Origin of the sequence: Serratia sp. NPDC087055 (assembly GCF_044900985.1) — a bacterium.
Classification (GTDB): Bacteria; Pseudomonadota; Gammaproteobacteria; order Enterobacterales; family Enterobacteriaceae; genus Serratia.
In genome coordinates this window covers 1-115,343 of record NZ_JBJDOG010000006.1, presented here as the reverse complement: position 1 = coordinate 115,343, position 115,343 = coordinate 1, and the positions used below count along the sequence as shown (strand labels likewise).

The 115,343-nt window shown below is 52.4% G+C and carries 96 protein-coding genes, 2 tRNA genes and 3 pseudogenes (1 of these 101 running past the window's edge); 45 read left to right on the top strand and 56 right to left on the bottom strand.

What is annotated here, in order from left to right; genetic code table 11:
* Positions 1 to 677 carry the 3' portion of a 5-dehydro-2-deoxygluconokinase gene (gene iolC / locus ACI2J2_RS21465; RefSeq protein WP_404760823.1) on the top strand. 1,252 nt of this gene lie to the left of the window's left edge, so 677 of the gene's 1,929 nt are visible here — the last part of the coding sequence; its start codon lies off the left edge, out of view; its stop codon occupies positions 675 to 677.
* Positions 678 to 874: 197 nt separating this feature from the next.
* Positions 875 to 1,711, top strand: a complete 837-nt coding sequence (locus ACI2J2_RS21460) for a MurR/RpiR family transcriptional regulator (protein ID WP_209639217.1) — start codon at positions 875 to 877, stop codon at positions 1,709 to 1,711.
* Positions 1,712 to 1,869: 158 nt separating this feature from the next.
* Here ACI2J2_RS21460 and iolB read toward each other — a convergent pair whose 3' ends face one another.
* Both iolB and ACI2J2_RS21450 read right to left on the bottom strand, forming a co-directional pair.
* Positions 1,870 to 2,691 carry a 5-deoxy-glucuronate isomerase gene (iolB, locus tag ACI2J2_RS21455; RefSeq protein WP_404760822.1) on the bottom strand — a complete coding sequence of 274 codons (822 nt, stop codon included), beginning with the start codon at positions 2,689 to 2,691 and terminating at the stop codon, positions 1,870 to 1,872.
* A 139-nt stretch (positions 2,692 to 2,830) separates the two neighbouring features.
* Positions 2,831 to 4,336: a CoA-acylating methylmalonate-semialdehyde dehydrogenase gene (locus ACI2J2_RS21450; protein WP_265556053.1), complete on the bottom strand. Its 1,506-nt coding sequence runs from the start codon at positions 4,334 to 4,336 to the stop codon at positions 2,831 to 2,833.
* A 563-nt stretch (positions 4,337 to 4,899) separates the two neighbouring features.
* Here ACI2J2_RS21450 and ACI2J2_RS21445 point away from each other — a divergent pair.
* Both ACI2J2_RS21445 and ACI2J2_RS21440 read left to right on the top strand, forming a co-directional pair.
* Positions 4,900 to 6,327, top strand: coding sequence for a sugar porter family MFS transporter (locus ACI2J2_RS21445; RefSeq protein WP_209639224.1), 1,428 nt, complete (start codon positions 4,900 to 4,902; stop codon positions 6,325 to 6,327).
* Between the two features lie 46 nt (positions 6,328 to 6,373).
* Positions 6,374 to 7,210, top strand: coding sequence for a TIM barrel protein (locus tag ACI2J2_RS21440; RefSeq protein ID WP_404760821.1), 837 nt, complete (start codon positions 6,374 to 6,376; stop codon positions 7,208 to 7,210).
* A 98-nt stretch (positions 7,211 to 7,308) separates the two neighbouring features.
* Here the strand turns inward: ACI2J2_RS21440 and fetB are convergent, their stop codons facing one another.
* From fetB to ACI2J2_RS21415, 5 genes are all read right to left on the bottom strand, one after another.
* Entirely contained in the window at positions 7,309 to 8,082 is a 774-nt protein-coding gene (gene fetB / locus ACI2J2_RS21435; protein WP_209639230.1) for an iron efflux ABC transporter permease subunit FetB, read from the bottom strand.
* Positions 8,069 to 8,746, bottom strand: a complete 678-nt coding sequence (gene fetA / locus ACI2J2_RS21430) for an iron efflux ABC transporter ATP-binding subunit FetA (protein WP_209639233.1) — start codon at positions 8,744 to 8,746, stop codon at positions 8,069 to 8,071. Before fetA ends, fetB begins: the two co-directional genes overlap by 14 nt.
* Before the next feature lie 188 nt (positions 8,747 to 8,934).
* Positions 8,935 to 9,216 carry a FaeA/PapI family transcriptional regulator gene (locus ACI2J2_RS21425; protein ID WP_209639236.1) on the bottom strand — a complete coding sequence of 94 codons (282 nt, stop codon included), beginning with the start codon at positions 9,214 to 9,216 and terminating at the stop codon, positions 8,935 to 8,937.
* 15 nt (positions 9,217 to 9,231) lie between these two features.
* Positions 9,232 to 10,368, bottom strand: a complete 1,137-nt coding sequence (locus tag ACI2J2_RS21420; protein ID WP_404760820.1) for an FKBP-type peptidyl-prolyl cis-trans isomerase N-terminal domain-containing protein — start codon at positions 10,366 to 10,368, stop codon at positions 9,232 to 9,234.
* A gap of 2 nt (positions 10,369 to 10,370) precedes the next feature.
* Complete coding sequence (locus ACI2J2_RS21415; RefSeq protein WP_209639242.1) at positions 10,371 to 10,784, bottom strand: hypothetical protein; 414 nt, start codon at positions 10,782 to 10,784, stop codon at positions 10,371 to 10,373.
* A 762-nt stretch (positions 10,785 to 11,546) separates the two neighbouring features.
* Between ACI2J2_RS21415 and ACI2J2_RS21410 the strand changes: the two genes are divergently transcribed.
* From ACI2J2_RS21410 to ACI2J2_RS21370, 9 genes are all read left to right on the top strand, one after another.
* On the top strand, positions 11,547 to 12,077 hold the full coding sequence (locus ACI2J2_RS21410; RefSeq protein WP_209639245.1) for a fimbrial protein: 531 nt from the start codon (positions 11,547 to 11,549) through the stop codon (positions 12,075 to 12,077).
* Positions 12,078 to 12,163: 86 nt separating this feature from the next.
* On the top strand, positions 12,164 to 12,715 hold the full coding sequence (locus tag ACI2J2_RS21405) for a fimbrial protein (RefSeq protein ID WP_404760819.1): 552 nt from the start codon (positions 12,164 to 12,166) through the stop codon (positions 12,713 to 12,715).
* 98 nt (positions 12,716 to 12,813) lie between these two features.
* Positions 12,814 to 15,315 carry a fimbria/pilus outer membrane usher protein gene (locus ACI2J2_RS21400; protein ID WP_265556058.1) on the top strand — a complete coding sequence of 834 codons (2,502 nt, stop codon included), beginning with the start codon at positions 12,814 to 12,816 and terminating at the stop codon, positions 15,313 to 15,315.
* Between the two features lie 19 nt (positions 15,316 to 15,334).
* Positions 15,335 to 16,090 carry a molecular chaperone gene (locus ACI2J2_RS21395; protein WP_404760818.1) on the top strand — a complete coding sequence of 252 codons (756 nt, stop codon included), beginning with the start codon at positions 15,335 to 15,337 and terminating at the stop codon, positions 16,088 to 16,090.
* A gap of 11 nt (positions 16,091 to 16,101) precedes the next feature.
* A complete protein-coding gene (locus ACI2J2_RS21390) occupies positions 16,102 to 16,716 on the top strand; it encodes a fimbrial protein (RefSeq protein ID WP_061808539.1) in 615 nt (204 codons plus the stop codon).
* A 14-nt stretch (positions 16,717 to 16,730) separates the two neighbouring features.
* Entirely contained in the window at positions 16,731 to 17,735 is a 1,005-nt protein-coding gene (locus ACI2J2_RS21385) for a fimbrial protein (protein WP_404760853.1), read from the top strand.
* Positions 17,736 to 17,752: 17 nt separating this feature from the next.
* Entirely contained in the window at positions 17,753 to 18,292 is a 540-nt protein-coding gene (locus tag ACI2J2_RS21380) for a fimbrial protein (protein WP_209639253.1), read from the top strand.
* 24 nt (positions 18,293 to 18,316) lie between these two features.
* Positions 18,317 to 19,951: a Wzy polymerase domain-containing protein gene (locus ACI2J2_RS21375; RefSeq protein WP_404760817.1), complete on the top strand. Its 1,635-nt coding sequence runs from the start codon at positions 18,317 to 18,319 to the stop codon at positions 19,949 to 19,951.
* Between the two features lie 2 nt (positions 19,952 to 19,953).
* The gene (locus ACI2J2_RS21370) at positions 19,954 to 20,565 is read left to right on the top strand and encodes a LuxR family transcriptional regulator (protein WP_209639258.1); all 612 of its coding nucleotides are present in this window, start codon (positions 19,954 to 19,956) and stop codon (positions 20,563 to 20,565) included.
* Between the two features lie 12 nt (positions 20,566 to 20,577).
* On the opposite strand, the gene ctlX is transcribed toward ACI2J2_RS21370, so the two are convergent.
* Positions 20,578 to 21,504 carry a citrulline utilization hydrolase CtlX gene (gene ctlX / locus ACI2J2_RS21365; protein ID WP_265556062.1) on the bottom strand — a complete coding sequence of 309 codons (927 nt, stop codon included), beginning with the start codon at positions 21,502 to 21,504 and terminating at the stop codon, positions 20,578 to 20,580.
* Positions 21,505 to 21,639: 135 nt separating this feature from the next.
* On the opposite strand from ctlX, the gene ACI2J2_RS21360 reads away from it, so the two are divergent.
* Positions 21,640 to 22,062, top strand: coding sequence for an Lrp/AsnC family transcriptional regulator (locus tag ACI2J2_RS21360; protein WP_404760816.1), 423 nt, complete (start codon positions 21,640 to 21,642; stop codon positions 22,060 to 22,062).
* On the opposite strand, the gene ACI2J2_RS21355 is transcribed toward ACI2J2_RS21360, so the two are convergent.
* Genes ACI2J2_RS21355 through ACI2J2_RS21345 form a run of 3 tightly spaced genes read right to left on the bottom strand, consistent with a single transcriptional unit; the run spans position 22,059 to position 23,059 of the window.
* Entirely contained in the window at positions 22,059 to 22,394 is a 336-nt protein-coding gene (locus tag ACI2J2_RS21355) for a multidrug efflux SMR transporter (RefSeq protein WP_265556063.1), read from the bottom strand. The genes ACI2J2_RS21360 and ACI2J2_RS21355 overlap by 4 nt on opposite strands.
* A 27-nt stretch (positions 22,395 to 22,421) precedes the next feature.
* Positions 22,422 to 22,721 carry a hypothetical protein gene (locus ACI2J2_RS21350; protein WP_209639270.1) on the bottom strand — a complete coding sequence of 100 codons (300 nt, stop codon included), beginning with the start codon at positions 22,719 to 22,721 and terminating at the stop codon, positions 22,422 to 22,424.
* Between the two features lie 32 nt (positions 22,722 to 22,753).
* Complete coding sequence (locus ACI2J2_RS21345) at positions 22,754 to 23,059, bottom strand: DUF406 family protein (protein WP_265556064.1); 306 nt, start codon at positions 23,057 to 23,059, stop codon at positions 22,754 to 22,756.
* Positions 23,060 to 23,412: 353 nt separating this feature from the next.
* Between ACI2J2_RS21345 and ACI2J2_RS21340 the strand changes: the two genes are divergently transcribed.
* Positions 23,413 to 23,859, top strand: coding sequence for a universal stress protein (locus ACI2J2_RS21340; RefSeq protein ID WP_265556065.1), 447 nt, complete (start codon positions 23,413 to 23,415; stop codon positions 23,857 to 23,859).
* A 252-nt stretch (positions 23,860 to 24,111) separates the two neighbouring features.
* Here ACI2J2_RS21340 and ACI2J2_RS21335 read toward each other — a convergent pair whose 3' ends face one another.
* Complete coding sequence (locus tag ACI2J2_RS21335) at positions 24,112 to 25,341, bottom strand: NAD(P)/FAD-dependent oxidoreductase (RefSeq protein WP_404760815.1); 1,230 nt, start codon at positions 25,339 to 25,341, stop codon at positions 24,112 to 24,114.
* Positions 25,342 to 25,686: 345 nt separating this feature from the next.
* On the opposite strand from ACI2J2_RS21335, the gene pitA reads away from it, so the two are divergent.
* Positions 25,687 to 27,189 (top strand): inorganic phosphate transporter PitA, encoded by a 1,503-nt coding sequence (gene pitA, locus ACI2J2_RS21330; RefSeq protein WP_209639313.1) that lies wholly within the window; start codon positions 25,687 to 25,689, stop codon positions 27,187 to 27,189.
* A gap of 73 nt (positions 27,190 to 27,262) precedes the next feature.
* Here the strand turns inward: pitA and uspB are convergent, their stop codons facing one another.
* Positions 27,263 to 27,598, bottom strand: coding sequence for a universal stress protein UspB (gene uspB, locus ACI2J2_RS21325; protein WP_061808549.1), 336 nt, complete (start codon positions 27,596 to 27,598; stop codon positions 27,263 to 27,265).
* Between the two features lie 619 nt (positions 27,599 to 28,217).
* Between uspB and uspA the strand changes: the two genes are divergently transcribed.
* From uspA to ACI2J2_RS21285, 8 genes are all read left to right on the top strand, one after another.
* A complete protein-coding gene (gene uspA / locus ACI2J2_RS21320) occupies positions 28,218 to 28,664 on the top strand; it encodes a universal stress protein UspA (protein WP_012147365.1) in 447 nt (148 codons plus the stop codon).
* Between the two features lie 320 nt (positions 28,665 to 28,984).
* The gene (gene gdhA / locus ACI2J2_RS21315; RefSeq protein WP_209639316.1) at positions 28,985 to 30,328 is read left to right on the top strand and encodes an NADP-specific glutamate dehydrogenase; all 1,344 of its coding nucleotides are present in this window, start codon (positions 28,985 to 28,987) and stop codon (positions 30,326 to 30,328) included.
* Positions 30,329 to 30,666: 338 nt separating this feature from the next.
* On the top strand, positions 30,667 to 31,653 hold the full coding sequence (locus ACI2J2_RS21310; protein WP_404760814.1) for an autoinducer 2 ABC transporter substrate-binding protein: 987 nt from the start codon (positions 30,667 to 30,669) through the stop codon (positions 31,651 to 31,653).
* 99 nt (positions 31,654 to 31,752) lie between these two features.
* The gene (locus tag ACI2J2_RS21305; protein ID WP_404760813.1) at positions 31,753 to 33,252 is read left to right on the top strand and encodes a sugar ABC transporter ATP-binding protein; all 1,500 of its coding nucleotides are present in this window, start codon (positions 31,753 to 31,755) and stop codon (positions 33,250 to 33,252) included.
* On the top strand, positions 33,245 to 34,234 hold the full coding sequence (locus tag ACI2J2_RS21300; protein WP_404760812.1) for an ABC transporter permease: 990 nt from the start codon (positions 33,245 to 33,247) through the stop codon (positions 34,232 to 34,234). Before ACI2J2_RS21305 ends, ACI2J2_RS21300 begins: the two co-directional genes overlap by 8 nt.
* 1 nt (position 34,235) lies before the next feature.
* Positions 34,236 to 35,189, top strand: a complete 954-nt coding sequence (locus ACI2J2_RS21295; protein ID WP_209639328.1) for an ABC transporter permease — start codon at positions 34,236 to 34,238, stop codon at positions 35,187 to 35,189.
* 30 nt (positions 35,190 to 35,219) lie between these two features.
* Positions 35,220 to 36,857 carry an FGGY-family carbohydrate kinase gene (locus ACI2J2_RS21290; protein WP_209639331.1) on the top strand — a complete coding sequence of 546 codons (1,638 nt, stop codon included), beginning with the start codon at positions 35,220 to 35,222 and terminating at the stop codon, positions 36,855 to 36,857.
* A complete protein-coding gene (locus ACI2J2_RS21285; protein ID WP_265556072.1) occupies positions 36,857 to 37,456 on the top strand; it encodes an SIS domain-containing protein in 600 nt (199 codons plus the stop codon). The genes ACI2J2_RS21290 and ACI2J2_RS21285 overlap by 1 nt, the downstream gene beginning before the upstream one ends.
* A 63-nt stretch (positions 37,457 to 37,519) precedes the next feature.
* Here the strand turns inward: ACI2J2_RS21285 and ACI2J2_RS21280 are convergent, their stop codons facing one another.
* From ACI2J2_RS21280 to ACI2J2_RS21255, 6 genes are all read right to left on the bottom strand, one after another.
* Positions 37,520 to 39,418 carry a bifunctional UDP-sugar hydrolase/5'-nucleotidase gene (locus ACI2J2_RS21280; RefSeq protein ID WP_265556073.1) on the bottom strand — a complete coding sequence of 633 codons (1,899 nt, stop codon included), beginning with the start codon at positions 39,416 to 39,418 and terminating at the stop codon, positions 37,520 to 37,522.
* Positions 39,419 to 39,611: 193 nt separating this feature from the next.
* Positions 39,612 to 40,364 carry a 16S rRNA (guanine(1516)-N(2))-methyltransferase RsmJ gene (rsmJ, locus tag ACI2J2_RS21275; RefSeq protein WP_209639340.1) on the bottom strand — a complete coding sequence of 251 codons (753 nt, stop codon included), beginning with the start codon at positions 40,362 to 40,364 and terminating at the stop codon, positions 39,612 to 39,614.
* 8 nt (positions 40,365 to 40,372) lie between these two features.
* On the bottom strand, positions 40,373 to 42,403 hold the full coding sequence (gene prlC / locus ACI2J2_RS21270) for an oligopeptidase A (RefSeq protein WP_404760811.1): 2,031 nt from the start codon (positions 42,401 to 42,403) through the stop codon (positions 40,373 to 40,375).
* 122 nt (positions 42,404 to 42,525) lie between these two features.
* Positions 42,526 to 42,915 carry a TonB family protein gene (locus tag ACI2J2_RS21265; RefSeq protein ID WP_404760810.1) on the bottom strand — a complete coding sequence of 130 codons (390 nt, stop codon included), beginning with the start codon at positions 42,913 to 42,915 and terminating at the stop codon, positions 42,526 to 42,528.
* Positions 42,916 to 42,919: 4 nt separating this feature from the next.
* On the bottom strand, positions 42,920 to 43,381 hold the full coding sequence (locus tag ACI2J2_RS21260; RefSeq protein ID WP_404760809.1) for an HIT family protein: 462 nt from the start codon (positions 43,379 to 43,381) through the stop codon (positions 42,920 to 42,922).
* A gap of 85 nt (positions 43,382 to 43,466) precedes the next feature.
* Positions 43,467 to 44,909 (bottom strand): amidase, encoded by a 1,443-nt coding sequence (locus ACI2J2_RS21255; RefSeq protein WP_404760808.1) that lies wholly within the window; start codon positions 44,907 to 44,909, stop codon positions 43,467 to 43,469.
* 110 nt (positions 44,910 to 45,019) lie between these two features.
* Between ACI2J2_RS21255 and ACI2J2_RS21250 the strand changes: the two genes are divergently transcribed.
* The gene (locus ACI2J2_RS21250) at positions 45,020 to 45,937 is read left to right on the top strand and encodes a LysR family transcriptional regulator (RefSeq protein WP_404760852.1); all 918 of its coding nucleotides are present in this window, start codon (positions 45,020 to 45,022) and stop codon (positions 45,935 to 45,937) included.
* On the opposite strand, the gene ACI2J2_RS21245 is transcribed toward ACI2J2_RS21250, so the two are convergent.
* Positions 45,929 to 46,336, bottom strand: a complete 408-nt coding sequence (locus tag ACI2J2_RS21245; RefSeq protein WP_404760807.1) for an ASCH domain-containing protein — start codon at positions 46,334 to 46,336, stop codon at positions 45,929 to 45,931. The two genes, ACI2J2_RS21250 and ACI2J2_RS21245, sit on opposite strands and share 9 nt — an antisense overlap.
* A 134-nt stretch (positions 46,337 to 46,470) precedes the next feature.
* Between ACI2J2_RS21245 and ACI2J2_RS21240 the strand changes: the two genes are divergently transcribed.
* Entirely contained in the window at positions 46,471 to 47,313 is an 843-nt protein-coding gene (locus ACI2J2_RS21240; RefSeq protein WP_209639355.1) for a 23S rRNA (adenine(2030)-N(6))-methyltransferase RlmJ, read from the top strand.
* Between the two features lie 129 nt (positions 47,314 to 47,442).
* Positions 47,443 to 48,795 carry a glutathione-disulfide reductase gene (gene gorA / locus ACI2J2_RS21235; RefSeq protein WP_404760806.1) on the top strand — a complete coding sequence of 451 codons (1,353 nt, stop codon included), beginning with the start codon at positions 47,443 to 47,445 and terminating at the stop codon, positions 48,793 to 48,795.
* Positions 48,796 to 48,863: 68 nt separating this feature from the next.
* Here the strand turns inward: gorA and ACI2J2_RS21230 are convergent, their stop codons facing one another.
* Both ACI2J2_RS21230 and ACI2J2_RS21225 read right to left on the bottom strand, forming a co-directional pair.
* Positions 48,864 to 51,053, bottom strand: coding sequence for a hypothetical protein (locus tag ACI2J2_RS21230; RefSeq protein WP_404760805.1), 2,190 nt, complete (start codon positions 51,051 to 51,053; stop codon positions 48,864 to 48,866).
* A gap of 110 nt (positions 51,054 to 51,163) precedes the next feature.
* Positions 51,164 to 52,018 carry a hypothetical protein gene (locus tag ACI2J2_RS21225; RefSeq protein WP_404760804.1) on the bottom strand — a complete coding sequence of 285 codons (855 nt, stop codon included), beginning with the start codon at positions 52,016 to 52,018 and terminating at the stop codon, positions 51,164 to 51,166.
* A 656-nt stretch (positions 52,019 to 52,674) separates the two neighbouring features.
* On the opposite strand from ACI2J2_RS21225, the gene ACI2J2_RS21220 reads away from it, so the two are divergent.
* Positions 52,675 to 53,169: a molybdopterin-dependent oxidoreductase gene (locus ACI2J2_RS21220; protein ID WP_209639361.1), complete on the top strand. Its 495-nt coding sequence runs from the start codon at positions 52,675 to 52,677 to the stop codon at positions 53,167 to 53,169.
* Positions 53,166 to 54,947: an ATP-binding protein gene (locus ACI2J2_RS21215; RefSeq protein ID WP_265556079.1), complete on the top strand. Its 1,782-nt coding sequence runs from the start codon at positions 53,166 to 53,168 to the stop codon at positions 54,945 to 54,947. Before ACI2J2_RS21220 ends, ACI2J2_RS21215 begins: the two co-directional genes overlap by 4 nt.
* On the opposite strand, the gene ACI2J2_RS21210 is transcribed toward ACI2J2_RS21215, so the two are convergent.
* The 4 genes from ACI2J2_RS21210 to ACI2J2_RS21195 all read right to left on the bottom strand — a co-directional run bounded on the left by ACI2J2_RS21210 (position 54,937) and on the right by ACI2J2_RS21195 (position 63,552).
* Complete coding sequence (locus ACI2J2_RS21210; RefSeq protein ID WP_209639367.1) at positions 54,937 to 55,788, bottom strand: helix-turn-helix domain-containing protein; 852 nt, start codon at positions 55,786 to 55,788, stop codon at positions 54,937 to 54,939. The two genes, ACI2J2_RS21215 and ACI2J2_RS21210, sit on opposite strands and share 11 nt — an antisense overlap.
* Positions 55,789 to 56,257: 469 nt before the next feature.
* Positions 56,258 to 59,359, bottom strand: a complete 3,102-nt coding sequence (locus tag ACI2J2_RS21205) for an autotransporter outer membrane beta-barrel domain-containing protein (protein ID WP_404760803.1) — start codon at positions 59,357 to 59,359, stop codon at positions 56,258 to 56,260.
* A gap of 68 nt (positions 59,360 to 59,427) precedes the next feature.
* Positions 59,428 to 62,442, bottom strand: coding sequence for an autotransporter outer membrane beta-barrel domain-containing protein (locus tag ACI2J2_RS21200; RefSeq protein ID WP_404760851.1), 3,015 nt, complete (start codon positions 62,440 to 62,442; stop codon positions 59,428 to 59,430).
* A 495-nt stretch (positions 62,443 to 62,937) separates the two neighbouring features.
* Positions 62,938 to 63,552, bottom strand: a complete 615-nt coding sequence (locus ACI2J2_RS21195; RefSeq protein ID WP_209639373.1) for a TetR/AcrR family transcriptional regulator — start codon at positions 63,550 to 63,552, stop codon at positions 62,938 to 62,940.
* 294 nt (positions 63,553 to 63,846) lie between these two features.
* On the opposite strand from ACI2J2_RS21195, the gene ACI2J2_RS21190 reads away from it, so the two are divergent.
* Positions 63,847 to 65,094 (top strand): Tm-1-like ATP-binding domain-containing protein, encoded by a 1,248-nt coding sequence (locus ACI2J2_RS21190; RefSeq protein ID WP_404760802.1) that lies wholly within the window; start codon positions 63,847 to 63,849, stop codon positions 65,092 to 65,094.
* A gap of 70 nt (positions 65,095 to 65,164) precedes the next feature.
* Here ACI2J2_RS21190 and spy read toward each other — a convergent pair whose 3' ends face one another.
* Entirely contained in the window at positions 65,165 to 65,665 is a 501-nt protein-coding gene (spy, locus tag ACI2J2_RS21185; RefSeq protein WP_265556084.1) for an ATP-independent periplasmic protein-refolding chaperone Spy, read from the bottom strand.
* 564 nt (positions 65,666 to 66,229) lie between these two features.
* Between spy and pdeR the strand changes: the two genes are divergently transcribed.
* Positions 66,230 to 68,224: a cyclic di-GMP phosphodiesterase gene (gene pdeR / locus ACI2J2_RS21180; RefSeq protein ID WP_209639381.1), complete on the top strand. Its 1,995-nt coding sequence runs from the start codon at positions 66,230 to 66,232 to the stop codon at positions 68,222 to 68,224.
* 16 nt (positions 68,225 to 68,240) lie between these two features.
* Here the strand turns inward: pdeR and ACI2J2_RS21175 are convergent, their stop codons facing one another.
* Positions 68,241 to 69,107, bottom strand: coding sequence for a crotonase/enoyl-CoA hydratase family protein (locus tag ACI2J2_RS21175; protein ID WP_209639384.1), 867 nt, complete (start codon positions 69,105 to 69,107; stop codon positions 68,241 to 68,243).
* A gap of 464 nt (positions 69,108 to 69,571) precedes the next feature.
* Here ACI2J2_RS21175 and yhjD point away from each other — a divergent pair, with 464 nt between their 5' ends.
* The 3 genes and pseudogenes from yhjD to ACI2J2_RS21160 form a co-directional block, all read left to right on the top strand.
* The gene (gene yhjD, locus ACI2J2_RS21170) at positions 69,572 to 70,591 is read left to right on the top strand and encodes an inner membrane protein YhjD (RefSeq protein WP_265556086.1); all 1,020 of its coding nucleotides are present in this window, start codon (positions 69,572 to 69,574) and stop codon (positions 70,589 to 70,591) included.
* Positions 70,592 to 70,919: 328 nt separating this feature from the next.
* Positions 70,920 to 72,242, top strand: coding sequence for an MFS transporter (locus ACI2J2_RS21165; RefSeq protein ID WP_209639390.1), 1,323 nt, complete (start codon positions 70,920 to 70,922; stop codon positions 72,240 to 72,242).
* A 92-nt stretch (positions 72,243 to 72,334) separates the two neighbouring features.
* A pseudogene (locus tag ACI2J2_RS21160) lies at positions 72,335 to 73,114 on the top strand (CDP-diacylglycerol diphosphatase); the annotation flags it as partial.
* Between the two features lie 33 nt (positions 73,115 to 73,147).
* Here the strand turns inward: ACI2J2_RS21160 and ACI2J2_RS21155 are convergent.
* Complete coding sequence (locus ACI2J2_RS21155; RefSeq protein ID WP_404760801.1) at positions 73,148 to 75,181, bottom strand: AsmA family protein; 2,034 nt, start codon at positions 75,179 to 75,181, stop codon at positions 73,148 to 73,150.
* A gap of 102 nt (positions 75,182 to 75,283) precedes the next feature.
* Positions 75,284 to 76,069 (bottom strand): cyclic-guanylate-specific phosphodiesterase, encoded by a 786-nt coding sequence (gene pdeH, locus ACI2J2_RS21150; RefSeq protein WP_265556088.1) that lies wholly within the window; start codon positions 76,067 to 76,069, stop codon positions 75,284 to 75,286.
* A 144-nt stretch (positions 76,070 to 76,213) separates the two neighbouring features.
* On the opposite strand from pdeH, the gene ACI2J2_RS21145 reads away from it, so the two are divergent.
* The gene (locus tag ACI2J2_RS21145; protein WP_209639399.1) at positions 76,214 to 76,417 is read left to right on the top strand and encodes a 2-hydroxymuconate tautomerase family protein; all 204 of its coding nucleotides are present in this window, start codon (positions 76,214 to 76,216) and stop codon (positions 76,415 to 76,417) included.
* A gap of 165 nt (positions 76,418 to 76,582) precedes the next feature.
* The gene (locus ACI2J2_RS21140; protein ID WP_404760800.1) at positions 76,583 to 77,515 is read left to right on the top strand and encodes a sugar kinase; all 933 of its coding nucleotides are present in this window, start codon (positions 76,583 to 76,585) and stop codon (positions 77,513 to 77,515) included.
* Between the two features lie 197 nt (positions 77,516 to 77,712).
* Here the strand turns inward: ACI2J2_RS21140 and ilvC are convergent, their stop codons facing one another.
* Positions 77,713 to 79,188, bottom strand: a complete 1,476-nt coding sequence (ilvC, locus tag ACI2J2_RS21135) for a ketol-acid reductoisomerase (protein ID WP_209639405.1) — start codon at positions 79,186 to 79,188, stop codon at positions 77,713 to 77,715.
* A gap of 169 nt (positions 79,189 to 79,357) precedes the next feature.
* Here ilvC and ilvY point away from each other — a divergent pair, with 169 nt between their 5' ends.
* A complete protein-coding gene (ilvY, locus tag ACI2J2_RS21130; protein WP_404760799.1) occupies positions 79,358 to 80,239 on the top strand; it encodes an HTH-type transcriptional activator IlvY in 882 nt (293 codons plus the stop codon).
* A 26-nt stretch (positions 80,240 to 80,265) separates the two neighbouring features.
* On the opposite strand, the gene ACI2J2_RS21125 is transcribed toward ilvY, so the two are convergent.
* From ACI2J2_RS21125 to ACI2J2_RS21090, 8 genes are all read right to left on the bottom strand, one after another.
* Positions 80,266 to 80,967, bottom strand: a complete 702-nt coding sequence (locus tag ACI2J2_RS21125; RefSeq protein ID WP_209639410.1) for a DUF2461 domain-containing protein — start codon at positions 80,965 to 80,967, stop codon at positions 80,266 to 80,268.
* Between the two features lie 21 nt (positions 80,968 to 80,988).
* Complete coding sequence (gene ilvA, locus ACI2J2_RS21120) at positions 80,989 to 82,533, bottom strand: threonine ammonia-lyase, biosynthetic (RefSeq protein WP_209639414.1); 1,545 nt, start codon at positions 82,531 to 82,533, stop codon at positions 80,989 to 80,991.
* Between the two features lie 5 nt (positions 82,534 to 82,538).
* Entirely contained in the window at positions 82,539 to 84,389 is a 1,851-nt protein-coding gene (gene ilvD / locus ACI2J2_RS21115) for a dihydroxy-acid dehydratase (protein WP_404760798.1), read from the bottom strand.
* 134 nt (positions 84,390 to 84,523) lie between these two features.
* Positions 84,524 to 85,450: a branched-chain-amino-acid transaminase gene (gene ilvE, locus ACI2J2_RS21110; RefSeq protein ID WP_209639420.1), complete on the bottom strand. Its 927-nt coding sequence runs from the start codon at positions 85,448 to 85,450 to the stop codon at positions 84,524 to 84,526.
* Positions 85,451 to 85,472: 22 nt separating this feature from the next.
* A complete protein-coding gene (gene ilvM, locus ACI2J2_RS21105; protein ID WP_061808667.1) occupies positions 85,473 to 85,730 on the bottom strand; it encodes an acetolactate synthase 2 small subunit in 258 nt (85 codons plus the stop codon).
* Positions 85,727 to 87,373, bottom strand: coding sequence for an acetolactate synthase 2 catalytic subunit (gene ilvG, locus ACI2J2_RS21100; protein WP_404760797.1), 1,647 nt, complete (start codon positions 87,371 to 87,373; stop codon positions 85,727 to 85,729). Before ilvG ends, ilvM begins: the two co-directional genes overlap by 4 nt.
* A 142-nt stretch (positions 87,374 to 87,515) precedes the next feature.
* A complete protein-coding gene (ilvL, locus tag ACI2J2_RS21095; RefSeq protein WP_015962288.1) occupies positions 87,516 to 87,614 on the bottom strand; it encodes an ilv operon leader peptide in 99 nt (32 codons plus the stop codon).
* Between the two features lie 133 nt (positions 87,615 to 87,747).
* Complete coding sequence (locus tag ACI2J2_RS21090; protein ID WP_209639425.1) at positions 87,748 to 88,980, bottom strand: MFS transporter; 1,233 nt, start codon at positions 88,978 to 88,980, stop codon at positions 87,748 to 87,750.
* A gap of 340 nt (positions 88,981 to 89,320) precedes the next feature.
* Between ACI2J2_RS21090 and ACI2J2_RS21085 the strand changes: the two are divergent.
* Positions 89,321 to 90,169 (top strand): annotated as a pseudogene (locus tag ACI2J2_RS21085) (YifB family Mg chelatase-like AAA ATPase); the annotation flags it as partial.
* Positions 90,170 to 90,905: 736 nt separating this feature from the next.
* Positions 90,906 to 91,214 carry a DUF1778 domain-containing protein gene (locus ACI2J2_RS21080; protein WP_404760796.1) on the top strand — a complete coding sequence of 103 codons (309 nt, stop codon included), beginning with the start codon at positions 90,906 to 90,908 and terminating at the stop codon, positions 91,212 to 91,214.
* A gap of 691 nt (positions 91,215 to 91,905) precedes the next feature.
* Here ACI2J2_RS21080 and ACI2J2_RS21075 read toward each other — a convergent pair.
* The 5 genes from ACI2J2_RS21075 to ACI2J2_RS21055 form a co-directional block, all read right to left on the bottom strand.
* Positions 91,906 to 92,631, bottom strand: coding sequence for a hypothetical protein (locus tag ACI2J2_RS21075; protein WP_404760795.1), 726 nt, complete (start codon positions 92,629 to 92,631; stop codon positions 91,906 to 91,908).
* A gap of 941 nt (positions 92,632 to 93,572) precedes the next feature.
* A complete protein-coding gene (locus ACI2J2_RS21070; protein WP_161544620.1) occupies positions 93,573 to 93,938 on the bottom strand; it encodes a hypothetical protein in 366 nt (121 codons plus the stop codon).
* A gap of 34 nt (positions 93,939 to 93,972) precedes the next feature.
* A complete protein-coding gene (locus tag ACI2J2_RS21065) occupies positions 93,973 to 94,968 on the bottom strand; it encodes a GTP pyrophosphokinase family protein (RefSeq protein WP_404760794.1) in 996 nt (331 codons plus the stop codon).
* Entirely contained in the window at positions 94,965 to 96,056 is a 1,092-nt protein-coding gene (locus ACI2J2_RS21060) for a nucleoid-associated protein (RefSeq protein WP_404760793.1), read from the bottom strand. Before ACI2J2_RS21060 ends, ACI2J2_RS21065 begins: the two co-directional genes overlap by 4 nt.
* A gap of 21 nt (positions 96,057 to 96,077) precedes the next feature.
* Positions 96,078 to 96,542 carry a DUF4231 domain-containing protein gene (locus ACI2J2_RS21055; protein WP_404760792.1) on the bottom strand — a complete coding sequence of 155 codons (465 nt, stop codon included), beginning with the start codon at positions 96,540 to 96,542 and terminating at the stop codon, positions 96,078 to 96,080.
* Positions 96,543 to 97,398: 856 nt separating this feature from the next.
* On the opposite strand from ACI2J2_RS21055, the gene ACI2J2_RS21050 reads away from it, so the two are divergent.
* The 4 genes from ACI2J2_RS21050 to ACI2J2_RS21035 all read left to right on the top strand — a co-directional run bounded on the left by ACI2J2_RS21050 (position 97,399) and on the right by ACI2J2_RS21035 (position 102,055).
* Positions 97,399 to 99,165: a hypothetical protein gene (locus ACI2J2_RS21050; protein WP_404760791.1), complete on the top strand. Its 1,767-nt coding sequence runs from the start codon at positions 97,399 to 97,401 to the stop codon at positions 99,163 to 99,165.
* Positions 99,166 to 99,276: 111 nt separating this feature from the next.
* Positions 99,277 to 100,644, top strand: coding sequence for an anti-phage deoxyguanosine triphosphatase (locus tag ACI2J2_RS21045; RefSeq protein ID WP_404760790.1), 1,368 nt, complete (start codon positions 99,277 to 99,279; stop codon positions 100,642 to 100,644).
* Between the two features lie 66 nt (positions 100,645 to 100,710).
* Positions 100,711 to 101,097: a hypothetical protein gene (locus ACI2J2_RS21040; protein ID WP_404760789.1), complete on the top strand. Its 387-nt coding sequence runs from the start codon at positions 100,711 to 100,713 to the stop codon at positions 101,095 to 101,097.
* Positions 101,084 to 102,055, top strand: a complete 972-nt coding sequence (locus ACI2J2_RS21035) for a hypothetical protein (protein WP_404760788.1) — start codon at positions 101,084 to 101,086, stop codon at positions 102,053 to 102,055. Before ACI2J2_RS21040 ends, ACI2J2_RS21035 begins: the two co-directional genes overlap by 14 nt.
* A gap of 47 nt (positions 102,056 to 102,102) precedes the next feature.
* Here ACI2J2_RS21035 and ACI2J2_RS21030 read toward each other — a convergent pair whose 3' ends face one another.
* The 5 genes from ACI2J2_RS21030 to ACI2J2_RS21010 all read right to left on the bottom strand — a co-directional run bounded on the left by ACI2J2_RS21030 (position 102,103) and on the right by ACI2J2_RS21010 (position 108,193).
* Entirely contained in the window at positions 102,103 to 102,741 is a 639-nt protein-coding gene (locus ACI2J2_RS21030) for a hypothetical protein (RefSeq protein ID WP_404760787.1), read from the bottom strand.
* A 772-nt stretch (positions 102,742 to 103,513) separates the two neighbouring features.
* Positions 103,514 to 104,605 (bottom strand): TniQ family protein, encoded by a 1,092-nt coding sequence (locus ACI2J2_RS21025; RefSeq protein WP_404760786.1) that lies wholly within the window; start codon positions 104,603 to 104,605, stop codon positions 103,514 to 103,516.
* A gap of 63 nt (positions 104,606 to 104,668) precedes the next feature.
* On the bottom strand, positions 104,669 to 105,559 hold the full coding sequence (locus tag ACI2J2_RS21020) for a TniB family NTP-binding protein (RefSeq protein ID WP_404760785.1): 891 nt from the start codon (positions 105,557 to 105,559) through the stop codon (positions 104,669 to 104,671).
* On the bottom strand, positions 105,556 to 107,508 hold the full coding sequence (locus ACI2J2_RS21015) for a Mu transposase C-terminal domain-containing protein (protein WP_404760784.1): 1,953 nt from the start codon (positions 107,506 to 107,508) through the stop codon (positions 105,556 to 105,558). Before ACI2J2_RS21015 ends, ACI2J2_RS21020 begins: the two co-directional genes overlap by 4 nt.
* Positions 107,501 to 108,193, bottom strand: a complete 693-nt coding sequence (locus ACI2J2_RS21010) for a TnsA endonuclease N-terminal domain-containing protein (protein WP_404760783.1) — start codon at positions 108,191 to 108,193, stop codon at positions 107,501 to 107,503. The genes ACI2J2_RS21015 and ACI2J2_RS21010 overlap by 8 nt, the downstream gene beginning before the upstream one ends.
* Before the next feature lie 91 nt (positions 108,194 to 108,284).
* Between ACI2J2_RS21010 and ACI2J2_RS21005 the strand changes: the two are divergent.
* Positions 108,285 to 108,986 (top strand): annotated as a pseudogene (locus ACI2J2_RS21005) (ATP-binding protein); the annotation flags it as partial.
* A gap of 27 nt (positions 108,987 to 109,013) precedes the next feature.
* Here the strand turns inward: ACI2J2_RS21005 and ACI2J2_RS21000 are convergent.
* Entirely contained in the window at positions 109,014 to 109,352 is a 339-nt protein-coding gene (locus ACI2J2_RS21000; RefSeq protein ID WP_209639431.1) for a DUF413 domain-containing protein, read from the bottom strand.
* Between the two features lie 119 nt (positions 109,353 to 109,471).
* Here ACI2J2_RS21000 and hdfR point away from each other — a divergent pair, with 119 nt between their 5' ends.
* On the top strand, positions 109,472 to 110,299 hold the full coding sequence (gene hdfR / locus ACI2J2_RS20995) for an HTH-type transcriptional regulator HdfR (protein ID WP_209639434.1): 828 nt from the start codon (positions 109,472 to 109,474) through the stop codon (positions 110,297 to 110,299).
* 4 nt (positions 110,300 to 110,303) lie between these two features.
* On the opposite strand, the gene yjfF is transcribed toward hdfR, so the two are convergent.
* The 6 genes from yjfF to ACI2J2_RS20965 form a co-directional block, all read right to left on the bottom strand.
* Positions 110,304 to 111,296: a galactofuranose ABC transporter, permease protein YjfF gene (gene yjfF, locus ACI2J2_RS20990; RefSeq protein ID WP_404760782.1), complete on the bottom strand. Its 993-nt coding sequence runs from the start codon at positions 111,294 to 111,296 to the stop codon at positions 110,304 to 110,306.
* Entirely contained in the window at positions 111,293 to 112,294 is a 1,002-nt protein-coding gene (gene ytfT / locus ACI2J2_RS20985) for a galactofuranose ABC transporter, ATP-binding protein YtfT (protein WP_265556093.1), read from the bottom strand. Before ytfT ends, yjfF begins: the two co-directional genes overlap by 4 nt.
* Positions 112,295 to 112,311: 17 nt before the next feature.
* A complete protein-coding gene (locus ACI2J2_RS20980; RefSeq protein WP_404760781.1) occupies positions 112,312 to 113,826 on the bottom strand; it encodes a sugar ABC transporter ATP-binding protein in 1,515 nt (504 codons plus the stop codon).
* Positions 113,827 to 113,849: 23 nt separating this feature from the next.
* Positions 113,850 to 114,806: a galactofuranose ABC transporter, galactofuranose-binding protein YtfQ gene (gene ytfQ / locus ACI2J2_RS20975; RefSeq protein ID WP_404760780.1), complete on the bottom strand. Its 957-nt coding sequence runs from the start codon at positions 114,804 to 114,806 to the stop codon at positions 113,850 to 113,852.
* 315 nt (positions 114,807 to 115,121) lie between these two features.
* A tRNA-Trp gene (locus ACI2J2_RS20970) sits at positions 115,122 to 115,197 on the bottom strand.
* Positions 115,198 to 115,250: 53 nt separating this feature from the next.
* Positions 115,251 to 115,327: transfer RNA gene (locus tag ACI2J2_RS20965), tRNA-Asp, on the bottom strand.
* Positions 115,328 to 115,343: the final 16 nt, after the last annotated feature.

Below are 115,343 nucleotides of genomic sequence, written 5' to 3'. Positions count from 1 at the left end.
CCACCTATGGCCAGGCCGCACTGAACGAGATTACCGGTCAGGGATGGTGGATCGGTCGGCCAGTCGAACTGCCAGGTTCACGCCCGCTGCGGCTGGAACACGGTAGCATTGGATCTCAACTGATCGATTGGCCACAGGAACACGTGGTGAAATGTCTGGTGTTTTACCACCCACATGACGCCGTTGAGCTGCGTCGCGAACAGGATGAGCTGATTAGCGATGTGTATCGCGGTTGCTGCAAGTCTGGCCATGAACTGCTGCTGGAAGTGATCCTGCCGGAAAGCAACGCCGACAAGAACGAAACCTATTATCTGGACATGCTGCAACATTTCTACGCGCTGGGCATTAAGCCGGACTGGTGGAAATTGCCGCCGTTGAGTGCAGAGAACTGGCAGCAGGTCGGCGCCTTGATCGACGCTAACGATCCTTTCTGCCGTGGCGTACTTATCCTGGGGCTGGACTCACCGGAAGAAACGCTGAAGGCCGGCTTCGCTGCGGCTGCCGACGCACGCTGGGTGAAAGGTTTTGCCGTTGGCCGCACCATCTTCGGCCAACCTTCACGGCGTTGGTTGCAGGGTGAACTCGATGACGCGGCGTTAATTGAGCAGGTGAAACAAAAATACCTGACGCTGATCGGTTTCTGGCGCCAATATCGCCCAACCTCCCACCAGCCTTAAGCGCAGAACCCGCCCCTTAAACGGATTTTCGCCGCTTTAAGGGGATTTTTTTGCCTGTTTTCTGTGAAGTCACGCAACTTGCAATCGAATAAATCGCTTTTTGGTGAAATGAAATTTCCACTCCATCTGTTAGAATGTCATGTCAATAATTCAGGCGTCAGGCCGATACGCCTTAGCCCACACTGCGAGCCGAATGGATGAACAACCCAACTCAACTTTCGCTGTTACAGGACGAAATCCGCCACCGCTATGAAACGCTGAGCAAGCGTTTAAAGCAGGTGGCGCGTTACATTTTGGATAACAGTAACAGCATTGCTTTCGATACCGTCGCCTCCATTGCCGCACAGGCCAGCGTCCCGCCTTCCACCCTGATCCGCTTCGCCAATGCCTTTGGCTTCAGCGGGTTCAACGAAATGAAACAGGTTTTTCGCCAGCACCTGATGGAAGAAACCGTCAACTATACCGAGCGGGCGCGCCTGTTCCGTCAGACCTCGACCGACGATAACGTCGCACCGGAAAAGCCGGCGGAAATCCTTAACGTTTTCACCATGGTCAACGCTCAGGCGTTACAACAGTTGGCAATGCAAACCAGCCCAGAGCAGTTGGATCGGGCGGTTGAGTTACTGAACAACGCCGAGAATATTTACGTGATTGGTTTGCGCCGCTCATTCAGCGTCGCCTCCTACCTCACTTATGCGTTACGCCACCTGGAACGCAGGGCATTTCTGATCGACGGATTGGGCGGCATGTTTACCGAGCAGCTCAGCATGGTGAAACCTAATGACGTCGTGATCGCCATCAGTTACTCGCCTTATGCTCAAGAAGCGCTGGAACTGGTTGAATTGGGTGCCAAGAGCGGCGCACAACAAATCGCGATTACCGACAGCCAGGTTAGCCCGCTGGCCGCCTTCAGCGACGTGTGCTTTGTCGTGCGTGAAGCACAGGTGGACGGTTTCCGTTCCCAGGTCGCGTCAATGTGTCTGGCGCAGACGCTGGCGGTATCGCTGGCATTGAATAACGCCAAAGAAGAGTAATATACCCGTCATACTTGAAGCTGCCTCTGTGTTGGCTGCATTCACTTACCCGAATCACTGACCAGTGTAAGCTCATCGGGATAAGTTCCCTTGCCGCCTGGAGGCAACTCCAATTATTTTGGGTATAGCCAAGCCCGGAAAACCGGGCCTGTTAAGGATTATTTAGCCGCCGGATAACCGTCGGTGTTGATCCAGGCGTGGTCTTTTTCCCAAGTGAATTTCCACAGCCGCACCGGCCCTGCCATCACATTGAGATAATAGTTGTCGTACCCGGCCAACGTCGCCACCGGATGATAGCCGCGCGGTACCTTGACCACGTCACGGTTATACACCGGCATGCACTCGTCCAGTGAGCGATCGTCGGTATACACCCGTTGCATACAAAAACCCTGTTCCGGCTGAATCCGGTGATAGTAGGTCTCTTCCAGATAGGTTTCATCCGGCGAGTCTTCCTGATCGTGCTTGTGGCTAGGGTACGAACTGGTATTGCCTTCATCCGTATACACCTCTACCACCAGCAAACTGTCTGCCGGTTCGCTATCAGGCAGAATATTGTGTACCAGACGCTGATTGCGTCCCTTGCCTCGACGTTCGACGCCGACCTCCGCTGGCGTGATCAAGCGCGATGGCAGGTGGCCATGACCCGGTGCGCTGCAGACCGCCAATTCCAGGGCGCTTTCCGCCCGCACTTCAATCTTGTCGTGATGCGGCACGTATACCGCATAAGGCGGTGTGCGTTCGAACGGGCTCATGCGTTTGCCGATGCTCGGGTATTCCGCCCGCAGGGTGGAAACGGACGCGATGCCCGCGACTAACACCAGGCACAGTTCTTTGTCGCCACTTTCCAGGCGCAGCGATTGGCCTGCCTCAAGGCGATAAACATCGAACCCGACAAAGCGCCAGCCGGCATTCTCTGGGGTGACATGCTGAATACGGCCCTGATCGTCCGGCTGCTGACACTTGGCAAGTAGTGAAGACATGGAAATCCTCCCTTTTGAGAATAAATATACCCAAAATAATTGGAGTTGCATCATCGTAGGGGCGCTGCATGCTGCGCCCGCATTAATCGGGGCGAATTTATTCGCCCCCTACAGGGTGACTGTGAAGGGTATAAGGACGTTAACCCAACGTCGGCATACTGTATTCAGACACCGTTTGCTGCCCCGCCGGCCAACGGGCAGTGGCCGTTTTCATGCGTGTGTAAAAACGCACGCCGTCAGTGCCATGGACGTTCAATGCCCCAAACACCGAGCGCTTCCAGCCACCGAAGCTGTGAAATGCCATCGGAACCGGAACCGGGACGTTAACCCCGACCATGCCAGCCTGCACTTCGTGCACAAACTGACGCGCGTAGTGGCCGTTACTGGTAAAGATGGCGCTGCCGTTGCCAAACTCATGGCTATTTACCGTATCGATCGCCGTCTGGTAATCCGGTACGCGGACAATGCCCAACACCGGTCCGAAGATCTCTTCACGGTAGATACGCATGTGCGGTTTGACGTGGTCGAACAGCGTGCCGCCAACATAGTAGCCGTCCGGGTAACCCGGCACCTGATAATTGCGCCCATCGGCGACCAGCGTTGCGCCCTCTTCGACGCCCAGATCGATATAACCCAGTACCTTCTTCTGGTGAGCAGAGGAAACCAATGGCCCCATTTCGTTTTCTTCACCGCCCTGCTGGATCCCAGGACCCACACGCAATTGGGCGATCAAGGGCTTCAACCTGGCAATCAGTTTATCCGCCGTGTCATCACCGACGACCACGGCAACGGGCAACGCCATACAACGCTCACCGGCAGAGCCAAACGCGCCGCCCATCAGGGCATTGACTGTCGCATCCAAGTCGGCGTCCGGCATAATGATGGCCTGGTTTTTTGCCGCGCCGAAAGCCTGCACCCGTTTGCCGTGGGCACTGGCCGTCGTATAGATATGCTCCGCCACGGCCGACGACCCCACAAAGCTCACCGCCTGAATGTACGGGTCGGTACACAGCTGCGCGGCGTCTTCGTTAGCGCAATGCACCACGTTGAATACGCCGTCCGGCAGGCCAGCCTCTTTCAGCAATTCCGCCATCCGTACCGATGCCGAAGGCACCAATGCCGGTGGTTTAAGTACGAAAGTGTTACCGCAGGCCAACGCGATAGGGAACATCCACATCGGTACCATTGCCGGGAAATTGAACGGGGTGATGCCCGCCACCACACCTAACGGCTGCATCAACGAAAAACTGTCTACGCCGCTGCCTACATCCGCTGAATATTCACCTTTGATCAAATGCGGAATGCCGCAGGCAAACTCAACCACTTCAATCCCGCGGGTCAGCTCGCCCAAGGCATCAGAGTAAACCTTGCCGTGTTCACTGACGATTAACGCCGCCAGCTCATCGCGATGCTGTTCCAGCAGTGCCTTAAAATTGAACATGATGCGCGCACGGCGCAGCGGTGTGGTGCGTGACCAATCGGCAAACGCCTGGTGGGCCACATCGATGGCCTGCTTTACCTCGGCGGCGGTGCTTTGCGTGACCCGACGCTCAACCTGCCCAGTGGCCGGGTTGTGCACGTCGACGGTTTGATTGCTGCTGCTCAGGCACACCTGCCCGCCAATAAAGTTACCCACGGTTTTCATGTCTCGCCCTCTTTTAAGTCTGCTGTCGCCGAACGCTGTGCGCAGTGCCGCACACCCTGGCGTTTTCATCACACCGCTTACCGGGTTAACCCCATAAGCAGGCTAAATCCTGACCTGATGAAGCAAACTCTATTTCATTGAAAAAAAAGTTTCAAATAAATTATTTTAGAAAATTTGTTTTTAGTGAGAGAGGTAGCAGTTTTGCCAGGACATCAGGCACGCCGGTTACATTTGAGGAAAAAACCTGTGATGTCGGCCCGCCGTAGGGTCGTGGGGATTAGCCCTGACTTCTATACAGAAATAGGCGATCCGCTCGGGAATACGTTGAAAAGGGTTGATCAAGGATAGTGCTGCCGTGCTTGTGGGATGTGCGCGTTTTTTTTTGAACTGGATCTAAAAATCAATATTTCATTATTCACTAATTATGGAATAAATGTTCTTGTTTAGAGAAGACCTATTCCAATATCACCGCCTAATGACAGGCACGGTTCACACCCTTCCGCCTCCCTCTTACCGACAACCTACTGCGCGGGTGGAAGCCAGGATAAAAATCGGAGCAACACATGTCATCTCAGCGTAAACACAACACCGGGTATATATTGCGAATTTGCGGCATTGCGGCACTCGGCGGCATTCTGTTCGGTTACGATACTGCCGTGATCTCCGGCGCAATCGAAGCCCTAAAAGTCTATTTTAATCTCAGCCCGGTCGAAACCGGCTGGGCCGTTTCTAACGTGGTAATAGGTTGTGTGGTCGGGGCTTTTGGCGCCGGGCCACTGGCCGCGCGCTACGGCCGGAAAAAAGCGTTGATGCTGGCAGCCTTGCTGTTCACCATCTCGGCCATTGGTGCGGCCCTGGCTAACACCTTTAGCTGGTTTGTGATTTACCGCATTATCGGGGGGTTGGCCGTCGGTATTGCCGCCACCGTTTCCCCAATGTACATGTCGGAAGTCTCACCAAAAGACATGCGTGGCCGTGCGCTCAGCATGCAGCAATTTGCCATCGTGTTTGGCCAGATCGTGATTTTCTACGTTAACTTCAAAATCGCCAGCATCGCCAGTGAAGCCTGGCTGGTCGAAATGGGCTGGCGCTGGATGATCGGTTCAGAAGTCATCCCCTGCATTTTGTTCTTGATGTTGGTATTCATCATCCCGGAATCACCGCGCTGGAGCGTCATGGTCGGTCGCGACGATCAGGCTTTGGCGATGTTGACCAAAATATCCAACGCAACGCATGCGCAAAGATTGCTGCAAGAAATCAAAGACTCACTGCATCAAGACCAGAAACAACACCAGCAGAAGCTGAACTACGGTGACATACGGGTACGTTTCATTCTGTTTGTCGGCTGCATGATCGCCATGTTGCAACAGGTTACCGGTGTTAACGTGATGATGTACTACGCGCCGATGGTGCTGAAAACCGTCACCGAAAATGCCCAGGAAGCACTCTTCCAAACGATTTGGATCGGCGTGCTGCAATTGGTGGGTTCGGTGATCGGCGCCATGCTGATGGATCGCATCGGTCGTATTCCGCTGATGCGTTACGGCACGCTCGGCGCTATCGCCGGGTTGCTGATCACCTCTTATGCGCTCTACACCCAAGCCACTGGCTATTTCGCCTTGTTCGGCATGCTGTTCTTTATGGTGTTCTACGCGCTGTCATGGGGGGTCGGAGCATGGGTTTTGGTATCAGAAATCTTCCCTAACCGCATGCGGGCACAGGGTATGAGCATCGCCGTCGGCTGCATGTGGCTGGCCAACTTTGTCGTGTCGCAAACCTTCCCGATGATCAACGACAACCCTTACCTGTTCTCCAGTTTCCACGGGGCCTTCCCAATGTGGATTTTCGCCGCCTGCTGCCTGTTCAGCTACTGGTTTATCGGCCGCTATATTCCCGAAACCAAAGGCGTATCGCTGGAGAAAATGGAAGACGTGGTGATGGCCAAACGCTATCGCCAGCCACGGCCCGAAACACAACGCACGCCGCTGTAAGTCGGTAAATCTTAGGTTTTCGCCCCTATCTCAGGAGTCATGCATCATGACCATTGCGCCAGACCGCTTTTGCATCAACCGTAAGATCGCGCCAAATCTCGATATAGAACACTTTTTCGCGCTGGTGAAAAAGTGCGGGCTCAGCAAAGTTGAGCTGCGCAACGATATGCCGAGCGGCAAGGTGACCGATAACCTGAGCAACGATCAAGTCAATGCGTTGGCAGCACAATACGGTATCGACATTATCACGATCAACGCCCTCGGTATGTTTAACCTCTTGGACGATCAGACTCGGTTGTTAGCCAACGCCGAGGCGCTGTTGTCGCAAGCTTGGGCCATTCATAGTCAGGCGGTGGTATTGTGCCCGCATTGCAGCGCAGGGGATTCACGCAGCGAAGAGCAGAAAAAAACCGATACATTGGCCGCCCTGAAGCTACTGGCGCCCCTGTTCAAACAATACGGTGTGCAGGCCTATGTTGAGCCCCTGGGGTTCGGTATCAGTTCGCTGCGCTCATCGTTACTGACACAGTCTCTGATCCGCGATTCCGGCGCACCCTATAAAATCGTGCTGGATACCTTCCACCATTATTTGAGCGGTGTCGCACAGCCTGAGTTTGATGCGCAGATTCAGATAGAGGGTATTGGTTTGGTGCACCTTTCCGGGGTGGAAGATCCACGGACAAAAAATGCGTTAAGCGATGAAGAACGCATCATGCTGAGTGACAAAGACAGACTGGAGAGCAAAGCACAGGTGCAGAATCTGGAGCGCCTCGGTTACACCGGCATTTACGCCTTCGAGCCGTTCTCTTCACAGTTGGACACCTGGACAGAAGCCGATATAACACGTGAGATCCGCCAGAGTATCGCCCTGCTGCAAGGGTAATGCGCACGTCAGTGTCAAAGGGGTAGGGGTCGAGCATGCTCGGCCCGATTTAACCTGGCGCAGCATGCAGCCCTCCCCTTCCCTCTGGCCGTTCGGGGTTATTTCAAATGGCTAATCACCAATTGGTGACGCGTATTGTAGAACTTACGGTACGCCAGATAGCAGGCAATAATCGTCGACAGGCTAGCGGTAGAAAGCAACATAAAGGTGACCATTATCTGGTACTTAATTGCTTTGACGGGATCAATGCCGGCGAAGATCAAGCCTGACATCATGCCCGGCAGGCTGACCAGACCCACGGTCTTGGCCGAATCGACCGTAGGGATCAACGACGCGCGGATGCTGTCACGGATCAACGCCGCCGAGGCAAACTTCGGCGAGGCCCCCAGGCTGAGCATCTCCTGAATCTTTTGCTGATCGCTTTTAAAACGCTGCCCAAGGTTGTTGTAGCACAACCCGACGGCGACCATCGCGTTGCCGGCTACCATGCCGGATATAGGGATCACCTGCATGGGGGTAAACTCTATCGAGCCGGTCAGCACCAACACCACCAAGGTCAATACGGCCCCGGTAGTGATGGCAATAAACGACGTCACAAACGCATGATCGATATATTTACTGCGTTTTTTCGCGTTGTAAGCGGCGTTAACACAGATGAACAGCACCATCAGCACCGTAAGAATGGCGTTATTCACATCAAAAATATATTTCAGTACATAGCCGACAATAATCAGCTGCACCACCGCCCGGCAAATGCTCCAGATAATGTCTTTTTCCAGTGCCAGCTTTTCTTTATGGCTGATTAAAATGGCAATAATCACCAACACCATCGACAGGGCTAAGGATTCATTGCTGATATTATGCTGATTCATCGGTTTTCTCCTGTGCCCGAGCGCCGTGTGCACGCAAGGTAATCACATCGTCCGCATGGGTGATTTCATCTTTATCGTGTGTCACCCACAGCACGGCGACGCCCTGCTGCACGACCAACTGATGAATAATTTCATTGACGTTGCGTTTGTTATCTTCATCTAACGCGCTGGTAATCTCATCCAATAACAACACCTTGGGCATAAACTGCAGATTACGGATCAATGAAATACGCTGCTTCTCTCCACCCGATAATTCGTTAACGCTTTTTTTCAGCATATTCTCCGGCAAACCGAAACGCGCCAGGTCGGACCGCATTTTTTGCTCATCCGGCTTTTGCTTACGAATCTGGTAAGGCAATGCAATATTGTCATACACGCTGTCGCCAAAAAGCGCGGGTGTTTGAAAACAATAAGAGACCTGTTGGCGGTATTCTTCTGGCGATATATCGGTAATGGGCTTACCGGCAAAAATAATGTGTCCCCGGGTCGGGTCGATCAGAGAGGAGACGATTTTAAGCAGGGTACTTTTTCCACAGCCAGAGGGGCCGGTAATCAGTTTAAATTCCCCCTGATTCAAGCCGAAAGAGACAGAATCCAGAATAACCTGCTCGCCTATTTGATAATGAATATCATCCAATAACAGTAGTTCTTTGCTTTCCTTCATTATTAGCCCGTATCCCTCATAGCAATATTTTCACTCAGGCGGCCAGTATAGGGCTTCGAAAAACACACTGGCAATGGCTGGTCATGAGTCGTAACAAAGGATTCGGGCTGAGGAGCGTGTCGCCCCACAGCCCTCTATTAATCTAATCCGCTGTGAAAGATAGTCAAAAACACAAGGCAGGAAAGGAATTACACTTTTTTTGGCGATACGCAAATATACCAGCGTAACGAGTTATTGATACTGCGATGGGTACAGCTCACTTTACCCTCTTTTTCCAATGCCAATAATAATGTGCGCGTGGTGTAAATATTCTCGCCGCATTTATCCGCCAGTTCCCGGGTTTTAGGCCAGTGTTCCGGCGCGGGTGGATGATGCCCTCCCGCCCCGGCGGCACGTTCCATACACAGTTTTCGTAACACGTTTAGCATATGTGACTTCCTGATTTCATATGTTACCGGCACCTTGGCCATCGCGTTCTCCTTGAGTTACTTTCGCCTACTCCTGTCCTGCGGTAACGCGTCGGCTACGCGCAGGGTGTAAATCATGGTTGCTCCCGGTGGAATAGCAGGTGGACTTCCCTTATCGCCATACGCCAGCGCAGGGGGGACCACCAGCGTAATGGATCCGTGTTTGTTCAGTTTGCTGATGGCTGCGCGAAACAACGGTGGGTATTTTGCTAACGGCTGTGAAATCACCGTGCCGGCGACGTCCATATCCTTAATCACTTGCCCACCCGGCAGGCTCTCGCGCACCACAATATCGACGTTGTCATCTGCGGCTATCTCACCACTGCCGGCATAATCCACGCGGTAATAGAAGCCGAGTGGATCCTTTTGCACCCCAGGTTGTTTGGCGAAATCGGCAAGGTAAGCCTTGCCATCCTGCCCAACGGCCTGCTGCCGTTTCTGCTGAACCTGTTGCAGTACCTCGTCTGCCGCCTGCAACGCGCTGTCAACGGCCGCATCATCCAGCCGCGGCTTGCCCGTCAGCGTATCGGCGATGCCCGCCAGCAAACGTGATCGATCGACATCGATACCCAGCAGGCGGTTCTCTTCTTGCAGCTGCACGATGTCACGCCCAAGCGAAACGCCAGCGGCATAGGCCTGTTTATCCACATCGCTGGCCAGCGATGGCGGTTGCCGCAGGGTTGCCAACTGATGGCGAAGCCGCTGCAACTGCCGATCTTGCTCTGTGGCGACCCGTTGTTGCCGTGCCAAGGATGCCGCCATGGCGACCAGCGCCGGGGGAGGTGCGATGGCCCGACGGATCCCCTTCAGCGCCGCCACCAGTGGTTGAATATCAACAACGGGTGCCTCGATGACTGGCATAGGTAGCGCATTCTGAGCCGCCAATTTCTGCTCCAGCAGACGGATAGTTTCAGCCTGTTGCTGTAAGGTCTGATTCAACGCTGCCAACCGAGCCCTCTCCGCCCCCATTGACGTGGCAAGTTTGGGCTTGGCGATAGCCGGCTTCTGCGTCGCAGGTGGGGCTTTTTCCGCCACCGGCGCCGCCTGCTGCTCGGCAAATTTCAACAGCGCGGGAATACCGTCATCCCCCGCAAACGCCGTCTGTCCCGCCAATAACAACAGCAAAGCAGCGGCTCCTTCCGCGCACTTTCTCATCGCTATAAGCTCTCTACCCGGCTGGACAGATCGGACATCAGCTCATGTTCAACGTCAGCGCAGAATTTCTCGGTTTTATACTTATAAAGCGCGTCTATCGCCTTACGTGTGCTTTCATCAACATTGCTGCGAATACCGGCATATCCAGAAGCGTTGGTGAGTAATCCATTAAAATAAGCAATCCGTTTCTGATAGCTTTGCGGATTAATATTCTTAAGTGAATTAACCCGCTGCTGACAGAGCGCGATACGTTGCTCATCGGTTTTTTCCTTAGGATTGTTCTGTGAAACATTTTTCACAGCAACAGTACCAACACTGTTTTTCCCTGCACAACCTGACAGCAGTAAGAAAGACATTATCAGTACAGATGTAGTGACTGCAGAACGGCGCATTGAATCATTAATTATGGTAATCATTCCGTTTATCATCTCTTAATTATCACTTAGGTCATTATTATGTCGCGAAGCCCTGCGGGATCTGACCGTTTCTGATTAATCCTAACGAGTTAAATAACAAAAAATCGCAATAACGGAAGGGAATGGGTAATAATCCCGCCCCACTGACATTGTTATAATTTTGTTAAACACCGAAAAGAAGTTATCGTCGCAACGATGAATAAAAGCCGCATTTCAAGCCAGTATTACTGACCTGCTTACCTTTCAAAACAAAGAGTTAACTTTTACCCCATGATTAACAGCCAGAATTCATCATCTGCTGTCTGATGGCGATATTATCAAAACAATATTGTTAATTGTAGTGTGAACGCTAATTCTGGCGATCTAATATCTCGCATATTGCCATTTATATAGTCATTTATTCTGGATAATATTTGTATACGATCTATTGATTTTCAATCATATATATTTCTTTTTCCTTTTGGTTTTATATTCTGTATTTGACTTAAATTAATAAAAGCTATTCCCAATCACGCCTATTATTTGCAAGAATAATCCCAGCAAGACGCTATGGTGATATACCTATTTTTCTTTTAAGGATTTCGATTTTACGAATTCTGAAAACTTTCGTTATTCACTCATGAATAATGGAGGGTGGCGTATTGCCCAGAGCAAAAGGATCTGGCTCCAACTACGGCGTCGGCGACATGACGTTGCTGCTGTTGTGGGGGATTTAGATGTGCTGTTCTTTTTATTTAAATACTCTCTACAGGAACTTGAGAAATGAAACTGAATAAATTAATGCTGGCAACTGTGATTGCTTTCGCTTCCGCATCTGTTGCTCATGCCGCATCTAACCAGGGTAGCGGTAAAGTCACTTTTACCGGTGAAATTATTGATGCGCCATGCAGCGTAGCACCGGAATCTGTTGATCAGACTGTACCTATGGGCCAAATCAGCAGCCGTCTGCTGGCTAAAGAAGGTAAATCCAGCTCCGAGCCATTCAGCATCGAACTGAAAGACTGCTCCATCGCGACGATGAAGAACGTCCAAGTGACCTTTACAGGTACCCCGGATCCAGATAACAACAAACTTCTGGCTCTGAGCGGCACCGCAACCGGCGCTGGCATCATGATCTATGACAACCTGCATTCCAAAGATGTTGAGCTGGGTACAGCAACCGACGGCCAGGGCCTGACCGAAGGCAACAACTCCCTGAAATTCGCCGCCTATCTGCAAGGCAGCAGCGCTTCTGGCGCCGTGGTTCCAGGCGAATTCACCAGCGTTGCAAACTTCACTCTGGCATACCTGTAATCCCCTCGGGGACGCCGTATTGGTGTCCCCGTTTTACCTGTACGGATAGTGGGTAACGGGACCAAAGGCAACAGGGAGACGCCAGCATGACAAACCCAATTTTGGGCGTACTGCTTATCACGCTCAGCGTGTGTAGCGCAGAAGCGGCGGCAAAAAATCAGGGCCACGGCACGCTCAGTCTGGGCGGCGAAATCGTCGAAACCCCGTGCGGCATTGCCAGTGAAAGCCTGGATCAGACCGTCGATTTCGGGCTGGTATCCATGACCGATGCCTCCTTGGGTTCACAGCCGGTCCTGATCGGCAGCCGACGCAATTTTGAGATCAAGCTGGTGAATTGCGAACTGGCCAGCATTGTAAAACCCGACTTTATCTATCGCGCCGCCACCGTCACTTTCGACGGTACCGCAGACAGCCGGGATCCCGCGTTATTGGGTGTTTATGGTGAAGCACAGGGCGTAGCCATTGAGCTGCTGACTGCAGCCGGTACCCCGATCCCCTTAGGTAGCACCACCGCGGATTACCAGATCGTTGCCGGCGACAATACGCTGCGCTTTGGCGCCCAGCTACGCATTCAGCCTGACAGGGCCCGAGCCGGCGGATTCAACTCACTGGCAAAATTTACCCTGTCTTATCTGTAACGCCTTGATAGGCGAGTGCCAATTTTTGGCACTGAATGACATCACGTATTACGTATTCAGGTCGTACAGGATGACCTGCTATTGGGCGCGGATTTGCCATGAGTGATTATTCTATGACGTCATTACTGACACGGAAAAAAATACCCCTCACCGTCATTCTATCTTTCCTCTGGGTGCATTCGGCTTTTTCCGCCACGGAATTTAATACCGACGTATTAGATATTGGCGAACGCAGTAAAGTGGATTTATCACGCTTTTCCGACGCCGATTACGTCATGCCCGGCGCCTATCTGCTGGATATTAAAATCAACCAGAAAACCCTGCCCCAGCGCAGCATTCACTATTATCCGTCGTCGGATAAACAGGATCGCTCCCGTGTCTGCCTGCCGCCGGATCTGGTCGAAAAAATGGCGCTAAAAGAAGAGGCCGCCAAGAAAATCACCCTGTGGCACGACAACAGCTGCGCCGATATCAGTGGCATCAAAGGGGCGACGATTTCCGATCGTATCGGCGGCGGCGTACTGGCGATCACTATCCCCCAGGCCTGGATGAAATATTCCGATCCGGATTGGACGCCACCGGAACAATGGGATGACGGCATCCCCGGATTGCTCCTGGATTACAGCATCAGCGGCCAGGTCGGTAAACAGAGCCACAATAACAACACCGCAGAAAATCTCAGCAGTTACGGGACCGTAGGTGCCAACCTGGGTGCCTGGCGCCTGCGCGCTGATTATCAGGCCAATTACAACCAGCAGGCCGGCGAACGCGACAGTCATTTCGACTGGAACCAGATCTACGCCTACCGCGCGCTGCCGATGCAGGCCGCCAAACTGACCCTTGGCGAAATTTTCCTCGACTCGGGCGTGTTCGATTCCTACCGTTTTACCGGCCTGAATCTGGCCAGCGACGAACGCATGCTGCCGCCAAACTTGCAGGGCTATGCGCCGGAAGTTCGCGGTATTGCCAAAAGCAATGCCAAGATTACCGTGTCGCAAGAAGGCCGCACCTTGTATGAAACGACCGTGCCCGCCGGGCCGTTCGCCATCCAGGATCTCAACAGCTCGGTACGTGGCCGACTGGACGTGAAAGTGGAAGAGCAGGACGGCAGCGTGTCCACTTTCCAGGTAGATACCGCGACCATCCCTTACCTGACTCGCCCTGGCTATGTGCGCTACAACGTCGCCGTGGGCAAACCCTCAGCTTACGATCATCGCATGCAGGGGTCGTTATTCTCCGCCAGTGATTTCTCCTGGGGGCTGACCAGCGCCTGGTCACTGTACGGCGGGGCACTGATTGGGGGTGATTACAACGCCTGGGCTCTCGGCCTGGGCCGTGACCTGAACGTGTTTGGCGCCATGTCGGTGGATGTGACTCAGTCCATCGCCCGCCTGCCCAACGAACCGACCGCCAGTGGCCTGTCATTCAAGGTCAACTACGCCAAACGTTTCGATGAGTTGAACAGCCAGATTACCTTCGCCGGCTACCGCTTCTCACAGCGTAAATTCATGAACATGTCGCAGTATCTGCAAGAACGCTACAGCGATTACGATGAACGCTACGACGGGCGCCAGAAAGAGCTGTACACCATTACCGCCAGCAAAACCTTTATGGCGGAAGACAGCGCCAAAGCGATCACCGCTTACCTGACCTATTCGCACCAAACCTATTGGGACGCGAGGGCACAGGATCGTTACGGATTGTCCGCCAGCAAATTATTCAACGTCGGCAATGTCAGCAACATCACCGCATCGCTGTCGGCGTATCGCACGACCTACCACGGCCGTACCGATGACAGCGTGATGGTGAACTTCAGCGTGCCCATTGGCGATCGCCGCCGAGTGGGTTACTCGCTGCAAACCAGCAACAGCGACGTTACACAGATGGCGTCCTACAACGACTACACCGATCCGAACAACACCTGGCAGGTCAGCGGCGGCTTTAACCAATCCGGTAAATCACTGGCCCGTGGCTACTACAGCCATAACGCGTCATTTGGCTCGCTCAACGCCAGCGCGTCTTACCAGCAGGACAGCTACTCGTCGATTGGCGGTACTTTCCGCAGTGGCATTACCGCTACCCGACATGGCGTTGCCGCGCACCAAAACTCCAGCAACGGCGGCAGCCGGATGATGCTGGATACCGACGGTATTGCCGGGGTGCCAATCAACAACGGCCGCGCCTACAGCAACCGCTTCGGCCTGGCGGTGATCTCCGACATCACCAGTTACTACAACACCGACACCCGTATCGACGTCAATACGCTGGCAGACGATGTTGAAGCCACCCGCGCGGTGGTGCAAGGCACGCTGACCGAAGGTGCCATCGGTTACCGCCACTTTGAGGTCGTGAAAGGCAGCAAACTGCTGGCCACCATCAAACTGGCCGACGGCAGCGAGCCGCCGTTTGGTGCCACGGTGCTGAGCGAGCGTGGCCGCGAAGTGGCGGTAGTGAACGACGGTGGCTCGGTCTATCTGACCGGTGTACAGCCGCAAGAGCAACTGGATGTCGCCTGGGAAGGCCAGCGCCAGTGCCGCATTGTCATACCGGGCGCCGCCAAGCCGCTGGACCAGCTGTTGCTGCCGTGCGCCAAACTGTAATCCGTAACACAGAGAATTGATGACTATGAATAACTCACCGTTAGCAAAAATGGCCGCGCTGGGCCTGGCATTGGCCGCTGCAGCCCCTGTCGCCAATGCGGCAATATCGCTGGATCGTACGCGTGCCGTCTACCTTAGCGACGCGAAATCCATCAGCCTGAATATTGTCAACGAGAACAAGGAACTGCCTTTCCTGGCCCAGTCTTGGCTGGAAAACGAACAGCACCAGAAAATCACGTCGCCTCTGGTGGTGTTGCCGCCATTGCAGCGGGTTGAGGCCAACGAACGCAGCGTAGTGCGTATCACCAAGACCCCGGAGGCCGATCGCCTGCCGCAGGATCGCGAATCGGTGTTCTATTTCAACCTGCGTGAAATTCCGCCAAAAAGCAGCAAAACCAATGTGATGCAGTTGGCGCTGCAAACCCAGATCAAACTGTTTTACCGGCCAAAGGCTATCGTCGCGCCAAAAGGTGACGTGTGGCAGGAAAAGCTGGTGTTCAACAAAAGCGCTGGCGGCTTCACCGTTGAAAACCCTACGCCGTTTTATATCACCCTGACCGGCATGACCCGTCAGACGCAGAAACAAGGTGGCGGCGCACTGAGCGATTTCCAGCCCGTCATGCTGAAACCGAAATCCAGCGAAACCCTCAAGCTGCGCGACAACGGCCTCAACAGCTTTGTCATCACCTATATCAATGACTACGGCGGCCACCCTGAGCTGCGCTTTGCCTGTAACGGCAGCGTCTGCAATGCCGTGCCCGATGCGAAAAAATAAGGAGATCCCACATGGCTGAATTCACCGGCGGCCGTCTGCGGCCCCTGCTGCTCGGCGTGTTGCTGTTCACCGGCAGCGCAACGGCGGCGACGCCACTGGGCGTAATCCAAGGCACCACGGGCACCGTCAGCTTTCATGGCGGCCTGCTCAGTTCCCCCTGCAGCCTGACGCCGGACAGCCAGGATCAGGCCATTGATTTGGGCGACGTCAACGCACGTGACTTCCAAAATGCCGGCGACCAGAGCACGCCGGTGCGTTTTCGCCTCTCGTTCCGCAACTGTCTGCTGGGAGCCAAGGCACTCGCGGATAACCCGGCAGGCCAGCGAAACGGCGATGCCGGGCAGCTTTATTTAAAAGGTGAGCAAGCGGCCACGCTGGTGTTTCTCGGCGACAGCGATATCAACAACCCGGATCTGCTGAAACTTAACGGCGGCGTGCAAGGTATTGGCCTGCGGTTGAAGGATCAGCAGGGGCGTGCGCTGTCACTCAACCAACAGAGTCAGCCCTACATTCTGCAACCCGGCAGCAATACGTTGTGGTTCAGCGCCAGCGTGGAATCAACGCAGCGGGCAGTGATGGCGGCCGGCTTTTCCGGCGTGGCGCACATTCAGGTGATTTACCTGTGAGGTTCAAAAACGCGATGAAAAAAACCTACCTGAACGCTTGCCTGCCGCTGGCACTGGCGCTGTCGGCCCCTGTAGTTTGGGCAAACGGCTATGTGACGCCAGACGGCGGCCCGAAGCCGTTTTATATCGATCTGAACGAAACCAACATTACCAATACCGTCGGTTTTACCAAAGAGTTCACCTACTCATTAGGCGGTCAATATACCGGCAAAGCCTATTGTGATACGCCAATCCCCCGCAGCCCACACTTTTATAAGTCGGATTCGGCGTTGCCGCCTTCCGAATACGGCAACGGTTATTTAAAACTGAATGACTACCTGGATTTAAAAGCCGAGGTGTGGATTGCCGGTAATAAAAAGGCCTATGTCACCGTGCCTTTTTACAACGTCTCCAATGAATACACCAACCACTCATGTAATCCGCCTTATGCGCAGATTAATAACTATGAAAGCGGATCCAAGGGCAAGGTCACCTTCCGGGTGCGCAAAAAAATCATCAACGGCGTGCAGATTAATGACCGGCAAATCATCGAGATGTATGGCCGGTTAGGATCAACCGACGCAGGGTTCGGCCCTAACCCGATGGCGCAGGTGTTTATTCAGTCCGCCATTTTGTATGTGCCGGATAAATGCGTGGTGAATGAGGGCCAACTGATCAACGTCGAATTCGGTGAAATCAGCGGCAGCAACCTGAACGGCACCAGCTATCCACAAAGCATACCGGTGCGTTTTCAGTGTGAAGGCGGCAGCTTCGAAGACGGCACGCTGAATATCAAACTGGCGGTTTCCGGCACCCCCGCGTCCTTCAGCAACAACGCGTTTAAAACCGATAAAACCGATCTCGGTATCGAGATCAAACATAACGGTAGCCTGGTGATCCCCAATGAGTTTTACCCGGTGCCCAACATCGGTAACGGCGGCAGTTGGAATTTGGTTGCCGCACCGTTGGCCAACGGCGGTAAGGAAATCGCGGAAGGGGAATTTAACGCCTCAGCCACCATAGTGGCAGCCTTCGAGTAGCCCAGGGAGAAAAGACGATGCGTTTGCGTGCCTTAGCACTATTGAGTTGCACACCCTTATTGTTTGCAACGCTGCCCACCCTGGCAGATACCGAACTGGTCGGTTCGCCATTACAGTTTCACGGCACCGTCGTGAGCCGACCGTGCAATATTGAGCCGCAATCGGCCGATCAGGTGGTGGAGATGGACACCGTGATCGTCAAAACCCTGTATCGCTACGGTCACAGCAACCCGGTGCCGTTCAACATCAAGCTGACCGACTGTAAAACGTCGGTGTTCAAATCGGTCAATGTCACCTTCAGCGGCACCGAAGACAGCGAACTGCCGGGCAAACTGGCGATCAATAACGGTACCAACGGTGCCGCCATCGCCCTGTTTGACAGCAAGGGGGCCGACATTGATTTGAACCAGGCCACCAGCGCAGTGGCATTGCAGGACGGTGCCAATATCCTGAATTTCACCGCCTATGTGCAAGGCCACCCCAGCGCGATACAGAATAAAACCATTACCGAGGGTGAATTCAGCTCGGTGGCCAACTTCGTACTGGCTTACCAGTAAGCCCGGCGGTTGCAGGAAAACGTCATGATGTCCAAACCCAAAGCGGCCTGGTTATTCGGGCTGGCGGCATTTTATTGCCTGATCGCCATGCACATTTACTGGCCCAATCGCGGCGGCAGCGGGTTTTACCTGCCGTGGAATCTGGTCGGCGGGATTTTCATCGCCCTGACAGTTATCGGCGCGATGTTGTTCAGCCGCCCGCCGTTAGTGACCTCGGCCTTTTTTAACCGGCTGGCGCTGGGCGGCCTGATTCTATTATTGCCGTTGTTATGGGCAAAGCAGCCCTGGCTCAGTGAAGCCCTGCCGCGTCTGATGGGGCTGGTACTCGGCGTGCTCGCTTACTTTGCACTGCTGCAAATTCCGCTCGACCGCGTACGCAGGCGCAACCTGCTGATGCTGTTATTGGCAGCAACGGTGATCGAGGCCGTGTTCGGCCTGGTGCAATACGCGCTGCTGCAACCTGGTAACTGGATCGGTTACAACAGCCTGAAAAATCGCCCTTACGGCATCTTCCAACAATGGAACCTGATGGCCAGTTTTATGGCCACCGGCCTGGCGTTGGCGCTGTATCTGTTGAGCACCCGTCGCCCTTTGCCGCGCCACCTGCAATGGCTGGCAGCAAGCATGCTGGTGCTGGCACCGCTGTTGTTGATCGTTATTGCCTCACGCGTTGGGGTGCTGGCGGCCATATTGCTGTCGCCGTTCCAGCTGTGGGTGCTATACCGCCTTCATCGCCGCCGTGCCGCCGTCGCCGTGCTTTTACTGATTGCCGGGATAGCCGCTGGACTGCTGCTGGTAATGCTTAACGGTGCCACAAGGGCAATCACCGTGGCGGAGCCGATTGTTTATCGACTGGCCTACTGGCTGGAAGCGTTGCGCATGATCGCCGAGCGCCCCTGGTTCGGTTGGGGCTATGGGCATTTCCAGCACGATTTCCTGCATCACTTTTACACCACCCATAGCACGGGTATGGAAACTGTCGCTATCAGCCACCCGCACAACGAAATATTGCTGTGGGGCGTCGAAGGCGGCTTGTTGAGCCTGGGCGGTGTCGCCGTGATCTGCTGGGGGTTTTGGCGCTTGCTGCAACGCACGCGCGCGCTGCCTTTGCGCCCTGCCCCCTGGATGGCGGCGCTGCCCATCCTGCTACATATGATGGTGGAGTACCCACTTTACCTTTCTGCTGCCCATGCGGTGCTGCTGCTGGCGATCCTGCGCGCCGCCGACGTGCCCCGCCGTTTGCCGCTGCGCTCCCGTGCTCAAACCCCGCTGCGGCTGGCCGCCGCAGGCATCGCGGCATTGATGGTGCCTTATCTGCTCAATGGCCTGCACAGCGCGTTGATTATTACCGCCGTGGAAAAAAGTGGCCTGCGGCAATTCGACCCTATGGGCCGGGTCATCACGCCGACGCCCTGGCAGGTGCGTTACGACTACGACGTGCAGTTACAACGGCTGCTGCAATACCCGCAAACCCGTGATACGGCGACGTTGCTGAGCTACCAACAGTGGGCGGAAAACGAAATCCGCGTGCGTCCGGACGCCAATATTTACATCAACCTGATGGCCGTCAGCCGATTGCTGCAACACCCCGAGCGAGCCGCCAGTCTGCAACGTCAAGCCAAGCGACTGTTTCCGCACGATCTGCGCTTTGAGGAGTAACTATGCTTAATATTCGGTTCACCCTGTTGGGTAACGATAAATTTTATCAGCTTGGTCTGCGCCTGTTGGTCGAAGATTACCTTAATGGTCTCAATGCAAGCCGTCGTGGTTATTCGGCTGATTTGCAGGAGCTGGAGCCGATAGAAATTATCTTCCGCACGCTGGAAGAGGGTTGCGGCTGTGCCCGCTGTTATCAAAGCCCTTATCAGACGCCACGCCACCGGCAAATGACCGTACTGATCCTCAACGATCGCGAAGCTCACTATGCGCATAAGCATCCGGCGCTGTTTTGCATTAATCGGCGCGACGATGACGCCGTCATCCGTAGCAAGCTACAACTGGCATTGGAACGTTTCTGCCAGCAACCCTGGGTCGCCTTGCACGCCAGTGGCATCTGGAAATGCCGGCAATGCCGCATCGCCGCCCTGAGCCACTGCGAAAAAAAAGTGCTGAGGCTGATGAGCACCGGCATGTCTGCCTGCACCATCGCCGGCATGTTGCACCGCAGCCAAAAGACAATCAGCGCCCATAAACGCTCGGCAATGCGCAAGCTCAACGTCAACAAGAGCACCGAGCTGAACAAAATGTTGCTCAATCAATTGGGATTAGGCTAAGTATGGGCCGGCTCAGGCCAGCGAGAGCTTCTTTGGCAGGAAAATCTCCGCCAACATGCAGCGCGCCCCGCCGCCGCCGAGATCTTCAATGATATCGATCGGCCCTAACGCCAGGCGGGCATAGCCACCGATCAGCGCTTGCTGCTGTGGCGTGAAGCTGGCCCACGCCCGGGTCGACATGGCGTAAACCGGGTGGCCGTCTTTGGCTCGCAGTTCCAGCACGTTGCAGGCAAAGGCCTCCATCTGAGCGAAGCTGACGTCAATAACGGTTTTTCCGCTACGCTTCAGCGTGGCGATCAGCACGCTTTTTTGCGCTTGGTCGCGGATGCTGGCAAGGCAAACAACGGCATATTGCGCGCCGACGCTCAGCATCACGTTGGTGTGATAAATGGGCCGCTCGAGGCGGTCTGCAGCGTCGAACCAGATAATCCGGTAGCCGGAGTGGTGCTCAAATTCGCGCCCTACGTCCGGCGAACTTCGTGACGACAGACAGGCGTAAGCCAGCTTGTGAACGTGATCCAGGATCAGCGAGCCGGTGCCTTCCAAAAAACGCCCTGTCAGCTCGTAGGCCGAAAGATCAATCTGTCGTTCAACCTTAAAATCGTTGGCGAGCTGCGCAATAATGTCCTCGCGGCGCTCCCGTCGTCGGTTGTTGGCTTCCATCGGAAAGGTGTACAGGCTGCCGTCAGCCAGCAGTGCAATCCAATTATTGGGGAATAACGCATCCGGCGTTTCCTGTCCGCCAGTATCCTCTATCACCGTCACCTCGATGCCAGCTTGCGTCAGCGCGTCGACATAACCGTTAAAGGCGGCTAAAGCTCCCACCGCGTGATCTTCATGATTCACCGCGTTTTTCTGGAAGAAATTACTGTGCCGGGTTTCTTGATTGGCGGCAAAGCCAGATGGCCGAACCATAAAAACGGATTGGGTGGTTTGCATGCTGTTTCTCACTGGGATCGGGGATGAAAATGCGCCCCCATTATGGAAAATCAATTTGACGCCAAACAGTGTGATAACTGGCTAAATTGCTCTATATTTTTACAAACCGACACCAACCCGTGACACTTTGACAACATGAATGACACCGACCGCCAGATCCTCGCCCTGCTGCGTGAAAATGCCCGTGCTTCGATCACCGAGATCGCCAATAAGGTGCGAGTTTCGCGCGCTACGGTACAAAAAAGAGTTGAGGCGCTGGAAGCGCAGGGAATCATTACCGGCTACACCATCCGCATAAAGCCAGGCGTGGAACATAACCGCATTCGCGCCTGGATGTCTGTGGCCGTTGAAGGCACCCGTGCACAAAGTGTGTTGCAGCAATTACGTATCGAACCGTCGGTCTTCACCCTGCATACGACCAACGGTAAATGGGATATTTTGGTGGAAATCCGCACCGACAGCCTGGAGAATTTCGATAAAATTTTGGGCCGCATCCGCCGCATCGATGGCATTTCCAACACCGAAACCAGCATTCTTCTCTCGACGCACAAGGCTTAACGGCTCGCGGCAGGTTTGACTACCCCACATTTTAGACAGGCAATACCACAGATAATGAATAAAAAACCCAATAGCTTGAGGGGCGATACCGAATCATGAAACAGCAGATAACTCAAAGAAACGATCAGTATAATGCCAATGCCTTCCCATAGGGCATAAGCAATGCCCAGAGGAATGGTTCTGATTGCTTTGGCAAAGAAAAAATAGGAAATGCATATCGCTATTAATGTAATAAGGTAAAGTTTATCGCACTGATAGACCTGCGCGTATTTAATGCAAATGGTTCCCATCACCTCAAATAATATGGCCAGCAACAGCATAATCCATTGCATTATCCTTCCCGGTATTTTGTCTATAAATTAAGGAGGGGTTAACTTTAGATCGGCTGGGCGTGCACAAAACCTGTCTTTATTATGTTCACTCCAGTCAGGGTCTATCAGGCTTAACTTTCCTTCGGTTATTTTAATAATACTTTCACCCGCGACCGCCGTACCATAGACCGATGACAATGCATCGGCCATGCCTCTGCCGTATTTCTGGATAAAAGCCACCGCCAGACGAGGCGTTTCCGTCCCCTGATTGATGTCGCAAATTCGCCCCTGAATAAAACGAGTCAGTTCTCTCTCACAAATGACGATCGCTATTGTCATATCTTTCATGATTTCATAACCTGGAAAATGAAACGGCGGGATTAGTCGTGGATACGATGCTGCATCTCCAACTCAAAGATAATCGCTTCTGCCTGGCAGGAAAACGTCATGTCGATCCTGGCAATATACTTTTTATTCAATATCTTGACGGTATGAGACAAATGGCAGGGGTACTTTTCAGATGCCACGTTGTTGGCACGGATCTCCATCTCCTCAAAGTGTGCCATGGCCTGCTCATAGGTATCGAAATGGTTAGTGACGGTCACCGTGCAATTCTCGTTGTCCAGTACCGAGCCCATATCAATGGAACACCCTTTATCACTGCATTTATCCAGCAAATCTTTCATCTTATTTCCTCGTCAGTATGTTGTTGGCATCATGTTAATAATAAATTTTTATCGTTAAAAAAATGAGGGAGCAAAAGTCGGAAGTCATCACTCCCCCAAAACCAGAAAATTGGATTCACAAATTGCATACTTAACGCCAGCTACCTAGGATTAACGGATAATCACCTCCTTTGATATTACGCTTCTCGATGACTTTGCTTTCGACGATTGATAATAAACATTGTGAACCTTTAAATTCAACGACCACATTAATACAAAAAAGTCGTTACCCTGACCGGTTATTCAGGTTTGATTTAAATGACTTCTGGGTAGACGCTATTATCAAGACAATCAGAATAGAAAAGGAGAGCCGTATGCTTTATAAAAATATACTTGTGGCATTGGACTTAAAAGACAACAACAAGAAACTGCTCGACCGCGCCCTTTCTCTCAGCCATGCCACTCAGGCGAAGTTGTATGTCGTGCATGTCGGCGTCGATGTCAGTGAGCTGTATTCTGGCGTGGTTATCGATCCTCTGGATAGCTTTCAAACTCGGGTGATTAACGATGACGTTAACCTGTTAAAGAAATTTCTACTCGATGGCGGCTATGATACGTCCTCGATTGTCGAAGCACTGGAGGTCGTCGGTGACTTTAATCGGGAAATCGAAAAAATCCTGTTTGAAAAACATATCGAGCTGCTGATCTGCGGGCATCGGCATAATTTCCTGAGCCGACTCATGCCGACATCCCGTCATTTGATTAACAATGCCAAAACCGATGTCTTGCTGGTGTCACTGCCCGAAAAAATCGATAGCTGAGCGTCCGTTGCACAAGGGCGAAATACCTACTTAGCCCCCGGATAAGCTATCAAAAATTAACGTAGCCTATCCGGTAATACTGAAGTATTAGATGAGTCTTTTTTAAAGACACCTTTGAATGACGCCTGATCGACCGGCATTTTTGAAGTGTCCAGGCCGTTCTCAAACTGATCGCGATCATACTTACGCATTTGTGAAGAAAACATCACGCCATAACCACGTTTATCACAGGGTGAATGTAGTAGTGCCTGATTATCGGCCTTCATGCTCCGTACGGCTTTGTTGTCTCGGCACCGCCGCCAGCGCCTGAGCGCAGGCCCAGGCCGAGCTCCAGGCCCACTGGAAGTTATATCCCCCCAGCCACCCTGTCACATCCACCACTTCACCGATGAAATACAGACCCGGCACCTTGGCAGCTTCCATGGTCTTGGAAGAGAGCGCTTTGGTGTCTACGCCACCGAGCGTCACTTCCGCCGTGCGATAACCTTCGGTGCCGTTAGGCTGTACACGCCAGTTTTGTAATGTTTCCACCAGCGCAGCCTGCTGCGTCGGGTTTAGCTGTTTGAGCGTGGCTTCCGGCAGTTGCCCCAACGTCTGTAAACACTCCACCAAGCGCTTTGGCAGGTGCAGCGCCAGGGTATTCTTCAGGCTTTGGTTAGGATGAGCCTGACGTTGCTCATTGAGGAAGCCCGCTAAATCAAGCGCAGGAAGTAAGTTAACGCTCACAAACTCACCAGGTTGCCAGTAGCTGGACAGCTGCAGTACCGCCGGGCCAGACAGGCCGCGATGGGTAAACAGAATGCTTTCTCGGAAGCTGACGCCGTTTTCTGCGGTGATCACCGCCGGCACAGACACACCGGACAAGGTCTGTAGGTGCTCCAGCAGCGGTTTATGCAGCGTGAAAGGCACCAGCGCGGCGCGCGTTGGCAGCACCTTCAGGCCAAACTGTTCGGCCAACTTGTAGCCAAAGGGTGAAGCGCCCAGGCCCGGCATCGACAGACCGCCGCTGGCCACTACAAGTGAGCGAGCACTTACTTTATCGCCATTCAGCGTCAACTCGAAGCCATCCGCGGTTTTTTCCACGCTCAGCACTTCGCTGCGCAGACGGGTCGTCACCTGGCCCAACTCACATTCTTTGACCAGCAGTTCGACCACTTGCTGTGCCGAGTCATCGCAGAACAGTTGCCCCAGCGTTTTCTCGTGATAGGCGATGCCATAGCGGTTGATCAGATCGATAAAATCCCACTGGGTGTAACGCGCCAATGCCGACTTACAGAAATGTGGGTTATTCGACAGGTAAGCGGCCGGTTCCGTGTACATATTGGTAAAGTTACAGCGCCCGCCGCCGGACATCAGGATTTTACGCCCCGGTTTTTTGCCGTTGTCGAGCAGCAGCACCCGGCAACCCAGTTGCCCTGCCTGAGCCGCGCAAAACATACCCGCTGCGCCCGCACCTATTACCACGACATCAAACTGTTCCACCTGCGCCTCTCTGAATATCCCCTGCATACTTGAAGCTGCAGCTCCAATTATTTTGGGTGTAAAAACCACAATCGCGACAAAAGGCCGCCATATTACGCCGTTTCGCCACCGGTAACCGGCAACTTTACGGCGGCAGATTGTAAAGCCATGACGCCGGCAACGCCATAGTAAGAAAATATTACAACGAGCCAGACAGCATAACGCGCTGATATTTCATATCTTTGTCATATCGGTGCCATCGTTTCGTCATATCTAAATCAAAAAAACGTCATATTTTCCTTTTCCCCGGCCCCGGTTGTCACTGATAATGCGCGGCGTTCATGTCCACAAACTGGCGTAACGCTTATGCTGCATTTGTTCGCTGGCCTGGATTTCCATACCGGCCTGATGTTAATTCTCGCATTGTTGTTCGTGTTGTTTTATGAAGCCATCAATGGTTTTCATGACACGGCCAATGCGGTTGCTACAGTAATCTATACCCGTGCCATGCGCTCGCAACTTGCGGTCGTGATGGCTGGTTTGTTTAACTTTCTTGGCGTTATGCTCGGCGGTTTGAGTGTTGCTTACGCCATTGTTCATCTGTTGCCAACAGATCTGTTGTTGAACGTCAGTTCAGCACACGGATTAGCCATGGTGTTCTCCATGCTGCTGGCGGCTATCATCTGGAACCTCGGCACCTGGTATTTCGGTCTGCCGGCCTCCAGCTCCCATACGCTGATTGGCGCAATTATTGGTGTGGGTTTGACCAACGCACTGATGACACACACTTCGGTGGTGGATGCGCTTAACGTCCCGAAAATGATTGGTATTTTCCTGTCATTGCTCATCTCGCCGCTGGTCGGCATGATGGTCGCCGGGTTGATGGTGTTTGCCTTGCGCCGCTATTGGAGTGGCACCAAGAAACGCCAGCGTATCCACATGACCCCTGCGGAACGTGAAAAGGTCGACGGCAAACGTAAGCCGCCGTTCTGGACGCGCATCGCATTGATCCTGTCGGCTATTGGCGTCAGCTTCTCGCATGGCGCTAACGACGGCCAGAAAGGTATCGGCCTGATTATGCTGGTGCTGATCGGCGTGGCGCCAGCGGGCTTCGTGCTCAATATGAATGCAACCGGCTATGACATCACCCGTACACGTGATGCCGTTGCCCACCTGCAGCAATATTACCAACAGCACGGTGATGCCTTGTCGCACGTGGTCGCTCTCACTCCGTTGGTGCCAAGCCCGGACGAGGACGTATCGTCGGATAAACCCGCCGAGTTCCACTGTGACAGTGCCCGCGCTATGCCGGCGATTCAGCTTGCTTCCGGCTTGCTGAACAACCTGCAAAGTTACGATCAACTGACGGTAGATCAGCGCAGCCATCTGCGTCGCCTGCTGATGTGCGTAACGGATACTGCAGACAAGATCGCTAAGCTGCCTGAAACCTCAAGCCAGGACCAACGTTTCCTGAAAAACCTGCGTCAAGATCTGCTGCAAACCGTTGAGTATGCACCGATCTGGATTATCGTCGCGGTTGCTCTGGCGTTGTCACTCGGCACCATGGTGGGTTGGCAGCGTGTGGCGACCACCATTGGCGAGAAAATCGGTAAAAAAGGCATGACTTACGCCCAGGGCGTGTCGGCTCAGATGACCGCAGCCTTGTCGATTGGTGTTGCCAGCTATACCGGCATGCCCGTGTCCACTACCCACGTACTCTCTTCGGCGGTTGCCGGGACGATGATCGTGGACGGCGGCGGCGTGCAAAGCAAAACCGTGAAGAACATCCTGTTGGCCTGGTTACTGACCTTGCCGATCTCGATACTGCTTTCCGGTTCACTGTATTGGTTGGCACTTAAGCTGATCTAAGCAGTTTGCTCCATGAGAAAGGCGGCCCTGGTGGCCGCCTTTTCTTTGTCTGCTACGCGGAAAACAAACGGCCTTAATACCAGATCATCAGCGCGATAAGGCTGATAAACACCAGCCCGCTCAGGGCGGACGTCAACATAAACTGCCCGCGCACCCGCTCACAGCGGCGAATAAATTCCGGATCATGATGCTCGACATAGCGCTGCGAGAAGATATAGCGCACCAACCTTATCTGTTTGCTCGGCTGGCCATGAGCGGTAAAGAAGCCGCCGCCGTCGACATATTGGTACAGCAGCGGGTCGCAGCCGCGCAGAACCACCAGCAGCGCACGCAGAGAAGAGTAATACCGCACCATGTTTAACACACACACCACACACAGAGCCCAAAACAGCGCGACGGTACTGATCATGATTGCCTCCTCAAGGCGTTGTTATCCACGGCGCTCCGCCGGGTCCAACTGCCCTACCTCTATACACGCATTACTGCTGGAGCCTACCGCTCCGATCCCCTTGTCACCGCACAGGCCGCGCATAACCCACCGCCTCTGGAGACAGCCTATCGCCATGCGGATACCTATCGCGCAGCTTTAGCTCAGAGGGGAAATGATAAGGCCCATAGTCATTATTGTAGGTTAACGAAACACAAACTGGCCTGAGCAGTAGATAAAATTTACCGCAACCCGCCATTTTGTCATCTGCCGATGGGTTATAACTCATAACCGCCCTGACAGACGCTGACGGTCTTTTCTTCTGCCCAAAGGGGTATTTAGGGCTATACTCTGTTCAAGAATGCTTATATTTCAATCGGTCAACCTTCACGTAGCCCTATAGGCGATAGGATTTCCTGCCTGGTGGGTGTACAACTGACTGAGTAGAGATAAAGAGATTTTTTGATGCGATGCAGTGTGATCGCCCCAACATATCATTACGTTATCTGAATGATAAAATGCAGGTAAACCTGAAGCGCCAGGCTGGTACGCTGAATGCCTGCTAACCTTTTAATCGGCATTATATGGAAGGAGTATTCTCATGGCTTACAAACACATTCTGATCGCGGTAGACCTATCACCAGAGAGCAAAATCCTGGTGGAAAAAGCCGTATCTATGGCGCGTCCGTACAACGCCAAAGTTTCCCTGATCCACGTAGATGTTAACTATTCCGACCTGTACACCGGCCTGATCGACGTTAATCTCGGCGACATGCAGAAACGTATCTCGGAAGAAACGCACCACGCGTTGACCGAGTTGTCACAAAATGCCGGCTATCCAATTACTGAAACCCTGAGCGGCAGTGGCGATTTGGCGCAGGTGCTGGTCGATGCCATCAAGAAATACGATATGGACCTGGTACTCTGTGGCCACCATCAGGATTTCTGGAGCAAGCTGATGTCCTCCGCACGTCAGTTGATCAACACCGTGCACATCGACATGCTGATTGTGCCGTTGCGTGACGAAGACGAAAAAGCCGAAGACTAAGTAAGCGCCACTAACATAATTAGCCTACGCCCGCTTTCGCGGGCGTTTTTTGTTCCGCCGTCATCATTAATCGCTTGATAATCAACCGCCCTCCAGTGATATAGTCGCTAAAGACACAACATCCTCCCCCAGAGGTTATCCATACCCATATTTATAAAAATAATGGGGGAAAAATCACGCTATACCCAATCGCTTACAGGTTACAGCCAGGCGGCAAACGCATGAATCCCCAAGAACTTGGCTATATCAAGTGGCTGGGGTGAGGGCGGGAAGCCAACCACGCTGTAGTGTGGAAGACGAAGGGTAAAAAGGAGTTATCCATGGAAAATGCTTCATCGGTAGAATCATTCCTGTCTTCGTTACAACAGCATAATCCCCATCAGCCGGAATATTTGCAGGCAGTCAGAGAGGTTTTCACCTCGCTGTGGCCGTTTATCGAGCGCAACCCGCGCTATCGCGAATATGCACTGCTGGAACGCTTGGTGGAGCCAGAACGCACCATCCAGTTCCGCGTCAGTTGGGTAGACGATCGCGGCCAGGTGCAGGTCAACCGTGCCTGGCGCGTGCAGTTCAACTCCGCCATCGGCCCCTACAAAGGCGGTATGCGCTTCCACCCATCGGTGAATTTGTCGATTCTGAAATTCCTTGGCTTTGAGCAGACGTTTAAAAATGCGCTGACCACCCTGCCAATGGGCGGCGGAAAAGGCGGTTCGGACTTTGATCCCAAAGGCAAAAGCCAGGCAGAGATCATGCGTTTCTGCCAAGCACTGATGACAGAGCTGTATCGCCATCTGGGGCCAGATACCGACGTGCCTGCCGGGGATATCGGCGTTGGCGGCCGGGAGGTCGGCTTTATGAGCGGCATGATGAAAAAACTGTCCAACAACACTGCCTGCGTGTTTACCGGCAAAGGGCTGTCATTTGGCGGCAGTCTGATTCGCCCAGAGGCTACCGGCTATGGGTTGGTGTACTTTACCGACGCTATGCTGCAACGCCATGGGCTAGGTTTTGAAGGCATGCGAGTCGCCGTTTCCGGTTCAGGTAACGTGGCGCAGTACACCATTGAGAAGGCGCTGGAGCTGGATGCACGTGTGATCACCGTGTCAGACTCCGGTGGCACGTTGGTCGATGAGGCCGGTTTCACTACCGAAAAACTGGCCCATTTGGCGGAGATCAAGAACCAGCGCTATGGCCGGGTGGAAGATTACGCCCGCGAGCGCGGTCTGACGTATCTGGCCGGTCAGCAGCCGTGGAGCGTGCCGGTGGATATCGCCCTACCTTGCGCCACCCAAAATGAGCTGGATCTGGACGCCGCGCAGATGCTGATCCGCAACGGCGTGAAAGCCGTGGCTGAGGGCGCCAATATGCCAACCACCATTCAGGCAACCGATGCATTCCTGGACGCCGGCGTGCTGTTTGCGCCAGGCAAGGCCGCCAACGCCGGTGGCGTGGCGACGTCTGGTTTAGAGATGGCGCAGAATGCCGCACGCATTGGCTGGCGGGCGGAGAAAGTGGATGTACGTTTACAACATATCATGGCGGATATTCATCAATCCTGTGTGGAATATGGCGGTGAAGGGAAGCAAACCCACTACGTACACGGCGCCAATATCGCTGGATTCGTCAAAGTCGCCGACGCCATGCTGGCACAGGGCGTGCTCTAACATCGCCGTAAGGTGATCTTGTTCACACAACAGATAAATGCTTCAATGCCGGCCCCCAGGCCGGCGTTTTTACCCCCTCAACACCCCCGCATCGACACTCATTTTGTTTCTTATTTGTTATTCTTAGTTTAATTAATTGTTAATTTTATGGTGTTTTTACGTGGTAAAATTACCACCCCCAAATTATTAAACATTTAATTAACATTAAAACCGTCATAATTTTACCTAAATGTGTGTAGATCACACTTCCCTAACTCTCGTTACGCGCCCTCTTCCATTCCTTTGTAATCTGCTCCGGTGGAATAAAACCACCCCTACAGATAAAAAAGGTACAGCGAATGAAATTTAACCTCGCATTATTAAATGCATGTGTGGTTTCTGCGTGCATGTTATCGACAACACCTGCCTTAGCGGCTGAAAAGTACGAGATTGCCGTGGTCGCCAAAGTGACCGGCATTCCCTGGTTTAACCGTATGGAAGTCGGCGTCAATGACGCGGCGAAAAAGCTCGATGTGAATGCCTATCAGACCGGGCCTTCTACCCCAGATCCTGCCGCACAGGTCAAAGTGATTGAAGACCTGATCGCCAAGAACGTTAACGCCATCATCGTCGTACCCAACGACGCCAAGGTACTGGAGCCGGTGCTGAAGAAGGCACGTGAAAAAGGCATCGTGGTGCTGACGCATGAATCACCGGATCAGCAGATTGGCCAGTGGGACATTGAAACCATCGACAGCGAGAAGTATGCACAGGCCAACGTCGATGAGCTGGCAAAAGACATGGGCGGCAAAGGCGGTTATGCCATTTATGTCGGGTCACTGACCGTGCCGTTGCACAACGCGTGGGCGGATTCCGCCATCAAGTACCAGAAAGCCAAATACCCGGACATGTTCGAGGTCACTTCGCGCCTGCCGGTGGCGGAAAGCATCGATAAATCCTACGCCACCACGCTGGATTTGATGAAAACCTACCCGCAGATGAAAGGCATTATCGGTTTCGGCTCTCTCGGCCCGATCGGTGCCGGCCAGGCAGTCGCCAAGAAGCGCGCCAAGGACAAGATTGCCGTAGTCGGTATTGCCATGCCGGCACAGGCTGCACCTTACCTGGTACGCGGTGACATCAAGAAAGCGCTGCTGTGGGACCCGAAAGACGCGGGTTATGCGCTGGTGACGGTCGCCGATCGGTTGTTACAGGGCAAAGAAGTGACGAAAGACTTGTCGATCGAAGGGTTGGGTAAAGCCGACGTCGATATGGATAAGAAAGTGATTCGGTTTAATAAAATTCTTGAAGTGACTAAAGATAATGCCAAATCACTAGGATTTTAATTTTCAGTAATATTACGCCACACCGGGAAAGTTATTAAATAACGTCGGTGCGCAGCCTACCGCGCCCGACAATAATAAAAACCTGCACAGGTTAACGCTATGGCTACATCCTCCGCATTTATTACCCTGGAGAATATCAGTAAAAAATTCCCAGGGGTGCTGGCATTGGACCAGATCAACCTGACGCTAAATATTGGCGAAGTGCACTGCCTGGCCGGACAAAATGGCTGTGGCAAAAGCACCATAATTAAAATTATTTCCGGCGTTTATCAGCCGGAAAAAGGCGCCAATATTTCGTTGGAAGGAAAACTCTTTCATTCCCTGACACCGCAGTTGTCTGGCTATTACGGTATTCAGGTGATTTATCAAGATCTGTCTTTATTCCCCAACCTGACCGTGGCGGAAAATATCGCCATTCACCGTTATCTGCCGGGCGGCCATTTCTGGGTGCGAAAACGGGTTATGCGCCAGACGGCACTGGACGCCATGGCACGCGTCGGCGTGCATATCGATCCCGACGCGAAAGTCGAAAAACTGTCGATTGCCGACCGCCAACTGGTGGCGATTTGCCGCGCCATTGCCGCCGAAGCACGGCTGGTGATCATGGATGAACCCACTGCCTCACTCACACGCCAAGAGGTCGACGGCCTGCTGCGGGTCGTTAACGAGCTGAAAGCAGCAGGCATCTGCGTGGTGTTTGTCAGCCACCGACTGGACGAAGTGATGGAAGTCGCCGACCGTATCAGCGTAATGCGCGACGGTAAGCTGGTCGGCACTTACCCGGCAAGCCAGCTGGACAGCCATGAGCTGGCGTTCCTGATGACCGGCCAACGCTTCCACTACAGCCAACTGCCCGCGCTGCCACCGACCGACGGCGCCCCCTTGCTTGAGGTTCGCAACCTGAGCCGGCAAGGAAAATATCAGGCGATTAATCTGTCACTCCACGGCGGCGAGATCGTCTCGATCGTCGGGTTACTTGGCGCGGGCCGTACCGAGCTGTGCCTTAGCCTCTTCGGCATGACGCGTCCCGACAGCGGTGAAATCAGGATAGGCGGCCAGCCGGTGCAACTGCATAACAACCGCGAAGCTGTACGTCATGGGATCGGCTATGTGTCTGAGGATCGCCTGACGCAAGGGCTGATCATGGATCAGTCGATCTACGACAACACCATCGTCACGGTGTTTGATCAATTGCACACCTCACTCGGGCTGCTGGATCACGCCAAAGCCACCGAGTTGGTCAATCGGCTGATCCGCGATCTGAACATTAAAGTTTCCGACAGCGCGTTGCCGGTCAAAACCCTGTCAGGCGGCAATGCCCAACGCATCGCTATCGCCAAGTGGGTCGCGACCAAACCGAAGATTTTGATCCTCGATTCCCCCACCGTGGGGGTCGATATCGCTAACAAAGAGGGGATCTACCAGATCGCCAAAGATCTGGCCGCACTCGGCATGGCCGTACTGATGATCTGCGATGAGATCCCAGAAGCCTACTACAACAGCCATCGGGTGATGGTGATGCGTAAAGGCGAGCTGATCGCCGAATTTTCGCCGCACCAGAGTACCGAACAACAGATCGCCGAGGTGGTGAATGGATAAGTCATTACTGGCCCGCCTGGCTGGCCGGCACGAGTTTTACCTTGGCTTGTTGGTGTTACTGCTGGCCATTGGCCTGAGCGTCAGCACCAGCGAATTTCTGACGCTGGGCAACCTGACCGATGTTGCCACCAGCTATGCCATTCTCGGCATCCTCGCCTGCGGCCTTTTCGTGGTGTTGATTGCCGGGGGTATCGATATTTCGTTCCCGGCCATCACCGCCATCGCCCAGTATGTGATGGCCAGTTGGGTGATTCAGCACGGCGGCGGCTTCCCATTGGCCTTTGGCCTGGCGATCGGCGTCGGCTTGCTGCTGGGCCTGGTGAACGGTTTTCTGGTTTACTGGCTGAAGGTGCCGGCGATCATCATCACCATTGCCACACTGAACCTGTTCTACGGCCTGTTGGTGTATGCCACCAAGGGTACCTGGTTATACGGTTTCCCCAACTGGTTTATGGATGGCATCAGCTGGTTTTCGTTCCAGGGGAGTGACGGCTATGACTATGGCCTGACGCTGCCGCTACTGTGCCTGCTGGCGGTGATTATCGTCACTGGCGTGCTGATGAACTTTACTCGCCTTGGTCGCCAGATCTTCGCCATGGGCGGCAACCGCGATGCCGCGTCGCGCCTGGGGCTAAACCTGCTGCGGTTGCATTTCTACGTTTACGGCTACATGGGCATTCTGGCAGGCATCGCCGCCGTGGTGCAGGCACAGATCACCCAGTCGGTGGCGCCCAACTCCCTGCTCGGCTTTGAGTTGACGGTGCTGGCGGCGGTGGTGCTGGGCGGTACCAGCATGACGGGCGGTCGCGGTTCACTGACCGGCACGCTGCTCGGTGTGGTACTGCTGGCTTTCCTGCAGAACGGTTTGACGCTGCTCAGCGTATCGGCCTATTGGCACCAGGTGTTCAGCGGCGCGATCATTTTGATCAGCATCAGCAGCACCGCCTGGAATGAAAAACGTAAGCTGGCCAAGGAGCTATGACATGACTCAGTTAACCCGCCTGATCCCGAACGATCGGATCATCCGCCTGCAGAGTGCGATCATTGTCGTTGTGGCGCTGCTGTTCGCCGGGCTGCTTGGATCGCGCTTCTTCAGTCTCGGCAATTTCCAGTCGATCGCCTCGCAGTTACCGATCCTCGGCATGCTGGCGCTCGGCATGGGCATTACCATGCTGACCGGCGGCATCAACTTGTCGATTATCGCCGGTGCCAACGCCTGCTCACTGGTGATGGCTGCCATTATCGTCAGCCATCCGGATCACCCCCTGTTCCTGGTGCTAGCCCTGCTGGCCGGGCTGCTGGTTGCCGTCGCCATTGGTGCACTTAACGGTGTGCTGGTGGCCTGGATCGGCGTTTCGCCGATTCTCGCATCGCTCGGCACCATGACGCTGATCACCGGCCTGAATATATTGCTGTCCAACGGGGCGGTGATCTCCGGCTTCCCGGCAGCGATTCAGTATCTGGGTAATGGCAGCCTGCTCGGCATCCCGGTGGCGCTGCTGCTGTTCCTGCTGGTCGCCGTTGGCCTGTGGCTGCTGCTGGAACACACCACGCTGGGGCGAAGCCTGTATTTAATCGGCTCCAACGAGCAAGCCACCCGTTTTAGCGGGGTGAACACGGCCAGAGTGCAAATCGCGGTCTATATCCTGTCCGCCCTGCTCGGTTGGGGCGCGGCGCTGCTGATGATGGCCAAGTTCAACTCGGCCAAGGCCGGTTACGGCGAATCCTACCTGTTGGTGACCATTCTGGCTTCGGTGCTGGGCGGCATTAACCCAGACGGCGGGTTTGGTCGGGTGCTCGGCCTGGTGCTGGCGCTGATCGTGCTGCAAATGCTGGAAAGCGGTCTCAACCTGTTGGGCGTCAGCAGCTATCTGACCATGGCCCTGTGGGGTGCGGTGCTGATCTTGTTTATCGCGTTACAGAATCGAAAAGTTTAGGTTGCGGACACAACCTTTAGGAGAAAAATAATGGCGAGCTATTTTATTGGCGTAGACGTAGGCACCGGAAGTGCGCGCGCAGGGGTGTTCGATCTCAATGGCCACATGGTCGGGCAGGCCAGCCGGGCTATCGATTTGTACCGCCCGAAGGCGGACTTTGTTGAGCAGTCATCTGACAATATCTGGCAGGCAGTTTGCAACGCAGTGCGTGATGCGGTCAACCAGGCCGACATCAACCCCATTCAGGTCAAAGGGTTGGGCTTTGACGCCACCTGCTCTCTGGTGGTGCTGGACAAAGAAGGCCAACCGCTGACCGTCAGCCCATCCGGCCGTACCGAACAGAATATTATTGTGTGGATGGATCACCGGGCCATCACTCAGGCCGAGCGTATTAACGCCACCAAACACCGGGTGCTGGATTTCGTCGGCGGCATCATTTCGCCGGAGATGCAGACCCCCAAAATGCTGTGGTTGAAGCAGCACATGCCGACCACCTGGGCCAATGCGGGTTACCTGTTCGACCTGCCGGACTTCCTCACCTGGCGTGCCACCCAGGACGCCACCCGTTCGCTGTGTTCGACGGTATGTAAATGGACTTATCTTGGTCATGAACAGCGCTGGGACAAAAGCTATTTCAAACAAATTGGGTTGGAGGACGTGCTAGAGCACGATGCGGCCAAAATCGGCAGCGACGTCAAAATGATGGGCGAACCGCTCGGCCACGGCCTGACTCAGCGTGCCGCCAGTGAAATGGGGCTGATCGCCGGCACGGCGGTCAGCGTGTCGATTATCGATGCCCATGCCGGCACCCTCGGCACGCTGGGCGCCACCGGAGCCTCCGGTGAAGTGGCAGACTTTAATCGCCGCGTCGCACTGATCGGCGGCACCTCCACCGGCCATATGGCCATGTCACGCACCGCCCGGTTTATTCCCGGCGTGTGGGGGCCCTATTACTCGGCCATTCTGCCGGAATACTGGTTGAATGAAGGCGGCCAGTCCGCCACCGGTGCACTGATTGACCACGTCATCCAGTCGCACCCGTGTTATCAGGAACTGTTGGCGCAGGCAAAAACGCAGGGTCAGACCATCTATGAAGTGCTGAACGCCCTGCTGCGCCGTATGGCTGGCGAGCCGGAGGATATTGCCTACCTGACCAAAGACATTCATATGCTGCCGTATTTCCACGGCAACCGCTCGCCGCGCGCCAATCCGACGCTGACCGGCACCCTGACCGGGCTAAAACTGTCCCGCACGCCGGAAGACATGGCGCTGCATTATCTGGCAACGATCCAGGCCATTGCGCTCGGCACTCGCCATATTATTGAAACCATGAATCAAAGCGGTTACAGCATCGATACCATCATGGCCAGCGGTGGCGGCACCAAGAACCCAATCTTCGTGCAGGAACATGCCAATGCCACCGGCTGCGCCATGCTGTTGCCGGAAGAGAGCGAGGCGATGCTGTTGGGCGGCGCAATGATGGGAACCGTGGCCGCCGGGGTATTCGATACCCTGCCAGAAGCGATGAGCGCCATGAGCCGTATCGGTAAAACCGTCACGCCGCAAACCAACAAAATCAAACAATACTATGACCGTAAATACCGCGTGTTCCATGAGTTGTATAACGACCATATGAAATACCGCCAACTGATGCAGGAGGATGCCTGATGCAACAGGAATGGCAGCGGGCAACTGAGGCCTGGGCAATCTACAGCCAGGAGCTGGCCCAGTTGGGACAACGCATCGACGCGCAGACCTGGCAAAAGTTGCTGACGTTGTTGGCGGAGTGTCAGGGCAAAATTGTGGTCACTGGCGTCGGCACTTCCGGCATCGCGGCGCGCAAGATTGCCCATATGCTGGCCTGCGTGGAACGACCGGCCATTTATCTCAATCCCACCGACGCGGCACACGGCGATCTGGGTTTTCTGCGCAGTGATGATCTGATGATTTTGATTTCACGCGGGGGCAATTCCGACGAACTGACCCGCCTGTTACCCACGTTGCAAGCCAAGGGCGTACCGCTGATTGGCGTGACGGAAAACCCGGATTCGGCGATCGCCAAAGCCTCGCCATTGGTGATAAGCACAGGCGTGGAAAATGAAATAGATCCGCTGAATATGCTGGCAACGACCTCTATCGTGCTGGTATTGGCAATTTTCGATGCTGCCTGCGCCTGCCTGATGGAACGCAGTGGCTACGACAAAGAAACGCTGCTGGCGGTACACCCTGGAGGGGACGTCGGCAAGCGCCTGCTGGAGGGGAATTAAGCTTTAGTCGGTATGATGTGGGCTCAGCATGCTGAGCCCCTACGCATGCTGAGCCTGCAACTATCAGGCCTTATTAATCGCTTCAATAATCACTAACCGATCGCTCAGACGTTTTTTCTCCACCGGATCGCTGGCGGTGGCTAACTGTGCCTTCAACGCTGCCTGTTGCTGTTGGCGTGCTTGTGGCTCACCGATCAGTAGCTGTTTCACGTTGAATGACGCGACATTACCGTAACGCCCATCTTCGCTGGTTGGCACGCTGATTTTGCCGTCGTTCAGCAGCTTTTCGACGATTTTACGCTCACGGTCATAACCTTCCAGCCCAACCAACTGCCAGCGCTGCACCGCCTGTCCCTGATACTGACCTTTTTTCACCTCGGTCAAATAACGGATAGTCAGATTGCGGATGGTGCCTGCCTCTTCGCCGTATTCCACCTTGCTGTCCGACAGGACCGGGAACTGCATGCCTTCCAACGCACCGCCTTTTTGCGTCAGGTGCCCCATGCGGTAACTGTTCATGCCCAGACGGATCGGCGTGCTGTCGGTCACTGGCGTGCCGTCGGCCATGCGCAGATCGCGGATACGCTGCCCGGCCGGTTGGCGCAGGTCGATTTTGTAGGTCACGCCATCGAAGAAATCATTGGTGGAGTATTTTGACGCACGACGCTGCGGGTTGAAGCTGTAAGTCACATCGCCATCATGCAGTTGGTTAAAGTAACCTGCCGACCATTCCATGTACTTCTTCAATTCTTTACCGCTGAGTTGATAGACGGTGATCTCACCGCCGGCATACTGGTAGTTAAAAGCGATGTCTTTGGCCGTGATCGTACCGACGTTCAATTTTGGTCGGTCGTTATCAATCTGCAACGCAATCACCTGCGCCTTAGGCGCATAGTAACGGCTGGCTTCCTGATACAGTTTGCTGATGCCGGTGTCCTGCACATGAACCTGCGGAATCCCCTTTATCGCATCCGGTGGTACCAGATCCTGGCCGGTCAGTTGAGCAATAGGTCGGTTGGCGTTCGCTCGCAGAATCTTGTGGTACGGCCGGTAAATCTCTTCCAGCTTTTTATCCGACGTGATGCCTTTGATCGGGTAGGTATAACTGTCTTTGTTGATCAGCACATACTTGCCGTTGTGCTGCTCAAACTGTAAATCAATACGCGACAGTGCGCGGCCATATTTGTCCGGCTCGGTAACGATCACGCCGTTGATCACGTCTTTATCGACTTTCACGTGCATATGCCCGGCAACAATCGCCGCCAGTTCCGGGTTAGCGCGAGCAATGTCGCCCACACCGGTGCCTGGGCGTTGGTTTTCGTTGTCGATCCCCATGTGCGCGACCAGCACAATGGCATCTACTTCACCCTGAATCTGCTGAATCACCTGCTTTACCGCCTGCACTGGGTCGGTAAAGTTGAGCCCTTTCACCCGGTCAGTGCCCTTGGCAAATTCCGCGGTCATCGGCGTATCCATGCCGATAATCCCGATTTTCACGCCTTGGCGTTCAATGATTTTATACGCCGGCAGGTAGGGTTTACCGCTGTCCCACAGAATGTTACCGGCCAATGCCGTGCCCTTGAACTGGTTCAGTGAGGTGGAAAGGGGTTTGAGGCCAAAATCGAATTCATGGTTACCCATCACCCAAACGTCGTAGTTGAGCGCGTTAAAGCCGAGGATCATCGGGCTGGTTTTATCGTTCTTAAAGGTTTCGACAAAGTTACCCTGAAGGGTATCGCCAGCATCGACCAGGATCACATTCGGCTGCTGAGCGCGCACCTGATGCACCTGAGTCGCAATTTGGCTCAGGCTGCCGGCCAGGTTTTCGGTATCGGTTGAGTAATCCCAGGGCACAAAGGTGCCGTGCAGATCAGACGTGCCAAGAATGGTGATATTGACAGGTTCAGAGGCCATCGCAGAGGTACCCAGGCATAGCAAAGCGGCAAGGAGTGTCTTCTTCATATTTATCTAATTATAGGAAGGGAAATGAAAAGGAATCATGCGATCTGGAACACAAGCTTGCTAGTATCTTTGCAAGGTAAAAAATAAAATTGGGAGGTGGATCAATGAATACCTCCCTATTTCGCCCTCTATGCCCTAAATAATTGGCGTTGTATCAAGGCGGCTTGCAGGGACGCAGCATGCTGCGTCCAAATTACCGTGGATAGGGCATATAAATATCGAAACGGTGACTCTTGGTGGTCGAAGCCGCATGCGCCGGCACGTTAGCCAACGGCGGGGCGTAATCCGGGCGCTTTACCACTACGCGCTTGGTCGCCAAACGGCGTGCCGGTTCCAGCAGGCCATCGGCGTCATCGTCGCTGCCCACCAGCGACTGGAATACCCGCATTTCTTTCTTCACCAGCGCACTCTTCTGCTTGTGCGGGTACATCGGGTCCAGATACACGACCTCCGGCCGTGGCTCAATATCACCCAGCGCCGTCAGGCTGGAAGCGTGCAACAACGTCATACGCTCACGCAACCACGGGCCGATTTCCGCATCCTGATAGCCGCGCTGTAGGCCATCGTCCAGCAATGCCGCCACCACAGGGTTACGTTCCAGCATCCGCACCTTGCAGCCCAGCGACGCCAGCACAAAAGCATCGCGCCCCAGACCGGCAGTGGCGTCCACCACGTCCGGCAGATAGCTGCCCTTGATGCCGACGGCCTTCGCCACAGCTTCACCCCGTCCGCCGCCAAATTTGCGCCGATGCGCCATAGCGCCGGAAATGAAATCGACGTAGATCGCCCCGAGTTTGGGTTCGTCACGCTTACGCAGCTCCAACCGTTCAGGCGTCAATACCAGCGCCATCAGCGCGTCGTCGTCCGAGGTTAACTGCCAGCGTTCCGCCAGAATAGACAAGGCGCCGGGATCGGCGCCTTCTTCACACAATAAACACACGCTCACCGGTGGGGTTATCCTTTAATGCCGTAATGGCGCAGCATAGCATCCAGCTGCGGCTCACGGCCACGGAAGCGTTTGAACAGTTCCATCGGCTCTTCAGAACCGCCGCGCGACAGGATGTTGTCGAGGAAGGACTTGCCGGTTTCGGCGTTGAAAATCCCCTCTTCTTCAAAGCGCGAATACGCATCGGCCGACAGCACTTCCGCCCACAGGTAGCTGTAGTAACCCGCTGCGTAACCACCGGCAAAGATATGGCTGAAAGCATGCGGGAAACGGCCCCAGCTTGGTGAAGGCACGACCGCCACCCTTTTTTTCACTTCCGCCAGTGTTGGCAAGATCTGTGCGCCCCGTGAAGGGTTGTATTCGGCGTGCATGCGGAAATCGAACAGACCGAATTCCAACTGACGCAGAATGAACAGCGCCGCCTGGTAGTTTTTGGCGGCCAGCAGCTTGTCGAGCATCTCTTTCGGCAACGGCTCACCACTCTGGTAATGACCTGAGATAAACGCCAGCGCTTCCGGCTCCCAGCACCAGTTTTCCATAAACTGGCTCGGCAGTTCGACGGCATCCCATGGCACACCGCTGATGCCGGAAACGCCCGCAGTGTCGATCTGAGTCAGCATATGGTGCAGACCGTGACCAAACTCATGGAACAACGTAGTCACTTCGTTATGCGTGAACAGCGCTGGCTTGTCGCCCAGCGGCCGGTTGAAGTTACAGGTCAGGTAAGCAACCGGTTTTTGCAACTCGCCGTTGGCCTTGCGCAGGCTGCCGACACAGTCGTCCATCCATGCCCCACCGCGCTTGTTCTCGCGTGCGTACAGGTCAAGATAGAAGCTACCGCGCAGCTCGCCGCTCGCGTCGAACAGGTCAAAGAAGCGGACCTCTGGATGCCAGGTATCCACATCCTTGCGCTCTTTGGCAGTGATGCCGTAAATACGTTTAACCACTTCGAACAGCCCTTCCACCACGCGCTGTTCCGGGAAGTACGGGCGCAGTTGCTCGTCGCTGATCGAGAACAGATGTTGCTTCTGCTTTTCGCCGTAATAGGTGATGTCCCAGGCTTCCAGCTCATCCACACCGTAATGTTGTTTGGCGAAGGCACGCAGTTGAGCCAGCTCTTGCTCAGCCTGGGGACGGGCACGTTTGGCCAGATCGTTCAGGAAACCGAGCACCTGCTCCGGGTTTTCGGCCATTTTGGTCGCCAACGACTTGTCGGCGTAGCTGTCAAAGCCCAACAACTGGGCCAGTTCATGGCGCAGCGCCAGCGTTTCCGCCATCACGTCGCTGTTGTCCCACTTGCCGGCATTCGGCCCCTGATCGGAAGCACGGGTAGCAAACGCGCGATACATCTCTTCACGCAGTGCACGGTTGTCGCCGTAGGTGAGCACGGGCAAATAGCTCGGCATATCCAGCGTCAACAACCAGCCGTCCTGCTCTTTGGCCTGCGCCTGAGCCAATGCGCTTTCCGGCAGGCCGCTCAGCTCAGCTTTATCAGTGATAAGCTTGCTCCAGCCCATCGTCGCGTCGAGAACATTGTTGCTGTATGTGGAACCCAGTTCGGACAGACGCGCGACGATCTCGCCGTAGCGACGCTGTTTTTCCGGTGACAGGCCGATGCCTGACAATTCAAAATCACGCAGCGCATTTTCTACCGACTTACGCTGTGGCGCACTCAGGTCATTGAATGCCGCCCCTTCTTTCAGGCTGCGATAAGCCTGGTACAAGCCTTCATGCTGCCCAACCCAGGTGCCGTACTCAGACAGCAACGGCAACGCCTGCTCATAGGCCGCGCGAAGCTCCGGGCTGTTTTTTACCGAATTCAGATGCCCAATCGGCGACCAGATGCGCGACAGGCGATCGTCAGACTCCGCCAGCGGCTGACACAGGTTATCCCAGGTGAATGGCCCCGGCTGCGCGACAACGCGCTCTACCGCAGCGCGGCAATCGGCCAACGCGGATTGCACCGCAGGCACGATATCTTCAGGGCGAATGGCGGAAAACGGCGGCAGGGAAAACGGGGTCAGCAACGGATTTGTCATAGGGCAGTCCTGATTAGCGTTGGGGCCCGCCGCAACGGGCAGGCCTTAAAATGCGTATGAATATCTAACATGGAGCCAAGGAGCAGGAAAATCAATGGGCGGGCGTTGATAGATAGTGCCGTCTAACGGAACGGTACAGCACTTAGCCTCACTTTGGCTTTTTCATCGCGGCTAAAACGAACGGTTATGCGGTGGTCTTTGAACGGCTTGTTGGCCTGGAAGCGCCATTTGCTCATCGCAATAAACACTTCATTATCAAACTCGCGCTCAGACTGCGCCTCCATCACCCGGATATTTTGTACCTTGCCCGCGGCATCAACGTCAAAACACAACACCCTATATCCTGGTTCAGTATTCGTCTGTAGCGCTGGCTCGGGGACGGCGGAGAGATCAACAGACAGTTTATGCGGAGGATTGCCCTGCTTATTGGTCGTGCAACTCTCCATTGCCTGAACCTGAAACGCAGCCAGACAAAACAGGGCCGCACACAGCCGCCCTATAAACCTATCCATCGATTCAGTCCTGATAACCACGGATCTGCGCTGCCAACGCGGCCAGATGCTCGTCATCGGCACGCGCTGCGTCGTGGGAAGACAGGTAGCCTTCATAGCGTTCGAAGAACTTCACTGATTTCGATTCAATCGGTTGCCACTCCGCCAGCACAGCGGTACCGTGCATCGGAATCAGCTTGGCATGCACATGGTCGACGCCAAAGCCTTCAAATACCATGCCGCAGCGCCCCACGTCGTCAAACGCCCGGTCGAGCAATTGCGCGACCCGCTTGGTGGCCAGCATCAGTTCGCTGAGCACCTCATCCGGCAGTGCAAAGGCGTAGCTCTCATAATGCGCCTTGGGGATCACCACGCTGAAACCCTCGGTATTCGGGTAGATGGAAAGGAACGCCATATGGTTATCGTCCTCCCAGATTTTATGGCACGGCACCCTGCCCGCCACCATTTCGCAAAATATGCAGTTCATCGTCCCCTCCTGAATGCAGCGGCGAGCCAACGGCCCGCCGTAAAAGGCCCTTCAGCAACATAGCCGATATTTTGCCTTTTGACTGCTATTCCCCTGCATTTCCTGCCCAAATGGCCGGAGACCGATGATGCCAGGGCGCTGCCCGCTCCAGTTGCCCTGCCAGTTGCAAGAGCTGATCCTCACGGCCAAAACCGGCCACAAATTGCATGCCTATCGGCAGGTTATGTTGTTTATCGTGCGCCAGGGGGACTGACATCGCAGGCACACCAGCCACATTAAATACCGGCGTAAAAGGCGAGTGATCGAATAAGTGCGCCGTCCACTCCAGGCCGCTCATGTCCGCCGTCCCTGTGCCGTAACGGCCGATCCGCCAAGGCAAGTCAGGCAGGGTCGGCGTCAGCAGCAGGTCGTACTGCTGAAAATACGCCGCGACGGCACGGGTCACCCGGTTACGCACCTCAAGCGCCGCCACCATATCCACCGCCCTAGCGGCCAGCCCGTAGCGGTAACAGGCCAGCGTTTCCGGCTCCAGCGTGTCGGTTGATACAGGCCGCCCTGTCGCCTGGCTCAGGCCATCGACCCAACCCACCAGATTGGCACACCAGATTTGCGCATTGGCGAACACCAACGCCTGCCAACTGACGCCAATCGCCATGTCGACTTCGCTCACCTGATGGCCCAACTCACCCAGCAGCACGGCGGTATTGGCCGTGGCCTGGGCGATTTGCGGATCGGTTTTCCCGCCATTCCACGCCTGAGTCATCATACCAATACGCAGTCGGCCGGGTTCGGACGTAACCTGTGACAGCCAAGTGTGCCCTGGCGGTGCCGTGTAATAGGGTTCGCCGGGATGCGGATGCTGCAGGGCATCCAGTAGCGCTGCGCTATCGCGCACTGTACGGCTGAGCCCCAGTTGAACACCAAAACCGTTGAACACTTCGTCCATCGCCGGGCCATGGGATACCCGCCCACGTGTCGGTTTGAGGCCAAATAGCCCATTTGACGAGGCGGGAACCCGGATCGATCCCGCGGCGTCGGTGGCATGAGCGATTGGCACGATCCCGGCGGCAACCGCCGCGCCGGCGCCCCCACTGGAGCCACCCGCGCTAAAATCCGGGTTCCAGGGATTACGCGTCGCGCCGTAAAGCACCGCTTCGGTGGTGGTGCTGAACGCCATCTCCGGCGTGGTGGTACGACCGAAAGTCACCAGCCCTGCGCGATGAATATTGCTCATCAGATGGCTGTCTGCCGCTGCGATATTGCCCTGCGCCAACCGGCTACCCAGCTCCAGACGCTTACCGGCCATGCTGATGGCGATGTCCTTAATCAGGAAAGGCACGCCCGACAGTGGGCCTTCACCCTCTGGCTGCGGCTGCACCCAATGTTCCACCACCGCATTAATTCTTGGGTTTACCGCCGCAACGGCGGCCTGCGCCGTCTGCTGCAACTCTTGCGCACTGACTTCGCCGCGCTGTACCAGTTCGGCCAACCCCAACGCATCGTAGTTAACGTACTCGCTCAGTTTCATCGTCTCGTCCTTATCATCCGTCATTGTTCGTCGGTTCTTCCGACGTCCATTTCACGGTAGGGGGATTAGCGCTATAGTTGAAATTGATAGATTTAATACGAGGGATAGTTATCAACAATTTAAAGCGAGTCGATCTCAATTTGTTGGTCACGCTGGAAGCGCTGCTCACTGAACGTAACGTGACGCGGGCGGCGGCACGCCTTAATCTTAGCCAGCCTTCGGTCAGCATTCAGCTCGCCAAACTGCGCGAGATTTACCATGATCCGCTGCTGCTGCCTGGCTCACGCGGCATGTTGCCCACGGCACGCGCACTCGGTCTGCTAACGCCGCTGCGCCAAACGCTGGCCGATCTCGGCCGTTTAGTGGCCGCAGAACAGCCGTTTGATCCGCTGCAGGCCGAAATGACCTGGCAACTGGCCGCCGCCGACGCGGCCGAATACGCCATTCTGCTGCCGATGCTGCCCACACTGCGGCTGGCAGCGCCGAAATCTCGTCTGGCGATCCGTGAAGCCTCACCCAAAACCATGAGTCGCGACCTGGCCGACGGCGTGATCGATCTGGGCTTTCTGGCCCGTGAAGAAGCCCCTGCCGAGCTACGTCATCGCCCGTTGTTTCACGAAAACTACCTGCTGGTGGGCCGTCGCGACCATCCGTTATTGCAAACCCCGCCCTCGCTGGAGCAGTTCTGCCAGCTTGAATTTGTCATGGTTTCACAGGACGGAGGCGGTTTTCGTACCCTGATCGACACGCTGTTGGAGGCGCAGGGATTAGCACGGCGCGTCGTGATGTCGCTGCCGCACTTCCTGTTTATCCCCACGCTGCTGGCAAGATCCGACATGGTGGCCATGCTGCCTTCACGCATGCTGGGTGAACTGCTGGGCGATCTGCGCACCTGCCCAGCACCGCTGGCACTGCCAGGCTATGACATGGTGATGGTCTGGCATGAACGTTCTCACCTCGACCCAGCCCACAGCTGGTTGCGCGAGCAGGTGGTTGCCGCCCTGGAGCCACCTGCGGCATCACTCTAGGACGTCAACCAACTCGAACTGTTGAAACATCAGCCACATCTGCGGCAAAAAGGTGCCTTCCCGGGTAAAAAACGCCTGATGCTCCTGCCGCCAAAACGCCAGGCTCTGATCACCCTCGCCTTCCAACGCCGCCATTTCGGCCGTGACATCGGCATAGCGAACCCGCCTCAGGGACAGGATCCTGATAACGCAGGCCGGTTTGCCGCGGCCATCAAGAACGACGTTATAATCCCCGACCAACGGCGCCTGCTCTTGTTGATAAGCGGCATATGAACAACAGGTTGCGGTTTTTTGGCCGTCGAGCACCAATTGCAACAGCGCGTCCGCCAGTGCCGGGCTGTCGCCGAATGACCAGCGCGATGCGCCGGGATAATTAGCTAAAATTGCCGATTCAGTCATTGCCCTGCTCCTTGATAGAGGGTCTGCGGTAACGCATTTCAGTTTTTCCCGCCCAGACAGTTTATACTGTGCAGAATATAAGCCTTATTCTGTTCAGCCGGCTCCGTCAGGAGCACAAGGAATTACCACAAGCCATGTTAAGTTACCGCCACAGTTTCCACGCCGGCAACCACGCCGACGTCCTCAAGCACACCGTTCAGAGCCTGATCATTGAGTCGCTGAAAGAAAAAGAGAAGCCCTTCCTGTATCTGGATACCCATTCCGGCGCAGGGCGCTATCAGCTCAGCGGTGAGCATGCCGAACGCACTGGGGAATACCTGGAAGGCATCGGTCTGCTGTGGCAACGAGACGATCTGCCGGAAGAACTGGCGGCCTACATGCGTGTCGTGCACCACTTTAACCGTACCGAAAAGCTGCGCTACTACCCTGGCTCACCGCTGATTGCCCGCGAATTGCTGCGCCCGCAGGATAAAATCCACCTGACAGAACTGCACCCGAGCGACTACCCGCTCCTGCGCGGTGAGTTCCAAAAGGACGAACGCGCCAAGGTGCAACGCGCCGATGGCTACCAACAGTTGAAGTCGCAGTTGCCCCCCCTGTCACGCCGTGGGCTGATCCTGATGGACCCGCCGTACGAGATGAAAACCGATTACCAGGACGTGATCAAAGGCCTGCAGGAAGGCTACAAGCGCTTTGCCACCGGCACCTACGCGCTGTGGTATCCGGTGGTTATGCGCCAGCAGATCAAGCGCATGCTAAAAGAGCTGGAAGCTACCGGTATCCGCAATATTCTGCAGATCGAACTGGCGGTTAAACCCGACAGTGACCAACGCGGTATGACGGCTTCTGGCATGATCGTGATTAACCCGCCATGGAAGCTGGAACAACAGATGAAAAACGTGCTGCCATGGTTGCACAAAATATTGGTGCCGTCAGGGCATGGCCACCATTTGGTGAACTGGGTGGTACCGGAATAAGCGTCCGGGGCGCGGCCAGCCGCGCCTTTATCCGACCTATCACAACCATCGACGCAACCTTTGCGACAAACCTGGATCAGGCGTTAAACTCTTACGCTCTTCGATTCACACAATTCATGGAAATCCCAGATGACCAAACATTACGATTATCTAGCAATTGGCGGCGGCAGCGGCGGCATCGCATCGATCAACCGGGCAGCCATGTATGGCCAGAAATGCGCATTGATTGAAGCCAAAGAACTGGGCGGCACCTGCGTCAACGTGGGTTGTGTACCGAAAAAAGTCATGTGGCACGCGGCGCAGATCGCCGAGGCCATCCATATGTACGGCCCAGATTACGGCTTCGATACCACCGTCAACGCGTTTGACTGGAAAAAGCTGGTCGCTAACCGCACCGCGTATATCGACCGTATCCATACGTCTTACGACAACGTGCTCGGCAAAAACAAAGTCGACGTGATCAAAGGTTTTGCACGCTTTATCGACGCGCACACGGTGGAAGTCAACGGTGAGAAAATCACCGCCGACCATATCCTGATCGCCACCGGCGGCCGCCCGAGCCACCCTAATATTCCGGGTGCAGAATACGGTATCGATTCTGATGGCTTCTTCGACCTGGACGCCATGCCAAAACGCGTTGCCATTGTCGGCGCGGGCTATATCGCGGTGGAAATCGCCGGTGTATTGAACGCGCTGGGGGCTGAAACGCACCTGTTCGTGCGTAAACACGCACCGCTGCGCACCTTCGATCCGATGATTGTCGACACCCTGGTGGAAGTGATGAACACCGAAGGGCCAAGCCTGCACACCGAATCGGTACCGAAAGCCATCGTCAAAAACGCTGACGGTAGCCTGACGTTGCAGTTGGAAAACGGCAAGGAATTCACCGTCGACAGCCTGGTATGGGCGATTGGCCGCGAACCTGCGACCGATAACCTGAACCTGGCCGTAACCGGGGTGAAAACCAACGAAAAAGGCTATATCGACGTCGATAAATACCAAAATACCAACGTTAAGGGTATTTACGCCGTGGGTGATAACACCGGTGCCGTCGAACTGACGCCTGTCGCCGTGGCCGCCGGCCGTCGCCTGTCCGAGCGCCTGTTTAACAACAAACCGGAAGAGCACCTGGATTACAGCAACATCGCTACCGTGGTCTTCAGCCACCCGCCGATCGGCACCATTGGCCTGACCGAACCGGAAGCGATTGAGAAGTTCGGTGCAGAGAACGTGAAAGTGTACAAATCTTCCTTCACCGCCATGTACAGCGCCGTAACGCAGCACCGCCAGCCGTGCCGCATGAAACTGGTGTGCGTGGGCAAAGAAGAGAAGATCGTCGGCCTGCACGGTATCGGCTTCGGTATGGACGAAATCCTGCAGGGCTTCGCCGTGGCCATTAAGATGGGTGCCACCAAAAAAGACTTCGACAACACCGTCGCGATCCACCCGACCGCCGCGGAAGAGTTCGTTACCATGCGTTGATTTGCCAGTGCAGCGTGCACAGCAACAATGTAAATACATGTGTCTGATACTCTTAACGGCCTGATAATTCAGGCCGTTTTTTCTTCGAAACAAGATGTTAAGAATACGGGCTCATTATTCGATTTAAAATAATGGAGCTGTTCATCTTTTGAATCCAATAATATTTGGAAAGACATCGACGGGAAACCATTAAATATCATGCTCAGTGCCAGCGCAACGCTACCTTCGTTAAACCTCTTCTCTGAGACAACAACCTGACTCATATTCCAACGTTGAGCCAAGTCAGATTTAATATAATTTATAACTTCCGGATTTTTATCCATCCAATCGTCATCTTCACCATAAATAGTCAGATGGGCCATCTTCCTAATAACTTCCGCTTGTTCTGATTGTAGCTGCTTATTGAGATCAATTTGGCAATGTAACTTAAAATCATTGTCAAAAATAAATTTACCCCCAGAGGAGCTGACTAATCTGACAATGTAAAAATAAACATCCAAAATATAGAGATTTCCTTTCTCTGTATCGTTCACCCAGCGATTTTTTCCAACATGGGTCATGACAATCAGAGGTGGCTTCTGATTACTAAGTCGAGCAATGACCGGTGGGATAGCTACATAACCATCTTTCGCCAGAGCAGGCAGAACTAAAGGGAAAGGTTTTGGATCTGGCATACCACCATACTGAGGAAACCTCCATATTTTAAGCCGGGGAGGATTAGTCGCCGCATGATTATCCTCTATTCGCTTAAGATCATCTTCTGACCATGCCAAGCTCACTAGCGCAGAGCCATCCGTCCCACCCAAACGCACCAACGATAAAGGCTCATCGGTCTCCTTCACATTCAGAGAGAACCGTTCAATATCGCCCTCATGGTTATTTCCCAGTCTTTGACGCGCAACGGCGACGCGCGACGAATAATCATCGCCTTTATCATCAGTGATAAAAGCCGCGCCCTTCTTGTCTACCTGTACTCCGCGAGCAAAAACCCACGCATGGGTCGCTTCTCCAGTAGACCCCCGCTCAAGCAACATGTCATGCGCTAAAAAACGATACTGATTGTGGACCTGTATCTTCGAACCATTCAGCATGTAATCTGTCATGCCAGATAATTTATTTTCTTTGGTTTTAAGAAGCTGTTGCTGAACAATTTTTACGGTCGTTTCTGTACTCTTTTTTACTTTTATATTGCCACGATGTGTCAGCGATACCATCACTGGACTATTATCCACTACGGCAAATTTCCTCACTGAAGCATCCACTTCAGAGTTGCACCCCTCTCTCTTGACATCATTATCCAGACAAGGTGCTAACGCCAGTAAATAACTGGCTTCATTTTTAGAATGTATTGGATTAGGAAGCATATCGAAACGAATGAGATGGATGCTGGTATCACTAAATGAATTACGTGCGAGTGAAACCAGAGAAGGGATTTTAATATCAACATTGGTTTCTGATATTCCCGTCAATACCGGTGGTGTCGCAATCCGCACTTCCGGGAATGGGATAGGAGTGACATTATTATTTTCAGAAGGCACTGCCAAAACTCTCATTTTTACCGTGTTTCGCTTGTAATAAAATGTTCGTATGCCGAAATCAGTATCCGCAACGTTGACTACCCCTAGTGGTACTGCTCGGCCTACAACATAATCATCTGCCTTGGCCGGCATTGGGTCATATTCAAAATAAGTTGAGCTATCTTTGTCATGGAAAGAACCCGCGCCACCCAGCGTGACGCCCAGTAATATCTCCTTTGCCTCCTTCTCACAAGCGGTGTACATCAACAACGGAGTATTTATTTCTGCTTGTGTCGTATCATTTTGGTTATGGATTTGACGACACAAACGATAGGCCGATTGCTGCAATTGTGTATCACAATCAGCTTGACTATAACGATAAGTGGCATAGCCGTGGCGATAGCAAAAATCATGCATGACGCAAGCCTGCCTAAAACGCAGCGAAATATCAGAGCCATTTTTCTCACGTTTGAAAACCGCTTTTTTTACTAACTCTGGTATTGAGCAATTCAATCCAGCCCCCATCCCACCAAGAATAGCCTCGGTGTTAGCGGAAGATAAATAGGTGGTAAATGTTGAAGGGGCTTCTATTTCTGCCGGCTGAACCAAATCAGGATAAACCTTTTCGGCAATCATACCCGTTATTGAGCGACACCCCGCAACAGAAATAATAAGTAAACCGAGAAAAACCATACTATATCTAAGACAATAATATCTTAATGCATTATTTCTTGATGACATACCCCCCTCCCGCCAATAAATAACCTTATCTTAACCATCCGATGAAAATATCTTGACAGACAACCAAGCTATAAAGTGATAAACAAAATAAATTTTTATGGGAATTTTAATCACTGACAGGTGGTTATTGCTTTTATCCCTCCAACTTTTTCCAATCTATCTTGAGCAATATCAATTATCGTGGAATTAGTTACAGGCCAAGCTGGTGCCAGCTTAGTATTCGGAAAAACCGTAAAGTAATAGTCGCCATTGACATCACCTCCTCGTATAGGGTCGGGATTTTTAGAACCCAAGTTACGAGCAAGTTGTAATGAAACCTCACCAAACTCGGTAGATGGCCCACCTACGTCTGCAATAATAAACGCAGATGACTTTCCTGTTTTCTGATTAATCGCGTAACCGATGTCACCAATCATCCCGGTGCTTTCTTTGAGAGAAAAATTTTTTGACGCGGGAAAAGTCCAGTAAGGTACATTGTCAGAGTTTACCCATTTGTTCTTATCTGTTTCATCTGAAATTTTTCTGTCTTGCAGCGCAGTTTTAGAAACATAGTAACCTTTATACTCTCCAGAAGTACGTATAAACGCGGCTGATGTATCTTTAGAATCAACGACAAGTACGCTCCACCATTTCATGCCCTTTATTTTATAACCTGCATTTGCTGGACAATCTAATCCTTTATACAAGAAGTTATTTTTGGATGGGCATTTGCCTTGCAGATTTTTGTGGTCTTCATCACTATAAGCATTTGGAGCACCATCCGCATTTACTCCTAATGTATTCACCTTAAATAAGTATGCTAAATGCGGTATTTTATGTTTTTTTATTTCATATGTTTTTTTATGGATAACACCATCCTCTTTATAGACTTGTTCATATTCAAACCAGTCAGTGAAACCACATTCTGCCAGAGCAGAATGGCTAAAAAAAATGGAGATTATGCCGCAAAGGGTAAGATTATTCATAAGCCCGCCTAATACACTTTAAGATAAAGTACATTCCGCCATACCAAAAGACACGGTCACCTCACCGTCAGTCAATTGATTCAGTCAAGACATAGAATTCTCTCACTGCAGATTTTGCAACCCACATGATTTATTACGCTAAATTTATTTAAATCTTTTATTAATGCTAATACATGATTCTTATTTTCGCCAGCACCCTAAAGGTGGGTTTAATCAAACACGAGAAGTTAATCATTATGCGACCGGTTAAAAAATAAATAGCAAGCTTAAAATAATCGGTGTAACGAATATACCTAAGTCAATTTCCTGTACCGCTTACAATAGGTCCCCCTAAGCTGGCGTATGCCCGGTATTGCGCGAGGTGTAGCCACCCAACAAATGATGTTTACCTACATAAGGTTCAGGGTAGGTACGCTATTGTCAAATCTTGTCGGGTCCTGCCACAGGGCTCCTCTACCTGGGGTGCCTGACATGGTTTCACTGAAGGGTGGGTCATAACCGCTGAAGTGCTGTACACTCCAGATTTCAACATTGAACGTTTTAGAGTTTCGTGCTCTTTACCATCCCCCTCAACACAAACGTCCATTTTCTGCCATTATTTTGCCTGACCACATGGACGGCGCTCATGTAAGCACCCGCAACACTGGAGAACACCGATGCTGTTCACTCTTTTTAAAAACTTCACGCTGGCACTTTTTTCGCTGGCGATCGTCCAATCCAGCGCACTCAGTTTTACTTTGGAGGTTGCGGGAGACATCCAAAATACGACCGATCCGGTAAAGAAAAGCTATCTGTTTACCGATAAACAACTGTTGGCAATGCCGGTGCACAGCATCACCACGTCAACCTCTTGGACGCCCCAAAGAAAGTTTGAAGGGATTGCCGTCGCGGACATTTTGGCCCGGGTTGGCGCCAAGGGCAGTACGCTGACGTTTTATGCGTTAAACGATTATTACATCGACGTCCCGCTGTCTGACGTTGAGAAATACAATATGATTTTGGCCTACAAGATGGACGGCGAAATGCTGAAGATCAGAAACTTCGGACCGCTTTTTTTGGTTTATCCCAGGGATGCCGCTGGGCCTGAGTTGAACTCCCCGCTCTACAACTCACGCTTTATCTGGCAAGTGGACAGGATCGTGATTAAATGAAATTCACAGGGTTTAAAAACAACAGCAGGCTGGCAATCCCGGCTATTTTTGCTGCCCTTTTCCTGGTTGCCTCCGCGGTGACGCTGTATTACTACAGCGCAACGCTGTCCAAAAAAGGGTTGTATGCTATTGCCGGCACGCAGGAAAATTATTCTTGGTCGATCGCCAAATTTGCTATCAAGCTTGCCGAATTTGAAACGCTGGTCGAACAGCAGAAAAACGCACCACAGGTCGATAGCGAAGATCTGCGCCTCAAATTTGAAATCCTTTATTCCCGTTTCTACGTGTTGGAAACGGTGTCTGAGTCGACCCAACCTCTGTATGCCGAACCGGGCTACCCCGAGGTTGTCGCACATATGCGCCAGAAAATGGATCAGATTGATAATTTGCTGAACAGCCCGAAGATTGATTTCTCACTCATTTCGCAGGCCATGAGGCAAATCAAGCCCTACTCGATTGAAATGGCCAACCTGACCGATCACGCAGAAGTGAAGCAGCGCACCGCCGCCTACGAAGACTATATCGAAAAACGACACATCATTTTTTATGGTCTGGTGATCGTGATGTTTTCAGTGATTGCGCTTATTGCCATTACGCTGATTATGTTCCGCCAGCAGCGCCTGACCATCCGGCAACAAGCCAAAGCAATAGAAGCGGAGAAAGCCACCCGCACCAAGAATGCCTTTCTGGGCGCCATTGGCCACGAGTTACGCACATCGCTGCAGAGCATTATGTCTGCCATTGACGTGCTGGTGAATACCAAGGTGTCGGCCGAACATGCGGATACTTTCCAACGGTTGGAGATTGCCGCACAGCAAATTGAAAGCCAGATGAAAGACCTCACCGATTATGCCCATTTGGACAGCGGCATGATGGAGCTGCGTCTCGCACCGTTTGACGCTCAACGGCTGATCGAAGACACGGCGCATGAAATCGAGACGCTCAGCCAGAAAGAACAGGTAACACTGTTGTGCGAAATTGAATGCGGTCATCTGCAGATACATTCCGATCCGCTGCGCATCAGGCAGATTATCGTCAACCTGCTGACTAACGCGTTCAAATATACCGAAAGCGGCACCATCACGCTGCACAGTTGCCTGCGACGCCAGCCCACGGGTAATTCATTGATTATTGAGGTGACTGATACCGGTATTGGTATTGAAAAGGAGATGCTTGACCAAATATTCAGGCCCTTCACTCAATTGGATCAATCTCATACCCGCCAGTATGGCGGCGTAGGCATGGGATTAGCGATTGTGCATGGGCTGGTGACGCTGCTCAATGGCACGATCACTGTCTACAGCGAGATCAAAAAAGGCAGTACCTTTATCGTCAGTATTCCCGTCGACATTACCGACGACGAGGAGCAAGGCGAAAAACTGCCGCACCAGCGCGGCCTGATGGACAAGCAGCAACATATTTTAGTGGTGGATGACAATAAATCCGTGAGCGACGCCTTTGCCGCGCTGCTGGACAAACTGGGCTATCAACATGAACTGTGCAACTCACCCGAACGTGCGCTGCAAAAGTTGCTTAGACGTCCTTACGACGCGTTGCTGTTAGACCTGCAAATGCCGGGTATTGATGGCGCTGCGTTGGCGAAACAACTGCGTAGCCAGCGTGGGCCCAATCGTCATATTCCGATTGTTGGCATCAGCGCCTATACCCCGGAGCAGCTGTCTGCCGAGCAGCGGGCGCTGTTCGACAGCTATTTAATGAAGCCAGTACGGCTTGATGCCTTGTCAACGACGCTGGCTTCACTGCTCGTTAAAGATTAAAACACCGCAACAGTGCGGCTTCAATGACATGGAGCCGCACGGGTTTTTCATACGGCCCCAATACGTCATAGTCACGCATCGCCCTGGCGATTTCGGATTCGCGCTGATCGGTCCCCAATTGGCCCGTGAGCACCAGAACCGGCGCATCCGGGTTGTCCGAAGCACGGATGGTTTCGATGCATCGCACCACCGTTTCCTGGCCAATCAACCAGTCGACCACATAACCATCGAACAGACTTTGTTGCAGCGCCAAACAGAAACTGCTGACATCGTAAAAAGCGACGGCATGGAAACCACGCCCGTTAAGGTATTTTGTCAGTTCGTCAGCGGCCTGGTGAGAGTCGTCGAGTACCGCAATGCTTAACCGCTCGTCTTCAACGGCAGCAGGACGGAGCTCAATCAGCTCCACACAATACCGTTGCCCTTGCGGTGCATCATCTGAACGATAAAGACACCACTGCCCAGCCTGTTGTAACGCGACATATTCCGATGTCCGCCCGCCAACCAACTCATGACCGATATAGCCAACGCAGGCTAATTCCACACCGCCAACATAAAAGATGGCATCCCGTGCAATAGTTTGTGCAGAGATGTCATGTTCTGTACCCGTATCCACTATCGCTGCCGGGCTTTCCCCTAATGCCGCCGCGACGTGGCTAATTTGTTCCAGCGTCCAAGGGCTTTGGCCCTTCAGCTTACGATGTGCATGTGAAAAACTGAGATCCAGAATCCGACTGAGCTCTTTCGCATGCTGACGCTTACCAATCCCATAATGTACAAACAGTTCCCTAACCCGGTTTGCAATCGACTGTGAATCGAATTTCTGGTGATTATTATCCATTTTTTCCTTCGATTTTTTTTGCTGTTTTTTCAGTCGTTTTCGTACTTGCCGTGCAAAAAAAGCGCTCAAAAACTGGTATATCATACAATGTACAATCTAAACATTGCTTGACATACCACATTATATAGTCAAACATGGTACCAGAAGAGACACACAGCAACACCACAATAAAAATATAACAACAGTAAAATCGCACCACCAAATAATCATAATGACACCAGGGAAAGCTCGTTTCGGTTGTTACTCTGAGAGAATGTATGCACCAGACTCTCTCCGAAATATGGGCCGTAAGCGCTAATCTGTTTTACCCGCATTTGAACCGGGATCCGCAAGGGTCCCGGTTTTTTCTTGCCTTTTTTACCCTAAGACGACGAGAGATAAACCTGCGCCCTTCTGAGCATGAGCGGTTAATTCATGCAAAAAAGGGGGCCAGCAAGCTGACCCCCTTATGACCACTCAGGTAAAAGGATTAGAAGCGCCAGGTAAAACCGGCGTTAACGCTGTTGTCCTGGTAGTTTTGCGACAGCAGACCGCCATAGCCCAGCGACAGGGTGGCATTCTTGTTCACCGCCACTTCTGCACTGGCCTTCAGCACCGCACCGTCACGCGATGCCGACACGCTGTTCACCACAAACGGGGAACTGCCGCCGTTGAATCTCAGCCCGGTACCGCGATCCAGATCCCCGTACTGATGCTGCCAACCCAGTTCGCTGCGCAGCGCCACCGACGTGGTTTTGCTCGCCTGCCACTCGGTATCCGCACGCAGACCCAGCGTTGATACCGTGGCGTCGGTGTGCTGTTTGTCGCCGTGCAACGCCGCCGCCCCGCCGTCTTCCGCAATACCGTTGTTCTGGAAGTTGATGTACGCCAGGTTGGCGAACGGCTCCAGATTGACCCAGCCCGCCTTCACGCTGTAACCCGCTTCGGCAAACACCTGCTCCGTGCGTGCACTGTATTTCGCGGTTTCACGATCTGACTGCATGCCGTAATTGACCGAGCGTGAGGTGTCGAAGCGGTGCCAGGTGTAACCCCCGCCGGCACGCAGCGCCAGTTCACCGAACTGTTTGCCGCCGTACACCGCCAGGTGGTAGTTGTCGCTGTCCGCGTTCGAACCGTAGCCGCCGTCCAGTGACGTCCGGGTGTAGCCCGTTGCCACCCCAAGCCGCCATTCATCCGCCAGCGCAGAGTCCAGCCCCAACAGCACGCCGTAGGTCGATGCCTGATAACCCGTGGCATTGGCATCGCCCGACGCATGGTCCCAGGCGCCCAGCAGCTGCGCCCAGGCTCCGCCGTCGTCGTCCGCCTTGATGTCCGATGACGTTGCCAACCCTTCCGCCTGACGCAGGCGGCCGTTCAATGCATCACGCAGGTAACGGCTGTCGTTAACCTGTGCCGAGGCGATGTCCGCGTGGATCTGTCCCGACAGCTGGCGGAAGGCCTGACGGGCCTCCCCGGCTGAACCGGCATTCAGGATGCTCTCGAACACCGGGTTGCCCGCCGCCAGCGCGTCTGCCGCTGCCGCCACCGCACGCTCGTTTTGCGTTTGCGCCACGCTGGCAAAGGAGGTGTCGTTACGGCCGACGCTCAGCGTGACCTGATTCGGTTGGTAAGTCAGGCCGGTGCCGAGGAACAGGTAATTTGGCACCACCGTATCAAACCGCCCGCTGACGCCCTGCTGGGCGGTCAGGATGTTGTACTGCTGGCCGAGCAGGCTACGGACGTCACTTTGCGACAGCAGGTTGGTGCTGTTCTCCAGCGAGACCGCGACTTCACCGCCGCCGATCGTCGCCGATCCGCTGCTTTGGATCCGATCGCTCTGGCCGTTCGGTGCCACTTCCACCGCGTAGCGCGAACCCGGTTCGAAGCTGACGTTATTCGTCACATTCAAGGTGCCGATCGAGTTGCCGGGTGCCACGGTGCCGCCACTGCGCGCGGTCAATGAGCCCACCGTACCGGAGCCGCCCAGTACGCCGGCGTTTTGCACCCTAACGTCCGACGTGACAGAACCATTAACCGCCAGCAGACCGGTATTGACCCACGTTGGACCGGTGTAGGTGTTGGTACCGGTCAACACCAGTGCCCCCTGACCTTCCTTCGTCAGGCCGCCGTGGCCGTGAATATCGTTGGAGTACACTTCCACCGAACAATGGTAGTCATCACAAATACGCGCCTGCAGCGTGCCGCGATCGATCTCAGCTCCTTGGCCTGGAATGTTGGCGATAAACTGCGAGGAACCATACGCAACCCCTGTCGGATCCGGAATGCGGAATTCTTCAGGAATATCTTCGACGGTGTAGAACATCCCTGGCCCATTAATCGCCTTGCCCAGGTTGATCATCCCCCAGCCGTACAGCGCATCGATGCCCGGAGCGCCCATATCGGTCGCGGTGGTTTTCAGCACGTCGGCAATTTGCGCTGACGTCATGTACGGGAAACGTTGGAGTAATACAGCAACCGCACCGGTTACGTGTGGCGTCGCCATTGAGGTGCCGTTCTTATTGCCATAGTCAGAGACCAACTGATGAGGATCTGAACCGTTGGCCACGGTGCTGTAGATTTTACTGCCCGGCGACGAGACGCAGAAACTGGCGGTATAGCCACAGCGTGAAGAGAAGCTGCTGATGGTATAAGGCACAGTGTTGGTGGAAGCATCATCCTGTGCGACGCTGGCAACAGACAGCCAGTTAGGCGCAATATCCGGCACAAAATAGGCCAAGCCGCTGATCACATCCGGTTGGTTGTAGTTACCGTCGTTACCGGCAGCGAACAGCACCAGAATGTTTTTACGGGCGGCGTCAATCGCGCCCTGATAACCCGCTCCCGCCAGGCTACCCAGCAAAGGTTTCACCTGATCAAACTGTTCCTGTGCATCTTTTAACTCGAAATGCAGGGCATCCGGTTTTTTGCCATTATCCGAAAGGAAATCCGGAATACTGACCCCCCAGCTGTTGTTGATCACCCGTACGCCGCTTTTGATCATCGCCTGCCAACCCGCATTGGTCACGCTGCCATCCAGCCCGAGGAACTCGCCATAGGCCGGGCCGTCATTGTCGTTATCAACACTGATGATCTGTGAGTCAAACGCCACGCCGTGCATGCCGGTTCCGTCACGGTTGGCACCGCTGATGCCGGCCACGTGTACACCGTGATTGCTCAGCAGGCCTTGAGTACCACTGTAGAAGTGGAAGGTTCCATCGAAGTAGAAACGATCCCCGGCCTTAATCCCATCACGGTGCGGATCGGTATAGGCGCGGTAACCCTCGGTAACCACATTCACCAGCTTGCCGTCACCCGCAAATTCAGGGTGTTTGTTCACTGGGGTATCGAAGATCCCCACCTTTTGCCCTTTACCGGTATAACCTGCCGCATAGGCTTCATCAGCGTGGATCGCCCCCAACCCCCAGTTCGCCTTGAATTCATCGCTGCGCCAGCTGGCTGGATCGCCCAACTTACCCCCTTCCGTATAAGGCGCGGCCTGTACACCTCCGGCTGCCAGCAACGCACACAATAGGGCGTTCAGTTTCCACGTCGGCGCCAACACCGGTTTATTCTTTCCTGTAGCTTGCTTCATTCCCTTATCCTTTTTGTTTTAGTCAAACCGCCACCCAGTGAGGCGGTTTGTCCCTCAGTTTTTTAAGATCAGAAATGCCAGGTAAAACCGGCGTTAACGCTGTTGTCCTGGTAGTTTTGCGACAGCAGGCCGCCATAGCCCAGCGACAGGGTGGCATTCTTGTTCACCGCCACTTCTGCACTGGCCTTCAGCACCGCACCGTCACGCGATGCCGACACGCTGTTCACCACAAACGGGGAACTGCCGCCGTTGAATCTCAGCCCGGTACCGCGATCCAGATCCCCGTACTGATGCTGCCAACCCAGTTCGCTGCGCAGCGCCACCGACGTGGTTTTGCTCGCCTGCCACTCGGTATCCGCACGCAGACCCAGCGTCGATACCGTGGCGTCGGTGTGCTGTTTGTCGCCGTGCAACGCCGCCGCCCTGCCGTCTTCCGCAATACCGTTGTTCTGGAAGTTGATGTACGCCAGGTTGGCGAACGGCTCCAGATTGACCCAGCCCGCCTTCACGCTGTAACCCGCTTCGGCAAACACCTGCTCCGTGCGTGCACTGTATTTCGCGGTTTCACGATCTGACTGCATGCCGTAATTGACCGAGCGTGAGGTGTCGAAGCGGTGCCAGGTGTAACCCCCGCCGGCACGCAGCGCCAGTTCACCGAACTGTTTGCCGCCGTACACCGCCAGGTGGTAGTTGTCGCTGTCCGCGTTCGAGCCGTAGCCCCCGTCCAGTGACGTCCGGGTGTAGCCCGTTGCCACCCCAAGCCGCCATGCATCCGCCAGCGCCGAGTCCAGCCCCACCAGCACGCCGTAGGTCGATGCCTGATAACCCGTGGCATTGGCATCGCCCGACGCATGGTCCCAGGCGCCCAGCAGCTGCGCCCAGGCACCGCCGTCGTCGTCCGCCTTGATGTCCGATGACGTTGCCAGCCCTTCTGCCTGACGCAGGCGGCCGTTCAATGCATCACGCAGGTAACGGCTGTCGTTGACCTGTGCCGAGGCGATATCCGCGTGAACTTGCCCCGACAGCTGTCGGAAGGCCTGACGGGCCTCCCCGACCGAACCGGCATTCAGGATGCTCTCGAACACCGGGTTGCCCGCCGCCAGCGCGTCTGCCGCTGCCGCCACCGCACGCTCGTTTTGCGTTTGCGCCACGCTGGCAAAGGAGGTGTCGTTACGGCCGACGCTCAGCGTGACCTGATTCGGTTGGTAAGCCAGATTGGCATCCAGGAAAGGAGAGAACGTTGAAGCAGAGGTAAACTGCCCGCTAATACCCTGCTGGGCAGCCAATATGTTGTATTGCTGGCCGAGCAGGCTGCCCACGCTGCCTTGCGACAACAGATTAGTATTTTGCTCTTGCAGCACCACGACCTGACCGCCGCCGATCGTCGCCGATCCGCTGCTTTGGATCCGATCGCTCTGGCCGCTCGGTGCCACTTCCACCGCGTAGCGCGAACCCGGTTCGAAGCTGACGTTATTCGTCACATTCAAGGTGCCAATCGAGTTGCCGGGTGCCACGGTGCCGCCACTGCGCGCGGTCAATGAGCCCACCGTACCGGAGCCACCCAGTACGCCGGCGTTTTGCACCCTAACGTCCGACGTGACAGAACCGTTAATCGCCAACAGACCTTGATTGATCAGCGTGGGTCCGGCGTAGCTGTTATTGCCGGTCAGCACCAACGTGCCGATACCCTGTTTGGTCAAGCCACCATGCCCGGCAATGTTGTTACTCCAAACATCCAGCCCACAATGAATATCGTCACACACACGTTCGGTCGGTTTGCCCTTGTCCAGCACCGCGCCAACACCCGGCAGATTCACGACGAACTGCTCAGGGCCGTAAGCCCCACTAACCCGAAATTCTTCAGGAATATCCTGCTCGGTAACAAACATGCCCGGACCGTGAATCGCCTTGCCCAGGTTGATCATCCCCCAGCCGTACAGCGCATCGATGCCCGGTGCCCCCATATCGGTGGTGGTGGTCTTCAACACAGTGGCAACCTGCGCACCGGTCATGTATGGGAAGCGCTCCATCAGTACCGCGACACTGCCGGCCACGTGGGGTGCCGCCATTGAAGTCCCGCTGTATTTGGCATAGCCGGTGGTCAGGTTATCAACGCTGTTACCTTCGATAATCGAGCTGTACACCTTGGTGCCCGGCGCGGCAACGCAGAAACTGGCGGTATAACCGCAGCGTGAGGAGAAGGTACTGATGCTGTAATCACCGGTGTTCTTCGGATCCTGAAGGCTGGCGACCGACAGCCAGTTGGGGGCGATTTCTGGCACAAAGTAGGCCAGCCCGGCCATCGCGTCCGGGTTATTCAGGTTGTAGTCGTTGCCGGCGGCAAAAATGGTAACAATGCCGCTGCGTGCTGCATCGATCGCACCCTGATAGGCACCACCGGCTTTAGTACCCAGAATTTGTTTGATTTGATCGAACTGTTTCTGTGCGTCGGCGAGCGTGAAGTGGGGATAGGCCGGATCCTTGCCGCCCTGATCGAACTTCTCGGTGATGCCGATACCCCAACTGTTGTTGATAATGCGTGCACCGCTGGCGATCAGCGCATCCCAGCCCGCTTGATACACCGCACCATCGTTGCCGAGAATGATGCCGTCCTCCGGCCCCGGATCACCATTTTCCGCACTGATGATCTGTGCATTGAACGCCACACCGTGCATCTCGCCGCCATCGCGATTACCGGCAGCGATGCCGCCCACATGTGTGCCGTGTGAACCCAACGTGCCGTCAGAATCTACGCTCGGCGTACCGTCATAGCGGAATGCATCCCCTTTTTTCACGGGAATATAGGGATCGGTGTATTCGCGGATACCCGTAGTGACCAGATTGATCACTTTGTCTTGGCTGGCGAACTCCGGATGCTTGGCATATACCGGTTGATCGAAAATGCCAAGCTTTACGCCTTTTCCGCTATAACCGGCGGCGTAGGCCTGATCAGCGTGAATTGCCCCCAGGCCCCATTCTGCGTTGAATTCTTTACTGCGCCAGCTGGCTGGATCACCTGATTTACCGCTCTCTGTATAGGGTGCCGCTTGCACTCCACCGATCGCCGCCAGGCAAAAAAGCATCGCACTCCACTGTGCACGATTAACACCAATTTCAGGCCAGCCGAAGGCCGCCTGAACAGGCTTGACTCCTTTACGTCTATTTTCCATCCCAGATACCGTCCATTGTTGTTTGCAAATGTCTTATTGATTTTTTTGTGTAACAGTTTCGTAACACCAAATAAATAAAGCACAACAATCTCAAGCACGCCTAATGTGTCAAAGGCGCAGGGACGTCACAGGCGAATGCAATTAAGGGGTAAATAAGGTGGGGAGATATAAGGAAATTCAATGGTTAAAACAGGCGGGGTATGCTCCGTTTTTCGTAGCAGAAGACAGAAATAATTATCTGATAAATATAGATAATAGAAACAAAAAAAGCCAAATGGGGACCACCCATCCAGCCTATTTAAAAATGCTTAAAACGCTCTTTTTATCACTTTAAATTATAACAATTGCCAATACTCACTCAGTGAAATCTGCTGGTTTTCGCTGAGAATGGCTGTAAAAATTGGACTATCATGCTAGCGGTTTTCTGCTGTTCATCGCATCTTCTTCGGCCTGACGAATAATGGCTTTCGCCATCCACTGCGTTACATCCTGAATGCCGTCGAGATCCAACCCCCAGATATCTTTCAGTACCAGGAAAACTTCCGAGCCATAAATCAAAGAAAAAGAATGAATGACTCGTTGCAGGGCTTCAGACGGCAGTTTATCCCGGAGTGGTTCGACCGCCAGATTAAGCAGGCGCTTACGGTTACCGCGGACAAATTTTTCACCCGGTGTCGCTTTCGCCCACTGCTGTAACGAAAGCTGCAACGCGGCACGCAAAGCCCCTTCATGCTGCTCCATTTGGGGATAAGCAAAAGTGAGCAGTTGCTGAATGCGTTTCAGCGCGTCCTGATCCTGTGGCTGCCATTCCAGAATCGGCCCCAGGCTTTCGGCCACAACCGCGGCAATCAATTCACTTTGGGTGGGGAAATAACGATAGGCAGTAGCACGAGATACCTGCGCATGTGCGGCAAGCTCGGTGATGGAAGGAAATACCCCTTCGTCATACAACGCCATGGCACTGGCCAGCAATAAACGATGGGTTCTTGCTCGTGTCGACGTCAGAGTTTGGTCCTGTTTCATGGGAAAAGCAGTTATTACCACAGCTACCTCATCATACTTGTTCGCTTCCCCCGTCCCGGGACAACACGCGATAACCACAAAACCGACAGTATTCCACTTCGTCGGTGGCATTCGATGGCCAAAATGAGACTGGCATCTCATTTTGAACTCACCTGGCCTTGCATAAATAACACTACCGTCTCATTATGTAGATATATTAATCATTCAGAATTAAATAGCCAACACCAGGGATTCAAATTAATAAATAACACTATAATTTTAATAAATAAATTATAAATTCCGCAGGAATAAGCAGTGATTGATACTTCAAAATTTATCTACATTGCTACCACAGCAGATACCAAAGGACAAGAACAGGAGTATATTCGCCAGGCACTCGCCAACCTCGCTTTACCTACTTTGACCGTCGATCTCTCAACGCGTCTTCTTCCCACGCACTCACTCACCGATATCAGCGCTGCGGACATTGCCCGTTATCACCCCGAGGGAGCTAACGCTGTATTTTGTCATGACCGGGGCCAAGCCATTGCCGCTATGGCCGTCGCTTTCGAACGCTTTATTTTGACTCGTCACGATATTGCGGCCCTGCTTGGCCTGGGTGGTTCCGGCGGTACAGCCATTATCACCCCAGCGATGCAGCAGTTGCCTATTGGCCTGCCAAAATTAATGGTCTCAAGCATGGCAGCAGGTGACGTCTCGGCCTATGTCGGCAACAGCGATATCACCATGCTGTATTCCGTCACAGACATCGCCGGTCTCAACCGTATTTCACGGCGCGTCCTGAATAATGCAGCGTGCCAGATTGCAGGAGCCGTACGCTTTGCTTCCCACGATGATGCCGAGGGTAAACCCGCGCTCGGTTTGACAATGTTTGGTGTCACCACGCCCTGTATACAAAACGTTGTTGCCGCGCTTGAGCCCCACTGGGACTGCTTGGTATTCCACGCAACGGGCAGCGGTGGTAGAGCACTGGAAAAGTTGATCGACAGCCGTTTGCTCAGTGCCGCGCTGGATCTGACCATCACTGAGGTGGCCGATTATCTGTTCGATGGTGTTCTGCCCTGCAATGAAGAGCGTTTCGGTGCCATCGCCCGTACCGGTATCCCTTGCGTACTGTCTTGTGGCGCAATGGACATGATCAATTTTGGGTCGCCCGACACCGTGACGGCACGCTATGCCGGACGCCTACGCCATCAACATAACTCCCAGGTTACACTGGTGCGCACCACGCCACAGGAGAATGCGCAGATAGGACGTTGGATCGGGGAAAAAATGAATGCATGCACCGGCGAAATACGTTTTGTGATCCCCGGAGGCGGGGTCTCCGCGCTGGATGCGCCAGGGCAGCCCTTTTGGGATCCGTTAGCTTTAGACGCTTTTGTTCAAGCGCTGGAAAGCACGATGCAGCCGACAAAAAAACGGCAGTTGATAAAAACGGATTATCATATTAACGACCCGCGATTTTCGCAGATTATTACCGAGCAATTTCAGCACATTGCCAGCAAACTGGATGCAACTTATCCATTACCCTCGCCGGAGTGAATATTTTCGCCACGAAAAACAAAAAGGGCCAGATTATTATCTGGCCCTTTTTACTTACCTCATGAAATTATTACTGTGCAGTCGTAGTTTTCGACTTCATATTATTCATGTGGTCCATCATTTTCTGTTCGCGTTTCTGATAATTCTCATTGTATTGTTTTTTCTGCTCAGGCGTCAGCAGGTTATACATTTTATTTTCAGCTTTCGCGCGTTCCAACATATGTTCGGATTGCGTTTTGCTGATGGCATCAATTTGCGTTTTCGCTTTGGCTTCGTCGAAGCTGTCAGAAGCGACCAGACTATGTAGTGCCTGACGCTCCTCTTTCATTCCTGCGCCACGCTTCTGGTGCGATTCCTTCATGATGTCGCGCATCTGTTGGCGCTGTTGTTCTGTCAGGTTCAGGCCCGCAAATGGCCCACCCTTGCCTTCGCCTTTATGGTGCATCATTTTCATCGGTGCAGCCGATGAGTCAGCCGTCGCCGGTGCCGTTGTGGTGTCCGCAGCAAAAGCCATAGAAGCAGAACCCAGCGCCAGAGTAGAGGCAACAAATAAAGCAGTCAGTTTACGCATAATCATTTCCTTAACGTTATTCTTCATCAGGAGCGCTGTACGTGAACAGGCTCTTCTTTCTTCGGAGATAATAATAGTCTGATAAATATATAGTAATGCGATGGAGTGTAAATTTATTAAAGCCCAAAACAGTTTTAGTCACCAATAATGAGTGAATTATGAAGATAGTGCCTGGTATGCGGAAATTTTGATTTCACACTGGCTTAACACCCACCTCAACATGACGTTCAGCGCTATAGGATTATTCCTGACAACCACTCGCTTTATTATAATTTAGTCCCCTCTGCTACAACCGTCCTGCAACAAGACGATGAAGGCATCTGTGCGCAAAAATCGTACTAACCTCTCGAATCAGCAGGTTCTCACTTACACTCTAAGGCAACGGGTGGCAATGTGTCGTTTACAGGGCAAAACTAATTATTGCTTATATAATAGTTTCGTCCACCGACAGTGAAAAACGTGTTATATGATGGAGATACGTGCACTACGGCCACTAACGGGCCAGAAACCTGCTGTTGCGCTCATCGCACAGCTCTGGCTGTCGTGCCCATTTGAGGAATCATCATGTTCGCAGACCAAGGCCCTATGCTTCTTAACGCCCACTTTGGCACCAACAGCCCTTATTGGCGGTTGGCGTTTGACAGCAATGCCCTGGCGTTATCGGCAGTCAAAGGCAAAACACATATGGCTGTGGCGCTCAACGCCATGCAGGCTGCAAAAATCCGCCGTCTTAGCGGTATTACCGCCAGCTTGGATATCACGATAACGCTGGGCGGAGAGCCAATACACCTGCACCTGGTCGGTCGTCGGATCAACAATCTGGAATGGGCGGGCACCGCTTCCGCCTTCAGTGACACCCAATCGGTCGCTCGCGATCTGGTGCACGGCCTTTCCTTTGCCGAGCAAGTAGTGTCAGAAGCCAACTCTGTGATTGTGATCGTCGATCAGCATGGACGCATCCAGCGCTTCAACCGCCTAAGCGAAGAATACACCGGTCTGCACGAACATGATGTTATCGGCAAAAACGTCTTTCAATTATTTATGAGTCCGGAAGAAGCCACGGCGTCGCGACGCAATATCGCCGGTTTTTTCCGCAACGGATCGTCCTATGAAGTCGAGCGCTGGATCAAAACGGTGAAGGGCGAGCGGTTATTTTTGTTCCGTAATAAGTTCGTGCACAGTGGCAGCGGTAAAAATGAAGTCTTTCTGATTTGTTCCGGTACCGACATCACCGAAGAGCGTCGCGCCCAGGAACGCCTGCGCGTACTTGCCAATACCGACATCATTACCGGCCTGCCCAACCGCAATGCCATTCAGGACAAAATCACCCAAGCGATAGCCACGCGCGATGGCAACAACATCGGACTGGTGTATCTCGATCTCGACAACTTTAAAAAAGTGAATGATGCCTACGGCCATATGTTTGGCGATCGTTTACTGGTGGAAGTGTCACTGGCGGTTCTTGGTTGCCTCGAACCAGACCAAACCCTGGCTCGCCTGGGGGGCGATGAGTTTCTGGTGTTAGCCCAAGAAGCCGACCGTGAGACGTTACAACAGCTCGCTCAGCATATTATCGACCGATTGAAAACGCCCTTCCGTATCGGCCTCATCGAGGTTTATACCGGTTGTTCCATCGGCATCGCGCTGTGTCCTGAACATGGCAACGATATCGACAGTCTGATCCGCAGTGCCGATACCGCCATGTATGTCGCCAAAGAACAGGGTAAACGCACCTACACCGTGTTCTCGCCAGAGATGAACAAACGCGTCGCAGAATATATGTGGCTGGATACCAACCTGCGTAAGGGGTTGGAGCAGAATCAACTGGTGGTGTACTACCAGCCCAAGATTGAGGCACTCAGCGGCAAGGTGTGCAGCGTGGAAGCCCTGGTACGCTGGGATTCGCCCGAACGCGGCCTGATTCCCCCCCTGCAATTTATCTCTTACGCCGAAGAGTCCGGCCTGATCGGGCCACTCGGCCGCTGGGTTCTGCAAACCGCCGCCAAACAGGCCGCACACTGGAAACGCCATGGGTTAGCACTGCGGATCGCGGTCAACCTTTCTGCACGGCAGTTGGTGGATGACTCCATCGTTGCGGATCTCGCACAGGTATTGCAACAGAATCAGTTGATGCCCTGCCTCTTGGACTTCGAGCTAACAGAAAGCAGCCTGATTGAGGACGAAAAACGGGCGCGAGAGGTGATCACCCGGCTACGCGAGCTGGGCGCGCAAGTCCATCTGGATGACTTTGGCACGGGTTACTCTTCACTGGCACAGCTGTCGCGTATTCCGCTGGACGCCATCAAACTGGATAAAAGTTTTGTTCGTGGCGTGAATTTCAATCCCGTTTCACAATCGCTGGTACGCGCTATCGTTGCAGCGGCAGAAGCACTCAAATTCCGGGTGATTGCCGAGGGTGTAGAGACCGAAAGCGAGAACCAGTTCCTCGACCAGGTCGGCGTTGATGAAAAACAGGGTTTTTTGTTTGCGCGGCCAATGCTCCCGGAACAGCTGGAGCATTGGCTGCAGTCTTATCGCCCGCAATCCCCCTCAGCGTGATGCGGGCGGAGTCATATTAGCCTGCACGACGCAGGTTTAGCGTGTGACGATCCTGCAGCATAACCAAGCGTTCAATATAGGCGCGATCTTTCTCCTCAATGGTGAAGGCCGAATGCACCCAATCCTCGGTAATATCCATCAATTCCGAACGCGTCAATTGCAGCACCCGCTGGCGAGCACGCAACATGGCACGCATGCCGTTCAATTTAGGCCGGATAGTATCAATGAAGGTACGCGTAGCCACGTAGGCATCGCCGGGTTGGAATAGCTGATCAACCAGCCCACGGCTTTCAAACCACTCCGCCGTGTGCGACTCACCGCCCCAAATCAGTTCTTCCGCCAGACGCATACCTGCCTTGCGCGCCACCAGCGAGTAACCGCCCATGCCGGGAAACAGGTTAAAGGCAATTTCTGGGAACCCCATACGTGCATTGTTCTGCGCCAAAACAAAATGGTGCGCCAATGCGGCTTCGAAACCGCCACCCAGCGCGCTGCCCTCCACCATGGCAATGCTGACTGCCCCGGTGTCGAATCCGCGTGCTGCCGCATGTACACAGTCGATGCAAGCACGTGCGTAAGCCATCATGGCCTCACGTTTGCGGTTTTTAATGGCCTCCGCAAAGAACTGCAAATCGCCGCCGACGTTGAACATATTCGGCACCAACGAGCCGGTGACCCAAAAATCAAACTGCAACGATGACTCTTTGGCCGCCTGCGCCAACGTCATGATGTCTTCAATTAACGCCTGGTTGAAACAGGGGCGCGGCTCAGCGCGCAACAGCATCCACATGATGTGCCGACCCTCTTCATAATAAGCAGAAATCTGTGTCAAATTGCCCGCTTCGGTAAACGGACGACAGGTGGGATGATTTAGCAATTTCATATGACCTTCCATTTTATCTATTGATGACAGTTAAAACCGTTCCAGCCCCTACGGCTGCAGCAACGCGACGGTCGATAAACCGCAGCGCCACATCATGAGTAAACGCTTTCTTGGTGATGAAACAGATAAAAATTGGAGGTCAGTGAATGAAAAAAACCGCGCTGGCACGCGGCTGGCATAAGAATTTTACCTAACGATGGGCAGTAGCATTTCACTCGTGCGGTGAACGCGCTAAGCTCAAAAACTGGCCAGTTGCCGCCCTTGCGGCCAAACCGGCGTGCCTTTTGGCTATAATCAAAGCTGAAAGAGCCTCTACCCTAAATAATTCGAGTTGCAGGAAGGTGGCAACTAGGCGTGTCCCGATGAGCTTACTTGAGTAAGTGACTCAGGTAAGTGATAGCAGCCAACGCACAGGTAATTTGAAATATGACGGGTATATTTATCGTTAAGGAAATCGTGACGTAATGCCTATAGGATCAGATAAAGCCCCCCATCAGCCCAACAGTGAAGCGGCACAAAAACCGCTGATCGCCATCAAAACCGGCCATCAGAAAATCGACCGGCGTATTTCCGGTTTTTCACGCCTCGTTGAGCGCATCAAGGCCCGACCAGGCATCGCCCACCTGCTGCGTGCCACCGAGCGCTTTAACGATCGTCTGGGCAGCCAATTTGGCGCCGCCATTACCTATTTTTCGTTTCTGTCGCTGATCCCGATATTGATGGTGTCCTTCGCAGCCGTCGGTTTTGTGCTGGCGTCCAATCCCGACCTGCTGACCGAGCTGATTAATAGAATTGTCGGTAGCATCAGTGACCCGACGCTGGCCAGCACGCTCAAAAATACCGTTAATACCGCCATTCAGCAGCGTACGACCGTGGGGCTGACCGGCCTGGCGCTGGCGCTGTATTCGGGGATCAGTTGGATGGGCAACCTGCGTGAGGCGATCCGCGCGCAATCGCGTGACGTCTGGGAACGCAATCCGCAGGACCAGGAAAAAATCTATTTCAAATACACCCGTGACTTTATCTCACTAACCGGTCTGGTGGTGGCACTGATTATTACGCTAACGCTGACGTCCATCGCTGGCTCGGCGCAGGCGACGATCGTCCGTGCTTTGGGCCTGGAAGGTATCGATTGGCTGCGTCCGGCGCTGACGCTGATCGCGCTGTCTATCTCTATTTTCGCTAACTACCTGCTGTTCCTCTGGATATTTTGGATGCTGCCGCGGCATAAACCAAAGAAAAAGGCGCTGTTACGCGGCACGCTGCTTGCCGCTATCGGTTTCGAGGTGATTAAGTTTGTGATGACCATGACGTTGCCGCAGGTGGCTAAATCGCCTTCCGGCGCTGCCTTTGGTTCAGTCATCGGGCTGATGGCCTTCTTCTATTTCTTCGCACGTTTGACGCTGTTCTGCGCCGCCTGGATTGCCACGGCACAGTATAAAGAGGATAAAACGTTACCCTCGTCGGAACGCACCGATCCCTGAAGCAACGCAATCATACCGGCCATACTCTGATGGCCGGTTTTTTATTTCAACGAACAGCGACAAACCCAGTACATAAAACCAAAAACAAGCAAACAAACCCACCAAAACCAGCACAACAAACTACCCACTCACTTTTCTTTCCGACTTTTACAGATATTCAGTCTGCAAATCATTCATTTGGCAACGTTAAAAACCACGTAGAAACACGCCAGTGAAACATTAAGCTTTTTAACCGGTTAATCACGCTATTGTGCAAAGTTTCAGCATTGAAAAGGCATATTGCTATGACTAATATGGATTTTTACACATTCAAAATATAAGAAAAATTATGCAAGCCTCCATCGCACCAACTCTGGACGCCGACGACGCGTCAACGCCAGTCAACTCACGCGGAAAAGTGATTGTCGCCTCGCTGGTCGGGACCGCCATCGAGTTTTTCGATTTTTATATCTACGCCACCGCTGCGGTGATCGTATTCCCACATATCTTTTTCCCGCAAGGTGATCCCACCACCGCCACGCTACAGTCGCTGGCTACGTTCGCCGTCGCCTTTATCGCACGCCCGATTGGTTCGGCACTGTTCGGCCACTTCGGCGATCGTGTAGGCCGCAAGGTGACGCTGGTCGCCTCGCTGCTCACCATGGGGATTTCTACCGTACTGATTGGCTTGCTGCCAAGCTACGAAACCATCGGCATCTTCGCCCCTATCCTGTTGGCGCTCGCGCGTTTTGGCCAGGGGTTAGGCCTGGGTGGCGAATGGGGAGGCGCCGCCTTGCTGGCTACCGAGAACGCCCCAGCCAGAAAACGTGCGCTATACGGTTCGTTCCCGCAACTGGGGGCACCTATCGGCTTCTTCTTCGCCAACGGCACCTTCCTGTTACTCTCCTGGCTGCTGACAGATCGGCAGTTTATGGAATGGGGCTGGCGCGTGCCGTTCATCCTGTCCGCTGCACTGGTGTTGATCGGCCTGTATGTGCGTGTATCACTGCATGAAACCCCGGTATTCGCCAAGGTAGCCAAAGCCGGCAAGCAGGTGAAGATTCCGCTCGGCACCTTGCTGAGCAAACACCTGAAGGTGACCATCCTTGGCACCTTTATCATGCTGGCAACCTATACACTGTTCTACCTGATGACGGTTTACTCCATGACCTACGGCACGACGCCGCAGCCGCTGGGGTTGGGTTATTCACGCAACAGTTTCCTGTGGATGCTGATGGTGGCGGTGATTGGCTTTGGCGTGATGGTGCCAATTGCCGGCCTGCTGGCTGATGCCTTTGGCCGCCGCAAGACCATGATCGTCATCACCCTGCTGATGATCGCCTTTGCTTTCCTGTTCCCAAGCATGCTGGGTTCCGGCAACCAAGCGCTGGTGATGGGCTTCCTGCTGTGCGGCCTGAGCATCATGGGCCTGACCTTTGGCCCGATGGGCGCACTTCTGCCCGAGTTATTCCCGACCGAGGTGCGCTATACCGGTGCGTCGTTCTCATACAATGTGGCCTCGATCCTCGGCGCAGCGGTGGCGCCTTATATTGCTACCTGGCTGGCGACCCATTACGGTTTGTTCTATGTCGGTCTCTATTTGGCCGCGATGGCCAGCCTCACGCTGATCGCCCTGTTGCTGATGAAAGAAACCCGAGATAAATCGCTGTAATCCTGCTTCTGCGGCCCCGTCATACGGGCCGCACTTCCCGCACTGTCACCTGTCATAAAACCAGATTATGCTGAACCCTTCTCTTTTTACGGAAACGGAAATCAATCATGTCTCTGCGCCGCAGGCTCTTTTTGTACGTTGCGCCGTTGGTGATGGCCGCCATTGCGATTACCGCTGCGCTCTGGATATGGGTAAAGCCTCCCCAATCGAGTGCGTTGTGGCGTATCGTTAGCCAACAGTGCCTGCCCAACCAGCAGGCGCATAACAATCCGGCACCCTGTGCGCAGGTTGACCCACAGGCCGGCTTTGTGGTGTTCAAAGACCGTAACGGGCCACTGCAGTATCTGCTGATGCCAAGCACCAGAATCACCGGTATTGAAAGCCCCGCGGTACTGGCGGCCACCACCCCAAACTTCTTTGAGCAAGCCTGGCAGGCGCGGCACTTTATGGCCGATAAATATGGCAAGGCGATCGACGACGCCGATATTTCGCTGGCGATTAATTCAGCCTATGGCCGCACTCAGAATCAGTTGCACATTCATATCTCCTGCCTGCTGCCGTCGGTAAAAACGCAGTTGGCGCAGTATGCGGCAGATTACAGCGAGCAGTGGGAGCCAATACCTGGCGGCCTGCTGGGCCATGATTATTTAGCGCGCCGGGTAACCCCTGAGGAGCTCAATAAACAGGGTGCTTTCCGCTTGTTATCTGAGGGGGTTGCACGCGCAAACGGGCGTATGGGGAGTTTTGGATTGGCAATGACCGCATTACCGAGCGGTGATTTTCTGTTGCTGGCCACTGAGCGCAGCCTGCTGCCATTTACTTTGGCTTCGTCAGAAGAAATCCAGGATCATGACTGCCAGGTATTGAAGTAAAACAGCCCGCGGGTTATCCGCGGGCTTTTACACTCATTTCTTCTGCTTCATCTGCCGTAAGATTTGTCCGCACTGGTTTTCTTCGCCGCCTTCGCTTGGGGAAACCAGTGCCAGCAGGGCCGCTGCCGGCGTCAGCACGACGCCCAACGCCACCGCAGCTGCACCGCGCGCAATGAGCGGACCGGCCTTCACGCCAGCATCCGGGTGCGCAAAGGTGCCTTTTACGTAGAGCGGTGAACGCAGCGTCAACACTCGCATGCCTTTGCTTTCTGGATCAATGGACAGGTCCAACCGCTCCGTGGCGAAGTTAGTATTGCCGCTGATATTGATAATGGCATTCTCCGTGTCGAACACAAACAACCGCGGCGCCGCCACACCGTTACGAATGCCTACATCCGCTGCCGCGCAGTTTATCCCCACCACGTCGTCACCAAACAGCTGTGCCACCAGGTAGTTACCCACGTTCAATCCGAGGATTTCCATCAGGCTACGGCTGATTACCCCATTGTTAATCACCATGCGTAAATCGCCACTGCTGGTTGCCAGCAGGTCAGCCACCGAATTGCCGCTGCCGGTCAGTTTGGCATCACCGTTCAATTGCCCCAGGCTGCGCTTCATCGATCCTACATTCGGCAACAGTTCCTTCAGCTGGAATTTACGCGCGTGCATATCCACCCGGCCCTGCATCGGGTTTTTGCCACCGTCGAGATGGAGAGTCGCATTGAGGTTACCGCCAGCGACGCCGAACCGCAGCGGATCCATCAAGATGGCACCGTTTTCCAATTGCAAATGGGTATAGAGATCGCTCAGTGGCAGTGAACTGCCGCGTTCAATGCGCTTGGCAGTGAATTTGACGTCTGCATCCATCACCTTCCAGCTTTTGGTATCAAACTTCTCCACCGGCAGCACTTTGCCTGCTGGCTGGCGGCTCTTCTCACCGCGACTGGCTTTTTCAGTATTGGAATCTGCACCAATCAGCGGAGCCAGATCGGCAAAACGCAGCTGTTCCGACTGCACTTCCCCACTCAATTTAGGCCGGGGTTTGCCGGCGACATATTTCAAATCACCGTGAATATCGCTATCGCCAATTTTTCCATCAAACTTTTGGTACTGGAACACCGCCCCCCCTTTCTCATGAAGGCGGGCGATCAGGTGGCCATCGGTAGAATACGCTGGGGTATTGGGCAACAGCACGCCGGTGAGGGCATACAGGTTAGCCAAACTGTCACCGGAGAATTTAAGTTGCAGATCCAGACCACCAAGATTCATCGGATCGGACAGCGTGCCGGCCACCACCACCCGGGTAGCGCCAGAGCGCACGTCGGCCTGCAGTGGAAAAGGGAGCTCGGCATTTTGTAGGGATAACATGCCGCCCACCTTGCCACTGCCCGACAGAGGCTCGCCGTTGTATTTACCCTTCACCTTCCAGCCGAAAACATAGTCAGGGGTGACCGTAGCACCCGCCTCTTTTTTACCCGTCACTTCACTGAATGATAAAGGTTTGCCCAGCGGATCAATCACCGCACGGAAATCCGCTTTCAGCGTGGCATCTTTGAAATCAATCTGCCCACTATCAAACACGATGTCATGGATATTTACCGACCAGGCAGACGGCGGTTGGTCAGGATCCCCCGCGAGGGTGAAGGTCCAGTTATTATCGCCATTGGCCAACCGCTGTAAGCTGGCACTCGGCTGCGTCAGCCAAATCCGTGGGATCAACAGTTCCTTGCCCAGCAGTGCCAAGGGGGAAATGCTGGCATCAACGCGCTGCAGTTGGGCCATGCTGTCGCCGGGGATATTTTTCGGATTGCCTAGCACAATGTCTTCAGCATGAATTTTTGGCCACGGTAGCCAGGCACGCCAACCAGGCTCATCTTTATCACGCGCCCAGCTAACCCCCAGATCGCCACGAATAGCGAACGGGCGGTGCAGCTCGGCAGACACCTTGTCATTGATCGTCGGTTTGAGGCGGTTCCAGTCGAAGGTCAGCACAAAGATCACCAACCCGGCGATGATCAACAGCACAATGCCACCCACCCACGTGAACGCTTTACCTGTTCTTGTCATTATGGCTCCCTGAACGCGATAACTTGCTAGTCAATTGATAAGCAACCTTTACCAAGCCTAGCCGAGGATAGGCAAGAGTTCACGCTTTAGGGCGGCGGGCGATCAAACAGTCGGTGCAGAAAACAGTGTAGGCAGGGTTTGCAGGGTTTCAAAACGGGCCGGGCGGGAAAGGTAATAGCCTTGGGCAGCCAGCGCGCCGGAGCGCTGTACCAGCAACCACTCTTGCTCTGTTTCTACCCCTTCGACGATCACCCCTTCGCTGTGTTGGTTCATCATTCTGACCAAGGTTGCGAGCAGCTGGATGCCATCCTCCGTTTGCTTCAGCAGGGTAAATAACTCTCGCGCCACCTTAATATATTGATAGCGCCAGGTGCTAACGGCGGAGAAATTTGCCAGCCCACTCCCAAAATCATCCAACCATAATCGTTCCGCGCCCACAATTTGATGCAATGGGCCATTCAACGCCATTCCCGCATGTTCCACCAGCTCAAAGCGCAGGTAAGGCATGTTGGCAATCTGACGTTGCAACGCACAGTGCCGCTGCAATGCCTCCAATGCAATCCCGTCAATATTAACCGAGACCATCAACCCGTGGAGAGTCAGCAACGGTTGCCAGCGCTGGAGCAATTCAAGCTGTTCCTGAATGATCTGCAGCCGTTTATGGACGTTGAGAGCAGCAAAATAAAGCTCTGGCGAAAGGGGTTTGTCTGGCGCAGACGGATGATAAACCGCCGTCAGCAGCTCGAGCGCCAGCAAAGCACCGGAGGTACGGTAGATCGGTTGGAAAGTATACTGGCGCCGGCATTGCCGCCAGTAATGCTGCGCTTTTATATGCGAGCAGACGGCAAAGAGTGGCGCCAGCAGACCAGAAGTCATCTTGGTTGTCATTGGTACTATCGCCATCGAAGGGAAATGAAAACGCTCAGGCTGCGTGATTGCTTCCCTTGATTTATCGGCAGCAGGTAATAAAACTTTAAGCGGCAGTGAAAGCCTTTTACATTGAATAGACGTCTCAAAACCCAAGGAAAAAACATGCCCTACGTAAATATCAAAATTACCCGTGAAGGCGCGACACCGGAGCAAAAGAAACAGCTGATCGCTGGCGTAACCCAACTGCTGGTGGATACGCTGGGGAAAAACCCGGCCACCACCGTGGTGGTCATCGACGAGGTAGAAACCGACAACTGGGGTATCGGTGGTAAATGCGTGACCGATCTGCGCGCCGCCGCTAAATAACGGCAGGATCCGGTCGCCCGATCGGGAAATTTTTGCGTTTCCCGATCGGCGTCATAATTAAATTAAAACGTTGTTTTATTTTCATTGACTCCCCCCACCCCTTGCGTTGAGACTGGTTGCATTCGCATCAATTCACCTTCTTCTTTCAGCCAGGGCTCAGTGACTATGACCACCCAGAATCTTGCCGTGATCGGCGAATGCATGATTGAACTGTCGCAGAAAGGCGCGGACCTTAGCCGTGGTTTTGGCGGCGATACGCTAAACACCGCCGTTTACATCGCCCGTCAAGTGGCAGAAACGGCGCTGCAGGTGCATTACGTTACCGCACTCGGCACCGACAGTTTCAGCGAGGAAATGCTGCAGGCCTGGCAGCAGGAAAAAGTGAAAACACGCCTGATCCAACGATTGGAAGACAAGCTGCCGGGGCTATACGTGATCGAAACCGATGAGACCGGCGAACGCACCTTCTATTACTGGCGTAATGATGCCGCAGCCCGCTACTGGCTCGCAGGGCCGCAGGCAGAGACGTTGTGCGAACAGCTGGCCCAATTCGATTATCTGTATCTCAGCGGTATCAGCGTGGCGATTCTCGATGCCAGCAGCCGTGCCCGGCTGCTGACGTTACTGCGCCAGTGCCGCGCCAACGGCGGCAAGGTCATTTTCGATAACAACTATCGTCAACGGCTGTGGCAAAGCAAAGAAGAAGCGCAACAGGCCTATCGCGAGGTGCTGGCTTGTACAGACATTGCTTTTCTGACGCTGGATGATGAAGACCTGTTGTGGGGCAAACATCCGCTGGATCAGGTGGTGCAGCGCACGCAGTTGCTGGGCGTGACCGAGATAGTGATCAAACGCGGCGCAGATAGCTGCCTGGTGTTCAGTGCCGAAGGCACCGAATTCGAGATCCCGGCGGTACATTTGCCGAAAGAAAAAGTGGTGGATACCACCGCAGCGGGCGATTCCTTCAGCGCCGGTTATCTGGCGGTGCGTTTAACCGGCGGTGATGTCGTACAGGCAGCGCAGCGCGGCCATCTGACCGCCAGCACGGTGATCCAGCATCGCGGTGCCATTATTCCCCTCGCCGCCATGCCACAATGATTCCTGTGCCGTAGAAAGGCGAAAGGCCAGCAACGACGCTGGCCTTTTTATTGGACTCGAAAACCCATCTTAATACCCTATGGATTTCAGGTTGTAGCTAGGCACCAAGCTATCTCATCCCCAGGAGCTTACTTTAGTAAGTGACTGGGGTGTGATAGTGCAGGTAACAACGCTACAGCCTGAAAGACGACGGGTATTTAGCCTGCCACCGCGATACGTTTCATATCCGTCATATAACCACGCAGCTTGCGGCCAACGGATTCGATTGGGTGATTACGCACCGCTTCGTTCACATCGCGCAGTTGCGCGTTATCCACGGACGTACCGGCAACAGATTTACCCAAGTCACCCGCCTGCAGAGTGGTCATAAACGTTTTCAGCAATGGCACTGCCGCGTTAGCGAACAGGTAGTTACCGTATTCCGCAGTATCAGAGATAACCACGTTCATTTCGTACAGACGCTTACGCGCAATGGTGTTGGCGATCAGCGGCAGCTCGTGCAGTGATTCGTAGTAAGCAGACTCTTCGATGATGCCCGCGTCAACCATGGTTTCGAACGCCAGCTCAACGCCGGCTTTCACCATTGCAACCATCAGTACGCCATGGTCAAAGTATTCTTGCTCGCTGATTTTGCCTTCGAACTGCGGCGCGTTCTCGAATGCTGATTTGCCGGTCTCTTCACGCCAGTTCAGCAGTTTCACGTCGTCTTCTGCCCAGTCAGCCATCATGCCGCTGGAGAAAGCACCGGAGATGATATCGTCCATGTGTTTCTGGAACAGTGGCGCCATGATCTCTTTCAGTTGCTCGGACAGCGCAAAGGCGCGCAGTTTGGCCGGGTTAGACAGGCGATCCATCATCAGGGTGATACCGCCCTGCTTCAGCGCTTCGGTGATGGTTTCCCAACCGAACTGAATCAGTTTTTCCGCATAAGCCGGCTCGGTGCCTTCAGCAACCAGTTTGTCGAAGCACAGCAGTGAACCCGCTTGCAGCATGCCACACAGAATGGTTTGCTCGCCCATCAGGTCAGATTTCACTTCGGCAACGAAGGAGGATTCCAGTACGCCGGCACGGTGACCGCCGGTCGCTGCGGCCCAGGCCTTGGCGATCGCCATGCCTTCGCCTTTCGGATCGTTTTCCGGGTGAACCGCGATCAGGGTCGGTACGCCGAAACCACGTTTGTATTCTTCGCGCACTTCGGTACCCGGGCATTTTGGCGCAACCATCACCACGGTGATGTCTTTACGCACTTGCTCGCCCACTTCGACGATGTTGAAGCCGTGTGAGTAACCCAGCGCTGCGCCGTCTTTCATCAGCGGCTGCACTGCACGCACAACAGAAGTATGTTGCTTGTCTGGCGTCAGGTTAACGACCAAGTCTGCCTGTGGGATCAAGTCTTCGTAAGTCCCTACCTTGAAGCCGTTTTCGGTCGCTTTGCGCCATGAAGGACGCTTTTCATCGATGGCTTCTTTACGCAGGGCATAGGCAACATCCAGGCCCGAGTCACGCATGTTCAAGCCTTGGTTCAGGCCCTGTGCGCCACAGCCGACAATCACCACTTTTTTGCCTTTCAGGTAGCTCGCTTCGTCAGCAAATTCTTCACGTGCCATAAAGCGACACTTGCCTAATTGCGCCAACTGCTGACGCAGGTTCAAGGTGTTGAAATAGTTAGCCATGGTGGTACTCCAGTTAGATGTTGTGTCTTGCTGTTATTTTTCATTCCCCGCCCTGTCTGTGCGGAGATTCGTTAAACTCAATGTATAACAGGAAACGCGTTGCTTAAATTGATATATTACGAATGTGACATTGCAATTTTTGCAACACTCTTGCTGCGAGCGTACTGATATGGATTTGCGTGATTTAAAGCTGTTCCTTCATCTGGCCGAGAGCCATCACTTTGGCCGAAGCGCCAAGGCGATGCACGTCAGCCCGTCGACACTTTCCCGCCAGATCCAACGGCTGGAGGAGATCCTCGGGCAGCCGCTATTTTTGCGTGACAACCGCACTGTGCAGCTCACCGATGCTGGTGAACAGCTGAAAGACTTTGCCCAGCAAACGCTGTTGCAATACCAGCAACTGAAACATGCGCTGGGCCAACATGGCCCCTCTCTGAGCGGCGAGCTGCGGCTGTTTTGCTCTGTCACCGCCGCCTACAGCCACTTGCCGCCAATCCTCGATCGCTTCCGCGCACAGCATCCGTTGGTAGAGATCAAACTCACCACCGGTGACGCCGCCGACGCCGTCGATAAAGTGCAATCCAACGAAGCCGACCTCGGCATTGCCGGACGCCCCGAAACCCTGCCCACCAGCGTGGCCTTCACTAAAATCGGTGAGATCCCACTGGTGCTGATTGCGCCGGCGCTGCCCTGTGCTGTACGCAGTCAGGCCTTTGCCGAGCAGCCCGACTGGGCCAATATTCCGTTTATCCTGCCGGAGCATGGCCCGTCGCGAAAACGTATCGAACTGTGGTTCCGCCGCCAGCGTATTCCCAACCCACTGATTTACGCCACCGTTGGCGGCCACGAGGCCATTGTCTCGATGGTAGCCTTGGGCTGCGGTATCGCACTGATCCCCGGCGTGGTCGTAGACAACAGCCCAGAGCCAGTGCGCAACCGTATCTCGCAGTTGGAGAATATATCGATGGTCGAGCCGTTCGAGTTAGGTGTCTGTGTACAGAAAAAACGCCTCAGCGATCCGTTGATTGACGCGTTCTGGCGTTTACTTTGAGACGCGGCTCGAAAGACAACGGGCATTTATAAATCAGCCGGATCGACTTGCTTCATCGCCTCCACCTGCATCAGCCAGTGGTACAGCGGTTCTAGCTGTTGAAAACCCTGGGCCAACATCTTCGTCAGGTCGGCACTAAACAGCTTTTCCACCTGGCTATCAGTCGCCATCACCGCAAAGGATTTACGGTTGTACCAGGTGGCAATGTCTGCCGCCTGCTCTTTAACCAGCGGACGCTTGTAGCTTTCCCCCACCAGCTCGAACGGCGGCTGACAGCAAGCTGCCACCTCTAAAAATGGCTGCGGGCGGCGCTGCAGCGTATGACGAAATAGGTCCATGGTGGCTTTGTTGGCACTGTAATATCCCAGCCCGTAGCGCAACATGTCCGGCCCCAGTTCGAAGAAGTAAACCGGCGCATCCTTCCAGTCTTTGCTCGGCCGTTTGAACGTCAGCCACATGCGGCTACGGTAGCGCGATTTATCATGAGAAAAACGCGTGTCGCGGTGAATGCGCGACAGCGTTTTACCGATCGCCGGCCGGGTTTCAAACTGCGGGTCAATCGCCAGCATCGTCGGGGCAAGTTCAGCCACCAGCGAACGGAACGGCGTCAGCAGTTCGCTATCGTAAACGCTGCGATTAGCCTCAAACCATTCCTTGTCGTTTTCGATACGCACCTGCTGGAGGAAATTCAGGCCTTGCTGGCTAAAGCCACTAAATTTATCCGTCATACGCCATCCTTGTTAACGCCTTTAGCCCTGCAAAAAGAAGCGGAATGCCGGGTTATCCGTTTCATCGTGGCAGTCGTAGCCCAATGCCTGTAGGTGTTGCTCAAACTCGGGTTCAGTCTGCGACAGTTCAAAGCCTGCCAGCACGCGACCAAAGTCAGTGCCGTGGCTACGGTAATGGAACAGTGAAATATTCCAGTGGGTCCCCAGGGTTTGCAGAAACTTCAGCAATGCACCTGGCGACTCCGGGAACTCAAAGCTGTACAGACGCTCACGCAGTGGTTTTGAAGGACGCCCACCGACCATGTAACGCACGTGCAGCTTGGCCATTTCATCGTCGGACAGATCCACGACCTGATAACCATCGGCGCGTAACTCATCGAGAATTTCCTGCCGTTCGGCATGGCCGCGCGTCAGACGAACACCGACGAAAATGCAGGCATTATCCGCATCGGCGTACCGGTAGTTAAATTCCGTTACCGACCGGCCCCCCAACAGTTGGCAAAACTTCAGGAAGCTGCCTTTCTGCTCTGGAATGGTCACCGCCAGCAGGGCCTCACGCTGTTCACCTAATTCGCAGCGTTCCGACACATAGCGCAAACCATGGAAATTCAGGTTGGCACCGGACAAAACATGAGCCAGACGCTCGCCCTGAATATTGTGCTGTTGCACATACTTTTTCAGCCCGGCCAGCGCCAGCGCACCGGACGGTTCGGCAATGGCGCGCACATCTTCAAACAGATCTTTGACCGCGGCGCAAATGGCGTCACTGTCGACGGTGATGACGTCGTCCAGGTATTCCTGACACAGGCGGAAGGTTTCGTCACCGATACGCTTCACCGCCACGCCTTCGGCAAACAGCCCGACACGCGCCAGGTCCACCGGATGCCCAGCATCCAACGCCGCACGCAGGCACGCGGAATCCTCCGCTTCCACCCCAATCACTTTGATCTGCGGCATCAGTTGCTTGATTAATACCGCCACGCCCGCCGCCAGGCCGCCCCCGCCAACCGGCACAAACACCCGGTCAAGATGCGCATCTTGTTGCAATAACTCCATGGCCAGCGTGCCCTGCCCGGCGATCACCGTTGGGTGATCAAAGGGTGGCACGAACGTCATGCCCTGTTTGAGTGAAAGCTCAATCGCTCTGGCCTTGGCTTCATCAAAGTTGGCACCGTGCAACAACACTTCACCGCCAAAGCTACGTACCGCATCCACTTTGATATCTGCGGTGGACACCGGCATCACGATCAACGTTTTGATACCCACGCGTTTGCCGGAATAGGCTACGCCCTGGGCGTGGTTGCCAGCCGAAGCCGTCACCACACCGCGGGCCTTTTGTTCTTCGTTCAGGCTGGCAATCATGGCGTAAGCCCCGCGCAGCTTGAAACTGTGAACCGGCTGACGATCTTCACGCTTCACCAAAATGGTATTGCCGAGGCGTGAAGATATTTTACTCATGGTCTGTAATGGGGTGACCTGAGCCACCTCATAAACCGGCGAGCGGAGCACCGCTCGCAAATACTCCGCGCCACAGGGAGCGTCGGGTAGGGGTTGCGATACCGCCATGATATTTAGCCTCCCAGCTTGCTCTTGTCGCGCACGGCGCCTTTGTCGGCGCTGGTCGCCAGCATGGCGTAAGCGCGCAGGGCGAAGGAAACCTGACGCTCGCGATTTTTCGGTGTCCATGCCCGATCGCCACGTGCCAGCTCAACTTCACGGCGCGCCGCCAGTTCGCTGTCCGTGACGTCCAGCACCATGCTGCGCTTTGGAATATCGATGTCGATCATGTCGCCATCTTCGATCAACGCAATCAGACCACCGCTGCCCGCTTCCGGAGAAACGTGGCCAATAGACAGGCCCGAGGTACCGCCGGAGAAGCGGCCGTCGGTGATCAGCGCACAGGCTTTGCCCAGCCCCATGGACTTAAGGTAGGTCGTTGGGTACAGCATTTCCTGCATGCCCGGCCCACCTTTAGGCCCCTCGTAGCGGATCACCACCACGTCGCCGGCAACCACTTTGCCGCCGAGGATCGCGTCCACCGCCGAGTCCTGGCTTTCGTACACTTTGGCCGGACCGCGGAAGGTCAGGTTCTCTTTGTCGACGCCCGCAGTTTTAACGATGCTGCCGTCCAGCGCCATGTTGCCGTACAGTACGGCCAGCCCCCCCTCCTGGCTGAACGCATTTTCCAGCGAACGGATACAGCCCTCTGCACGGTCATCATCCAGCGTATCCCAACGACAATCCTGCGAGAACGCCTTGGTGGTGCGGATACCCGCCGGACCGGCACGGAACATTTTCTTCACCGCGTCATCTTGGGTCAGCATGATGTCGTATTTATCCAACGTCTCCGGCAGTTTCATGCCCAGGATATTGTCGACGTCACGGTTCAACAGGCCAGCGCGATCCAGCTCGCCAAGAATAGCCAGTACACCACCGGCGCGGTGTACGTCTTCCATATGGTATTTCGGGGTGCTTGGCGCCACCTTGCACAGGTGCGGTACCTTGCGTGACAGCCGGTCGATATCTTCCATGGTGAAGTCGATTTCACCTTCCTGTGCGGAGGCCAGCAGGTGCAATACGGTATTGGTCGAGCCGCCCATGGCGATATCCAGCGTCATGGCGTTTTCGAATGCGGCCTTGTTGGCGATATTGCGCGGCAACGCGCTTTCATCACCCTGCTCGTAGTAACGTTTGGTCAAGGCTACGATGCGTTTACCGGCGTTAATAAACAGCTCTTTACGGTCGGCATGGGTCGCCAGCAACGAGCCATTGCCCGGCTGTGACAGGCCCAGCGCTTCGGTCAGGCAGTTCATCGAGTTGGCGGTGAACATGCCGGAACAGGAGCCGCAGGTCGGGCAGGCGGAACGTTCGATCTGCTCGCTGTCGGCGTCGCTGACGTTCGGGTTGGCACCCTGAATCATCGCGTCCACCAGATCCAGTTTGATGATCTTATCGGACAGCTTGGTCTTGCCGGCTTCCATCGGGCCGCCAGAAACGAAAATCACCGGAATGTTAAGGCGCAGTGACGCCATCAGCATCCCTGGGGTGATCTTGTCGCAGTTGGAAATGCACACCATCGCATCCGCGCAGTGGGCATTCACCATGTATTCAACCGAGTCGGCGATCAATTCACGAGATGGCAAAGAATAGAGCATGCCGCCGTGGCCCATCGCGATACCGTCATCCACCGCAATGGTGTTGAACTCTTTGGCAACGCCGCCTGAGGCTTCGATCTGTTCTGCAACCAGCTTGCCCAAATCACGCAGATGCACATGGCCCGGAACGAACTGGGTAAATGAGTTAACCACCGCAATAATGGGTTTGCCAAAATCGTCGTCGGTCATTCCGGTCGCGCGCCATAATGCGCGGGCACCCGCCATGTTGCGGCCGTGGGTTGTGGTGGCGGAACGGTACTTAGGCATGCTCTTTACTCCAAATGTATTTATTACAGGCGGCGAACGAACCGCCTGAATATTATTGTCTGTCTGTCGTTTACCCTATGGCTTTCAAGCTGCGGCCAACAACGCGGCGGTTTAAAAGACGACGGGTAACATTGTTATTGGTTTACCGGGTCCAACCAGCCGTACTTGTCTTCAGTCTTGCCGGTAAACAGGCCAAAGAACGCCTGTTGAATCTGTTTGGTTACCGGGCCGCACTTGCCAATGCCGACCTGGATGCCGTCAACACTACGCACCGGGGTGATTTCTGCGGCGGTGCCGGACATGAAGACTTCGTCGGCCAGGTACAGTGATTCACGCGACAACACCTGCTCACGCACTTCGAAGCCCATGTCTTTCGCCAGTTTGATGATGGCATCGCGGGTGATGCCCGGCAGTGCAGAAGACGTAAACGGCGGGGTAAACAGCACACCGTCTTTCACTTCGAACAGGTTCTCGCCTGCGCCTTCGGAAATATACCCGTGCACGTCAAGCGCAATCCCTTCCTGGTAACCATGGCGGCGCGCTTCGCTGCCCACCAGCAGCGAGGAAAGGTAGTTACCGCCGGCTTTGGCCGCGGTGGGAATAGTATTTGGCGCCACGCGGTGCCAAGACGAAACCATCGCATCGATGCCTTGATCCAGCGCCTCTTCACCCAGGTACGCGCCCCAAGGAAACGCCGCGATAATCACGTCTGTTTTATAACCGGCTGGCGGGTTAACCCCCATGCCAACGTCGCCCACAAACACTAACGGACGAATATAAGCGCTGCCCAGATTGTTTTTACGCAGCGTCGCGCGGCAGGCTTCCATCAACTCATCAACGCTTTGCGATACGGGCATACGGTAGATCTTTGCCGAGTCATGCAGGCGTTGCATATGCTCACGGTGACGGAACACCACCGGGCCTTTATGAGAGTCGTAGCAACGGACGCCTTCAAACACCGAAGTGCCATAGTGCAACGCATGTGACATCACGTGTACTTTGGCGTCAGCCCAAGGAACCATCTCACCATTGAACCAAATGTAATCGGCTTTCTTCGTCATTGTTCTTTATCCTTCTCACGCATCAGGCGCGTATTTGTTGTGATGTTTGTTGCTGGATCTCAACGCAGGAGACATCCATCAGTTTGCTCAACTGAGATGACAGTAGATCCACCGGGCGCTGGCTGGCAACGGTCAATTCAATATTAATCTTGTCGGTATTTGCAGCCGCAGCCATATTCATAGCACAAACCTGAAAGCCGCGATGACGCACGACGCGCAATACACGCTCTAACATTTCAGGGCGAAAACGGGCCTGGATCGAGAGTTGATGGTGCATCATGATATTTTCTCCAACATGGTTTCGTTACCGGCACCCGGCGGCACCAGCGGCCAGACGTTTTCGAGTTCATCAATCGACACATGCAGCATATAAGGCCCGTCGCTGTTGAATAACGCATCGAGCGCGTCTGCTACCTGATCTTTGCGGGTGATACGCTGGCCAGGGATGCCAAAGGCATTGGCCAACATCAAGAAATCTGGGTTATCGGTGAGGGTGGTTTCGCTGTAACGCCCGTCAAAAAACAGCTGTTGCCACTGACGAACCATGCCCAAACGTTGGTTATCCAATAAAACGATTTTCAGCGGCAGCTGTTTACGTTTTATGGTGCCTAATTCCTGCACGTTCATCATGAAAGAACCGTCGCCCGAAATGCAGATCACCGTATCTTCCGGGCGAGCCATCTGTGCGCCAACCGCAGCCGGTACGCCAAAGCCCATGGTGCCCAACCCGCTGGAGGTGATGAAATTCTCCGGGCGTTCAAAGGTCATGTGCTGTGCGGTCCACATCTGGTGCTGGCCCACGTCTGTGGTGACCACGCTATTGGCCGGCTTGCGCTCAGACAGCTGTTTCAACAGCAGCGGCGCGTAAATCGGCTGGCCTGGATGATCATAACGACAAGGGTGTGTTTCTTTCAGTTCAACCACGCGGCGCTGCCAGGCGGTGATTGTCAGCGGCTGCTGCAGCGCGGGCAATAACGCCTTTAAATCACCCTGCAGCGCGACATGTGCCTGACGTAATTTGCTCATTTCCGCCGGGTCGATATCCATGTGGATCACCTTGGCGTGTGGTGCAAAAGCATTCAGTTTACCGGTCACGCGATCGTCAAAACGTGCGCCGACAGCGATCAACAAGTCGCATTCTTGCACCGCAAGATTGGCGGCCTTGGTGCCGTGCATCCCCAACATACCGAGGTAATGCGGTTGCTCGGCATCCGCTGCCCCCAGCCCTTTCAACGTGACGACGTTAGGCATTTGGGTCGCCGCGATAAACTCGCGTAATTCCGGTACCGCCTGCGCCATGCCAACGCCACCGCCGATGTACAACATGGGCTTGTGTGCCTGCGCCAGCAACTCAGCGGCTTGTGCCAACTCTGCCGCCGGGTAGTTCAGTTCTTCCACTACCGGCATCAAGTGTGGGTGCAATTCGCCGTGAGCCAGTTGGATGTCTTTCGGGATGTCGATCAGCACGGGGCCGGGACGGCCGCTGCTTGCAATGGCAAAGGCTTCCGCCATGATGCCCGGCAGCGCATCCAGTGATTCCACCAGGAAGCTGTGTTTGGTGCAGGCCAAAGACAGGCCGAGAACATCGATCTCCTGAAAAGCATCGGTACCTATCAGCGCAGAGCCCACCTGACCGGTAATCGCCACCACGGGAACGGAATCCAGCAAGGCATCGGCCAGGCCAGTGATCAGGTTGGTAGCCCCGGGGCCAGAGGTAGCAATGCAAACGCCAACTTTACCGGTTGAGCGAGCGTAACCAATAGCAGCCATCGCGGCGCCCTGCTCGTGGCGGCACAGTAGGTGTTCCACCCCGCCGTCATACAATGCATCGTAGACCGGCATGATTGCGCCACCCGGATAGCCGAATACCGTATCAACCCCCTGCGCACGCAACGCTTGTACTACCCACTGAGCCCCGTTCATGGTTATTTCCCCGCCTTACTTCGACAATTGCAGGATTTTGTTCTGTTACTCATATTTTTATCCTCGCTTCACTTTTCTCTTGCCAATAAAAAACCCCCGGACCTTACGGTGCGGGGGTTCTCTTGCGATTCCGGCTTGTTTTCTAAGCCATTCTTCGTCCAAGTGCAGCCCCGCACGGTGGGATAATAATCACCACCACGCTAATCACGACTAGGCTAATCACTTGGGCAAAGGCTTTCATAATAGGTTTGTTCACTGTGCTCGTTTCGAACTAATACCTACAGAGGTACCATAGTCCCGCGCGGCATGACAACACTTTTTTTGCGTTATTATTCGGCGCAATCTGGTCATACCTCGCGCAACATGCCCGGTTTTCACACGCTGGCGTGCGGGCCGGAGGGCTTCACTGCCCCCGAGATCGCCTTGCCGCGCGTGTCCTTACCAAAGAACACCAACAGCGCAATGATGATCGCTACCGTACCGGCGATGATTGCCATCGCCAATCCATAATTTTGGCCATTATGCTCGGCGATCGTTGCCTGTAGCGTGGCATTGACGGAGGCGATCAAGTTACCCAACTGGTAAACAAATCCTGGCAGTACCGCGCGGGTGTTCGCCGGGACCAACTCAGTGAGGTAAGTCGGTATTACGCCCCAAGCCCCCTGTACCATGAACTGCATCAGGAACGCGCCAATTCCCAGCATCAGCGAGCCGCTGGAAAACGCCCATAACGGGATCACGGGCAACGCCAAGAGCGCGGCAATAATAATCGCTTTCTTGCGGCCGATTTTTTCCGACAGCGCCCCAAAGAAAACGCCCCCAATAATTGACGCGATATTGTAGCTAATGGCGATGATACTGACGGTTTTAGGATCGAAACCATGTTGAACTTTCAAAAATACCGGATACATATCCTGGGTACCGTGCGAGAAGAAATTGAACGCCGCCATCAGCAATACCAGGTAGCCGCAGAGCTTCCAATGGCTTTTCAGCACCGGCAGTAATGCGCTGCTTTCCTTGCGTTCTCGCGCCGCCAGCCACACCGGTGACTCCTGCACGCAATAATAAATAAACGGCAACAGCAAAATGGGTGCAGCACCAATCACGAACATGCCACGCCAGCCAACCACCTCAAACAACAGACCATACACCACTGCCGCCAACAGATAGCCGAACGGGTAACCTGCCTGAAAAATCCCTGACATGAGGCCACGTGAGCGATCGGGAATCGTTTCCATCGCCAGTGACGATGCCACGCCCCAGATCCCGCCCATTGCCACGCCGTATAACACCCGCAACAACAGGAACACCGTCAACGACGGTGCCGCCGCAGACAGCAGTTCAAATACCGAGAAGAAGACAATATTCAGCATCAAGATCGGTTTACGACCGTACTTTTCGGCCGCACGACCAAAGATTAACGCGCCAATCGGGCGTACCGCCAAGGTCAGCAAGATCGCCAGTGTCACTTCTTCCATTCCGACATGGAAAGACTGTGCGATATCGCTGAGCAGAAATACCAGCACGAAAAAATCGAAAGCGTCGAGCGTCCAGCTTGAAAAACTGGCGATGGCTGCATTGCGTTGCAGCGGGGTCCAACCAAACATATGTTATCCCTACTCTAGAAGACGAGGTCATGAGCTTTAGCGGCTGCCGTGGCGGATGCGTTGGCGGTCGGAGATTGTTAACGAGGTGATCTTTATATTAACTAATTGTTAAATACACCCATTCCCCCTCCTGCCGCAACAGGATTGGCCTGCTAATGTGTTGCTGCATTCACGTAATTGTTAAGGGGTATTGCCACGCCTTGCGCAGTGCAGCACAAAAACATCTCTATCCACATGAAATTTATTATTTTAATTAAGATTCACCCCGCAAATACTCTAAGGTTGCCGCGCCTCTAATGCGCATATTCCGCATCATGTTGCCTTCAGAGAGGAGAGCAATATGTCATTGGCGGTTATCTATACCCGGGCCACACTGGGCGTTCAGGCCCCGTCAGTCACGGTAGAAGTGCATATCAGTAATGGGCTACCCGGTCTGACCCTGGTCGGGCTCCCGGAAACCACGGTGAAAGAAGCGCGCGATCGGGTGCGCAGTGCTTTGATTAATAATGGCTTCACCTTTCCTGCCCGGCGCATCACCGTCAACCTGGCCCCCGCAGACCTGCCCAAAGAAGGCGGCCGTTACGACCTGCCGATTGCTCTGGCGATCCTGGCCGCCTCCGAGCAGCTGCCAGCCGACAAGTTAGCTCGCTATGAGTTTCTCGGGGAACTGGCGTTATCCGGCGCATTGCGGGCTGTCAGCGGGGCGATCCCCGCCGCGCTGGCGGCACTGGATGCAGGCAGACAGCTGGTTTTAGCTACCGCCAATGGGCGAGAGGTGGGGCTGATTACGCAAAGTGAAACAAGGGTGGCGGAACACCTGCTTGAGGTTTGTGCGTTTTTGTTAGGTAAAAGCGATTTACCCGTAGCCACTGCCCCGCTTGCAGCGGATACGGCACAAGAAACCGCTGATCTTCAGGACATACTGGGCCAGGAGCAGGCAAAGCGAGCGCTGGAAATCGCCGCTGCCGGGGGCCACAACCTGCTATTGGTCGGCCCTCCGGGGACGGGGAAAACCATGTTGGCCAGCCGCCTAAATACCCTCCTCCCTCCGCTAACCGACCAGGAGGCGCTGGAAAGCATTGCCGTAGCCAGCCTGCTGCAACATCCCGCACAAGCGCTGCCATGGCGACAGAGGCCGTTTCGTGCGCCGCATCACAGTGCTTCTATGGCCGCCCTGGTCGGTGGTGGTTGTCATTTATAGAAATAAAAGAGATTTTATAGGAATTAATGCGACTAGAGCGGGAATTGAAAAACGTCATCACCAAGGATACTGAGGCTCCAAAGGGATCTATTTGAAGAAATTGGGTTGAGGAATATACTGATGGTCATATATTCAAACCCTGTCATCAGGAGAATCAAAATGACTACCCGCTCAGCGCGAGGCCATACTTCTAGCAACGTCATAGTGTACATTCGCGGCCCGAATGCACACTCTCGTACTGTAAGCCGTCGATCAATCGCAAAGTCTGCCATGAACAATGCGAAGATCTCCCTTGAGATTGAAGGACATCATTACAGTGATTCCGACTGGTTGAAAATCATGGAAATCGCTGACCAGCTTGAAAATGTCATATAAATCATTTCTTATTGAGATTTATAATCTCATTCACACAATGACATTGTGCTAAAGAAGCTAATCCGGGATTCAGTTTTCAAAGATTACCCTTAATTTTCCTCTCCGCTAATGCTCAGTTCCCGTTACGTAAATGCAGATGTTACTTTAATCATCCTGAACACCAGTTCACGTTCTGATATTAGCATCTTAAAGACCATATCCTGGACCAGATCCAACATAACCAGCAAATTCTCTTCTGTTGGCTGACTTAAACCCGATGTTCGTTTTTACGACTCAAACCAGTGTAACGACATCGATACTACTTGCCGCTATAGTTAGTACTAATAGAAATATATTTAGGTAGTTCATAATGCCAAAACAAAAATCCAAACCATTGATTAATCGTGGAAATTTTATCTATCGCTCAACGCTTAATCTGCGCATTAAGTCAGAGGATAAAGCCCTGATCGACAGAGCTGCGCGCGCAGCGGGTAAAAACAGAGCAGAGTTTATATTGGAAGCTGCACGCTTGGCGGCAGAAGAGACGCTTGCAAACCTCCGCATCGTCAATATCAGCCCTGACGTGTATAAGCAGTTTCTCGATAAGTTGGATATGTCTCCTCAAACTAACGAAGCACTCAGAAAAACTATGCAGTCACAGCCTCCGTGGGAAAATTGACTTTGAACTTGAATGCTCCAGAACCGCTACTTCAAAGCCATTATTTTGATAATTTCAAGTTCGGAGACGAATCCTTAGATCACTGGCTGAGAACACAAGTTCTGCAAAAAACATTCAGGAACCGCTCGAATCTTCGTGAATAGCTCGACATATCCACCTACTCAGATCTGAATACAACGCCATCAAATTATACTCTTTTTATCCGAACCCAACCTCCTAAAAAATCTCTGACGCAATGCTGGCACAGGTCAAACTGAATGAATTCACCATCACCGAAAAGCGAACCTAACCCGACTACCCTGTCAATTGTCAAAGACTCATGAAATCCCGGATCATCTAACTCAGCCCGAAGATCAAAACGGCCTCCAATTTTTGTCGAGAGAGATGAGACTTCGACCTTTGTAAAATTTTGCATGTTAAGCCCTATACTTATCTAAACAGCAAAATATCTAATAACATTAGAGTCTTTATTATCCGTACATCACCGATTTAGGCACTACTAAGCAAGCTTTGACATAAAAAGTTCGAACTATGCGTTTACCTTTGAAGTTGTTAACGATCATAAAAAATTAATTTTTCGGAGTGCTTTTGTAAGTATTCCATTGATCTGAAATTCAGTTAATAATGAGAGGCAGATTTAACATCTAGTGTACTGATGAATCAAAAGTGCAGCAATTTTCTCATCCTTGAGCTATTCCTTACAGATTGTGGATTTTGCAAGCATATCATCATCTCGGCATGCATTCTTTATTGCATTTATTTCGTTACCATTATCAAGTGGTGTCCAATAATTTTCAACGACCAAATACTTTTTCCTTTTCTTAGAATCTCTGATATTTAAAACCGTCAGAGTAGACTCAATTTTTGCCATATACTTGTTTTTTGATTTCGTACTGTAATCTGCAAATACTACGATAGCTTCAGGAACCATATAATCCCTTGCGACAAGAGGAGGGACACGGAAATTCACTTGGGATTTTGCATGTAATACATAACCATTCATTTCTTTGAATTCAAAGGCTGGCATATAAGTAGAGTTACCGCCAGGCAATGTAACTCCTCCTTCGGTAAACTCACCATATACTGACTTATTAATTTTAAATAGCAATTTCTGACCGAAATCGGGAGATATCCTAAATTCCTCTAAAATTTGATCAGTAGAGCTATTGTTAACAAGTTTAAATTCATAGCCTCTTCCCGAAGATCTAACATATTCAACTTGTACATCTCCCGTAAAAAAATCAAATATGAAACCACCGATTACCGTAAGAACGCCTGTTGCCGCCAACCATAAAATAACTCCATTTATTCTTTTTCGCAGTGGATTACGTACATCTTCTATTTCTATAGTACTTCTTTTCTGTACACGTCTTTGAGCTTTTCTAATTGATTTTTTTAGCTTTCCCATTTGATTCAATAGTTATCCTTTTTTGTACAGTTTAGAACAAGACTCACCTTTAGCAACTACCAACCCGCAAGAAATAGTTCTGTTATATGGTTAAGCTTAATATCAGAATTTTCAGTTAATTATCGCGTAGTAGAAAAAATTGGTGAGCATAGGCTTGTTAACTTCGTTGACAGTTTTTATTTCTCCAACCACTTTTTTAATCCACTCTTACTTGACCATTTTAAATATTTTTTATAAATATCACAATCTAATATATCGTCCATTTTTTCCACCTTCGAAGTAAAATCCATCCTCTTCAATTTTTTCAAATATTCTGAGGAATTCACCGTTGATTATTGAAATAAACTGTTTTAAATATTCTTTTTTACTTTCCACAGAGTGGAAGCTCGACTATCTGTATCGACTTTTCCCTTAGTGCCAGATAAACCAACATATATATAATTTTGTTTTCTCTCTTATATATTTCCGCTCTGGATAAAGAAGTAAATTTTGGGAAAAATTATATATTTCGATTCCAAACTTAGAGAAATATTCGCTTTTACTGGCAATAATAGTCCAACTCCAACGTAAGTGTAATAAAACCCACTCACCCCAGAGATAAGTGTAATACCAGCAAGTAATACGATAATTATTTCTTACACAATGCCACAGTAATTAAAATAATAGGGCAGCATTACCACCCCAGTAAAATAATAGAATGCATTGCTAGCCGTTTTCAATGCTCAATAAAACAAGATCCCCATCTTTCTTCGTAAAAAAAACACGGAGATTTTTTATGCGCATTACATATATTTCCTCTGTAGCGCTAGCTACTCGGCGCACTGATGAGTCACCTTCAAGATTGTATATATTTAACGATCCAAATTTCGCCATTAGTTGCTGTAATGAAATTCTTGAAAAAAATTCATTTCTTTGCAATGTTTCTTGGACAGGTCTAGAGAGAAGTATGCTCATTTAACCCTCAGATTCTTTAAAAATGATTCAGCATCTACTAAGGAGGCCTGCTCTGGATTTTTACGTATTAGAGCAGTAAGTCCTTCGAGCTTTGTTTTTCGAATGATTGCAATACAATGCTGGTCATCTGCGTATTTCATAATATTTTCATCGTAATTAAGGAATCTAACATGGATAAAAATCCATACTAAAGCACACAATGTCAGCAGCCAGAAAGATGAGACTTTTGGTAATAGTGACCAATCCAACTCTCCTTTAGGCATTATTTGGCTTGCGAAAATACTTGATAACACACCAATGACCACGGTTAGAAAAAGTGTAACTGATAGCCGTAGTCGAGGTGATTGGGATATGTATTCCATCTACTTTTTATCCTTACTAGAAAGACCTGGGTTATTAAACCGGCCTATCCAGTGCCACGCCAAGTTCGAGAGCAATCTCAGTAATAATCTGCCACTCAAGTGGCCAACTACCTCCTAACTGTGTCCTTCTATAACGAACAAGATAGTATACAAATATTATGATACTCTGATTATAGAAAGCATGATTATTTCTACGCTCTTTTATAATCTCACTAATATGAGGATTATCGCGGACAAATTTTCTTATCTTGTAATCAAGATTTTCATCCATACAGTTCTGGAACTCGTCGAAAATTACCAGCGAAGACTTTTGGTTTACCGGTTGCTCACCGGTCATTTCGAAATATAGAGTATTAAGCAGCTCTTGAACTTCATAAAGTCTGTCTGGTTGCTCATTGAGTTGACGTGTTACATTTGAGAAGAAGTCATCCGCAGTCTCAATGAATGCCATCGTTTTCGCCACGGTACGATGTACATCCGGCTTGATAAGCATTTTTTTCTTATAGATCACATCATGGGTGAGCTCTGCATAAGCATGCTGCAACAGTGTTCTAATCTGAATCTCACAAGGAATATCTGCATCAATATCGATACCTTTGTGATTTAAAGGCTTATTACTTCTGATAATAAAATGATCTGACTGATACGTGAACAGGGTCGGCGACGCTTCTCGCTCACTGACAAAATCGCGACATTGTATCGCATCCCATATTCCATCATCTGATGCTTTACTGATGATATCGCAAATTTCTGTAATTTCATTTACGAGCATTACAACAAACCGCGCACCAACCTTATCTTCAATTTCTACATATGGGTCTTTATAACTTTTTGAGCGATAGAAAGCCTTGTCAATAAGCGAATCATCGCCCTTTACCCTGTGCTTTACAGGAACCTTCAGAAAAACGTTGAGATCTTTATCATACGAATTCTGAAGGTCTTCACAGATAAAATTTACAACGAAATCCCCCCATGCATCATACATGGTTTTTTCGGACTTCCAGCGCTGTAAAAACTCTGCCTCGTTCATTCCTGTTTTATAATCCTGTCTTTAATCAGTATTTTTGTCCATGTCGGCTTTGCCCCATCATCTTGAGCTTCACCTTGGAACGTTTCAATTTCAACTAACTCTTTAAATACATCCGATGGTGCAGTAATTCGAATGTCTCTACTAAATTTTACTCTTCGGCTTTTAAGTTTTCCAGTAAGATGCTCAATATTTTTAATAAATGGCTCTACTGCGAAGTTGGCATTCTCAAGATACTCTCTAAAATTGTCTACATCTATATCTGACATGTATTCATTTGCAAACTCGAGAGGACTAACTCTCTCAGAACGCTTAGCTTTTAGATCAGAATACAAAGCATTATGAAGATCATTGCGATCCTCCTCAGAGATTTTCATTCTACTAATGAAGCTACTGGTAAGTTCAAAATACTCTTTAGTTCTCCTTGCGCTTGTAGAAGGATAGGCACACCCTAAAAAGTCTTGATAAAAATACTGAGCAGCAGCCTTACCGTCAGATTTATCAATCTGGTAGTCTGAGATATCAACTAGCCACTGAGTATTCAGATCCTCGGTCTCTGCGGCGTCTTCACGCATAAAAAAGCCCGCTGACTTATAAAGGCGCGTAGAAGGAGTAAGAAGAACTTCCTTAACATATGTCAAAGATATCTCATTCGTTTCAGGATCAACTGCTTTTTGATAAGCACTATGAATATCCGCTTTAATAATTCCAACAAATTTGAGTTTTTTAGGGTTGTAGGTTGCACTAAAAACAACAACTATCCCACCAGATATATTTTTTCGTTTCTGAGCCTCTGCAAGACGCTCTGCTATATGATAAGATTCATCAATAAAATCCTTATCACTTAAGCCATGTAGTCTATTTATTATAGATGGCGTCCTTCCTTCGTTATGGTCAGAGATCATCATTCTCACCGCAGACGATCCATTAGCCAAAGAATCAAGAACTCTTCTTTTGAAATCAGACATAGCATGCTGGTCAAAACGTATCAATTCCTTACCTTTCACAGGTTTTACAGGAACTTGAGAATCTTCACGAACAAATACCTGATGAATTGCAATTTTATCAATTTCGAGCACTACAAAGTTCATTTTATAATTCCTTTACTTACTTCAGCCATGATTAGTATTACTTACATCAGCCGATTCTTTGTAAATATTCAACCATTCATTGCCATCCTTATCCCAAATACCTTGATAAGCTTCGAATAATCTATCAATATCTTTCTGATCATAACTTTCTTCAACCGAGGTAGTATGTTTTAAATCATTCCTGAGTTGATAAAAGCTTAGTAGTGTTATCTTTTGTCTCATCCAAAGTTTTTTATAATCAAATATAGCCATCCAACCATTTACAACTGTCAAAATCACACCGAATACTAATGCTATATTCTTCTGTAATTTCAAATCACCTGTAACTGAAATCCCAAGGGTGAGGGTTATGGCAGCCCCGAGTAAAATTGATATCGCTGTAAACCCTTGAAAAAATCTTTTATTTTTCTTGGATTTCTCTTTTAGAGAATCAATCCCAGATTGAATCATTTCCTCAAGAGCAATAGCCGAAATTTGTTGCGACATGTAAGCCTCTAAAAAAAAGCAATAAAAACATAAATATATTTTTCATCTGCGCGTGCGTGCAGTTTACCAGGGAGTGACTTCAGAAACATTACGTTACTTTATTAATGTGTCAATCTTTAAATGTCCATCTAACGGAAAAAATCACGATCTCAGAGAAAATCACCGATACCGGCACTTGGCGAACGGACATTCTGGTTACTGTCGGATATGGCAGTTTTTACTTCAAGAAAATTACGGATTCCAACTATAAGCAAACTTACTAGTTACCATGTCAATAGATTGCGATGCTACCGTAAGAGACAGCAACATTGTATATATCTCTATTGTGCAAAGAGCTAAACCATAGTGAACAGCTGTAACAAACATCCCACAACAGCATAACCCGCAACCATCAATGCAGTTCAATATGGTAGTTGCTGCAAAAGATTAGTCATTTTATGGAAACCGCCAGTACCTTCCTCGGAGAGGAGTATGGCCTAGAAAAAATTGGCTGCTATTAGGAACAACTATCTAGTTTTTGTACTCTAGCAAAAAAACTAATATTCGGTGAAGTCCAGGGACAACCGATACACGGATCTGTTTGAAAGAACAACGGCTGTATAACCTTATTCAATTTCATATGTTCTCCGAGGAGCCAGGAGCATCTCCCGCTGACAGTCTATAATACTATGCTCAACAGCTTTCGCAGTCATTTGTTCCCGACGGAATCGGGCAGAGGTATGTTTAAGAAACCGTCCTTGCGTCTTCTAAAGAGGCAACGTAAAAAACCAGATGATTTTCAGGGAAAAATAACTTGCAGGCTTATGGCAATAGATGCGATAGATAAATCATTCTGATCATTAATGGATGCGACAAGATGCATTTTCGCTTCAGGAAGTCCAACAGGACCATTATTCGCCCGGAATTATTCAGAAATGAAAAATACTGGGTGGTCTGCTGGTATAAGGGATTTATACCTAACATCTCATTAAGAAATCAGCCAAGGATTCAAACAGAATTTCGCCAGCTGGGAAAAGATGGCGAATTGCTACCTATCTACGAAGACATCCCTCTTCTGGTCCAGGACCTCAGTTTTTTCAGTATTGGATCCGTTTGGCACAATGGTGTCTGTGTCCAGCAAAGCCATTTGCAGGAAAAACCATTCGAACTTAATTTTGACAGTGGTTGGCGATTTCAAAATGCCCAAGATGCTTCAGTTTTTCCAACGGAACTCTACAAACCCGATAGCTTACGTCTTCCTGAAAGCTGGGTCATTGAATTTGACCTAACCAACGGGGCTAAGCTCATTGTTCCGTGTATTGAGTTTTTCAGCCGCTGTTACGGATTTTCAGGTGAAGTAAAACGCATCCTGACCACCTATTCATGGGAAGAGTGCCTGAACCGATTGTATGCCCCAACCGCGATGCCTGAAGAGCCAGGTGAATGGCAAATCTGTCTGCCTCCTCTTATCCCCGAGATTGACGCTGTCATGCTCGCCACAGCCAAATACCGATCTGAAACGCGGCGCGCCTTAAGCAGCATCCACTCCGTTCTATCTACCCAGTTCTTCAACCAAAAGGCAGCGGGGAAAAAACATGAATGGCCCATACCTTTGAAAGTAGGGCCCTGGCACAGGCGACCTGCAACGTTAGTCGTTGAGGGGATACCTTATGGATCTGACGGCCAGTCTTTTCTTGGGCTTCGTATCACCGGTTTATCTGAGCCCGACGGGCCGCCGGTTCGCATTTCCCATCAACAAGGGGATAAAGCACAAAATCCGGCTCCCCCCGGCAGCGAAGCCGCCTTTGACGGTGCACGGATCACCACGCGAATTCAGGTCCCTGACAACGTGGTTGTAACCGGATTCACCGATCCTGAGCCGGGGATGGAAAGAAGTGAAGCGGAGACACCTTCACTGAAAATTGTGGGTCAACGCCGCGTAATTAATAAAGTCATTTCGCAACAGGCGCGTTATACCAGCGGCAACCTCGTGCCGGGAAAAGAGGCCGTCACATTCTCACCAGGTCAGACAGAGAGGAATGAGCGGTCAGTAGGTGAGCTCTCTGTTCAGACACGTGCAGTCAGCGTGATGGATTCAGAAGGGGTTGTCAGGGATGTTTGGGGAGCATTACTGGCACTCAAAGACGCCAGGCCAGATCTTGTCCAGTCGGTGGAATGGTATTCGCCTGCCGATGGTTTCTCTGATTCTATATACCCGGAGTACATTGCATTTAACCCGGGATCTCAAGCTTTAACAGAACTTTACAACTGGTGTTATACAGATAGCTTTCAGATATCTCGTCGTGGTGTTCTGTTCATCAGGATACGTATGCACGATATGACTGTTTATATCGCTGAAATTGAAAGACGTCCATCCTCTAACGACGAAGAAAACGCCAAAGAAAAAGATAAGTTTCAAGGGGTGATTTTCATACACAACAAATCACTGGAACTCAATGAATGGATCCGGCGCTACATGAAACTGGCAAGACTGAATAAAGGTGTCGTTGGAAAATTTATCGGGGACATGCCTGGTATTGTAAGGGAATTCAAGCATCCGTCTCCAACGAACAACAGCCCTCATCCAGGATATCCATCCATCAGAAATGCATTTCGCAAAATAAATGTCAAAATAACCATGTAGGCACTGTGGGGCGAATGGAGAAATATCGCGAAAGATACCAGTCTTTCCCCACCTGTTCAGAACAGAAAATCCAGCTTAAAAAAACGAAGATAAGAATAATAAGGGGGTAATATGTCACACAGCAATACGGACAAGTGGGCTCAACGCCGAGGGTCTAACGCTCGCCGGCCTGAAGAAATTAGAACAGAGTGGAAACGAGACTTATCTCGCCTGATCCATTCTTCTCCCTTCAGGCGGTTGCAGTCAAAAACCCAGGTACTTGGCCTAGGAGAAAGTGACTTTTACCGCACTCGACTCACGCACTCAATGGAGGTCGCCCAGATTGGGGACGGACTCCTGACACAACTTGACTTAAAATATGCAGATAAAGAAGAATCACTTTCTCTTCCAGACCACGACCTGATGCAGGCTATCTGTCTGGCTCACGATATCGGGCATCCTCCGTTCGGTCACGGTGGTGAAGTTGCTTTGAATTACTGCATGAAAGACTTCGATGGATTTGAAGGTAACGGCCAAACCCTGCGCATTTTATCCCGACTCGATAAATACACGGCGGATCACGGACTGGACCCTACGCGCAGGCTTCTTCTGGGGGTTCTAAAATACCCCGTTCGCTATTCATCGTTAGTTAATAAAAAGGCATACAATGTGGGCAGTGGCCCACAGAACTGGCTGTTTAAATCATCAGATTACAAGCCCCCTAAATGCTTCCTCAATTCAGAAGACGAGGTCGTTGAATTTGCACTAGAAATTTTTACAGAAGCTGACAGAAAACTCTTTACCACGGTTAAGTCAAATAAAGCCAATGATCCGAAACCCGCTCACAAGAAGGCAGTTTACAAAGCGCTTGATACGACCATCATGGATCTCGCAGATGAAATCTCATACTCATTGCACGATCTTGAAGATGCAATTTCTCTGGGTATGCTCACCCGAAGCATGTGGATGGACCATTTCGAAAAAAGTGCGCATCTGTTCTATGACTGTCGTGGCGCCACCTTCAATGGCTCACTCCAATCCGTAGCTGATAGCCTGTTTGGTGAAAGCTACAAGCGTAAAGAGTGCATTGGGATGCTGGTGCATCTGATGATCACGAGCGTTACTCTTGCTCCTCAGAAAGGTAACTTTAAATCCAGCTTACTCCGGTATAAAGCGGTGTTGCCTCCAACAATCGAAGCATTACGTAAAGCAATATTCGATCTGGTTATGGTAAAAGTCATCAAGCACGAAAACGTTCAGATACTGGAGTTCAAAGGGCAAAAGCTGGTTGTTGAGTTATTCAGTGTACTAGCGAGCGATCCCATGCGTTTCCTGTCCAGCTCAACACGCGAAATATATGAGAAGCGGGCAGCGATTAGCGAAAAAGATGGCATGCGCGTAATCTGCGACTATGTGTCCGGTATGACAGACGATTATGCTACGCGTTTGTATGAAAAAATCTTTGTGCCGCGTAAAGGATCGATTTTCGATCGGCTGTAGACTAAATTGATGATGTTCCCCCCTAGGCGCATCATCACTAAATGACTTTTCAGGAGGATTTTACTGATGGGTGCAGGTAAATCGGTAACAATAATCGGGCGCAGGTTCGCAACGATAAACGCCGCTAAAAACTATTTTCAGGACCAACGGCCACAAGTAAAAGCCAGCGGACTAGTAACCGAAGGTGAACTTTATGACGAGCTAAAAGATCTGTACACCAGATACTGTAACCTATCCCCTGGATGGGAATTAAACGGTAGAAACATCACCGCGTTCAGCGTTGATTATGAATTGCGTAATAACGGACAATATGCCCAGCACCTGTGCTACAAGGTACATTTTTCCAACAAAGAGGTCCGCCCTTTCTCTGTTCCTAAAGCGTTGTCATCTTTGATAAAAGAAGTAACCAACGGAAAAAAAGTTAAAGGTAAGGGTATATATGATGAAAAATAAGGGATTCTTTCAAAAGGCCTCTCTTGAAGCTCGCCTATCACACCCAGTGATTAGCGCATTTGAATTCGAATCAATGAAAGACATAAAAGAATTTCAGGAAATCATAAAATCCAGTTCAATTTATATCATTTCTCAGAGGCCACTGTTAAAAATAAAAAACATTATTTATGTTGAGAATGAAGACAACAATAGCCATGAAATCCATTTCGAAATTTATGATGAATCGCAAAACACCCCATTGAAATGCTTTATAGAATTCGACACAAAGGAATGCTTGAATAATGATGAAGCACAAGTCAGAAGATATTACTTCGACCGAGAAGACATGTTAACGGAAAGTGATGATAATATAGCTGCAATTGAACTTTTAGACAAATATGGAGAAAGAGTTTTCTATCTTACTCCGCAACGTTTTTTCTATCATCACTTTAAAAAACAAATGGCAAGTCGTATTACTGGAGATTATAATAAATTTATTGACTATGAAGTGCATTATATTGGTCAATCTTTCGATCAGGAAATATGGCAAAGGTTAACGGGGCATGAAAAACTACAAAGAATCATGACATTAGAGAGACCACTTGATACCATTTTGCCTCATTCCCCTTTTGAGATCTCTTTAATGCTACTGAGTGTTAACTCCCTTGAAGTCGCCAGTATCATTGACGGGAGTGGTATGTTTGAGGATGAGACTAAAAGACCAATTTTTCATAATTTCACGGACTTCAACCGTATGCATGACCTGGGTAAAATCGGCAGAGAACATACTAATGAATTTGAAGCAGGGCTCATCAAAATATTAAAACCTGCTTATAATAAGATTCTCTTTAAGGGATACCCATTTATCAAGAGTGGTTTAAGAAGCCTAGGTTACTCTGAAAGTGAGCTCGTCATTACAGACTTCCCCGCAATAATGTATACAAAGCATGCGGTTTTGCCAGCTATATTTACACAGTAATGGATACGGGAATAATTCAATAGAAGTATTCCCATACTTCAGATAATCTATCTGACCATTACCCTAAAAGTCGGTTTTGGCACCCAATAATTTTTATCTCTGACTAATAAACTGAACCCTTCAAGCTCACGAACTAGCACCCCATTGTTAAGTAGGGAGTCAGCCTGAGAGAGTGGGATATCATGAAAATAGGCGATTGCTGTCCGTACCCACAGCGTCTCGTTGAAAGCTTCAGCTTTCACCATCAAAGCCATTAAGGTCTTCTCTAGCTGAGATTTTCTGCTGTGGCTCGCTTTCATTGGTGGGAGTGTAAGACCAGAATTAAAAATGATGTTAAGGAAACGAATGAAACCACTGAGGTTTGCCCTCTGTCCCGGTTTCTGACGTAAATAACGAACCACATCACGCTGAACAGGAACCCCATTATCTGAACGGATACTAAATTCGAGCAATGCAACCGCTGTACTCAGAGCCATACGCACAGTTCGGTATTGTGTTCCTCCAGCACGTCGTTGCTCAAGCAATCCAGCATACTGCCTCATCACATCCCTTGCCTCAAGGCAGTCGCCACGTGCGAGAATGTTCTTTATATAGTTTTCTTCAGCCGACACCTGTTTAGTCACGTTCAAGCTCAACTCTGGTTCTCTCTCACGCAACCAGCGCTCCAGTAGCGGATACTTACGCATATCCCCAGGTGAAAACCGACGGAAGAGCGTATACCAGTCTGCATGTTGTTTTGACGTGTTTTCGAGTCTCAGAAAGGGAAGACAGTATCTGTCCGAGAGAGTGCCACATTTACGATATGACTGTCGATTACCAAGCCATCCACAAAATGCATCGTATTCACTTGCGATTACACTGTCTTGAAATAGCGCAAGATTCGTCACGCGATGTTTACTGAATATCGCCCTCCAGTGGCACTCCTCACAAGTTTTCCCATAGCCTGCAGGCATCATAGCTCCACAGTTGGCACATTTAATCTCACCCAGCTCCAAACATCGTTTGCAAACCGCCATACCATCCGATGATTTTACAAGCTCGCGGTATCGCCCACATGCAGAGCAACAACGATGTTCGATCCGGACACAAGTCGGGCATATCTGCCCGCCATATCCTGACCGACTGGAATGGCTTAGCAAACGCGAAAGCTTTCCGCACCGGCTACAAGGGCGGTTTTCCCTAAACCAGTACGAGCATGCATTACAGACCGGGCCATAAATGGTCAGCCTCCCCAGACGATATCCCTTTCTACCACAACGCACACAGGGTTTTGCTTTTTCGCACTTATTGCAGACTGAAAGAGGGTACTCGGTGTGGAGCCGCGCCAGATCCCCGCACTCAGGACACATTACTTTTCGGAAAAGGAACACATAGCAGCTCTGGCAATACCTTATGTTTCGGTAGCGACGGTGAAACGTTTTTACTCGTTGGCCGCAGGCATCGCACTCCAAAACATCGTCACTCATATTTACCTACTCTGGAACGCCTCAGAAGTAGCGCCCATTGGTGCTCAACGCTTCGACGTGAACGCACACCGAGACAAATTTTAGATTGCTTTTGAGCATGGGGAACATGATGTAAAGGGAGGTCTGCTAGCAGGATTTTGAGACAGTCAGGGGGGGAAAATGCGGATAGTCCATTAAAGGTAAGCCCATATTTACGTGCAAGCATGGAAAATTGTGCAGGTCCGCCTAAGATAAGAGGCCACGCGACTGAAAAAAGCCGGGCTCTATCACTTACTGACAGATACTCAAGTGGGAGGGATAGTGGGCCTACGATATCCTTCCTAACGGGAATGCCCGCGTAACTGAACAATTCATTCAGCGCACCTCCATGCTTTCTGGTCGCATACCTTATCAGCCGGACGAAAAATTCGATAACCAACCAGTCCTCATGGTTATGCTTGCCGCAGGCTACTACGCTGTTTTGATACCCCTGTGAGCCTAGCGCAAATTGCTGAAATGCCATGGCCTGCAGTTCCGCCTGCTCCGTGAAAGCCTCTCTGAGGTCTGTCAGGCATCTGAAACACAGGTGAATATTTTCATCAGGTGCTGTCAGTCGGTGATACTGCACAGATTCGCCGCAGTGTGGGCAGCCCATTTTCAGCAAACACTGATGTTTGAGGCATACCGTCGAAAAAGACAGTCGCCACATGAGCCGGAAGTATGGATGCTTATCTTCCGAAAGACATTTCGGGCAGAACTGCACGCCACCCAGACAGCTTCGGTTGCGGATACCAAGCGGTATCACCCCAGTGATTTTACCATTTATCGGCTGAAGTGGTTGCCCGACGGGATTTCCCAACAAACCGGCAAGCGTCATGTGATGAAGAGAAACGTCACTCAGCCCTGAATGCATTTGCAACACACTCAATTGTGACTTGGTCAGAACCCGATCAACGTCGTGGGTCCAGGTTCGCCAGCCCGGCCAGAGGGTATGAGTCAGAGACAAGGGATCACAACCAGCGGCAAGAGCCATTCTGACTAACCAAGAGGACAGACTCTCGCCCGCACAATCAGAAATAACTGACCACATAAGAAAACTCCCCATATCGCCTTCCCTGAGAGCTTTACATAAAATCATGCCCGGCCTGACTGTCAGGCGGAATCCGGATTAAAGAGAAATTTCCCTTACTCCTTGTGTCGGACGACACCAGGCATTCTTTTCAACGACAGCTTTATCAATCTTCTCGCTACCACTTTTGATTGCCTCTTTGCTGCATTCAATCAGCAAGCGGTGTAAATTTCCGATATTCCCACCACAAATTGCGTGAAGCTGTAGAGCCAGTTCCGGCTCATGGAGGCGTGAGGGATTTTTGAGTGGAATAAGCTTTTCGAATGCACCGAGCAGACGCTGGAATTCGGAATTTAACTCCCATGCAGGAAGTGCGAGTACGTCAAAGCGACTGGCATGTTGGGGATCGGTATGCAGCACTCGCACGGCTTCGCGCGTTCCGATACCCACAATAGGTATAGCCAGTTCGTTACACAGCAATTTGATAGCATTCATCACCTCACGCTGCTTGAGTGCTGTTCCGGTAAGCAAGGAGTGAAACTCATCAATCATCAGCATACGGACATGACAGGATCGGAAGAGATGGATCACTTGATAACGAAGTTTTGAAACCGGATCAGTAGCCCGGTAGGGCGTATAGAATCTTTCCAAAATTGAGATATACAGGCCTTTTTCGTCAGCAGTCGGTGGTGCTTCAGCAAGCACAACCGGCATCACGGGTTCAGCATTATCATTAACGTATGCTTTACCGCATAATTCAAAAAATCGGCGGGCAATTGTGGTTTTTCCATTATTTGGATCCCCCACCAGCAACAGATTTGTCATCCTTGGCCGTGAAGGCTGCCTCATCAGACCCTGTAATGTGTCAAGCACATATTTCGCTCGGGTATAGCCAATCCAACGAGGGGCATCTAGGAAATCCATACGTTCAGCATCGCTCAGCAGCATCACATGATGAAATTCGGGGTGAATATGCGAAAAATTGTTCATGCCAGGTCTCCGAATGGATCGTCGATGTCACCTTTAATGAGCCCGTCAATATATTCTGACCCGTTAGGAACGGAGCGACTCGACTTTTGGGAGCCATTAGTTTTTCTGATCGGGCTAGCCGGTGTGATACCTGACTCATGCACTTTGCGACGCTGAGCCTGGCGACGTGCTTTTCGGGTTGTAGCACTTGCCTGCTCGACTTTCTGCCGCATTTCCGCGAGCCCAGCATCGACCAGATGTTGGTTTACGCTATCAATGCCTTCAGCCTTAAGCTTTTGTCGAACTTGGTTGTACTCCCACAGACTCATTGACGGACGCGTCTGATCAGCAAAGGGTATCCGGAAGTAAGATTTAAGTTCCGGGTCGAAAAACCAGATTGAACTGATATCCCGTGGGTCATAGCGGAAGAGAAAACTACGTTTTTTCCCTGTGGATCTGTCTGTCGCATTAATCCAAGGGCGAAGCGGCTCTGCGTAATATTTCATATCATGCCAAGTCACACCAAAAGGTTGAATGGTACGCGTGATTGAAGACATGAAGTCGAGCTGAAGCGTCATGCGATCAGCTGGACGTGGAGGAAGACCAGCTCCGGGTACATCTGCATTGCCGAAAATTCCCACATCCCATTTTTTCAGGGGTGACAATCCTGTGCCCGAATGCATTTTATGGTGATAAACTTTAGTGATATACGTGATAAACCAGCTTTCAAAGTCACCTAACGTCATAACTGCATTGTTATCTGAATCGTACTCAACACGGTCACCAATCGAGGAAAATGTAGTTCCTGGCAGGCTATGGACCTGGCGAAGCACTGTCCCCATCAGCCGCTCAATATGTCCACCATAACGGGGGACTTTGACCGGCCTAAATTCAAGATTAATACCGTAAGCCATGCAGGATTTGCGGAAATTGTCGGATCGAAAGTCAGGGCCGTTGTCCACGTGAATGGTTGTGGGTCTGCCCCATACAGGCCATTCCGCATCCATCTTATGGAGCATCAACCATTCTTCTTTAGGCAAAATAGAATGCGCAACGCACATGGCAACTGACGTTTCAGAAGGCGCATCGAATGAAATGTAGTAACCCGTAACCATTCTGCTGTAAATATCAATCGCAAGCGTCAGCCAAGGCCGTCCGATTGGTTTACGGTACAGGTCATCGACAAGAATGACATCAGCTGGAGTATGGTCGATCTGAATGACTGAAAGAGGGTAATCAGCATTGGGGAACATCCCAGGGGTGGGATGAAAGCGGTTGCGTGCTTTTTCGTGGTATCCACGGGCCCGGAGAACTGCCTTTTCAGACAGACGTGCAATACGTGCCCTGATAGTCATGTGATTTGGAGGCTGTATGCCTCGCTCGCGGCAAACACCTTCAATGTACTCAATGGTTTTGCTGGCAGAGTTACGCTGTCGTGTCAGATAGACTTTCTCCAGCGCATCATTAATGAGTGCCTCCATCTCTGATGAAAGACGGCTTTTACCGCTAGTCCACCCTCTTTTTAGCGGGATCAGAGCGCTCACAGTGCCGTAACTGTTATACCGCTGTAACCATCGATAAAGTGTCGCCGCATTTACTCCAACTTCCTGCGCACGCATCTTCATATCGTCGCGACCAGATACCATCTGATCTAGAAACGGTTGGATCGCAGCAAAGCGCCCCTGCGCGATTTTCCAGTCCTCATCGGCAATATCCTCTATATCGGTAGCATTAGGCTGAAAAATCACCTCAGCATCCCTCAAAGGCCTTAATTCGGGTATCCGAAGAGACGCATGCCTACCGGTTTCAAGGTTAATGCCAACGACAGTGCCAAAGTCAACAACCTGAATAATCCGGAAGACCCCATCGGTATGGCTGACAAGTTCACCAATTTTAACGGCTATCATGACACGTTGTGGCTCGTAAGATTCTTCATCTTCTCGATTGCGACGGTTATGCAGTTCACTCATATTCAGTCACCCACAGTTCGGTATTCCGGGTCAAAGGTCTGGTGATATCGCAATCCAGCTTACGGGTGGCAACCAGATGCCAGATGTGGGTCTGACCAACTGCCTGGTACATCCCAAGGAAATAACGGGAAAGGAGATGATCAAACGATATAGAACCGGCGTCACACACAGCCTCAGTCAGCAATTGTGTTTCTTGTTCCGGGAACTGCATATTTCTATAACGGTTAAGCCAACGGATGTTATGCAGTGCCTGATTGCGAATACGGGATTCATCGTGAATGTGAAACTCCCAGCCTTGTTGTAGAGCATACCGATAAGCCGCTTTCCATTTTGGAAGCCATTTGCGCCAGTTTGCCCGCCACTCCGCCTCTGGCTTAACTTCCACGAGGCGCGGTTTTGGATAATTGTGATAAGTGAGATTACCCAAGCGATAGTAAACGAGGAAGTCGGGGGTGTAGGTGTACTCCTGCCCGTTTATCCCTAAGAATGGGATAGAAGCAGGTTGGGGGATGATATCGAGCACGTTCAGATTGAAGTCTGCCTGCATAATAAAATCGCGCTCAAGCGTTGATTCAAACTCAACTTCAGAATGCCCCCGAAAGGCGTATGCACCTGACACACTACGCCTTGTTGGCTTTATCCTGCGCTGTTGGTTAGGCACGCTGTCGCTGCTATTTCTATACATTCCACACTCCTTAACACCTATTAGCGTGAGATCGTCGCACCCATTTCTACAAAACCAGCCGGTAAGTGACTGTTTGTCAGAAAACATCATCGCATTAATATCTATATATCACAGTGGTTCACTGCCACGGCCAGGTGAAATATCGATGGCACACAATGGTGTCCTGTTTTTGGATGAACTGCCGGAATTCGAACGGCGCGTGCTGGATGCCCTGCGTGAACCGCTGGAGTCCGGCGAGATAGTTATTTCACGCGCCAGCGCCAAAATCCGCTTCCCGGCGCGGGTACAATTGATTGCCGCGATGAACCCCAGCCCTACCGGGCATTATCAAGGCATGCATAACCGCGCATCGCCACAGCAGGTGCTGCGTTACCTCGGGCGGCTTTCGGGGCCGTTTCTCGATCGCTTTGATTTATCGATTGAGGTGCCATTGTTGCCACCTGGCGTGTTGAGCAAACGCCGTATCGTCGGTGAAAGCAGCATAGACGTAAGAGCGCGCGTGCTGTTGGCACGTGAAAGGCAGCTTAAGCGGGCGGGGAAGATCAATGCCCTGCTGAATAATAACGAGGTCGATCGGGATTGCCGGCTTAGCACAGCAGATGCCGACTTTCTTGAAACAACGTTAACCACGTTGGGATTATCGGTTCGCGCCTGGCAGAGGATTTTAAAAGTGGCCCGTACGCTGGCTGATTTGGCAGGAGATCGAGATATTGATAAGCGTCACTTGAGCGAAGCGCTGGGTTACCGCAGTATGGACCGCCTATTGCTGCAGCTGCACCGCAGCCTGGCGTAAAAATGGGGCCCGCAGGCCCCATCGTTATCAATCGTCACTGTCGGTGTAATCTTCCACCGCATCAGCTTGCGGCTTACCGCCAGACAAGGTATGGAATTTTTTCGGGCGGCGTGTGCGCACCAGATATTTCGCCCATACTTTTTCCTGTTCGGTAACCGGCTCGCGCTCACCGTGGCACACTGCGACGAACAACTGTTCTTCTTCAGTGGCCGGCTGGCGTTTACCCGTGTCCAGCTCGTTAAACGCATACCCGAAGCGCTCTAGCAATTGCGCTTCTTTAATGGTGAAATCGCCGTGACGGGAGAACCCGCGAGGGTAATGTTTATTATCAAAAAAACGGTTGGTCGTGGTGAAGCTATCCGCCATCTGACACGCTCCTAATTCTCTCATGGCCGTGCTGTTTATGGCGCGGAGTATTAGATAGGCTTGACATTGTGTAAAACAAAACATTTAAATCTTAACGATAAAAATTATTGGAGATGGGTGTGGATACCGAATTACTGAAAACCTTTTTGGAGGTCAGTAGAACGCGTCACTTTGGCCGAGCCGCAGAATCCTTGTACTTAACGCAGTCTGCTGTCAGTTTCCGCATCCGCCAGTTAGAAAACCAATTGGGTGCAAATTTATTCACCCGACACCGTAACAATATCCGCCTGACGCCAGCCGGGGAGCGGCTTTTGCCCTACGCTGAGAGCCTGATGATGACCTGGCAATTGGCGAAAAAAGAGGTGGTGCGTTCACTGCAACATACCGAGTTGTCCATCGGCGCGACCGCCTCGCTGTGGGAGGCTTATCTAACCCCGTGGCTGCAATCGCTCTATCAGCAGCGTGAGGCGTTGCAGCTGGAAGCCCGGGTTGCGTTACGGCACTCTTTGGTAAAACAGCTGCATGAAAGACAGCTCGATTTGCTCATCACCACCGAGCCACCGAAGATGGATGAACTGGCCAGCCAACTGTTGGGTAATTTCTCGTTGCGGCTGTTCTCTTCCACTCAGCGCGATAAGCTCGCGCCAATGCCTTATATCAAACTGGAATGGGGGGCTGATTTCCATCAGCAGGAAAGCCGTATGCTGGAAGGCGACACGCTGCCGGTGCTCACGACGACCTCTGCGCATCTGACACGACAGCTACTTGAAACTACCGGCGGTTGCGCCTTCCTGCCCAGCCAATGGGAGAAGGACTATCCGCAGTTAACCGCAGCCGCCGAGATCCCGGCCATTATCCGCCCTCTCTACGCCGTCTGGCTGCAAAATAGCGACCAGCAGGCGCTGATCAGACAATTACTGAAAATACCTTTGAATACCACAGCATGAGCCGCTATAACGGCTTCAAACGGGGATGCCGGGGTTTTGTTCGTCTGCTGAGCCAAAACGCGCTCATCGCCTTCTGAAGGCCGATAAAGCAAAACAGCAGAATACCGATCACAATCTTGGTCCACCATGAGCTGAGCGTGCCGTCGAAGGTGATGTAACTCTGGATCAGCCCCTGAATCAGCACGCCAAACAGCGTGCCCAGGACCGTGCCCACGCCGCCAGTCAGCAAGGTGCCACCAATTACGACGGCAGCAATGGCATCCAGCTCTACACCGCTGGCAGCCAGCGCATAACCCGCTGAGGTATACAGCGAGAAAATAATCCCTGACAGGGCTGCCAGCGTGCCTGAAAGCATATAAATCAGCACCGTGGTGCGTTGCACCGGTACCCCCATCAACGCCGCAGATACCCGGTTGCCGCCGATGGCGTAGACGTTATGTCCAAAGCGAGTACGGTGCGCCAACACCATGCCGACGGCCACCACGAATAGCATCACCAGTGCCAGCAACGTAAAGCGGCCACCGCCCGGCAGTTTCCAGGCATAGTTAGCCAACGTCGCATACAGTGAATGATCGATGGGAATCGACTCCTCCGAGAGAATAAAACTCATACCCCGTACGAAGAACATGCCAGCCAATGTGATGATAAATGCCGGTAGCTTCAGCACATCAATGATCCAACCCATCAATGCGCCAAACGAGGCTCCCATCAACAACGCAATAACGAATGCATAACCCGGCGCTATACCGTAAGTCCCGATCAGTTTGGCCAATAACACCCCAGTAAAAGCGATCACCGAGCCGACCGACAGATCGATGCCGCCTGAAAGGATCACGAACGTCATGCCGACTGCAACGATGCCAAGAAAAGCGTTGTCGGTCAGCAAATCGCACCATACCCGCGTAGAGGCAAAACTGGGGAACTGAGTTAGGCAAAACCCGTACCCCACCAGGAACACCAGTACGGTCATCAAGAGGGGCAGATTACGCTTGATCATGGCTTTCTTCTCCTGAGCAGTTGCCGCAGCGAGATGCTTGGCGATTGCGCCATTAACACCGCCAATACCACGATTGCCTTCAACACCAGATTAAACTCCGGCCGATAGCCGGACAGCAGGATGCCAGTATTCATACCCTGAATGATTAATGCCCCCACTACCGACAGCAGCAGGTTAAAACGCCCCCCCAGCAGTGAACCGCCACCAATCACCACGGCCAGGATCGCATCCAGTTCCAGCCACAACCCGGCATTGTTGGCATCTGCACCGCGGATATCTGCCGTGACGATAATTCCGGCTACGGAGGCACATAGCCCACAGATCACATACACCGCCATCACCACCCAACGCGTACTGACCCCTGCATTACGCGCCGAACGCAGATTGATACCCACAGCTTCGATAAACAGTCCCAGCGCCGTTTTACGCGTCAGCAACCAGATCAACAGCAGCATCACTGCGGCAATGATCGCCGGCATCGGCAAATACATCAGTGCACCGCTGCCGAGCCGTGCGAACCCTTCTCGCTCAAAGGTGACAATTTGTCCTTCAGTGATCAGTTGTGCAATACCGCGCCCAGCCACCATCAACATTAGCGTGGCGACTATCGGCTGTATCTGCAGCACCGCTACCAGGAACCCGTTCCACAAACCACACAGGGCCCCCACAGCCAAAGCGGCGGCCAGTACGTAACCCAGCGGATAACCAGCGCTGGTCAGCGTTGCCGCAGTGGCACCCGCGATAGCCATCACTGCCCCCACGGAAAGATCGATGCCACCTGTGGCGATCACCAACGTCATGCCCAATGCCAATAATGCGACCGGTGCGCCACGGTTAACAATGTCGATCACGCTGCCAAACAGTCGGCCATCCTGGATGTGTATGGAAAAGAAATTCGGGGCGACCAGGCTGTCGATCAGCAAAATCACCGCCAGGGCCCCGAGTTGCGTCGCCCCAACGGGCATGACCCATCTGACTTTACGCGGTCCATTGGTCATGGAGAAACTCCTGAGGTTCATCCTGCCTCCTGCTGTGCGGCTATCGCCTGCATGATCGCAGGCACTGAAATGGCATCATGCTCAAGCTGTGCCACATGCTTTCTATCCCGCAGCACCAGGATACGATCCGCATAGCCCGCCAGTTCCTCCAGTTCGGAAGAAATAACCAGCAGCGCCAATCCTTCATCGCACAGTTTTTCGATTAAACGAATGATTTCAGCATGTGCACCAACGTCAATGCCGCGCGTTGGCTCATCCAGGATCAGAAAACGAGGTTTAGTCGCCAGCCAGCGTGACAGCAGTACCTTCTGCTGGTTGCCACCGGACAAATATTGGATTTGTTGTTCTGGCCCCGGCGTGCGGATGCCCAACAGTTGGATATAACTCTCGGCAATACGCGTTTGCTCCCGCAGCGGCAGCGGTTTTAACCAGCCGCGCTGGGCCTGCAGCGCCAAAATGATGTTTTCCCGCACCGTCGCAGCACCAACGATTCCATCGGTTTTGCGATCTTCAGGGCAATAGCCAAAACCGAGGCTGGCGGCTTTGCGTGGCGTGCGGATGTTCACTCTGCGCCCTCCGACCTTGGCACTGCCGTTATCGCACGATTTAATACCGAATATTAACTGGGCAGTTTCAGTGCGCCCCGATCCCAGCAAGCCGGCCAATCCCACGATTTGCCCCGGACGAATCTGCAGGTCAAAGGGCTCAATCATGCCACGTCGCCCATAACCGCTGAATTCGACCAACGGTGGTGCTTCGGTTGGCGTATGCTCGCCGCGTTTCAGTAGCGACTCGTCAAACGCGTGGCCAAGCATCATCTGTACCAGCTCCAGACGCGGTAAGTCAGTCGTGGCTTTCGTCCCCACTAGCTTACCGTTGCGCAGTACAGTGATGCGATCGCTAATGCGGTAAACCTGATCGAGGAAATGGGTCACAAAGATCATCGCCAATCCCTGAGTGCGGAGCTGGCTCAGGATATCCAGCAGCATGCTGACTTCTTTGGCATCCAGACTGGCGGTTGACTCATCGAGGATCAAGACTTTGGCAGACAGGTCTACTGCCCGTGCAATAGCGATAATCTGCTGGATCGCAATGGAGTAATTACCCAACGGCTGACTGACGTCCACCCCCAATCCATACCCCAGCAAAAGCTGCTGAGCCTGATGCAGCATCTTTTTCTGATCAATCAGGCCAAAGCGCGTTGGTTCTCGCCCGATAAACAGGTTGGCTGCCACCGAGATATTCGGCAGTAAGTTAACCTCCTGATAAACCGTACCAATCCCCAGCACCTGCGCTTGCGCGGTGCTCTGCGGGGCAATGGCAGTACCTTCCAGCAATATCTCACCGGCGGAACGCTGATAAACCCCGGTCAGCGCTTTGATTAACGTGGATTTCCCCGCGCCGTTTTCGCCTAGCAACGCCATTATCTCTCCGCGCTGCAACGTGACATCAACCTGATCCAGCGCTTTTACGCCGGGGAACTCGACGGATAATCCCTTAATCGTCAACAAACTGGTCTGAGATGTGGCCATCTTCTGTCCCGTCGGTGAGTAGATTAATAACCCATGCTTTTCTTCAGTTCGAATTCCTGCTTAGCGGTATCCGGTTGCAACAGCTTGGATTCGGTCTGGATAAACTTCGGCGGCTGGGTACCGTCTTTCTTCATCGCCAACAGTGCGTCAAACGCCGGACCGGCCATATTTGGCGTCAGTTCGACCGTGGCGTTGGCCTCGCCATTCATCATCGCCTTGAATATGTCAGGTACTCCGTCGATAGAGACAACTTTAATTTGCGAGCCCGGTTTTAAACCCGCCTCTTTGATCGCCTGAATAGCGCCAATCGCCATGTCGTCGTTATGCGCATAGACAGCGCAAATGTTTTTGCCGTTTTGCTCTGCCTTGATGAAACTCTCCATGACCTCTTTGCCCTTACTGCGGGTAAAGTCGCCAGATTGTGAGCGGATGATTTTAACGTTGGCGGCGTTAGCTATACCGTCGGCAAAGCCTTTTTTGCGGTTAATAGCAACGCTGGAACCCACCGTGCCCTGCAGTTCCACCACGTTGCAAGGCTTGCCGGCAACCTCTTTCACCAGCCATTCTCCTGCAACTTTGCCTTCATGCACGCTGTCCGACGCCACTGCCGCGGTATACAACGAGGGATCGTTCACCTCGATCATCCGATCGAGCAAAAAGACCGGGATCTTGGCTTCTTTGGCTTCCTGCAGCACCGGAGTCCAACCGGTGGCGACAACCGGCGCGATAAAAATGGCGTCAACACCCTGGGCGATGAAAGATCTCACCGCTTTGATCTGGTTTTCCTGTTTTTGCTGCGCATCGGCGATTTTCAGCGTGATACCCCGCTTTTCCGCTTCCTGTTTCGATACCTTGGTTTCCGCCGAACGCCAACCCGATTCGGAACCAATCTGCGAAAAACCGACGACCAACGGTGCTGCCTGTACCGTACCTACCAAGGCGCCAGTGATGGCGGCCGCTAACAGCAGACGTTTAACCATGTTGTTCTCCTCGAACTGCCGTGGCATGAAACATGCCTCCGGCAGAGTTGCCATTGTTGTATATGCTGCATTTTTCCTGGTGAAGCGGGTGTGCAAAGGGCTGGGCACAGATAAGGTGTAGTTGAAAATCGGGCAGGAATAATGAGCGGCATCACATCATGGCAGAACAACCATTTTGTACATGGATCCAGCTAAAAATGTCTAAATTGGGAACGATTTCGGTGGGGTTTTTGAACAGTTTTTCGGAGGAATAGCGAGGAATGGGGGAAACAGAAAGCAAAAAAAACCCTTTGCTTTCGCAAAGGGTTTCTAATATGGCAGGGGCGGAGAGACTCGAACTCGCGACACCCGGTTTTGGAGACCGGTGCTCTACCAACTGAGCTACGCCCCTAAATCGTGCTTAACATTATGCCTGCTAAAATAAGCAGGCATAATTTAAATAAGTGGCGGAACGGACGGGGCTCGAACCCGCGACCCCCTGCGTGACAGGCAGGTATTCTAACCAACTGAACTACCGCTCCACCGGTTCTTTCACGT

Bases quoted from the DNA above. Each gene is read 5' to 3' on its own strand.
- ACI2J2_RS21460 (WP_209639217.1), top strand. From the start codon at position 875: ATGAACAACCCAACTCAACTTTCGCTGTTACAGGACGAAATCCGCCAC.
- iolB (WP_404760822.1), bottom strand. From the start codon at position 2,691: ATGTCTTCACTACTTGCCAAGTGTCAGCAGCCGGACGATCAGGGCCGT.
- ACI2J2_RS21450 (WP_265556053.1), bottom strand. From the start codon at position 4,336: ATGAAAACCGTGGGTAACTTTATTGGCGGGCAGGTGTGCCTGAGCAGC.
- ACI2J2_RS21445 (WP_209639224.1), top strand. From the start codon at position 4,900: ATGTCATCTCAGCGTAAACACAACACCGGGTATATATTGCGAATTTGC.
- ACI2J2_RS21440 (WP_404760821.1), top strand. From the start codon at position 6,374: ATGACCATTGCGCCAGACCGCTTTTGCATCAACCGTAAGATCGCGCCA.
- fetB (WP_209639230.1), bottom strand. From the start codon at position 8,082: ATGAATCAGCATAATATCAGCAATGAATCCTTAGCCCTGTCGATGGTG.
- fetA (WP_209639233.1), bottom strand. From the start codon at position 8,746: ATGAAGGAAAGCAAAGAACTACTGTTATTGGATGATATTCATTATCAA.
- ACI2J2_RS21425 (WP_209639236.1), bottom strand. From the start codon at position 9,216: ATGGCCAAGGTGCCGGTAACATATGAAATCAGGAAGTCACATATGCTA.
- ACI2J2_RS21420 (WP_404760820.1), bottom strand. From the start codon at position 10,368: ATGAGAAAGTGCGCGGAAGGAGCCGCTGCTTTGCTGTTGTTATTGGCG.
- ACI2J2_RS21415 (WP_209639242.1), bottom strand. From the start codon at position 10,784: ATGATTACCATAATTAATGATTCAATGCGCCGTTCTGCAGTCACTACA.
- ACI2J2_RS21410 (WP_209639245.1), top strand. From the start codon at position 11,547: ATGAAACTGAATAAATTAATGCTGGCAACTGTGATTGCTTTCGCTTCC.
- ACI2J2_RS21405 (WP_404760819.1), top strand. From the start codon at position 12,164: ATGACAAACCCAATTTTGGGCGTACTGCTTATCACGCTCAGCGTGTGT.
- ACI2J2_RS21400 (WP_265556058.1), top strand. From the start codon at position 12,814: ATGAGTGATTATTCTATGACGTCATTACTGACACGGAAAAAAATACCC.
- ACI2J2_RS21395 (WP_404760818.1), top strand. From the start codon at position 15,335: ATGACTATGAATAACTCACCGTTAGCAAAAATGGCCGCGCTGGGCCTG.
- ACI2J2_RS21390 (WP_061808539.1), top strand. From the start codon at position 16,102: ATGGCTGAATTCACCGGCGGCCGTCTGCGGCCCCTGCTGCTCGGCGTG.
- ACI2J2_RS21385 (WP_404760853.1), top strand. From the start codon at position 16,731: ATGAAAAAAACCTACCTGAACGCTTGCCTGCCGCTGGCACTGGCGCTG.
- ACI2J2_RS21380 (WP_209639253.1), top strand. From the start codon at position 17,753: ATGCGTTTGCGTGCCTTAGCACTATTGAGTTGCACACCCTTATTGTTT.
- ACI2J2_RS21375 (WP_404760817.1), top strand. From the start codon at position 18,317: ATGATGTCCAAACCCAAAGCGGCCTGGTTATTCGGGCTGGCGGCATTT.
- ACI2J2_RS21370 (WP_209639258.1), top strand. From the start codon at position 19,954: ATGCTTAATATTCGGTTCACCCTGTTGGGTAACGATAAATTTTATCAG.
- ctlX (WP_265556062.1), bottom strand. From the start codon at position 21,504: ATGCAAACCACCCAATCCGTTTTTATGGTTCGGCCATCTGGCTTTGCC.
- ACI2J2_RS21360 (WP_404760816.1), top strand. From the start codon at position 21,640: ATGAATGACACCGACCGCCAGATCCTCGCCCTGCTGCGTGAAAATGCC.
- ACI2J2_RS21355 (WP_265556063.1), bottom strand. From the start codon at position 22,394: ATGCAATGGATTATGCTGTTGCTGGCCATATTATTTGAGGTGATGGGA.
- ACI2J2_RS21350 (WP_209639270.1), bottom strand. From the start codon at position 22,721: ATGAAAGATATGACAATAGCGATCGTCATTTGTGAGAGAGAACTGACT.
- ACI2J2_RS21345 (WP_265556064.1), bottom strand. From the start codon at position 23,059: ATGAAAGATTTGCTGGATAAATGCAGTGATAAAGGGTGTTCCATTGAT.
- ACI2J2_RS21340 (WP_265556065.1), top strand. From the start codon at position 23,413: ATGCTTTATAAAAATATACTTGTGGCATTGGACTTAAAAGACAACAAC.
- pitA (WP_209639313.1), top strand. From the start codon at position 25,687: ATGCTGCATTTGTTCGCTGGCCTGGATTTCCATACCGGCCTGATGTTA.
- uspB (WP_061808549.1), bottom strand. From the start codon at position 27,598: ATGATCAGTACCGTCGCGCTGTTTTGGGCTCTGTGTGTGGTGTGTGTG.
- uspA (WP_012147365.1), top strand. From the start codon at position 28,218: ATGGCTTACAAACACATTCTGATCGCGGTAGACCTATCACCAGAGAGC.
- gdhA (WP_209639316.1), top strand. From the start codon at position 28,985: ATGGAAAATGCTTCATCGGTAGAATCATTCCTGTCTTCGTTACAACAG.
- ACI2J2_RS21310 (WP_404760814.1), top strand. From the start codon at position 30,667: ATGAAATTTAACCTCGCATTATTAAATGCATGTGTGGTTTCTGCGTGC.
- ACI2J2_RS21305 (WP_404760813.1), top strand. From the start codon at position 31,753: ATGGCTACATCCTCCGCATTTATTACCCTGGAGAATATCAGTAAAAAA.
- ACI2J2_RS21300 (WP_404760812.1), top strand. From the start codon at position 33,245: ATGGATAAGTCATTACTGGCCCGCCTGGCTGGCCGGCACGAGTTTTAC.
- ACI2J2_RS21295 (WP_209639328.1), top strand. From the start codon at position 34,236: ATGACTCAGTTAACCCGCCTGATCCCGAACGATCGGATCATCCGCCTG.
- ACI2J2_RS21290 (WP_209639331.1), top strand. From the start codon at position 35,220: ATGGCGAGCTATTTTATTGGCGTAGACGTAGGCACCGGAAGTGCGCGC.
- ACI2J2_RS21285 (WP_265556072.1), top strand. From the start codon at position 36,857: ATGCAACAGGAATGGCAGCGGGCAACTGAGGCCTGGGCAATCTACAGC.
- ACI2J2_RS21280 (WP_265556073.1), bottom strand. From the start codon at position 39,418: ATGAAGAAGACACTCCTTGCCGCTTTGCTATGCCTGGGTACCTCTGCG.
- prlC (WP_404760811.1), bottom strand. From the start codon at position 42,403: ATGACAAATCCGTTGCTGACCCCGTTTTCCCTGCCGCCGTTTTCCGCC.
- ACI2J2_RS21265 (WP_404760810.1), bottom strand. From the start codon at position 42,915: ATGGATAGGTTTATAGGGCGGCTGTGTGCGGCCCTGTTTTGTCTGGCT.
- ACI2J2_RS21260 (WP_404760809.1), bottom strand. From the start codon at position 43,381: ATGAACTGCATATTTTGCGAAATGGTGGCGGGCAGGGTGCCGTGCCAT.
- ACI2J2_RS21255 (WP_404760808.1), bottom strand. From the start codon at position 44,909: ATGAAACTGAGCGAGTACGTTAACTACGATGCGTTGGGGTTGGCCGAA.
- ACI2J2_RS21245 (WP_404760807.1), bottom strand. From the start codon at position 46,336: ATGACTGAATCGGCAATTTTAGCTAATTATCCCGGCGCATCGCGCTGG.
- ACI2J2_RS21240 (WP_209639355.1), top strand. From the start codon at position 46,471: ATGTTAAGTTACCGCCACAGTTTCCACGCCGGCAACCACGCCGACGTC.
- gorA (WP_404760806.1), top strand. From the start codon at position 47,443: ATGACCAAACATTACGATTATCTAGCAATTGGCGGCGGCAGCGGCGGC.
- ACI2J2_RS21230 (WP_404760805.1), bottom strand. From the start codon at position 51,053: ATGTCATCAAGAAATAATGCATTAAGATATTATTGTCTTAGATATAGT.
- ACI2J2_RS21225 (WP_404760804.1), bottom strand. From the start codon at position 52,018: ATGAATAATCTTACCCTTTGCGGCATAATCTCCATTTTTTTTAGCCAT.
- ACI2J2_RS21220 (WP_209639361.1), top strand. From the start codon at position 52,675: ATGCTGTTCACTCTTTTTAAAAACTTCACGCTGGCACTTTTTTCGCTG.
- ACI2J2_RS21215 (WP_265556079.1), top strand. From the start codon at position 53,166: ATGAAATTCACAGGGTTTAAAAACAACAGCAGGCTGGCAATCCCGGCT.
- ACI2J2_RS21210 (WP_209639367.1), bottom strand. From the start codon at position 55,788: ATGGATAATAATCACCAGAAATTCGATTCACAGTCGATTGCAAACCGG.
- ACI2J2_RS21205 (WP_404760803.1), bottom strand. From the start codon at position 59,359: ATGAAGCAAGCTACAGGAAAGAATAAACCGGTGTTGGCGCCGACGTGG.
- ACI2J2_RS21200 (WP_404760851.1), bottom strand. From the start codon at position 62,442: ATGCTTTTTTGCCTGGCGGCGATCGGTGGAGTGCAAGCGGCACCCTAT.
- ACI2J2_RS21195 (WP_209639373.1), bottom strand. From the start codon at position 63,552: ATGAAACAGGACCAAACTCTGACGTCGACACGAGCAAGAACCCATCGT.
- spy (WP_265556084.1), bottom strand. From the start codon at position 65,665: ATGCGTAAACTGACTGCTTTATTTGTTGCCTCTACTCTGGCGCTGGGT.
- pdeR (WP_209639381.1), top strand. From the start codon at position 66,230: ATGTTCGCAGACCAAGGCCCTATGCTTCTTAACGCCCACTTTGGCACC.
- ACI2J2_RS21175 (WP_209639384.1), bottom strand. From the start codon at position 69,107: ATGAAATTGCTAAATCATCCCACCTGTCGTCCGTTTACCGAAGCGGGC.
- yhjD (WP_265556086.1), top strand. From the start codon at position 69,572: ATGCCTATAGGATCAGATAAAGCCCCCCATCAGCCCAACAGTGAAGCG.
- ACI2J2_RS21165 (WP_209639390.1), top strand. From the start codon at position 70,920: ATGCAAGCCTCCATCGCACCAACTCTGGACGCCGACGACGCGTCAACG.
- ACI2J2_RS21155 (WP_404760801.1), bottom strand. From the start codon at position 75,181: ATGACAAGAACAGGTAAAGCGTTCACGTGGGTGGGTGGCATTGTGCTG.
- pdeH (WP_265556088.1), bottom strand. From the start codon at position 76,069: ATGACAACCAAGATGACTTCTGGTCTGCTGGCGCCACTCTTTGCCGTC.
- ACI2J2_RS21145 (WP_209639399.1), top strand. From the start codon at position 76,214: ATGCCCTACGTAAATATCAAAATTACCCGTGAAGGCGCGACACCGGAG.
- ACI2J2_RS21140 (WP_404760800.1), top strand. From the start codon at position 76,583: ATGACCACCCAGAATCTTGCCGTGATCGGCGAATGCATGATTGAACTG.
- ilvC (WP_209639405.1), bottom strand. From the start codon at position 79,188: ATGGCTAACTATTTCAACACCTTGAACCTGCGTCAGCAGTTGGCGCAA.
- ilvY (WP_404760799.1), top strand. From the start codon at position 79,358: ATGGATTTGCGTGATTTAAAGCTGTTCCTTCATCTGGCCGAGAGCCAT.
- ACI2J2_RS21125 (WP_209639410.1), bottom strand. From the start codon at position 80,967: ATGACGGATAAATTTAGTGGCTTTAGCCAGCAAGGCCTGAATTTCCTC.
- ilvA (WP_209639414.1), bottom strand. From the start codon at position 82,533: ATGGCGGTATCGCAACCCCTACCCGACGCTCCCTGTGGCGCGGAGTAT.
- ilvD (WP_404760798.1), bottom strand. From the start codon at position 84,389: ATGCCTAAGTACCGTTCCGCCACCACAACCCACGGCCGCAACATGGCG.
- ilvE (WP_209639420.1), bottom strand. From the start codon at position 85,450: ATGACGAAGAAAGCCGATTACATTTGGTTCAATGGTGAGATGGTTCCT.
- ilvM (WP_061808667.1), bottom strand. From the start codon at position 85,730: ATGATGCACCATCAACTCTCGATCCAGGCCCGTTTTCGCCCTGAAATG.
- ilvG (WP_404760797.1), bottom strand. From the start codon at position 87,373: ATGAACGGGGCTCAGTGGGTAGTACAAGCGTTGCGTGCGCAGGGGGTT.
- ilvL (WP_015962288.1), bottom strand. From the start codon at position 87,614: ATGAAAGCCTTTGCCCAAGTGATTAGCCTAGTCGTGATTAGCGTGGTG.
- ACI2J2_RS21090 (WP_209639425.1), bottom strand. From the start codon at position 88,980: ATGTTTGGTTGGACCCCGCTGCAACGCAATGCAGCCATCGCCAGTTTT.
- ACI2J2_RS21080 (WP_404760796.1), top strand. From the start codon at position 90,906: ATGCCAAAACAAAAATCCAAACCATTGATTAATCGTGGAAATTTTATC.
- ACI2J2_RS21070 (WP_161544620.1), bottom strand. From the start codon at position 93,938: ATGGAATACATATCCCAATCACCTCGACTACGGCTATCAGTTACACTT.
- ACI2J2_RS21065 (WP_404760794.1), bottom strand. From the start codon at position 94,968: ATGAACGAGGCAGAGTTTTTACAGCGCTGGAAGTCCGAAAAAACCATG.
- ACI2J2_RS21060 (WP_404760793.1), bottom strand. From the start codon at position 96,056: ATGAACTTTGTAGTGCTCGAAATTGATAAAATTGCAATTCATCAGGTA.
- ACI2J2_RS21055 (WP_404760792.1), bottom strand. From the start codon at position 96,542: ATGTCGCAACAAATTTCGGCTATTGCTCTTGAGGAAATGATTCAATCT.
- ACI2J2_RS21050 (WP_404760791.1), top strand. From the start codon at position 97,399: ATGCATTTTCGCTTCAGGAAGTCCAACAGGACCATTATTCGCCCGGAA.
- ACI2J2_RS21045 (WP_404760790.1), top strand. From the start codon at position 99,277: ATGTCACACAGCAATACGGACAAGTGGGCTCAACGCCGAGGGTCTAAC.
- ACI2J2_RS21040 (WP_404760789.1), top strand. From the start codon at position 100,711: ATGGGTGCAGGTAAATCGGTAACAATAATCGGGCGCAGGTTCGCAACG.
- ACI2J2_RS21035 (WP_404760788.1), top strand. From the start codon at position 101,084: ATGATGAAAAATAAGGGATTCTTTCAAAAGGCCTCTCTTGAAGCTCGC.
- ACI2J2_RS21030 (WP_404760787.1), bottom strand. From the start codon at position 102,741: ATGCGTAAGTATCCGCTACTGGAGCGCTGGTTGCGTGAGAGAGAACCA.
- ACI2J2_RS21025 (WP_404760786.1), bottom strand. From the start codon at position 104,605: ATGGGGAGTTTTCTTATGTGGTCAGTTATTTCTGATTGTGCGGGCGAG.
- ACI2J2_RS21020 (WP_404760785.1), bottom strand. From the start codon at position 105,559: ATGAACAATTTTTCGCATATTCACCCCGAATTTCATCATGTGATGCTG.
- ACI2J2_RS21015 (WP_404760784.1), bottom strand. From the start codon at position 107,508: ATGAGTGAACTGCATAACCGTCGCAATCGAGAAGATGAAGAATCTTAC.
- ACI2J2_RS21010 (WP_404760783.1), bottom strand. From the start codon at position 108,193: ATGTATAGAAATAGCAGCGACAGCGTGCCTAACCAACAGCGCAGGATA.
- ACI2J2_RS21000 (WP_209639431.1), bottom strand. From the start codon at position 109,352: ATGGCGGATAGCTTCACCACGACCAACCGTTTTTTTGATAATAAACAT.
- yjfF (WP_404760782.1), bottom strand. From the start codon at position 111,296: ATGATCAAGCGTAATCTGCCCCTCTTGATGACCGTACTGGTGTTCCTG.
- ytfT (WP_265556093.1), bottom strand. From the start codon at position 112,294: ATGACCAATGGACCGCGTAAAGTCAGATGGGTCATGCCCGTTGGGGCG.
- ACI2J2_RS20980 (WP_404760781.1), bottom strand. From the start codon at position 113,826: ATGGCCACATCTCAGACCAGTTTGTTGACGATTAAGGGATTATCCGTC.
- ytfQ (WP_404760780.1), bottom strand. From the start codon at position 114,806: ATGGTTAAACGTCTGCTGTTAGCGGCCGCCATCACTGGCGCCTTGGTA.